Below are 109,912 nucleotides of genomic sequence, written 5' to 3' on the forward strand. Positions count from 1 at the left end.
CCCCTGCCGACCTGAGCGGCACGTGCAACACCCAATGAGTCCACTCTTCGCCCGCCGACCCGCCGGATTCAAGCCTTTCTCGAACACGCTGCTTTCGCTCAGCCTGAGCGCGCTCACGTTGTTGGCCGTGCCGCCCGCGCACGCCGCCGAAACGAACGAAGAGCGGGTGCAGGTGACCGACCCCTTCATCGAACTGCGCACCGGGCCCGGGCGCGGTTATCCGATCCACTTCGTCGCTGCGCGCGAAGAATGGATCTCGATCGAACTGCGCCACACCGACTGGTACAAGGTGCGCACGGCGGGTGGCAAGATCGGCTGGGTCAACCGCAGCCAGCTCGTCACCACGCTCACCGAAGCGGGCGGCGCCAAGAGCTTCCGCGACATCGCGCTCGACGACTACCTTCTGCGCCGGGCCGAGTTCGGCGCCGGCTGGGGCCGCTTCAAGGCCGAGCCGATGCTCAAGCTGTGGGCCGGCTACAAGATGAGCGACACGCTCAGCCTCGAAGCAACCGCCGGGCAGGTGCAGGGCGTCTTTTCGGGCACGAACTTCTGGCACATCAACGTGCAGTCGGAGCCCTGGTCCGACCAGCGCATCTCGCCGTTCTTCGGCATCGGTGTCGGCCGCTTCAAGAACATCCCGAACACCAGCCTGGTGTCGGCTTCGAGCACCAACTCGAACCTGACCAACGCCACGCTCGGCGTGAAGTTCCACCTCACCGACCGCTTCGTCGCGCGCGTGGACTACAGCCTCTACACCGCCTACCTCTCCGACGCCCGCAGCAACCAGTACCGGGCGCTGACTGCGGGCCTTTCTTTCTTCTTCTAACGGCCGAAAAGTGACCATGCACCAACCACATTCAGTCACCCTGGCACTGCTCGCCGCCTTGCTCGTGCTGCCCTTCGCCGCGACCGCTCAGGAGCAGAAGGCCGACCAGAAGGCGCCCAATGAGCAGGTGATCGTGCCCGAGGTCGACCGCCGCCCCATCAAGCTGCCCAAGTTCCCGTCGAACGACTTCGAGATCGGCACCTTCGCCGGCAGCTACGCCACCAAGAACTTCGGCACCAGCCTGGTCTACGGTGTGCGCCTCGGTTACCACATCACCGAAGACGTGTTCGTGCAGGCCGTCTACGGCCAGACCAAGGTCAGCGACGAATCGTTCCGCCAGATTCTGCCGGGCGGCATCTTCGTCAACCCGACCGAGAAGCTGAGCTACTACAACGTGTCGGCCGGTCTGAACGTGCTGCCCGGTGAAGTGTTCTTCCTGCGCAGCCGCGCGTTCCCGTCGTCGCTCTACATCATCGGCGGCATCGGCAGCACCAGCTTCAACGCGCAGCGCCGCCAGACCTTCAACCTCGGCTTCGGCGCCAAGGTCTACCTGAGGGACTGGGTGTCGCTGCAGCTCGACATGCGCGACCACATCTTCTCGCTCGACCTGCTCGGCAAGCGCCAGAGCACACAGAACCTCGAGTTCACGGGCGGCCTGAGTTTCTACTTCTGACCGGCGCACATCGCATGAGCCTCTCCTTCAAGAAAAACCTGCTGCGCAGCGCGCGCGCGCTGCTGGCCGCCACCGTCGGCGTGTGTGCGGTGGCCTGGGCCGCGCCCATCGCGCCGGGTGCCCTGGCGCCCGACTTCACGCTGCGCACGCTCGGTGGCCCTAACCTGCGCCTGCAGGAACAGCGCGGGCGCGTGGTGCTGGTCAACTTCTGGGCCACCTGGTGCGCACCGTGCCGCCAGGAGATGCCGCACCTGAGCAAGCTCTACGACAAGTACGGCTCGTCGGGTTTCGTGCTGCTCGGCGTGAACGTCGACGACGACACCAAGAACGCCGTCGACCTGGCCACCAAGCTCGGCCTGAAGTTCCCGGTCTCGCTCGACAGCGACAAGAAGGTCAGCAAGCTCTACGACCTGAGCGCCATGCCGTCGACCGTGCTGATCGACCGCGAAGGCCGTGTGCGCTTCGTGCACCGCGGCTACCGGGACGGCTACGAGAACACCTACGACCAGCAGATCCGGGGCCTGTTGAAGGAATGAACATGCTGCGTGTGATTTCAAGCGGCGCTTCGATCGCCGCCTTGCTGTCGATGGCCCTGCTGTCGGGCTGTGCCATCGAGCCCTGGGTCAAGCCCTACGAGCGCGAGCGCCTGGCCGACCCGATGATGAAGTTCTCGCGCAACGGCCTGGCCGACAAACACCGCGACCACGTGTTCGAGGTGCGTGAAGGCGGGCGCGGCGCCACCGGCGTGCAAGGGGGCGGCTGTGGCTGCAACTGACCTGCCCACCGGCGCACCCCGCGGCTGGCGCCGGGTGTTGAAGGCGCTGTTCGCCTGGCGCCACGCCGCCAGCGCGCCGCTGGCCGGCCTGCTCGGCGGCTTGATCGCACCGGGCGCGGCGCAGGCCGTCGACCTGCCCGAAGACAGCGTCGACGCGATGATCCACTCCTACGACGGCGGCGGCGTGCGCGCCATCGGCCCGGCTTTGCTGGTGCGCAAGAAGCTGCTCGACAAGGTGTCGCTCTCGGCCTCGTACTACATCGACTCGGTCAGCAACGCGTCGATCGACGTGGTGACGACCGCCAGCCCCTACAAGGAAAAGCGCACCGAATACGGCTTCGGTGTCGACTACGTGGTGCGCGACTCGACCGTGACGCTGGGCTTGCTCAGCAGCAAGGAACCCGACTACACGGCCGACTACCTGAGCCTCGACGTGGCCCAGGAAGTGTTCGGCGGCATGTCGACCGTGAGCCTCGGGTTCACGCGCGGTGTCGACAAGGTCGGCAAGAAAGGCGTGGGCTTCTTCGACGACGCCACGCACTGGAAGTACCGCCTCGGCCTCACGCAGATCCTCACGCCCACCTGGCTGATGAGCGCGAACTTCGAGGCCGTGGCCGACGACGGTTTTCTCGGCAGCCCCTACCGCGTGGCCCGCGTCTTCGGTGCCACCGTGCCCGAGCGCAACCCGCGCACGCGCACCGGCCGGGCCATGAAGTTCCGCGTCATCGGCGACATGGGTTCGCGCAACGCGGTGCGGGCCGAGTACCGCTACTACTGGGACACCTGGGCGATCAAGGCGCACACCGTCGAGTTGGGCTACAGCCGCTACTTCGGCGACCCCTGGCTCGCCGACGTGAGCCTGCGCTACAACACCCAGAAGCGCGCGCTCTTCTACAGCGACAACGCTACCACCGAGACCGTCTACGTCTCGCGCAACCGCCAGCTCGGCACCTACAACACGCTCGGCCTCGGCGGCAAGCTGTCGTACTCGATGGGCAAGCTGCAGGGCCGGTACGACGTCAAGCTCAACGCCTCGTACGAGCGGGTGCGTTTCAAGTACAGCGATTTCACCGACGTGCGGACCGGCAAGGCCTACAGCTTCGACGCCGACCTGCTGCAGCTCTTCGTGTCGGCAACCTTTTAAGAGAGTGGGCGCCATGTTGTTTCGATCCTCCGGTTTTTTCGCCGCCGCTTTCGTGGTGACCGTGGCCGCACTGTCGGCTGCCCTGCCTGCGCAAAGCGCCGACGCGCCGGCCAAACCGGCGGCCGCTGCCAGCGCACCGGCTGCCGCCTCGGTGAGCGCACCGGCGCCTGCCGCCTCTGCCAGTGCCCCGGCCGCCGCGGCAGCCGCCGCCAGCGCGCCGGCCGGTGGCCTCGACGGCCGCATCCAGGACGTGAAGAGCGACGTGATCAAGCTCAACCGCGACCTGCTGGTGCTCGAGGAAGAACTGCTGTTCCCCGCCAACACACAGGTCGCGCTGTTCGTCTCGATGGACGTGGGCAAGCTCTTCTCGCTCGACTCGGTGCAGATCAAGCTCGACGACAAGCTGATCGCCAACTACCTCTACACGCCGCTCGAAGTCGAAGCACTGCACCGCGGTGGCGTGCAGCGGGTCTATCTCGGCAACCTGAAGGCCGGCACGCACGAGATCGTGGCATTCTTCACCGGCCAGGGCCCGCACGAGCGTGACTACAAGCGCGCCACCACCGTCAAGTTCGACAAGGGCACCGACCCGAAGTACATCGAGCTGCAGATCAAGGACTCCACGGCCAAGCTGCAGCCCGAGTTCGAAGTCAAGGTCTGGCAGTAAACCCCCATGCACCCGAGAGTGATCCGAAAGAAGGCCGCTGCGCGGCTGTGCGCTGCGGCATGCGCCGTGGCGGTGCTGTGGCCGGCCGCGGCCTCGGCCGCGTGGTGGCCCTTCAGCAGCGCCGCGCCCGAAGGGCCGCCGCCGCACGTGATCGAAGACCCGCACTACGGCGACACGCTGTTCCACTTCTTCAAGGGCCGCTACTTCACGGCCGTGACCGGCCTGATGGTCTCGCAGCACTTCGAACGCGTGCCCAAGCATGCCGACGAAGCCGAGGTGCTGCGGGGTGGCCTGCTGCTGTCTTACGGCCTGCACCGCGAAGCGGGGGAGATCTTCGCCAAGCTGATCGAGAAGGGCAGTTCGCCGGCCGTGCGCGACCGGGCCTGGTTCTACCTGGCCAAGATCCGCTACCAGCGCGGGTTCTTGCCCGAGGCCGAGCAGGCCGTCGACCAGGTCGAGAAGAATCTGCCGCCCGATCTGGAAGAAGAACGCGGTCTGCTCAAGGCCAACCTGCTGATGGCGCGCGGCGACTACGCCAGCGCCGTGACCGCGCTCGAAGGCCTGGCCAAGGGCACCGGCACGGCGGGCGCGTATTCGCGCTTCAACCTCGGCGTGGCGATGATCCGCAACGGTGATCTCGACGGCGGTGGCAAGCTGCTCGACGAACTCGGTCGCGCCCCCGCCGCCAACGAGGAATACCGCAGCCTGCGCGACAAGGCCAACGTGGCGCTCGGCTTCGCCGCCTTGCAGGCCGACCGCCCCGAAGACGCACGCCGCGCGCTCGAACGGGTGCGCCTGCAGGGTCTGCAGTCCAACAAGGCGTTGCTCGGTTTCGGCTGGGCTGCGGCGGCGCTCAAAGACCCGAAGCTCGCGCTCGTGCCCTGGACCGAACTGGCCGAGCGTGACGCCAGCGACGCTGCCGTGCTCGAAGCCCGCATCGCCGTGCCCTATGCACTGGCCGAGCTCGGCGCTTACGGCCAGTCGCTCGAACGCTACAACGAAGCCATCACCGCCTTCGACAAGGAAGGTGGCAGCCTGAACGAATCGATCGCCGCGATCCGCGCCGGCAAGCTGCTCGCCGGCCTGCTCGAAAGCAACCCCGGCGAAGAGATGGGCTGGTTCTGGAAGATCGATGCGCTGCCCGAGATGCCGCACGCCAACCACCTCACGCAGGTGCTCGCGCAGCACGACTTCCAGGAAGGCTTCAAGAACTACCGCGACCTGCGTTTCCTGACCCGCAACCTCGAGCACTGGAAAGACAACCTGGGCGTGTTCGACGACATGCTCGCGAACCGCCGCCAGGCCTTTGCCGAGCGTCTGCCGAAGATCCTCTCGAAAGCCGGCGAGAGCGGCCTGACCGCGGTGCAACAACGTGGCGAAGCCGTCATCAAGGAAGTGGCCCGCGTCGCGGCCGAGTCCGACAGCCAGGCGCTGGCCGACGCGAAACAGCGCGACTTCATGCAGCGCATCGACAGCGGCCGCGCTGCGCTGGCCGCCGCCGGCGGCGATGCCGATGCCGCCAGCGCACAGGAACGGCTGCGGCGCGTCAGCGGAGCGCTCACCTGGCAACTGGCGCAGCAGTACCCGGCGCGCCTGTGGGACGCGACCAAAGCCGCCGGCGTGATCCAGACCCAGCTCACCGAAGCCGCGCAGCACGACGCCGCGCTGGCGCAGGCACAGCGTGACGAACCGGCGCGCTTCGAACGCTTCGCGGTGCGCATCAAGGAACTCGAGGCACGCGTGCAGGCGCTGATCCCGCGTGTGGCGGCGCTCAGCCGTGACCAGGAACAGGCGGTGCAAGGCCTGGCCGTGGCCGAGCTCGACCGCCAGAAAGCACGCCTGGCCGTCTATGCCACGCAGGCCCGATTCGCCGTCGCGCAGATCTACGACCGCGCCACCTCCACGAAGGAGGGCGACCGTGCGAACAAACCATAGGAGCCGTAGCCTCAGCCTGCTGCTCGTGGCCGGGTTGTGCGCCTGCGCCGGCAACAAGCGCAACGGCACGCCCGACAACGAGCCCACGCTCAAGTCGCTCGCCGGCCGCGAAGTGGTGGTCGCGCAAGACACGGTCGTCAAGTCGAGCCCGGCGCAGGCCATCTCGGCCTACCGCAGCTTTCTCGATGCGTCGCCGAAGGCCGATCAGCGCCAGGAAGCGTTGCGCCGGCTCGGCGACCTCGAAATGGACGTGGCCGACGACAACAGCGCACAAACGGCGACCGGCGCGCCCGACTACAAGGCCGCGATCACGCGCTACCAGGACTTCCTGAAGACCTACCCCAAAGACCCCGGCAACGACCGCGTGCTGTACCAGCTCTCGCGGGCGCAGGAACAAGGCGGCGCTCTCGAAGTGGCCCTGCAGACGCTCGACCGCCTGGTGCGCGAGTACCCCGACACCCAGTACCGCGACGAAGCCCACTTCCGGCGCGGCGAACTGCTGTTCGCGACGCGCGAATACGCCAAGGCCGAGGCGGCCTACGCCACGGTGCTGAAAGGTGATTCGGCGAACCCGTTCCGCGAACGTGCGCTGTACATGCAGGGCTGGTCGATGTTCAAGCAGGGCCGGCTCGACGACGCGCTGCACCCGTTCTTCGGCGTGCTCGACCTGAAGCTGCCGGGCCTCGAAGACGAAGGCGAACTCGAGAGCATCGCCGCCCTGTCGCGTGCCGACCGCGAGCTGGTCGAAGACACCTTCCGCGTGATGAGCCTGAGCCTCGAGAACCTGAAGGGCGCCGAATCCATCCCGCCCTACATCACCTCTGACCTGCGGCGCGGCTACGAATTCCGCGTGTACCAGCAACTCGGCGAGCTCTACATCAAACAAGACCGCGTGAAAGACGCGGCCGACACCTTCGGCACCTTCGCCCGCCTGCACCCGCTGCAGGCCCAGGCGCCGCTGATGCAGGCGCGCGTGATCGGCATCTACGAGCAGGGCGGTTTTGCCAACCTGGCGCTCGACGCGAAGAAGGGCTACGTGGGCCGCTACGGCAGCCAGAGCGAATTCCGCCGTGCCAACGAAGCCGGCTGGGAGCGCGCGCAGCCGCTCGTCAAGACCCACGTGGCCGAACTCGCGCGCCACTACCACGCGAGCGCGCAGAAGAGCAAGAACACCGCCGACTACCAGGAAGCGGTGCGCTGGTACCGCGAGTACATCGCTTCGTTCCCCAACGACCCGCAGGCGGCGCAGAACAACTTCCTGCTCGCCGAATTGCTGTTCGAGGACTCGCGCTTCGCCGAAGCCTCGGTCGAGTACGAGAAGGTCGCCTACCAGTACCCGGCCAGCGACAAGAGCGCCGATGCCGGCTACGCCGCGCTGCTCGCCTACGCCGCGCAGGAAAAGCGCGTGCCGCCCGCCGAAGCGCCGGCCCTGCAGCGCGCCAGCGTCGAAAGCGCGCTGCGTTTTGCCGCCGCGTTCGGCAAGGACGCGCGTGCCGGCACGGTGCTGACCAACGCCGCCGAAAAACTCTTCGCGTTGCGTGACGGTGAGCGTGCTTCGACCGTCGCCAAACAGGTGCTGGCGCTCGACCCGCCGGCCGCTGCCGCGCAGCGCCGAACGGCCTGGACCGTGGTCGCGCACACCGCCTTCGAACGCGGCGCTTTCGACCAGTCCGAGAAGGCCTACGGCGAGGTGATCGCGCTCACGCCCGAGCGCGAAGCCGGCCGCAACGAGCTGGTCGAACGCCAGGCGGCGTCGATCTACAAACAGGGCGAGCAGGCCCGCGCGGCCGGGCAGGCGCGCGACGCGGTCGGCCACTTCAACCGCGTGGCCACGGTGGCGCCGCAGTCGGCGGTGCGCGCCACGGCGCAGTTCGACGCGGCAGCGGCGCTGATCGGCCTGAAAGACTGGGACGGCGCGGCGCGCACGCTCGAAGACTTTCGCCAGCGTTACCCGAACCACCCGCTGCAGGGCGAGGTCAGCAACAAGCTCGCGGTCGCTTATCTCGAAAAGGGCAACTGGGCGCAGGCCGCTGGCGAGTTCGAGCGCCTGGCCGCGACGAGCAAAGACCCGAAGATCGCGCGCGACGCGCTCTGGCAAGCCGCCGAGCTGTACGAGAAGGGCGCCGAAAAGGGCGGCTCGCGCGTGGCCGCGACCAAGGCCTACGAGGGCTACCTGAAGCGCTACCCCGACCCGTTCGAGCCCGCGCTCGAAGCGCGCTATCGCCTCGCCAAACTGGCCAAGGCCGACGGCAACAGCACGCGCGAATTCGCGCTGATGAAAGAGATCCACCAAGCCGATCTGCGCGCCGGTGGCGCGCGCACCAACCGCACACGCTACCTCGGTGCCACGGCCGCGCTGGCGATGGCCGAGCCGGTGCTCGAGGCCTACCGCAAGGTGCCTTTGGTCGAGCCGCTCGCCAGGCAGCTGAAGCTGAAGAAAGCCAAGCTCGAAGAGACGCTGAAGGCCTACGCGGTCGCGGCCGACTACGGCGTGGCCGACGTGATCACGGCCGCCACCTTCCACACCGCCGCGCTGTACCAGGACTTCGGCAAGGCGCTGATGGGCTCGCAGCGGCCGAAGAAGTTGTCGAAGGCCGAGCTGGAACAGTACAACGTGCTGCTCGAAGAACAGGCTTTCCCGTTCGAGGAAAAGGCGATCGAACTGCACGAGACCAACGCCAAGCGCGCGTCGGAAGGCATCTACGACAAATGGGTCAAGAACAGCTTCACGGCGCTGGGCGAGCTGCGCCCGGCACGCTACGGCAAGGTCGAACGCAGCGAAGGGGTGATCGATGCGATCCGCTGAACACCTGATGCGTTTCGGCGTGCTGGCCCTGCTGTGTGCAGGCATCACGGGGTGCGCCTCGCTGACCGACGCCTGGAACGGCTTCGGCTCGTCGAAGGAAGCGCCCGCAGCAGCCGCTGCACCAGCCGCGAAGCCGAGCGCGGCGACCAGCGCCGCCGCCCCGGTGGTGGTGCCTGCACCTGCGCCCGCTCCGGTCGAAGTACAGGCACCGGTCGACGCCAACGCCCAGCGTGCCTTCGACGCGGCGCGCCGCCTGCTGGCCGCCGGCCGCACCGAAGAAGCCGAGCGGGCTTTCGCTGCGCTCGCCAAGTCGCACCCCGAACTCGGCGGTGCGCAAGCCAACCTGGGCCTGATCTACAGCCGCGCCGGCAAGACCGACGAGGCCGTCGCCGCGCTCGAACAGGCCGCACGTGCGAACCCGAAGCAGCCGGTGTTCCAGAACCAGCTCGGCATCGCCTACCGCCAGCAGGGCCAGTTCGCCAAAGCGCGCGGCGCCTACGAGAAGGCGCTCGATCTCGACCCGAACTACGCCGCCGCGTGCCTGAACCTCGGCATCCTGCACGACCTGTACCTCGGCGACGCCAAGCGCGCGCTCGAACTCTACGACCGCTACCTCACGCTGCCCAACGGCAAGGATGCGGCGGTCACGAAGTGGGTCGCCGACCTGAAGAACCGCAAACCCGCGCAGAACACCGCGGCCAAGAAGGAGCAGTCATGACACCGACTCGCCTCGAGATGCGCACCGCGCTGCTGGCAGCGTTGCTGGCCGGTGGCGCCACGGCGGCGCTGGCACAGGACCGTGCCGACGTCGACCGCACCAAGATCATCGGCAACAGCGAGTTGCCCAAGGTGCTCTACATCGTGCCCTGGAAGAAGCCGCTGCCCGGCGACCTTTCGGGCCGACCCACCGGTGGCGTCCTCGACGAAGCGCTCGCCCCGGTCGACCGTGACGTGTTCCGCAGGCAGGTGCACTACGGCGCGGCGCTGCAGCCGCGTGCCGCTGCAGAAGCCGCGGCACCGAGCCGAAAGTGAAGCGCGGCCAGCCCACACCCAGTTTTCAGTTTTTTCCGGAGATCCACCCATGAATACCTTTGCCACGATCGTCAAGTTCTTCCAGGACTGCGGCCTCTTCATCTACCCCAGCCTGCTCATCATGGCGATCGGCGTCACGATCGCGATCGAGCGCTACATCTTTCTGAGCCGCGCACGCAACGAGAACCGCAAGATGTGGTCGCAGGTCAAGCCGATGCTCGAGAGCGGCCAGTTCAAGGAAGTGCAGAGCGTGACCTCGCGCTCCGACTCGGCCATCGGCAAGATCGTCAGCTACGGCCTCACGCGCATGCAGAGCCCGGGCCGGCGTGAAGACTTCGACGCGGCGATGGAAGAAGGCATGATGGAAATCGTGCCGCGGCTCGAGAAGCGCACCCACTACATCGCCACCTTCGCCAACGTGATCACGCTGGTCGGCCTGCTGGGCACCATCATCGGCCTGATCAAGGGCTTCACGGCCGTGGCGCAGGTCAACCCGGCCGAGAAGGCCGAGCTGCTGTCGGCCTCGATCTCGATCGCGATGAACAACACCGCGTTCGCGCTGATGGTCGCCATCCCGTTCCTGCTGATCCACTCGTTCCTGCAGGCCAAGACCAGCGAGATCGTCGACGGCCTCGAAGGCGCGAAGATCAGCTTCCTGAACCTCGTGCAGCGCCTGAAGTCCGAGCAGGTCGGAGCGCGCTGATCATGCGAGTTCGTCGCCTGCGCAAAGAGCAAGCGCATCTGGAGATCACCGCGTTCATCAACCTGATCGTGGTGCTGGTGCCCTTTCTGCTGTCGGTGGCCGTGTTCACGCGGCTGACGGTGCTCGACGTGTCATTGCCGGCGCAGAACTCGGGCGTGGAGCAACTCAAGGTCGACGACCTGAAGCTCGAGATCGTGATCCGGCCCGAAAGCCTGGAGGTCGGTGACCGCATCGGTGGCCTGATCGCGCGCATCCCGAACGCCGGCACCCAGCACGACGTGAAAGCGCTGACCACGCTGATGACGCAGATCAAGACCCGGTTCCCCGACAAGACCGACGCGACGCTGCTGGCCGAGCCGAACACGCCGTACGACACGCTGGTCCAGGTGATGGACGCGACGCGCGAATCGCAGACGGTGCAGGGCCGGCGGACGACGCGCGCCGAGCTGTTCCCCAACATCTCGATCGGCGATGCGCCCGTCATCACCAAACGATAGAGGGCGCCATGAAACTGACCCCGCTGCAAAAGCGCGCCGAGCGCAAGAGCCGCAACCAGACGATGCTCGACATGAACCTCGTGTCGCTGATCGACGTGTTCACGATCCTGATCTTCTTTCTGCTCTCTGGCGCCTCGGGGGTGGAGCTGCTGCCGAGCCCGAAGGCCGTGAAGCTGCCGGAATCGTTCACCGAGAAGGCACCGAAAGAAACCATCGTGCTGGTCGTGAGCGGCACCGAGATCCTGGTCGACGGCCGCAAGGTGGCCAACGTGGCCGACGTGATGGCGACACAGGGTGACCTGATCGAGCCGCTGAAGGCCGAGCTCGACGTGCTGGGTGGCCGCGCAATCGTGCGCACCGAGAACCAGGAAAAGGGCAAGGCGATCACCATCATGGGTGACCAGAACATTCCCTACCAGCTGCTGCGCAAGGTGATGTACACCAGCGCGCGCGCGAACTTCAGCGACGTGTCGTTCGCGGTTCGCAGGAAGGATGTATGAGCGCTCTGGCCGTCTCGTTCCGCTCTCCGCTGCTGGCGTGGTCGCCTTCGCCGGAAGACGAAGCGCGCTTCAAGCGCATCCTCACGCGCGTGCTGATCGTCGCGCTGCTGCTGTGCATCGCGATGATCTTCGTGCCACCACCCAAGATCGACCGCACCGTGCCGCAGGAGCTGCCGCCGCGGCTGGCCAAGCTGCTGCTCGAACGCGAGCCGCCTCCGCCACCGCCGGTGGTGAAGGCCGAGCCCGTGAAGAAAGAAAAGGCCGAGCCGAGCCTGAACAAGCCCGACCCGGCCAAACCCGAGCCGCCCAAGGCCGCCACGGTGCCCGAGGCGCGCCAACCCGTGCCCAACAAGGCCCCGGGTGAAAAGCTCGCCGACAACGCTCGCCGCAAGGCGGCCGGCGTGGGCCTGTTGGCGATGAGCGACCAGCTTGCCGAACTGCGCGGCGCACCGGTGGCGGTGCAACTGCAGAAAGACATCAAGCAAGGCCCCGGTGTCGGCACCGGCGTGGGCGTGGGTGTCGGCGCGGGCAACGAGGCCGGCCTGCCGGCGCGCTCGATGATCACCTCGAACGCCACCGGCGGCAGCGGCGGCATCAACACCGCGGCCTACAGCCGCAACACCGGTGGTGGTGGCCTGGCGGGCCGTGCCACCACGCTGGTCGAAGGTGTGGCCGGCGGCGGTGGCGGCGGTGGCGCGGGTGGTGGTGGCGTGCGCGGTGGCAAGGGCGACGGCACCGGCACCGGCTCGGGCGCCGGCGGCACCGTGCAGCGCGGGGGCAGCGGCAAGGCCTCGCGTTCGATCGAAGAGATCAAGCTCGTGTTCGAGCGCAACAAGGGCGCGATCTACGCGATCTACAACCGCGCACTGCGCGAAGAGCCCGGCCTGCAAGGCAAGGTCGTGCTCGAACTGAAGATCGCGCCGAGCGGCTCGGTCGAGTGCCGCATCATCTCGAGCGAGCTGAAGGCGGCCGAACTCGAGCAGAAGCTGCTGGCGCGCATCCGCCAGTTCGACTTCGGCGCGAAGGACGTCGACCAGATGATCGTGAGCTGGCCGGTCGACTTCTTGCCCTCATGACGCTGTGACGTTCGTGCCCGGCCGGTTAGCATGCCGGCCGGAGACACGAACCCATGGGCACAGGCTTTCCCAGACTTCTCGGCGACATCGGCGGCACCAATGCCCGCTGGGCCTGGCAGTCGCGCGCGGGCGCGGCGATTCAGGACGTGTCGGTGCGGCCGTGTGCGGCCAACGCGTCGCTGGCCGAGTCGGCCGAGGCCTATCTCGCCGAGAAGGGCCTCGCGCGGCCGGCCTGGGTCGGCATCGGCATTGCCACGCCGGTGACCGCCGATCGTGTGGTGATGACCAACCACACCTGGAGTTTTTCGATCGCCGAGCTGAAACGTTCGCTCGGCGCCGAACGCTGCCTCGTGATCAACGACTTCACCGCGCTGGCGATGAGCCTCACGGCGCTGGCCGCCGATGACCTGCGCCAGATCGGCACCGGCACCGCCGTGCCGGGGGCGACGATGGCGCTGCTGGGCGCCGGCACCGGCCTCGGTGTTTCAGGGCTGGTGCCGCAGGGCGCCGGCCGCTGGTCGGCGATCAGCGGCGAAGGTGGCCACGTGACACTCGCTGCCAGCGACGAGCACGAAGCACAAATCCTTGGCGTGCTGCGCCGGCGCTTCGGCCATGTGTCGGCCGAGCGGGCGCTCTCGGGTGCCGGCCTCGTGAACCTGTACGGCGCGCTGTGCGCGTTGAGCGGACAGAGCGAACGAGCGCTCTCGCCTTCCGACGTGACCGACGCCGCGCTCGACGGCTCCGACGCGCTCTGCGCCCAGGCCGTGCAGCGTTTCACCGCCTTCCTCGGCAACGCCGCCGGCAACCTGGCGCTCACGCTCGGCGCGCAGGGTGGTGTGTACGTGGGTGGTGGCATCGTGCCGCGCCTCGGTGACCGTTTCGACGGCGTGTTGTTCCGCCAGCACTTCGAGGCCAAGGGGCGCTTCGCCGACTACCTGAAGGCGATGCCGACCCACGTGATCACGGCGGCTGCGCCAGCGCTGATCGGTGCGTCGAACGCGCTCGACCTGATGCCGCACTGACCGCCGCGCTGCGCAGGCTCAGGCGACGATGCCCTTGCCACGCAGCACCGCGATCTCGGCCTCGGAGAGCCCCATCTGGCGCAGCACCGCGTCGGTGTCGCCACCGAGATGCGGTGCCGCCGAGCGCAGCGTGCCCGGCGTGGCCGACAGCTTGGGCACGACGCCGGGCACGTCGATGTCATGGCCGTCGCGCGTGTGTTGGCGCACGATCATGTCGCGCGCACGGTAGTGCGGGTCTTCGTGAATGTCTTTCGCGGTGTAGACCTTGCCGGCGGGAACACGCGCCGGGCCGAGGCTGGCCAGCACCTCGGCGACGCTGCGGGTGTGTGTCCACGCCTCGATGGCGGCGTCGATCTCGGCCACGCGCAAGACGCGCCCGGCGTTGCCCGACAAGTCGGCCGCGCCGCCCAGATCGTCGCGCCCGATGGTGTGCATCAGCCGTTTGAAGATGCTGTCGCCGTTGCCGGCGATCAGCACGTAGCCGTCGATGCAGCGGTAGGCGTTCGACGGCGCGATGCCGGGCAGCGCGCTGCCTGCCGCTTCACGCACCACGCCGAAAGCGCTGTACTCGGGCACCAGGCTTTCCATCACGTTGAACACGGCTTCGTGCAAGGCCACGTCGATCACCTGGCCTGCACCGCCGTTGACCTTGCGGTGGTAGAGCGCCATCAACACACCCAGGGCGCCGTGCAGCGCCGCGAGCGTGTCGCCGATCGACACGCCCACGCGCACCGGCACGCGGCCCGGCTCGCCCGTCAAATGGCGCAGGCCACCCATGGCTTCGCCGATGGCGCCAAACCCCGGCAGGTCGCGGTACGGGCCGGTCTGCCCGTAGCCGGAGATGCGCAGCATCACCAGGCCCGGGTTGAGCGCGCTCAGCGCGTCCCAGCCCATGCCCCAGGCTTCGAGCGTGCCGGGTCGAAAGTTCTCGACCAGCACGTCGGCCTCGCTGATCAGTCGGCGCGCGATGTCCTGGCCTTCGGGCGTTCGCAGATCGATCGCGACGGAACGTTTGTTGCGCGACGAGACCTGCCACCAGACCGAGGTGCCGTCCTGCAGCAGGCGCCAGTTGCGCAGCGGGTCACCGGCGCCCGGCGGTTCGATCTTGATCACGTCGGCGCCGAACTCGCCGAGCATCTTGGCAGCGAACGGGCCGGCGATGAGCTGGCCCATCTCGACGACACGCAGGCCGTCGAGTGCGCCGGGGCTCAGGGGCAGGGAGGGCGGGGTTTCAGGCATGGTGGCTCGGGTCGGCGATAGCGCACCATGGTAACGAGCGCCGATCACCGCGGGCCGGGGGCCCGCCGTTTTGATAGACTAGCGGCGACCGTGGGGGGGTAGCTCAGCTGGGAGAGCGTCGCGTTCGCAATGCGAAGGTCGGGAGTTCGATCCTCCTCCTCTCCACCACACAAGCATGCAAGACGGGCCTTCGAGGCCCGTTTTCATTGCTGTCCGTTGTACTCCGACAAGCATCGTGCCATGCGACAGAACCCCGACCGCCTCGCCGAACTTCGCCGTCTCGCGATCCTCGATTCGGCGCCCGAGCGCGCCTACGACGACATCACGCGCGCCTTCGCCGCCAGCTTCGACGTGCCGATCGCCATGGTCAACCTGCTCGACGCCGAGCGCGACTGGTTCAAGTCGTGCGTGGGCCTGCCGCAGACAGAGTCGCCCGCAACCACCTCGTTCTGCGAAGCCTTCTTCGGCTCGGCCGACGACTTGATCGTCGTCGAAGACACCACGCTCGACCCCCGCTTCGCGGCGCACCCTTTCGTCGCCGGCGACCCCTTCATCCGCTTCTACGCGGCGGCCCGGCTCGTCGTGCAGGGCCAGACGGTCGGCACGCTCTGCGCCTACGGCGTGAAGCCGAAGAAGATGGCGCCTGCGCAGGTCGAGCAGCTCCGCTCGATGGCCGATGCGGTGACCGCGCTGTTGGCTCAGCGGGGGCCATCGCCCGGAACGAACTAGCCGCCGGCTCCGGCATCATCGGGGTTCGACGCAGCACCCGATGGAGCACCCCATGAGCCGATTCGACCCCGCGTGGCTGGATGTCCAGTACAACAACCGCGCGCGCATTCCGGAGCACCCACAGATCTTCGAGCGCTGGTCGCGGGCCTCGGCCCACGCACGGGAACACGCCGCCTGCCGCATCGACGTGCCTTATGGCGAGGGGCCGAACGAAACGCTCGACGTGTTCCCTGCGGCGCAGCCCGACGCGCCGGTGTTGGTGTTCATCCACGGCGGCTGGTGGCGCTCGCTCGACAAGCGCGACCACTCTTTCGTTGCACCTGCGTTCACGCAGGCCGGGGCCATGGTCGTGGTGCCGAACTACGCGTTGTGCCCGTCGGTCAGCATCGAGACCATCGCGCTGCAGATGACACGGGCTCTGGCCTGGACCTACCGCCATGCCGCGCAATACGGTGGCGACCCCGAGCGCATCGTCGTGGCGGGGCATTCGGCCGGCGGCCATCTGGCGGCGATGCTGCTGTGCTGCCGGTGGCTGCAGGTGGGGCTGGACTTGCCGGAGCAGTTGGTGAGGGCGGCGCTGTCGATTTCGGGACTGTTCGACCTGGCGCCGGTGAGCGAGACGCCGTTCCTGAAAGCCGATCTGCGTTTGACGGCGGACTCTGCGGCGCGGCTCAGCCCGGCGCTTTTTGCGCCACCCGAAGGCACTCTGTACGCCACGGTCGGTGCCCACGAGAGCGAAGAGTTCCTGCGCCAGAACCAGCTGATCCGCGAAGCCTGGGGGGAACGCGCGGTGCCCGTGTGCGAGGCGGTGCCAGGCACCAACCACCTCGACGTGCTGCACGAACTGGCCGACCCGCAGGCGCGCTTGCACGGCCTGGCGCTTCAACTTCTCGGGTTAACCCGCGAGGTTTTGGTGTGAAGATGAGAATGCCTATCATTCATCTGATGAACATAGCGCATGCCAATGCAGTGCATTGGCGGTTTGTATTGGCGAGCGAGGGCTTGCTGGGTTAGCGTCAAGCGTGCCGCTCGTTCGAACGACGACGTGACGGTGGCCGCTTGCAGTTCAACTCACAGGAGATCGACATGGGCTTGAAAGGTTCGAAGACCGAGCAAAACCTGAAAGACGCCTTCGCGGGCGAATCGCAGGCGAACCGGCGCTACTTGTACTTCGCAAACAAGGCCGACATCGAGGGTCAGAACGACGTCGCCGCCTTGTTCCGCTCCACCGCCGAAGGCGAGACCGGCCACGCGCACGGCCACCTCGAATTCCTCGAAGCCGTGGGCGACCCGGCCACCGGCCTGCCGATCGGCTCGAGCCGCCAGAACCTCGCTGCGGCCGTGGCCGGCGAGACGCACGAGTACACCGACATGTACCCGGGCATGGCCAAGAGCGCGCGCGACGAAGGCTTCGATGAGATCGCCGACTGGTTCGAGACGCTCGCCAAGGCCGAGCGCTCGCACGCCAACCGTTACCAGAAGGCGCTCGACGCGCTGGTGGACTGACGCGCGTTCCGCGCTCACCGAACAGGGGGCTTCGTGCCCCTTGTTCATTGAAGAATCTGCTTGGCCGCCAAAACCCATGAGCACACGCGAAGGCAACCTCGAAGCACCCACGCGCCACCCGGTCGACTGGAAGAACCCCGAGTTCTACGACCAGGCGGCGTGCGAAAAGGAGATGGAGCGCATCTTCGACATCTGCCACGGTTGCCGCCGCTGCGTGAGCCTGTGCCAGTCGTTTCCCACGCTCTTCGACCTGGTCGACGCCACCGCCGACGGCGAAGTGCACGGCGTGGAGCACAAGAACTTCTGGAGCGTGGTCGACCAGTGTTACCTGTGCGACCTGTGCTATATGACGAAGTGCCCGTACACGCCGCCGCACCCGTGGAACCTGGATTTTCCGCACACCATGCTGCGCGCGAAGGCGATCAAGTTCCGCAACGGTGAAGTGGCTGCGGGCGAGAAGCTGCTGGCCTCGACCGACACGCACGGCCAGTTCGCCGGCATACCGGTCGTTGTGCAAGTGGTCAACGCGATGAACAAGACGAAGCCGGTGCGCAAGCTGCTCGACAGCGCCTTGCACGTGCACCCCGATGCTTGGCTGCCCGAACTCGGCACGAAGCGCTTCCGCTGGAGTGCCGAGAAGGACAACCCGGCTACGCCCGTCGTGAACGGCCAGCGCACGCCCGGCAAGGTGGTGATCTATTCGACCTGCTACGTGAACTACAACGAGCCCGGCATCGGCTTCGACCTGATCAAGCTGCTCCAGCACAACGGCATCCAGTACACGCTGGTCGAGAAAGAAAGCTGCTGCGGCATGCCCAAGCTCGAACTCGGCGACCTCGACGGTGTGGCGAAGCACAAGGAAGCGAACATCCCGGTGCTGGCCAGGTACGCGCGCGAGGGTTACGCGATCCTCGCCGCCATTCCTTCGTGCACGCTGATGTTCAAGCAGGAACTGCCGCTGCTGTTCCCCGAAGACGCCGAAGTGAAAGCGGTGCAGGAAGCGATGTTCGACCCGTTCGAGTACCTGATGGCGCGTCACAAAGACGGCCTCTTGAAGCTCGACTTCAAGGCTGCGCTCGGCAAGGTGAGCTACCACATCCCGTGCCACGGCCGGGTGCAGAAGATCGGCAAGAAGACCGAAGAGGTCTTCAAGCTGATCGGGCAGACGGTGCCGGTGCAGCTCAACACGGTCGAGCGCTGTTCCGGCCACGCCGGCACCTACGGCGTGAAGACCGCCTTCCATGCGAACGCCATGAAGATCGGCAAGCCGGTGTTCAAGTTGATGGCGAAAGACGAGCCCGACTACATCAGCTCCGACTGCGCGCTGGCCGGCCACCACATCGTGCAAGGCATGGCCGTCAACAACTTGCCCGCCGCGAAACTGCAGCACCCGTTGAGCCTGGTGCGCATCGCCTACGGGTTGGAGTGAATCACATGGGCATCACCAGAGAGAGCCTGCTCACGCTCGAGGCCTACGCGAAGATCCGCAAGAGCGCCAAGCCCGAGTTCATCGCGCACCGCAAGCTGCGCACCGTGCACCTGGGCGAACACGTCAGCGTGCAGTTCGAAGACGAGCGCACGATCCGCCGCCAGATCCAGGAGATGCTGCACATCGAGAAGATCTTCGACGAAGAGGGCATCCAGAGCGAGATCGACGCCTACGCGGCGCTCGTGCCCGACGGCAGCAACTGGAAGGCCACGATGATGATCGAGTACCCCGACGCGCACGAACGCAAGCGCGAGCTGGCGCGGCTGATCGGCGTGGAAGACCGGATGTTCGTCGAGGTCGAAGGCCACGCCCGTGTGTACGCGATCGCCGACGAAGACCTCGACCGCGAGAACGCCGAGAAGACCTCGGCCGTGCACTTCGTGCGCTTCGAGTTCGGCAAGGCCCTGCGCGACGCGGTGCGTGCGGGCGCCAGCGTGAAGCTCGGCTGCGACCACACCAACTACCCGGCGCACACGGTGATCGCGCCCGAGACGCTGGCCAGCCTGGCAGGTGATTTGCGCTAGCACCGGCCGCTTCAGATCGAACTCGACAAGCCGGCCTTTCGCCGGCTTTTTTCTATCCGGCCGATAGATACACTGAATTGAGAGTGATTCTCAAATAGCATAGTATTAACCCTGTGAATTTCGCCTAACCCTCCACTCTCTCAAAGGAAAAACCATGTCCGTGATCAACACCCAAGTCCAGCCCTTCAAGGTCCAGGCATTCAAGAACGGCAAGTTCATCGAAGTCACCGAACAGAGCCTGAAGGGCAAGTGGTCGGCGTTCATCTTCATGCCCGCCGCGTTCACCTTCAACTGCCCGACCGAAGTCGAAGACGCGGCCGACAACTACGCCGCTTTCCAGAAGCTCGAAACCGAGGTCTACATCGTCACCACCGACTCGCACTTCGCGCACAAGGTTTGGCACGAAACCTCGCCGGCCGTCGGCAAGGCCAAGTTCCCGCTGATCGGCGACTCGACCCACGCGCTGACCAAGGCGTTCGACGTGTACATCCCCGAAGAAGGCCGCGCCCTGCGTGGCACCTTCCTGATCAACCCCGAAGGTGTGATCAAGACCGCCGAAGTGCACTCGAACGAGATCGCCCGCGACGTGAAAGAGACGCTGCGCAAGCTCAAGGCCGCCCAGTACACCGCCGCCCACCCGGGTGAAGTGTGCCCGGCCAAGTGGAACGAAGGCGCGTCGACGATCACCCCGTCGCTCGACCTCGTCGGCAAGATCTGAACGTTTCATTGAAGTAGAAAAGAAGGAGCTTCACGATGTTGGATGCAAACCTGAAAGCGCAGCTGGGGGCTTACCTCGAACGCGTGAAGCTGCCTTTCGAGATCACGGCATCGCTCGACGACAGCGCCGCCGCGCAAGAGATGCATGGCCTGTTGCAGGACATCGTCTCGCTCAGTGACAAGATCACGCTGAAGACCGACGGCGTTGACGCGCGCAAACCGTCGTTCGCGCTGAACCGCATCGGCGAGGCGCCGCGCATCACATTCGCGGCGATCCCCATGGGCCATGAGTTCACCTCGCTGGTGCTGGCGTTGCTGCAGGTCGGTGGCCACCCGCCGAAGATCGAGGCCGAGCTGATCGAGCAGATCAAGAACCTCGAAGGCGACTTCCGCTTCGAGACCTACATGTCGCTCACCTGCCACAACTGCCCGGACGTGGTGCAGGCGCTGAACCTGATGGCGGTGCTGAACCCGCGCATCACGAGTGTCGTGATCGACGGCGGGCTCTACCAGAAGGAAGTGGAAGCTCGCCAGATCCTGGCCGTGCCGATGGTGTTCCTCAACGGCGAACACTTCGGCCAGGGCCGCATGGAAGTCGACGAGATCGTCGCCAGGCTCGACACCGGCGCTGCCGCACGCGACGCCGCGAAGCTGGGCGCGAAAGAAGCCTACGACGTGTTGATCGTCGGCGGCGGGCCTGCGGGCGCCGCAGCGGCCGTGTACGCCGCGCGCAAGGGCATCCGCACCGGCATGCTCGCCGAACGCCTGGGCGGGCAGACCATGGACACCATGAGCATCGAGAACTTCATCTCGGTGCTGGAAACCGACGGCCCGAAGTTCGCCGCCGCGCTGGAACAGCACGCCAAGCAGTACGACGTGGACATCATCAACCTGCAGCGCGCAGAGAAGCTGATCCCGGCCGAGCAGAACAACGGCTTCATCGGCGTGCAACTCGCCAACGGCGCCACGCTGAAGAGCAAGACCGTGATCCTCTCGACCGGTGCGCGCTGGCGCGAAGTCAACGTGCCCGGCGAAAAGGAATACCGCAACAAGGGCGTGGCCTACTGCCCGCACTGCGACGGCCCGCTGTTCAAGGGCAAGCGTGTCGCGGTGATCGGCGGCGGCAACTCGGGCGTCGAAGCGGCGATCGATCTGGCCGGCATCGTCGGCCACGTCACGCTGCTCGAGTTCGGCGACCAGTTGCGGGCCGACGCCGTGCTGGTGAACAAGCTGAAGAGCCTGCCCAACGTCGTGTTCCACACGATGGCGCAGACGACCGAAATCACCGGTGCCGACGGCAAGGTCAACGGCCTGCGCTACACCGACCGCACGAGCGGCGAAGCGAAGCACGTCGAGCTCGAAGGGGTGTTCGTGCAGATCGGCCTGGTGCCGAATTCCGAGTGGCTCAAGGGCACGCTGGAGTTGTCACGCCACGGCGAGATCGTGGTCGACAACCGCGGCCAGACATCGCTGCCCGGCGTGTTCGCAGCGGGCGACGTGACCACGGTGCCCTTCAAGCAGATCATCATCGCGACCGGCGACGGCGCGAAGGCGGCGCTCGGTGCGTTCGACCACCTGATTCGCAGCGCGGTGCCCGAGCCGGTCGCGGCCTGAGCGGTCAGACGGCGGGCGCCGCGGCGACCCGCCGGCTCACGCGCCAGCCGTCGAACGAGTAGACGATCAGCGCGGTCCAGATGAAGGCGAACCCGATGAAGCGTTCCAGCGGGAACGCTTCGCCGAAGGCCCAGATGCCGACCACCACCTGGATCGACGGGCCGAGGTATTGCACGATGCCCAGCGTGGCCATCGACAGGCGGCGCGCACCGGCGGCGAACAGCAGCAGCGGCACGGCCGTGATCGGGCCGAGCGCGATCATCCAGACATTGGTGAGCGCGTCGGGCGCGGGAAAGCTGGCATGGCCATGCATTGCGGCCAGGCCCAGTGCCAGCACGGCCAGAGGTGCCAGAAGCAGCGTCTCCAGCGTCAGGCCTTCGAGCGCGCCCAGTGCGGCGATCTTGCGCATCAGGCCGTAGCCGCCGAAGGTCACCGCCAGCGAAAGCGCGATCCACGGCGGCCGCCCGGCCTGCACCGTGAGCCACAGCACGCCGCAGGCCGCAATGGCCAGCGCGACCCACTGGGCACGGCGCAGGCGCTCGTGCAGCAGCGTCATGCCCAGCAGCACGTTGACGAGCGGCGTGATGAAGTAACCCAAGCTCGCTTCGAGCACATGGCCCTGCATCACGGCCCAGATGTAGGCGAGCCAGTTCGCGCCGATCAGCAGGGCGCTGGCCACGAAGGCCGCCAGCACCTTCGGCTGGCGCAGCACCGGCCGCAGCCAGCCCCATTGGCGGCGCGCCGTCAGCAACGCAGCCAGGAACAGCAGGCACCACAGCACACGGTGCGCCAGGATCTCCGGCGCCGGCACCGTGGTGACGAGGCGGAAGTACAGCGGGAACAGCCCCCACCAGACGAAGGCGAGGGTGGCGTAGACGACTCCGGCTTGCATCCCTTTGCGTTCAGCCCTTCGCCAGCAACGCGTCGCCGTACTGGTCGCGCAGCCGGTTCTTCAGCATCTTGCCGGTCGCGCCGAGCGGGATCGCGTCGACGAAGACCACGTCGTCGGGCGTCCACCACTTCGCGATGCGGCCTTCGAAGAAGGTGATCAACTCGTCGCGCGTCAGCTCGGCGCCCGGCTTCTTGACCACGATCAGCAGCGGGCGCTCGTCCCACTTGGCGTGTTTGGCGGCGATGCACGCGGCCATCGCCACAGCGGGGTGCGCCATCGCGATGTTCTCGAGATCGATCGAGCCGATCCATTCGCCGCCGGACTTGATCACGTCCTTGCTGCGGTCGGTGATGTGCATGTAGCCGTCGGCGTCGATGGTGGCCACGTCGCCGGTGGGGAACCAGCCTTGCCCGGCATCGTCGCGCACCAGCGGGTCGCCGCCTTCGCTCTTGAAATAACTCTGGAGAATCCACGGGCCACGCACCAGCAGCTCGCCCGAGACCTTGCCGTCCCAGGCCAGCGCCTTGCCGTCTTCGCCGACGATCTTCATGTCGACGCCGTAGACCGCGCGGCCCTGCGTGCTCTGCACCGCCATGCGTTCTTCGGCCGACAGGCCGAGGTGCTTGCCCTTCAGGATCGACGCCGTGCCGACCGGGCTCATCTCGGTCATGCCCCAGGCGTGGATCACCTGCACGTCGTACTTTTCCTGGAAGGCTTTCATCATCGCCGGCGGGCAGGCCGAGCCGCCGATCACGGTGCGGCGCATGGTCGAGAACTTCAGGCCGCCGGCCTCGACGAACCCGAGCAGGCCTTGCCACACCGTGGGCACACCAGCCGACACCGTGACGCGCTCGGTCTCGAACAGTTCGTAGAGCGACTTGCCGTCGAGCCCCGGGCCGGGGAACACGAGCTTGGCGCCCGTCATGCAGGCCGCGTAGGGCAGGCCCCAGGCGTTGACGTGGAACATCGGGACGACCGGCAGGATCGTGTCTCGTGCCGACACGCTCAGCGCGTCGGGCAACGCGATGGCGAAGGTGTGCAACACCGTCGAGCGGTGGCTGTAGAGCACGCCCTTCGGGTTGCCCGTGGTGCCCGAGGTGTAGCACAGCGACGAAGCCTGGTTCTCGTCGAACACCGGCCATTCGAAACGGTCGTCTTGCGCGTCGACCAGGTCTTCGAAGCACAGCAGCCCGGGGATCTTGCTCTCCTTGGGCATGTGCGCGCGGTCGGTCATCGCGACGAACTTCTTGATGGTCTTGACACGGCCGGCCACGGCCTCGACCAGCGGCAGAAAGGTCATGTCGAAGAACAGCACCTGGTCTTCGGCGTGATCGGCGATGTAGACCACCTGGTCGGGGTGCAGGCGCGGGTTGAGCGTGTGCAGCACCGAACCCGATCCCGACACGGCGTAATACAGCTCCATGTGGCGGTAGCCGTTCCAGGCCAGCGTGGCCACGCGGTCGCCGGGTTTCACGCCGAGCGCGGCGATCGCCTTGGCCATGCGCCGCGAGCGGGCGGCCAGGTCGCGGTAGGTGCAGCGGTGGATGTCGCCTTCGACGCGGCGCGACACGATTTCCTGGTCGCCGTGGTGGCGCTCGGCGTGGACCAGCAGCGACGAGATCAGCAGCGACTGCTGCATCATCAGACCGTTCATCTTGACTCCATGGAATGTGGTGCGGGGCGTGCGGGCCGGCCAGGCGGCGCCGCGGTGCTTTCGATTGTGCCGTGCGCCGCGGGTGCGACGGCTCAGGGTTTGAACTGCAGCGCCGCGGCACACCTCGGGCGCCAGCCGGGGAGTACGCCGGTTTTCAAACGCCGCGGCGCGCGGCATCATCGGTGCATGGCCCGCATCGTCTTCACACAACAGCTCAAGCGCTTCACCGAAACGCCCGAAGTCACCGCCCCCGCCGCCACCCTGCGCGCGGCGCTCGAGGCGGCGTTTGCCGTGAACCCGCGGCTGCGTGGTTATGTGCTCGACGACCAGGGCCACTTGCGCGCCAACGTGGTCGCGTTCATCGACGGCGCGCGTTGCCACGAGCGTGTGGCGCTGGCCGACGTGCTGAAGCCCGACAGCGAGGTCTACGTGATGCAGGCCTTGTCGGGCGGCTAGCAAAAATACCAGGTCGCCTCGTCGATTTCGGGCCTCGCCGCTCGTCGCCAAGAAGCCAGACAACCCGGAGGAGCTGAGCCGATGGAACAACGTGCATGGGTCGCCACCCGCAAAGGCCTGTTCGAACTGCGCCAGCGCGCCGGTGCGTGGCAGGTCGAGCGCATCAGCTTTCTTGGCGAGCCGGTCTCGATGGTGTTGCCGCCCACCGAAGGCGGGCGCATGTTCGCCGCGCTCAACCTCGGCCACTTCGGCGTGAAGCTGCACGGTTCCGACGACGGCGGCATCACCTGGAACGAGCTGACGACACCCGCTTACCCGCCGCAGCCCGAAGGCGAACCGCTCGCCGGTGTGGCCTGGAAGCTGCTGCAGGTCTGGTCGCTGGAAGCCGCGCACGGCACGCTCTGGGCCGGCACGCTGCCGGGCGGTCTGTTCCGCTCGGGCGACGCCGGCGAGTCGTGGCAACTGGTCGAGCCACTCTGGAACCACCCGGCCCGCGCCGAATGGTGCGGCGGCGGTTACGACGTGCCCGGCATCCATTCGATCTGCCCGCACCCCGCGCGCCAGGGCGAAGTGCTGGTGGGCCTGAGCGTCGGTGGCGTGCTCGCCAGCACCGACGACGGTGCGTCGTGGGCCACGCGCGCCGGCGGCATGCGCGCAACCTACATGCCGCCCGAGCGCCAGTTCGACCCGAATGTGCAAGACCCGCACTGCGTCGTGCGCTGCGCCGCCGAGCCCGACGTGCTCTGGTGCCAGCACCACGGTGGCATGTGGCGCTCGGCCGACAACGCGGCTTCGTGGCACGAAGTGACCGACGTGCCGGTATCGAACTTCGGTTTCGCGGTGGCGGTGCACCCGGGCCACGCCGACACGGCGTGGTTCGCTCCCGCCGTCGCCGACCAGAAGCGTGTGCCGGTCGATGGCGCGATGGTCGTCAACCGCACGCGTGACGGCGGGCGCAGTTTCGAGACGCTGCGAAACGGGCTGCCGCAGCAGCATTGCTACGACCTGGTCTATCGGCACGGCCTGGCCGTCGACGGGTCCGGCCGCCAGTTGTTGATGGGCAGCACCACGGGCAACCTGTGGGGCAGCCAAGACGCGGGCGACCACTGGGCCGCGGTCGACGTGAAATTGCCGCCGATCTACGCGGTGCGGATGGGTTGAGCCTGCGGTCGGTTCAGCGCAGGTCGCCGTCGACGTAATACCAGCGCCCGTCTTCGCGCACGAAGCGGCTGGTCTCGTGCAGGCGCTGGGCGCGCCCGCCGAGCTTGCTGCGGGCCACGAATTCCACGCTGGCGTGGTCGGCGTCGTGCATGCTGTGCTGGCGCACTTCCAGGCCGAGCCACTTCAACCCGCGCGGGTTCGGCTCGATCACTGCCGGGCGTGTGCTCGGGTGCCAGGTGTCACGCACGTAGTCGGTCAGGTCGAGCACGTAGGCGCTGTAACGCGAACGCATCAGCGTCTCGGCGGTGGGTGCGAGCAGGTGCAGCGGCCCGGCGTGGTAGCGGCCGCAACACTTGGCGTAGCCCAGAGCAGGCAAGGCGCCGCAAGGGCAGGGAAGGGGCGTCGTCATGGCCGCCGATCTTGCGCCACCCACAAACCCAGCACCACGAGCAGCAAGGCCACGATCAGCGCCGGCGCCGGCGCTTCGTGCAGCAGCAGGCCGCCGAGCAGCATCGCCGTCAGCGGGCTCAGCGACAGGTACAGCGTGACTTTCGAGGCCGGCGCATGGCGCAGCGCCCACAGCCACAGGAAGTAGCCGATGCCGCTGCTCGTGCCGATGAAAGCGACCGCCGCCCAGCCGGCGGCGCCGAGCAGCGGCACACGCACGCCCGCGTCTTCGAACTGCGCCCATGCGGCGAGAAAGATCACCGCCGCCGCCATCGCGATCGCACTCACCGGCAGGGCCGCATGGCGGCGCAACACCGGGCGGTACAACACGCTGCACACGGCGCCGCACAAGGCGCTGCCGAGCACGGCCAGTTCGCCCCACAGCGGCGCGTCGGCCACCAGCGCCTGCGGCCCGAGCGCCACCGCCACGCCACCGAGCGTGAAAGCCACGCCCAGGCTCTTGCGCAGGCTCAAGCGTTCATGGCCGAGGCCGGCCGCCACCAGCAGCGTCAGCAGCGGAAAGCACGCGAACAGCAGCGCCGCCTTCGCCGCCGGCAGCGTCTGCAGACCGATGTTCAGCAGCGCGATCAAGAGCGCGAACTGGCCGATGCCGAGCAGCGCGATGCGCGGCCATTCGCGCGGCGTGATCGTGGCCGGCTCACGTGCGGCCAGCACGAAGGGCAGCAGCGTGGCGAGGCCGATCGCGTAACGCAGCCCGGCCAGCGTGGCCGGGCCCAGCTCGCCGACGACGAAGCGCGTGGCGACGATCGCCGCGCCCACCTGCACGCCGACCGCGGCAGCGGCCCAGGGCGCCCAGGCCGCCGCGTTCATCGCGGCGCGGCCCGATCGAGTGGCAGTTCCCAGGTTTCGCCCACCAGGTCGTGGCCGAAGCTGTGGTGCGGCTCGCTCGCCACGAGCCGGTAGCCGGCCTTGGTGTAGATACCGCGTGCGGCCAGCAGCAGGCTGTTGGTCCAGAGCACGATCTTCGTGTAGCCGGCCTGGCGCGCGAAACGCTCACACTCGTCGACCAGCCGCACGCCCAGGCCCAGGCCGCGCGCCGAAGGTTCGATGAGCAGCATGCGCAACTGCGCCACGCCGGCGATGGGTTCGTGCGTCTTCTCGTCGCGCGCCTGCACCAGAAACACGCTGCCCACGTTGGCGCCGTCGCGCTCGGCGATCCAGCAGGCTTCGCGCTTCGCATCGAAACGATCGACGAAGTCGGCAGCGATGCGGGCCACCAGCGCTTCGAAGCTGCCGTCCCACGCGAACTCGTCGGCGTAGAGCGCGCCGTGGCGCGAGATCACCCAGCCGATGTCGCCCGGGCGGTGCGGGCGCAGCAGGTAAGGCGCCTTGCGCTCGCCACCATCGCCGAGGAGTTTTTCGATCTGCGCCATGGCCTGCAGCAACTGCTGCTGTTGTGGTTCGGTGAGCGTGGCCAGCAAGGCCGTCACATCGGCCTGCGAGCGGGTGTTGAGCGGCGCGAAGGCACGCCGGCCAGCGGCGGTGAGGCTCAGGTGCTGGTGGCGTGCGTCGGCCGCGGCGCGCGTGGTCTTCAGCAGGCCGCGATCTTTCAGGCCGCGCAGCAGCCGGCTCAGGTAGCCGGGGTCGAGGTCGAGCTCGCGCGACAAATCGGTGGCGGTCTTGCCGTCGTGGTGGGCCAGTTCCCACAGCAGCCGCGACTCGGTCAGCGTGAACTTGGTGTGCAGCAGGCCTTCGTGCAACACACCGATGCGGCGGGTGTAGAAGCGGTTGAACTCACGGATCAGTTCGACGCGCATGGCGAGGGTTTCAGGCATCGCTTCCAACAAGTTGCCAAAAGCAAATGATAAGTTGTCAGTGGCTTGATGCCAAGCACGTTGCGGTGCGGCTGCCCGACCGCTCGAAAACCTCGGGCTTGCGTACAGAACTGTATAAACGTACAGTATTCAAATGGACCTTCTGCCCGCTGCCGTTTCTGTGCCTTTGCCGCCTCTGGCAGCAGGTCACGCGCAGGCGCCTCGCGAGCCCACGCCACGGCGCCCTGTTCCGGCGCCCGAAACCCTGCACCCCACACTCTGGCTGGGCCACCAGATCGCCCGCCATGCCGAAGCGGCCGTGCCCAGCGGGTTCAAGCTGCTCGACGCGCAGTTGCCGGGTGGCGGCTGGCCGCGCCGCGCGCTCACCGAACTGCTGCTGCCGCAGCCCGGCATCGGTGAAATCCGCCTGCTGTGCACCAGCCTCGTCGCCACCCAGAAAGCCGGCCGGCTGGTGATGCTGTTCGACCCGCCGTCGGCACTCTCGGCACACGCGCTCGCGCAGCTCGGCTTCGACGTGGAACAGCTGCTGATCGTGCACACCCGCACCCGCGTGATCCCCGGCACCGACAGCCTGTGGGCGCTCGAGCAGGCGCTCAAGAGCGGCCATGTGGGTGCGGTGCTGGCCTGGCTGCCGCCGCGCCTGCAGCCCGAACGCCTGCGCCGCCTGCAGCTCGCCGCGCACAACCACGATGGCCCGGCCTTCGTGCTGCGTGAAACCAGTGCCGCGCAGCGCCCCACGTCGGCGCCCTTGCGGCTGGGCCTGCGCCCGGGCGGTGCCGACGTGCTCACGGTGCGTGTGCTCAAGCGCCGCGGCCCGCCGCTCGACGCGCCGCTGCAGCTCGAGCTGCCGCCGGTGCTGTCGGGCATGGCGCTGCAACGTGCGCGCACCGGGCCGAGCGCAGGCTTGCCGGCGGCAGCGAACGAGTCGTCGCTGGCGCTGCACACGGCCACCTTCATCAACCTCGCCGCAGCGCGCTGAAGCTTCTTGCTGCGCCGACCGCGCGATGCCTTTCGGATGACACCGCGCCGTGCTCTGGATCGCCCTGCACCTGCCACTGCTGTCGCTCGAATCGTTCGTGGCCACATTGCCACCCGAGACTGCTGCGCAAGCGCTGGCCTTGACCGACGGGCACCAGATCGTCAGTGCCAACGCGGCCGCCCGTGCGCTGGGCGTGAAGCCCGGGTTGAAGCGCGCCACCGCGCTCGCACTGGCACCGCAGCTCGTGCTCGGCCAGGCCAGCGCAGCGCGTGACGACCAGGCGCTCACCAGCGTGGCGCATGCCGCGCTCGCGTTCACGCCGATCGTCGTGATCCCCGAGGCGAGTGATGCCGTGGGCGCGCCGCCGCCGCACACCGTATTGCTCGACGTGCAGGGCAGCCGCTTGTATTTCGGCGGGCTCAAGCGGCTGGTGCAGCGCCTGCACGCGGCGCTCGCGCCGCTCGGCCACGTGCTGCACACCGGCATCGCGCCCACCGCGCTCGGCGCCGCCGTGCTGGCGCGTTCACACCGCCAGATCCACTGCGCCGACCGGGCCGCGATGCACGCTGCGCTCGACCCGCTGCCGGCGTGGTCGATCGGCCCCGGCCGCGCGCACTGGGACGCGCTCGAAGGCATGGGCCTGCGCACGCTCGCCGAACTGCGCCGCCTGCCACGGGGTGGCCTGGCGCGGCGTTTCGGCCCGGCCGTGCTGAGCGAGCTCGACCGCGCCTATGGCGACCGCCCCGACCCGCTGGAGCCGCTCGTGCTGCCACCGTCGTTCGAAAGCCGGCTCGAACTGTTCGCGCGGGCCGACACCACCGAGCAGGTGCTCTACGGTGCCGGCGTGCTGCTCGCACGGCTGGTGCCCTGGCTCTCGGCGCAGCACGCCTTCGTGCGCCGCTTCACGCTCGTGATGCAGCACGAATCACGCTGGCGCCGCGATGCGCAAACCCCGATCGCCACCACGCTCGACGTGGCCTTGGCCGAGCCCTCGCGCGATGCAGCCCACCTGCTGGTCTTGCTGCGCGAGCGGCTGGCGCAGGTCGAGCTGTCCGCACCCACGATCGAACTGCGCCTGCATGCCGAAGACATCGCGTGCCGCCCGCCGCCGAACAGCGAACTCTTTCCCACCGCGCGCAGCGAAAGTGAAGGACTCACGCGCTTGCTCGAAAGGTTGCAGGCGCGGCTCGGCCCCGGCCAGGTGCAGCGCATCGCGGCGGTGGCCGACCACCGCCCCGAACGCGCCACGCAGTTCCACGCGCAAGACGCACCACTGCGCTGGAGCGCGCGCTCGTTCGCAGGCGTGCAGCCAACCGAGAACCCGGCCGTGCCGGTGCGCCCGGTCTGGCTGCTTCAAGAACCCGAGCCACTGCGCGAGCGCGCCTCGGGCCCGCTGCTCGACGGCCAGCCGCTGCAGTTGCTGAGCGGCCCCGAGCGCATCGAATCGGGCTGGTGGGACGCTGGCCTCGTCGAGCGCGACTACTACATCGCGCAGCTCGCCGACGGTGCGCTGGTGTGGGTCTACCGCGCGCGCCTGCCCGAGCCCACGACACTGTCGCAAGCGTGGTTTCTGCAAGGGCGATTCGGGTAAAGGCATTCCGGCCGACACGCTGGCACACTGAAGCCCGAACCCATTCAAGAGGAGCACCCCATGAGACTCAAAGACCAGGTTGCCATCGTCACCGGCGCCGCCAGCGGCTTCGGCGCCGAAATCGCCCGCCAATACATCGCCGAAGGCGCCAAGGTGGCCGTGGCCGACATCAACGGCGCCGGCGCACAAAGCGTGGCCGGCGCGCTCGGCGCCAACGCCATCGCCGTGACCTGCGACGTGACGAAGCGCGCCGACATCGATGCTCTGGTCAAGACCACCGTCGAGCGTTTCGGCCAACTCGACATCGTCGTCAACAACGCCGGCTGGACGCACAAGAACCAGCCGCTGCTGGATGTGGACGAAGCCACCTTCGACCGCGTCTACGACATCAACGTGAAGTCGATCTTCTTCATGGTGCACGCGGTCGTGCCGCTGATGCGAAAGCAGAAGCGTGGCGTGATCCTGAACGTCGGCTCCACGGCCGGCATCCGCCCGCGCCCGGGCCTCACCTGGTACAACAGCTCGAAAGGTGCGGTCAACCTGATGAGCAAGTCGCTCGCGGTCGAGCTCGGTGCCGACAACATCCGCGTCAACGCGATCTGCCCCGTGATGGGCGCGACCGGCCTGCTCGAGTCCTTCATGGGCATGCCCGACACGCCCGAGAACCGCAAGAAATTCATCGCCACCATCCCGATGGGCCGGCTCTCGACGCCGCTCGACATCGCCAAGGCGGCGGTGTTCCTGGCCAGCGACGACGCCGAGTTCATCACCGGTGTGGAGTTCCCGGTGGACGGCGGGCGCACGGTCTGAACCTCGCGTTACCCCGGCACGAACACCTGCTGCGCTCTGTCGGCCGAGAACAGCGCCGCGGGTACCGAGGCGCCGGCTTCATGAACCGCTAAGGTCCGGTTCCCAAACGGCCAATGGTCGTTTGGCGCGCGGGTGCACAGTGCGAGCTTTCATAAAAGAGACCACGAGCACAGGCATGGACACGGCAACCGAACTGGAGCAACTGCGCCGCTGGATCGGCCGCACCGAAACGCGCACCGACCTGGTGTGCGCCTCGCCGGTGGCCGCGCTCGCCGCCACGCTCGACCGTGAAGACGCCGAACCACTGCCCGGCAGCGACCTGCCGCCGCTGTGGCACTGGCTGTTTTTCACGCCGCAGGCGCGCGCCAGCGAGATCGGTGCCGACGGCCACGCCAAACGCGGCGGCTTCCTGCCGCCGGTGCCGCTGCCGCGGCGCATGTGGGCGGGAGGCCGGCTGCAGTTCAACCACCCGCTGCAGGTGGGCGACGAGGTCACGCGGCTCTCGCGCATTGCCGACGTGAACGTGAAACGCGGTCGCAGCGGGGCGCTGGTGTTCGTGACCGTGCGGCATGAAGTGAACAACGCGCGCGGCCTGGCGCTGAGTGAAGAACACGACATCGTGTACCGCGACCACCCCGTGCCCGGTGCGCCGCAGCCCGAGCCGCCAGCGGCCCCTGCGGTCGCCGCGTTCAGCCGCGCCATCGTGCCCGACCCGGTGCTGCTGTTCCGCTACTCGGCGCTCACCTTCAACGGCCACCGCATCCACTACGACCGGCCCTACGTGACCGCGGTCGAGGGCTACCCCGGCCTGATCGTGCACGGCCCCTTGATCGCCACGCTGCTGCTCGACCTGCTGCGCCGCGAGCGCCCCGAAGCACGCGTGCGCCGCTTCGTGTTCAAGGCAATGCGGCCGGTTTTCGACATCCACCCATTCAGCGTCTGCGGCCAGCCCGAAGCCGGTGCGCACGGCGAGCCGCGCGTGTCGCTGTGGGCCCGCGACCACGAAGGTTTTCTGGCCATGCAGGCCCATGCCGAACTCGGCTGACCCACACTCGAACCATGCCTTCTTCCGACCACCGCTACCAGGACATCCGCGACGCCGTTCGTGCGCTCTGCGCCGAGTTTCCTGACGAATACCACCGCGAGGTCGACGCCGCCCGCGGCTACCCCGAGGCATTCGTCGACGCGCTCACCAAAGCCGGCTGGATGGCCGCGCTGATCCCGCAGGAATACGGTGGCTCCGGCCTGGGCTTGTGTGAAGCCTCGGTGATCATGGAAGAGATCAACCGCGCCGGCGGCAACTCGGGCGCCTGCCACGGCCAGATGTACAACATGGGCACCTTGCTGCGCCACGGTTCGGCCGAGCAGAAGCAGCTGTACCTGCCGAAGATCGCAAGCGGCGAGTTGCGCCTGCAGTCGATGGGCGTGACCGAACCGAGCACCGGCACCGACACCACGAAGATCAAGACCACGGCGGTGAAGCGTGGCGACCGTTACGTGGTGAACGGCCAGAAGGTCTGGATCTCACGCATCCAGCATTCCGACCTGATGATCCTGCTGGCGCGCACCACGCCGCTGGCCGAGGTGAAGAAAAAGAGCGAAGGCATGTCGATCTTCATCGTCGACCTGCGCACGGCGATCGGCCAGGGCCTGGAGGTGCGGCCGATCCCGAACATGGTGAACCACGAGACCAACGAACTGTTCTTCGAGAACCTCGAGATCCCGGCCGAGAACCTGATCGGCGTGGAAGGGCAGGGCTTCAAGTACATCCTCGACGGGCTGAACGCCGAGCGCACGCTGATCGCCGCCGAGTGCATCGGCGACGGCCACTGGTTCATCGACCGCGTCACGCGCTACACGAAAGACCGCGTCGTCTTCGGCCGCCCGATCGGGCAGAACCAGGGCGTGCAGTTCCCCATTGCCGAAGCCCACATCGAGGTCGAAGCCGCCGACCTGATGCGCTGGGAAGCCTGCCGCCTGTTCGACGCGCACCAGCCCTGCGGCGCGCAGGCCAACATGGCCAAGTACCTCGCGGCCAAGGCGAGCTGGGAAGCGGCCAACGCCTGCATCCAGTTCCACGGCGGTTTCGGCTTCGCCTGCGAATACGACGTGGAACGCAAGTTCCGCGAGACGCGGCTGTACCAGGTGGCGCCGATCTCGACCAACATGATCCTGAGCTATGTGGCCGAGCACGTGCTCGGCTTGCCGCGGAGTTACTGAGATGCTGCCGCTCGAAGGCATCACCGTCGTCGCGCTCGAACACGCGATCGCCGCGCCGTTCTGCACCCGCCAGCTCGCCGACCAGGGCGCGCGTGTCATCAAGGTCGAGCGGCCCGGCGTCGGTGATTTCGCGCGCGCCTACGACCAGCGTGTGCGGGGCCAGTCGTCGCACTTCATTTGGGTCAACCGCTCGAAGGAAAGCCTGGCGCTCGATCTCAAGCACGCACAGGCGCCCGAGGTGCTGGCGCGCCTGCTCGGCCAGGCCGACGTGCTGGTGCAGAACCTGGCGCCGGGAGCGGCCGCGCGTTTGGGCCTGTCGTACGAAACGCTGAGCGTCTTGCACCCGAAGCTGATCGTCTGCGACATCTCGGGCTACGGCGACGACCTGCAGCAACCCGGCCCCTACCGCGACAAGAAAGCCTACGACCTGCTGATCCAGAGCGAGTCGGGTTTCGTGTCGGTCACCGGCCAACCCGACGACCCGGCCAAGGCCGGCTGCTCCATCGCCGACATCGCGGCCGGCATGTACGCCTACAGCAACATCCTCACCGCCCTGATCGAGCGCGGGCGCACGGGCAAGGGCAAACGCATCGACGTGTCGATGCTCGAGAGCATGGTCGAGTGGATGGGCTTCCCGATGTACTACGCCTTCGAAGGCGCGCCACCACCGCCGCGTGCTGGCGCCGCGCACGCCACCATCTACCCTTACGGCCCGTTCCCTGTGAGTGGGGGCCAGACGGTGATGCTCGGCTTGCAGAACGAACGCGAGTGGCAGGTGTTCTGCGCGCAGGTGCTGCAGCAACCGGCGCTCGCCGGCGACGAACGTTTCAACACCAACGCGCGCCGCACCGAAGCGCGCGCTGCGCTGCGCGAGATCATCAAACAGCGCTTCTCGGCGATGAGCGCCGAGCAGGTGGTGGCGCGGCTCGACGCTGCCGGCATCGCCAACGCACAGGTCAACGACATGGCACAGGTGTGGGCGCACGCGCAACTGCGCGCGCGCCAGCGCTGGGTGGATGTGGCCACGCCGGCCGGGCCCGTCGCGGCGCTGCTGCCGCCCGGAGCAGCCAACGCACAAGACGTGCGCATGAACGCCGTGCCGGCGCTCGGCGAGCACAGCCAGGCCATCCTCGCCGGGCTGGGTTATTCCACCGAACAGATCAGCGAACTGCAGCGCAGCGGCGCGCTGTGAAGAGGGCACGATGAACACCCATTCCGACCCCGGGCCAGGCGGGCGTGTCGACGAACCGAAGGGCGACGCCGGCAACACGCTGCCGAAGTTCTTCTACTGAACGATGGCCTCGGGGGGCCGACGCGGTGATCCGGCAAGATGGTCGACAAGCCGGTGCCGCTGCGCGCCGAGCGCCGGGTGGCCGAAGCGGCGCCGATCAGTCGTCCAGAAAACCGCCCTTGAAAAAACTCCACGCCGTGCCGTCGTGCAGGTAGAAACAGCCGTCGGCACAGTTCTCCTTGCCCGGAAAAAATTCGCGGTATTCACGCGGCACGAGGCGTGCGAGCTGCGCATCGCTCAGTTCTTCGAACTGTTCGGGGTCGATCGGCTGGCCGACCTTGAGTCGTTGTCTTTCCATCGCGGGGCTTCGGAGTTGCAGCCGCGATTCTGACCGGGTCGCGCACTCAGGACTGCGTGCGCAGCAGGCGTTTCATCACCTTGCCGTTCGCATTGCGAGGCAGGGGCTCGGCGCTCCAGGTGAAGCTTTCAGGCACCTTGTAGTCGGCCAGGCGCTCGGCGCAGTGGCGGGCGAGCGCGGCGTCGTCGGGTGCGAGCGTTGGTGCGTGCACGAAGGCGTGCACCCGTTCGCCCAGCACCGGGCAGGGCTTGCCGACGATGGCCGCCTCGACCACGCCGGGCCGGGCCATCAGCACGTTCTCGACTTCGACCGAATAGATCTTGAAACCGCCGCGGTTGAGCATGTCTTTCTTGCGGTCGACGATGCGCACGTAGCCTTGTTCGTCGACCGAACCCATGTCACCCGAATGCCAGTAGCCGGCCGTGAACTCGCGGGCCGTGGCCTGCAGGTTGGCCCAGTAACCGGGCACGACCATCGGGCCGCCGATCCAGAGCTCGCCGGTGGTGCCGCGCGGCAGCTCGCGGCCTTCGTCGTCCATCACGCGGATGTCGGCGGTGGGCAGGGCCACGCCCACCGAGTCGGCGTGGGTGCGGGTCAGGCCGGCCGGGATCATGGTCGCGGGCGAGGTGGTTTCGGTCGCACCGTAGGCGTTCTGCAGCGTGAGGCCGGGCAGGGCCTGGGCCAGCGCGTCGATGGTGGCCACCGGCATCGGCGCACCGCCGTAACCACCGACACGCCACGCCGACAAATCGGCCGTGGCGAACACCGGGCTGAGCAGGCAGAGCTTGTACATGGCCGGCACCATCAGCGTGTGGCTGACGCGCTCTTGCGCCAGCAGCCGCACGAAGGCGTCGGCCTTGAATTCGGGCACGATGACCACGGCGCCGCCGACCTGCCACATGGCCGCGATGATCGCGATCAGCCCGGTCACGTGGCTGGCCGGCACGGCGAGTGCCGAGCGGTCTTCGGCACCGAGCCCCATGCAGGCCTGGAAGTGCAAGACCGAGTGGGCGATCGACAAATGCGTGAGCATCGCGCCCTTGGGCTGGCCGGTGGTGCCCGAGGTGTAGAGGATCACCGCGACGTCGGTTTCGCGCGGGGTGGCCGCGGGCGGTATCGCGTGCGCCGTGCTGGCCAGCGCGGCCAGGCTGCCGGCCGCGAAACGCTGTGCCAGGGCCGGTGACTCGTCGCTGTTCGGCACCCGCTCGGCCAGCTCGTCGTCGAACACGATCGCCACCGCGCCGCACTGGTTCGCGATGTAGGCCAGGCCAGGGCGTTGCTCGCGCACACCCACCGGCACTGCGATGGCGCCGAGCCGTTGCAGCGCGAGCAGCACGCTGAGAAATTCCGGCCGGTTGCCCAGCAGCATCAACACCCGCTCGCCGGCCGTGACGCCACGTGCTGCGAACGCGGCCGACAGGCGATCTGCTTCGTCACCGAGCTGTGCGTAGCTGACGCGCCGGCCCTCGCACACACTGGCGTCGTGCTGCGCCCGCGCCTTGCGCGAGTGCTCGAACATCGCATGCAGGCTGGCCGGCCGCTCGGCGAAACACGGCACGAGCCGGTCGCCGTACAAGGCTTCGACGCGCAGCGCCGGCACCGCACAGTCTTGCCACGGGTTCGGGTTCACGCGGCGGCCCGCTCGACGTTCGCCCCGCGCTCGATCACCACTTCGCTGTCGACGATGCGGCGCGAATGGTTCAGGTCGCTCTGCGCGATCAGCACCGAGGTGGCGCTGCCCTTCAGCCCGGCGATCACTTCACCGAGGCGCTTCGACAAGACCGGCGCCACGCCTTCGAACGGTTCGTCGAGCAACAGCAGCCGCGTGCCCACCGCGAGCGCACGCGCCAGGGCCACCAGCTTCTGCTGCCCGCCCGAGAGCAGCAGCGCCTTGCGCGCGCGCATCTCGAGCAGCTCGGGCAAGACGCGGTAGACGAGCGCGAGCCGCTCGGTTTCGTTCAGCGACTTGTTCACCCACACCGGCACGAGGATGTTCTCTTCGACCGTGAGTTCGGGCACCAGGCCGCGGTCTTCGGGCATGTAGCCGATGCCGAGGGCGGCACGCGCGTGCGGCGGCAGCTGGCCCAGCTCTTGCCCGTCGAACACGATGCGGCCCTGGCTCGGCGCCAGGTGGCCCATCAGCGTGCGGATCAGCGTGGTCTTGCCAGCGCCGTTGCGGCCGACCAGCCCGACCATGCGGCCGGTGTCGACCTGCAGCGAGAGACCGCGCAGCACCTGCACCGACTGGATCGCGACGTGGAGTGATTCGACTTGCAGCATGGCTAGGCCTCGCCGGGCCGCCCCAAGAGGGCTGCGCCCCCTCGGGGGGCCGCGAATGAAGTGAGCTTGGGGGTCATATCATTCCGAAACCAGTTCGCCGGTCACGTAGCGGCGCACGTCTTCGCTCGCCAGCGCTTCGCGCGGCGCGGCGTCGGCGATGATGCGGCCGCTGTAGAACGCGACCACCCGGCTGGCGTAACGCTCGACGATGTCCATGTCGTGTTCGACGAAGAGCACCGTCATCGCTTCTTGCCCGAGCGCCGACATGATGGTTTCCATCATCGGGAATTTTTCTTCGGCCGAGACGCCGCTGGTCGGCTCGTCGAGCAGCAGCAGCTTGGGCTCGGCGGTGAGCGCCATCGCGATGTCGAGCAGCTTGCGGATGCCGCCGGGCAGTTCGGCCACACGCCGCTCGCGATGGTCGGCGAGGCGGAAGCGTTCGAGCAGCGCGTCGGCCCGCTCGATGGCCGACACGCGGCGCGCCGGCTGCCAGAAGCTCAGGCGCTGGTCGTGGCAGGCGTTGGCGACGAGCATGTTGTCGAGCACGCTCAGGTCGCCGTAGAGCTGCGGGATCTGGAACGAGCGCGCCACGCCCAGCCTCGTGATCGCCCGCGGGTCGAGCGGCGTGATGTCTCGGCCGTCGAGCGTGATGCGGCCTTCGTCGGGCTTGAGGTAGCCGGTGATCATGTTGACGAAGGTGGTCTTGCCGGCGCCGTTGCTGCCGATCAGGCTCACACGCTCGCCGGCGGCGATGCTGATGCCGATGTCGGCAGCAGCGACCACCGCACCGAAGCGCTTGTTGACACCACGGGCTTCGAGCATCGCGGTCATTTGGTCGACCCCTTCGTCCACAGCGAGCCGATGCCCTTGGGCAGGAAGCGGATCACGAACAGCAGGAACACACCGAGCGCGAGCTGCCAGGTGTTCGGGAAATAGGCGCTCGAGAACGAGCGCACCACTTCGAGCACCGTGCTCGCGACGAAGACCGCGGCCACGCTCTGCCAGCCGGCCAGGATGGCCACGAAGACGAACTCGCCCGAGGTCGTCCAGAAGCTGAAGTTGGGCTCGATGTGGCCGAGCGACATCACCACCAGCGCGCCGCCCAGCCCGCCGCAGAACGCGGCCAGCACGAAGTTGATCGCCATCGCCTGGCGCACCGAACCGCCAAGGTATTCGACGCGCAGCTCGTTCTCGCGCACGGCCAGCGTGACGAGGCCGCGCGTGCTGTCGAAGTACACACGCGCGAGCAGGCCCATCACCGTGGCCACGCCGATCGTGACGAGGTAGAGGATGTAGCCGACACGTGCATCGGGCAGCTTCTGGCCGAGCAAGGTCGGCCGCCCCATGTTGAAGCCGTCGGAGCCGCCGAGCATGTCGAGCTTCATCAGCAGGCCATAAGTCACCATCGACAGCGCGAGCGTGAGCATCGCGAAGAAGATGCCGCGGTAGCGCGACAGCAGCGGCGCGAACGGCGCGGCGATCAATACCGCCACCAGGCCACCGGCCAGCGGCAGGCAGAGCGCGTCGGTGAAGCCGAGCTTGTTGAACAGCAGCGCCGCCGTGTAGCCGCCGATCGCGAACACCATGCCCTGACCGAAAGGCACGACGCCACCCCGCATCAACCCGACGATGCCGAGCGAGACCAGGCCGTTGGCGGCCGCCATCGTGATCAGGAAGGTGAGCCATTTCGGGCTGAAAAAGCCGACGACGGCGAGCACGGCGAAAGCCAGCACGCCGAGCACCACCGTGCGGCCGTGCGCGGGCAGGGCAGAAGCCGACGGCTTCGCGGGCAACGAACTCATGATGGCCGACATGGCGTCAGATCTTGCGCGCCTGCGTGCGCTGGAACAGGCCTTCGGGCCGGAACATCAGCACCACCGCCATCACGATGTAGATCGAGAAGAGCTCGGCCACCGGCGCGGTGTGGACCGCCAGCGAACGCGCCAGCCCGACGATCAGCGCGCCGACCGCAGCACCTTCGATGCTGCCCAGCCCGCCGATGATCACGACTGCGAACGACACGATGATCACGCCGACCGAGACGCCCGGCTGCACCGAGATCATCGGTGCCGTGAACGCGCCGCCGAGCGCCGCGAGAAAGATGCCGACCGAGAACGCCAGCATGTACACGCGCGACACGTTCACGCCCATGCTGGCCGCGATCTCGGCGCTGTGGATCACCGCCAGCATGATCTTGCCCTGGCGCGTGCGGTTCAGGCCCCACCACACTAGCAGGCCGACGACCACGGCCAGTGCGACCAGCGCGAAGTCGTACCCCACCCAGGTCTGCACGCCCACGTGCACGTTGCCGAACAGGCTGTAGGGCTCCGACACGTAGTACGGGTTCGCGCCCCAGACGAGCTTGGTCACGTCCTCCAGGATCAGGAACATCGCGTAGGTCACGAGCACCAGCAGCACCTCGTCGCGGCCGTAGAAGAAGCGCAGCAGGCCGCGCTCGGTGAGCGGCGCCACCACGGCCGCCACCACCACGGCGGCCAGCAGCATCGCCACCAGCGAATACGCCGGCGCCCACTGCATGCTGGCGCCCCAGCCGACGAAACTCGCCGCCGCGTAGGCGCCGAGCGCGTAGAAGCTGCCGTGCGCGATGTTCAGGATCTTCAGCACCCCGAACACCAGCGTGAGGCCGAGGGCGACGATGAACAGCCACGACGCGTACGTGAGACCGTCGATCAGGATGGTGAAGACACTGTTCATCGCCTGCCCCTTCGCTTCGATGCCTTACGGGCAGCCCTTGGCGCCCGGGAAGCCGGCCTTGATCCACTCTTCGGACTTCATGTTGGCGGGCGGGTTCACGCAGTCGGCCGGGAAGCGCTGGATGTCGTCGAGCACCACCATCTTCTTCGCCGCGTCGTAACGGGTCTTGCCGATGGCGGTGTCTTGAATCGCCTGGTGGCCGTCGCCAAGGGCCATGCGGATCTTGCCGGCCGGCGAGTCCCATTCCATGCCCTTCAGTGCGGCGGCGAGCTGCTCGTGGTTCGGCTTCTTGCCGCCGTTGGCGGCCATGGCCTTTTCGACCGCGAGCTTCAGGCCGAGCAGCGACTGCACCATGCGGTACGGGGCCTGCACCGGGTAGGTGTTGTAGGCCTTGGAATACAGCTCCCACCACCAGTCGTTCAATGCCGACTTCGGCGACATCAGGCCGTAGGCGCCACGCGCACCGAGGATGGTGCCGTCGGGCATCTTGTCGCCCAGCCCCGGCAGCACGTGGTCGGCCGCCGAGAGCACGACCTGCGTGCGCTTGAACAGGCCGCGTGGGCCGGCTTGAAGAATGAAGGCTTGCAAATCGCCACCCCACAACGACGAGTGCGTCACGTCGGCCGGCTTGGCCATCAGCGCCGAGATCTCGGTGCCGTATTGGCCGGCCCCGAACTTGGGCAACTGGTCTTCGCCTGCCTTGGCGGCGGGGTACAGCTTTTCCATCGACCAGGTGAAGTCTTTCTTCGAGTCCTGGCCCCAGGCGTAGTCCTGGTTGATCATGTTGAAGGAGTCGGCCTTCACGTTGCGCGCCTTCATGTAGCGGACCAGGGCCACGTTGTCCATGGCCGCGTGCGAGGCGGTGCGGAACACGTACTGCAGCTTGTTGTCCTCGAAGATGCGCGGCGTGCCGCAGTCGTAGAGGATCAGGAACTTCTTCATTTCTTCGGCGGCGGGCGCCACGGCCAGGCAGTCGCCCGAGCCCACGTAGCCGACCACCGCGTCGACCTTCTCGCGGTCGTAGAGGTTGCGCAGCTCCTGCACCTGCTTGGTGGCGCCGCCGTTCTCGTCCACGTACACGGCCTCGATCTTCACGCCGCCGAAGCCCACCTTGTTGTACGGTGCCGGCGCCGCGCCCTTGTTGAACGCGTCGACCAGCACCTTGGCGCCGTTCACGGCCGGGATGCCGAAACTCTCGGCCGCCTGGCCCGAGAGAAAGCTGACGATGCCGATCTTGAAGGTCTCTTGTGCCTGTGCGCCGGTGGCGCAGAGCAGGGCAGCCGTACCCACCGCCGACATCAGTCCAGCGGGCTTGAAGAACCGAACGCCATTTTTTCTCGTCGTCATGGAATGTCTCCTGTCGTGGTGGTGCTTAGGTGGGCGTTGCGATCGGCGTGGCCATGTCCAGGCCGGCCATCGCGAAGCCGCGTTGGAAATCGATCATGTGTTTGCGTGTCCACTCCGCAGCGGCATCGGCACGGCGTGAGCGCAAGGCCTCGACGATGTGGCGGTGAGCGGCGAGGTTGCGTGTCTTGGCCTGCGGCAGGTGGCGAAAGATCTGTTGAAGGGTCGGGCTGTAGAGCAGGCCGATCGGTTCGCGCGCGAGCATCAGCGCGTGGTTGTGCGTGGCGCGGCCGACGAGCGCGTGGAACTCGACGTCGAGGCGCACCAGCACGGCGTCTTCGGTGGCTGTTTCGCTCGCGGCGATGTTCTCGTCCAGCTGTTGCAGGTCGAGCGCTTCGGCGCGCTGCGCGGCCAGGCTCGCTGCCAGCGGTTCGAGCGAGACCGCGAGTTCCCAGAGCTCCTGGAACGTGGTCTGGCGCAGCAAGAGCAGGCGCGCGGCGCGCGGGGCGAGGTCTTGCACCCCCGGCAGGTAGGCGAACAGGCGCCGGCCCTCGCGGCGCTGCAGCAGCCCTTCCTGTTCGACCTGGCGGATCGCTTCGCGCACGGTCGAGCGGTGCACGCCGAAACGTTCGGCCAGTTCGGTTTCGGTGGGCAGGGGCGAGCCGGTGGGCAGCGCGCCATCGAGGATGGCGCGCTCGATCGCGGCCGACACGGCCTTGTAAGCCGGTTCGACAACCACACGCTGAAACAGCTCGGCCGGTGCCGCCACGCTCATCGTCAGCCCTCGGTTCGCGCAGGCATTGCGCATCAGGCCGCGATCTTTGTCCGACAAACCGACTTGCGGAATCTCGCTAACCCGAGCAAGGGTTTTCGTGTGGGTGGCGTGGCGCTTCGGAGGTGCCGGCGATGCGTGCTTTCGCCAACGCCGACAATCGTGCATTCACCCGCCAGCCACCATGCACCCGAAGCCCGCCCGCGTCCTGTCTGTCATCGCCCCGATGACGCAGCTCAACACGCCTTACCCGTCGACCGCCTACCTCACCGGCTTTTTGCGCTCGCGAGGTGTCGACGCGGTGCAGGAAGACCTGGCGCTGGCGCTGATCCTGAAGCTGCTGTCGCGCGACGGGCTGATGGCTGTTCAAGCGTGCATCGACGCCATCCCCGAAGCGAAGCGCACGCCGCTCGTGCGCAGCTTCAGCGCGCAATTCGCCCGTTACCTCGAAACCATCGACCCGACGATCGCCTTCCTGCAAGGCCGCGACACCACGCTGATGCACCGCATCTGCACCCGCTTTTTCCTGCCCGAAGGCCCGCGCTTCAAATCGCTCGACGTGTACGTGGACGACGACGGTGGCGACCCGATGGCCTGGGCTTTCGGTGCGCTCGGCACGCAAGACCGCGCGCGCCACCTCGCCACGCTGTACCTGAACGACATCGCCGATGTGCTGCGCGACGCGGTCGACCCGCGCTTCGAGTTCGTGCGTTATGCCGAACAGCTGGCGCAGAGCCAGCCCACCTTCGACCCGCTGGCCGATGCGCTGGCCGCGCCGCTCAACCTGGTCGACCGCACGCTGCGTGACCTGACGCTGGCCGCGGTCGAGCGCCACCAGCCCACGCTCGTGCTCGTGTCGGTGCCGTTCCCCGGCGCGGTGTACGCGGCTTTTCGCATCGCTCAGGCGATCAAAATGCATGCGCCGCAAACCGTGGTCGCGCTCGGCGGCGGCTTCGTCAACACCGAGTTGCGCGAGCTGAGCGATCCGCGGGTCTTCGACCACTTCGACTACGTGACGCTCGATGCCGGCGAGCGCCCCTTGCTGGCTTTGCTGGAGCACCTGAGCGGAAAACGCTCGCAGAGCCGGCTCGTGCGCACCTTCGTTCGTCCGGCAGGCTCGAACGAAGTGCGCTACGTCAACCTCGTGGAACCCGACGTGCCTTTCGCCGACGTGGGCACACCCACCTGGGACGGCCTGCCGCTCGACCGCTACCTCTCGCTGCTCGACATGCTGAACCCGATGCACCGGCTCTGGTCCGACGGGCGCTGGAACAAGTTGACGGTGGCGCACGGTTGCTACTGGAAGAAGTGCAGCTTCTGCGACGTGAGCCTCGACTACATCTCGCGCTACGAAGCGGCCACGGCGGAAACCTTGGTCGACCGCATCGAAAGCATCGTGGCCGAAACCGGGCAGACTGGCTTTCACTTCGTCGACGAAGCCGCGCCGCCCAAGTCGCTGAAAGCGCTCGCCGCCGAGCTGCAGAAGCGGCAATTGGCGATCTCTTGGTGGGGCAACATCCGCTTTGAAAAATCGTTCAGCCCCGAGCTCTGCGAGCAACTTGCCGACAGCGGCTGCATCGCGATCTCGGGCGGGCTCGAAGTGGCTTCGGACCGCTTGCTCGCGCTGATGAAGAAAGGCGTGTCGGTCGAGCAGGTGGCGCGCGTGACCAAGGGCTTCAGCGACGCCGGCATCCTGGTGCACGCCTACCTGATGTACGGCTTTCCGACCCAGACCGTGCAAGACACGGTCGACGCGCTCGAATACGTGCGCCAGCTGTTCGCGGCGGGTTGTATCCAGTCGGGGTTCTTCCACCGCTTTGCCTGCACCGTGCATTCGCCGGTCGGCCAGCAGCCCGAGGATTACGGCGTCACGCTGCTGCCGCTGCCCGCGGTGTCGTTCGCGAAGAACGACGTGGGTTTCATCGACCCGAGCGGCGTCGACCACGACGCGCTCGGTGTCGCGCTGAAGAAGGCGCTCTACAACTACATGCACGGCCTGGGCCTTGAAGACGACGTGCGCGGCTGGTTCAAGGGCCTGGTCAAGGGCCCGGTGCCGCGCCCGCGCGTGGCGCGCGACAGAATAGAGCGTGCGTTGGCCGGCCAGGCCAGCCCCGATCAACGCAGGAGACAGACGACATGAAGCAGCATTTCATCGCCGGCAACTGGACGCCCGGCAGCAGCGGCGAAACCCTGCCGGTGATCGACCCGAGCACCGGCGAGGTCTTCGATCAACTGCAGCGTGGCAATGCGCAGGATGTCGACCGCGCGGTGGCCGCTGCGCGTGCTGCGCTCGAAGGTGGCTGGGGGCGCGTGACCGCGGTCGATCGCGGGCGCATTCTCAGCCGCATGTCGCAGATCATGCTGTCGCGCAGCGAAGAGCTGGCCCAGCTCGAAGCGCGCGACACCGGCAAGCCGATGTCACAGGCGCGCAACGACATTCAGGTGGCGGCACGTTACTGCGAGTTCTATGGCGGCGGGGCCGACAAGGTGCACGGCCAGGCCATTCCGTACATGGAAGACTTTCACGTCGTCGTGTTGCGCGAACCCTATGGCGTGACGGCGCACATCCTGCCCTGGAACTACCCGGCGCAGATGTTCGGCCGCTCGGTCGTGCCGGCACTGGCGATGGGCAACGCGGCGGTGCTCAAACCCTCGGAAGACGCCTGCCTGTCGGCGCTGGCCTTCTGCGACATCGCACGCGAAGCCGGCTTGCCGGCCGGTGCGCTGAACGTGGTGACCGGCCTGGGTGAAGAAGCGGGCTCCGCGCTCACCGCGCACCCCGGCATCGACTTCGTGACCTTCACCGGCTCGCCCGAAGTGGGCACCATCGTGCAGAAGGCGGCCGCCGAGCGCCACATCAAGTGTGTGCTCGAGCTCGGTGGCAAGTCACCGCAGATCGTGTTCGAAGACGCCGACCTCGACCGTGCGCTCGGTTTCATCCTGAAGGCCATCACGCAGAACGGCGGGCAGACCTGCTCGGCCGGCAGCCGCTTGCTGGTGCAGGCTTCGATCTACGACAGCTTCGTCGCGCGTGTGGTCGAGCAGTTCAAGCGCTCGGCCGCCGGCACGCCGGCGATGGACCGCGACTGCGGGCCGCTCATCAACGCGGCGCAGAAGCAGCGCGTCGACGGTTTCATCCGCCGCGCCGTCGAGAGCGGCCTGCCGTTGCTGGCGCAAGGCGAGGTGGCCAGCGGCGTGCCGGCTGGCGGCTACTACGTGGCGCCCGCACTCTTCGGCAACGTGCCGCGCGAGCATGAGCTGGCCTGCAACGAAGTCTTCGGGCCGGTGCTCGCGATCATCCCGTTCACCGACGAAGACGACGCTATCGAACTTGCCAACGCCACCGAGTTCGGCCTGATCGCCGGCATCTGGACGCGTGACGGTGGCCGCCAGACGCGGGTGGCCAAGCGCATGCGCTGCGGGCAGGTCTACATCAACTGCTATGGCGCGGGGGGGGGTGTGGAACTGCCGTTCGGCGGGGTGAAGAAGAGCGGGCACGGGCGCGAGAAGGGGTTCATGGCGCTGGAGGAGTTTTGCACTGTGAAGACTGTGGTTCAGTATCACGGGCGTTGAGTTCCCGTTGTGGCGGCAAAAAGGCGCGTGCGGGCAGGCTGACGCGCTTCTCTGGAGCGGTCGGCGCTGCGCTGCTCGGTCTCGTGGCCCGTCGCCGAACTCACTTCGCCCACTGCGTTCGCTGCGTTCAAACAGGCGGCGACAAGTCGGTTGTTGATGCGCGCTCCAGCCTGCCCGCACGCGACTTTGCTGGCAAGTCTGGGCTTGCTCGTCGAGAACCACCGTTGGTGCTGCCCGCCGCGACGTGCCCAACCCACGCCTCCGCCGCCACCCTCAGTGAAACTCGGCTCACTCGCCGCCGCATCGGTAACGAGCAGATCAACCAGCACCCGAGCAACCGAAGCCGGGCTACGCGACCCTGCCGAACCACCAGACCGACAAGCCCGCGGCCAGCATCACCAGCAGCGCACCGGCAGCGGCGAACAGCGCGCTCACCTCGGTCTCTTTCTTCTCGACCACGAGCCGCGTGCTCAGCGCTTGGTAGACCTTCTTCAGGTCGGCCGCGGTGCCGGCGTAGAAGTACTCGGCGCGCGTCAGGTTGGCCACGTTCTTCAGCGTGTCTTCGTCGAGCCGCACCCGCATCGACCAGCCTTCGAAACCGATGGTCTCGCCGTCCTTGGTGCCCACACCGACCGTGTACACACGAACGCCGCGGTCGGCGGCCATCTTGGCTGCTTCCATCGGGTCGGGGCCGGTGGTGCGCTGGCCGTCGGTGAGCATGATGATCGCCGCCGAACCGTAGGAGCCGGGCTGCACCGGCGTGAACTCGACCGGGGCCTTGTCGTTCGGGCCGGGCGGCATGTTGCGCTGGCCGGTGATCTGCGACAGGTCGATGCCGGCCTCGGGAAAGATCGTGGCGAGCGACAGCACGATGCCGCTGCCGGTGGCGGTGCCACGCTGCAATTGAAAGCGGTCGATCGCCGCGCTCACGTCGTCGCGGCTCAGCGTGGGCGCCTGCACCACGGCGGCGGTGCCGGCGAACTGCACCACGCCGATGCGCACCGTGCGGGGCAGGTCGGTGAGGAAGGCCTTGGCCGCGTCTTTCGCGGCCGTGAAACGATCGGGCTGCACGTCGGTCGCGCGCATGCTGCCCGACACGTCGATGGCCAGGATGATGGTCTCCTGCTGCGACGGCAGGCTCACGATCGCCATCGGCCGCGAGGTGGCGAACAGCAATGCGCTCAGCGCCAGGAGCAGCAGGGCGGGCGGCAGGTGGCGGCGCCAAGCGGCGCTCTTGCCCATCGCTTCTTTCACGAGCGTGAGGTTGGCAAAGCGGATCGCCGTCTTCTTGCGCCGGCGCAGCAGCCACACGTAGAGCAGCACGAGCAACGGCACCACGACCATCAGCCACAACATCTCGGGCCACAGGAAGGTCATGGCCGGTCTCATGACGACCCCCCGGCCCACGGGTACGTTGGCCGACCCCCCGAGGGGGTCGGGCCTTGCTTGGGGCGGCCCGGCGCGACGGCCCTCATGCTGCGGCCCCGTTCCAGCTGGTCAAGTGGGTCGGCGTGCCGGCGCGTTGGGGCTTGCCGCTCCAGTTGGCGAGGCGGCTGCGTTGTTTGCGCAGGTCGGCGAAGCGCAGGATCGCGTCCATCAGGTCGTCGTCGGTCGCCAGTTCGAGCGTGTCGACCCCGGCGCGGGCGAGTGCTTCCAGCAGATGGGCTTCGCGCTTCTCGGCGGCGGCGGCGAAGCGTTTGCGAAAGCCGCTGTCGTGCGTGTCGACCACGATCTGCTCGCCGGTTTCGGCGTCACGCATGGTGACGAGGCCGAGGTCGGGCAATTCCATCTCGAGCGGGTCGAACAGGCGCACGGCCGTCACTTCGTGGCGTGTGGCGAGCTGCGCGAGTGCTTGTTCCCAGCCCGGCGCGCTGATGAAGTCGGAGATCACGAACACGGTGCTGCGGCGCTTGACCGTGCGTTCACCCGCGAGCAGCAGGTCGCGCAACTGGGTGGCGCCGCCGGCCGATTCGGCCGGGCGTTTGGCCATGCGCTGCAGCAGGTTGAGCACGTGCAGGCGGCCGCCACGGGCCGGCACGACGGTGTCGACGTCGTTGCCGTAGAGCAGCGCGCCGACGCGGTTGCCATGGCGCGTGAGCAGGCGCGCCAGCACGGCCGTGAATTCGCGCGCCACGCTGCGCTTGTTCATGTTGCCCGACCCGAAGTCGGCACTCGCGCTCAGGTCGACGAGAAACCACGCGGCGAGCTCGCGGTCTTCGGTGAACTGGCGCACATACGGCGTTTGCAGGCGCGCGGTCACGTTCCAGTCGATGTGGCGCACGTCGTCGAAGTGCTGGTACTCGCGCAGGTCGGCCAGGTCGAGCCCCGCGCCGCGCCACAGCGTGCGGTAGTCGCCCTGCAACAGGCCGTCGAGACGGCGGATCACGGTCCACTCCAGGCGCTTGAGCAGCGCGTCGGAGTCGGGCTGGCCGGCCACGGTGTCGCTCATCGTTTCAGCCGCCCTTGGCTTCAGGGGCCAGCGGCTTGTCGGGCACCGGGATCTTCTTCATCACCTTCTGAACGATCTGGTCGGCGTTCAGGCCGTCGGCCAGCGCTTCGTACGACAGCACCAGGCGGTGGCGGAACACGTCGCCGACGAGGCCGGTCATGTCTTCAGGCAGCGCATAACTGCGCCCGCGCATGAAGGCCAGCGCACGCGCGCCGTCGATCAGGCCGATGGTGGCGCGCGGGCTCGCGCCGTAGGTCAGGTACTTGGCGATGTCGGCCAGGCCATAGCGGTCGGGGCGGCGCGTGGCGCTGACGAGCTTCACCGCGTATTGCATCAGCGACGGGTCGACATACACCTTGCGGCACTCTTGCTGCAGCTCGGCGAGCTGGCCCATGCTCGCCACCGCCGAGACGGCGGTCAGCGGCCCGGTGACGCGCTGCGCGATCACGAACTCTTCTTCTTCGCTCGGGTAGTCGACCAGCACCTTCATCATGAAGCGGTCGACCTGCGCTTCGGGCAACGGGTAGGTGCCTTCGGTCTCGATCGGGTTCTGCGTCGCCATCACGAGAAAGGGCTCGGGCACCTTGTGGGTCTCGCCGGCGATCGTGACCTGGCGTTCCTGCATCACTTCGAGCAAGGCACTCTGCACCTTGGCCGGCGCGCGGTTGATCTCGTCGGCCAGCAGCAGGTGCGTGAACACCGGCCCGAGCGAGGTCGAAAACTCACCGGTGCGCGGGTTGAAGATGCGCGTGCCCACCAGGTCGGCCGGCACCAGGTCGGGCGTGAACTGGATGCGCTTGAACGTGCCGCGAAGCGTCTGCGCGAGCGTCTTGACCGTGAGCGTCTTGGCCAGCCCCGGCACGCCTTCGACGAGCAGGTGCCCTTGCGCCAGCATCGCGACCATCACGCGTTCGAGAAAGTTGTCTTGCCCCACCACGACGCGCTTGACTTCGTAGAGGATCTCTTCCATCAGCGTGGCGGCGGCGCTCTGGTGGTCGTTCGCTGTTTGCATTCGGTGTGTGCCCGGTGAGGTTCAGAACGGTGGCATGCCGGCCGCGGCCGCCGCGTTTTCGATCGGTACCGCAAAACCGATGCCGATGAAGACCCGCTGGCGCGACGGGTTCAGGATGGCGGTGACGATGCCGACCACCTCGCCGTCCATCGTGACCAGCGGCCCGCCCGAGTTGCCGGGGTTGGCGGCGGCGTCGAACTGGATCAGGTTGGTGAGCATCTGCTGGCCTTCGGGCGAGCGGAACTCGCGCTTGAGCCCCGACACCACCCCCGACGACACCGAAGGCCCGATGCCGAACGGGAAGCCCACCGCCACCACCCCGTCGCCGGGCGAGAGGTCGGCGGTCGAGCGCATCGTGGCGGCCTCGAGGTCGTCGGGCACGGTCTTGGCCCGCAGAACCGCGAGGTCGTTCTGCGGTTGCGTGCTGATCAGCATGGCCTCGGACTCGGTGCCGTCCATGAAGCTGACCTTGATGCGCTTGGCGCCGGCCACCACGTGCAGGTTGGTCAGGATGGTGCCGTTGTCGATGATCACCACGCCCGAACCCACGCCGCGTTCGGCCGAGCCGTTGGCCTTGTCATCGCTGCCGTCGTCGCCTTCGGTCATCAGGCCGACGACCCGCACGACCGAGCCGATCACGGCGTCATAGGCTTTGGCGGCTTGCGAGGGCAGGGGCTTTTCGTCGAGCGACTGGCGCATCGCGGCGTCGATCTGCTTGAGCGTGAGCGGCGCCTGTTTCGGCCCGATGCCGCCACTGAGCAGCAGCGCAGCGGCCAGCAGCAACACCACGGCAGCGGCCCACAGGCGGCGCTCGTTCCGGCTGGCAAAAGCGCGCAGGCGCGAAGATCGGGCGGGGGGCGGGGTGGCCGGCGCAGCGGCGGCCTCGACAGCAGCGGTCGAGGCGCGGGAGCGGCTGTAGAGCGGTGCCTTCTTCATCATCTGCATCCCGGTTGGCGCATGTGACTCGACCCGATTCTGCGCACCGCCGAGGCCGGCCCCGGGCGCTGCGTTGCAACGGTAGCACGGCAACGCAATCCCTGTCTCGACGCAAGGCATGATGCCGGCCATGTGGACCGACACGCACTGCCACCTCGACGCCCCCGAGTTCGACGCCGACCGCGACGCCGTGGTGGCGCGGGCGCGCACGGCCGGGGTGGCGCAGGTCGTCGTGCCGGCGGTGGAAGCCTCGAATTTCGACACGGTGCGGGCGCTGGCGCAGCAGCATGGGCTTGCCTACGCGCTCGGCATTCACCCGCTGTACACCGGCCGCGCCCAAGTCGCCGACCTGCAGCGGCTGCGCGAAGCGCTGCAGGCGCACCGAGACGACCCGCGCCTGGTGGCGGTGGGCGAGATCGGGCTCGACCATTTCGTGCCCGGGCTCGACCCGAAACAGCAGGAAGTGTTCTATGGGGCCCAGCTCGAACTGGCCCGTGAGTTCGACTTGCCCGTGATCCTGCACGTGCGGCGCTCGGCCGACAGCTTGTTGAAGCACCTGCGCGCCATCAAGGTGCGCGGTGGCATCGCCCATGCCTTCAATGGCAGCGAGCAGCAGGCGCAGACCTTCGTCGACCTCGGATTCAAGCTCGGTTTCGGTGGCGCGATGACCTTCGAGCGGGCGCTGCAGATCCGCCGCCTGGCGCAGGCGCTGCCGCTCGAGGCGATCGTGCTCGAAACCGATGCGCCCGACATTCCCCCGCACTGGCTCTACCGCACGGCGGCGCAGCGTGCGGCCGGCGAGAGTTCGCGCAACGAACCCTTCGAACTGCCGCGCATCGCCGCCACGCTGGCCGAACTGCGCGGGCTGTCACTGCAGGAACTGGCGGCGGCCACTTCGTCGAACGCGCAGGTGGCCCTGCCCGGGCTGGCGCGCCTGGCCGCCTGATGGCCGGGCTGCTGCAAGGCCTCGGGCCGGTCGTCGACCCCGACACACGCCTCGTCGTGCTGGGCAGTTTCCCTGGCGTGGCTTCGCTCGCGGCGCAGCAGTACTACGGCCACCCGCGCAACCACTTCTGGCCGATCCTCTCTGCCATCTGGGGTGTCGATCTACAACCGCTGGCCTACCCACAGCGCATCGAAGCGATCCGTTCCCGCGGCCTCGGCCTGTGGGACGTGTATGCGTGCTGCGAGCGCGAAGGCAGTCTCGACAGTGCCATCGAGAAGGCTCGCTTCAACGACTTGGGGAGCCTGAAAACCCGCGCGCCGCGCTTGCGCGCCGTGGCCCACAACGGTGGCGAATCGGCCCGCGCGCTCAAACACACACAATCGCTGGGGGTCGCGGTGCACCGCCTGCCCTCGAGCAGCCCGGCCAATGCGAGCTGGAGTTTCGAGCGCAAGCTGGCCGCATGGCGAGCGGTCTTCGAAGAACATGGACTGGTTTGAAACATGAGAGAAAAGGATCCTGAGCTGGCCCCGGCCACGATCTCCGAAGCCGACGGCGTGCGTTACCTGCATCTGGGCACGCCCTGGGTGCAGGGCGCGATGCGGATCCGCCAGTCGCTGAAGATCGAGCTCGACTATGTGCAGCGCATGATGGCCTGGATGCTGCTGCGCCCGAGCGAAGAGCTCACGCAAGGCGAGGCCGTGCAACTCGGGCTGGGCGCTGCCGCGATCACGCGCTTTTGCCACAGCACGCTGCGCATGCGCACCACGGCGGTCGAGCTCAACCCCTCGGTGATCACGGCGTGCCGGATGTTCTTCCACCTGCCCGAAGACTCGGCGCGGCTTCAGGTGCTGCAGATGGATGCCGCAGCCTTCGTGGCCGATGCTGCACGTGCCGATTCGGTGCAGGCCTTGTGCGTCGACCTCTACGACCACGACGCCGCCAGCCCCGTGCTCGACAGCGAGGCCTTCTACCGCGACTGTCACCGTGTGCTCGCCGACGGCGGCGTGATGAGCGTGAACCTCTTCGGCCGCGACGCCAGCTTCGAGCGCAGCGCGCAGCGCATCGCGGCAGCTTTCGGCGCGGCGCAGGTCTGGAGCCTGCGGCCGACGAAGGAGGGCAACACCATCGTGATCGCGTTGAAGAACGTGGCCATGCCGGAGCGCGCCGCGCTCGGCCTGCGTGCCGACCACATCGAGAAGCGCTTCAAGCTGCCGGCGAAGAAGTGGCTGCGCATGATCCGCCCGCTGGCCGGCCCGACAGCGGCCATGATCGACGTGGCCGCGGCATGATTTCACGCCGACACAAGGCAAACATTCGGGCGTGCCCGGCGCGGAGTACGCTACGACCCTTGTTCACCCTGCCGGCCGCCCGACGGCGCAACCGGTTGTCACTGCACGCATGAACGCCGCCACCCGCCCCAAGACCCTCGCCCCGGCCAGCAAGCTGGAACTGAGCCTGCTGCTCGGCTGGCTGCGCGAAGACAAGGTGATCAGCCCGGAAGACGCGGCCGAGACGGCGCGGCGCTTCTCCACCAGCCACAGCGCGCAACACCCGATCACGCGGCTGGCCAGCGCCGGCATGGTGCGCTTCGGCAGCACCAAGGCGCTCGACGCCGAAGTCATCACCGAGTGGCTGGCCAAGCGCACCGGCCTGGCCTACCTGCGCATCGACCCGCTGAAGGCCGACGTGGGCCGTGTCTCCGAGGTGATGTCGATCACCTATGCCGAGCGCCGCCGCGCTTTGCCGCTGAACGTGGGCGCCACCGAGGTGACCATCGCCACCTGCGAGCCGCTCGACATCGGCTGGGTCACCGAGATCGAAGGCCACACCCGCAAGACCGTGAAGCTGGTGCTGGTGAGCCCGCTCGAGCTCAAGCGCTACACAACCGAGTTCTACACACTCTCGCGCTCGGTGCGCAACGCCACGAAGAGCGGCGAGGCGTCGGCCGCGGCGAGCTTCGAACAGCTGGTCGAACTCGGCAAGACCAACAAGCAGCTCGACGCCAACGACCAGGGCGTCGTGCAGGTGGTCGACTGGCTGTGGCAATACGCGATCGACCAGCGCGCGTCAGACATCCACCTCGAGCCACGCCGCGAACGCAGCGTGATCCGCTTTCGCATCGACGGCGTGATGCAGACGGTCTACCAGCTGCCGCCCGGCGTGATGAACGCGATGATCGCGCGCGTGAAGCTGCTCGGCCGCATGGACGTGATCGAGAAGCGCCGGCCGCTCGACGGCCGCATCAAGACCCGCAACCCGGCTGGCGACGAAGTCGAAATGCGCTTGTCGACGCTGCCCACCGCGTTCGGCGAGAAGATGGTGATGCGGATCTTCGACCCCGAGACCACGGTCAAGGAGCTCGACGGCCTGGGCTTCGGCAGCCACGACGGCAAACGCTGGGAAGAGCTCGTTGCCAAACCCAACGGCATCATTCTTCTGACCGGGCCCACGGGTTCTGGCAAGACCACCACGCTCTACTCGACGTTGCGCCGGCTGGCGACCGACGAAGTCAACGTCTGCACGATCGAAGACCCGATCGAAATGATCCAGCCGGCACTGAACCAGACCCAGGTGCAGCCGCTGATCGACCTGAACTTCGCCGAAGGCCTGCGCGCGCTGATGCGCCAGGACCCCGACATCATCATGGTCGGCGAAATCCGCGACCTCGAAACGGCCGAGATGGCGATCCAGGCCGCGTTGACCGGCCACCTCGTGTTCAGCACGCTGCACACCAACGACGCGCCTTCGGCCGTGACGCGGCTCACCGACCTGGGCGTGGCGCCCTACATGGCGGCGTCGACGCTGATCGGCGTGCTGGCACAGCGCCTCGTGCGCACGCTGTGCGTGAACTGCAAGCAACCCGACGAAGAAACCACGCGCGAGCAACTCGACGAAGCCATCAAGCCCTGGCGCCTGAACGGCAGCGTCAAGCCCTACAAGCCGGTCGGTTGCCTCGATTGCCGCATGACCGGCTACCGCGGTCGGGCCGGCCTGTACGAACTGCTGTCGTTCACCGACGCTGCGCGTGCCCACGTGCACCCGGTGCCCGACATCGACAAGCTGCGCCGCCAAGCTGTGAAAGACGGCTTGCGCCCGCTGCGCCTGGCCGGCGTGATGAAGATCGCCGAAGGCGTGACCACGCTCGACGAAGTGTTGCGCGTGACACTGCCCTGGGAATGACGCCGGCGCTGCGCCGCACGCTGGTGCACGCCGCGCGCTACGTACAAACCACACATGCAGTGGGGTTTCACGTGCCTAGAATCGCACGCAATCAAGAAGACGAACGAGGTGCGAGGCATGAAGATCAAGAGCCAGAAAGATTTCTTTTCAGGGCTGATGTTCCTGGTGGTCGGGGTCTCGTTCGCCATCGGCGCCACAAACTACTCGATGGGCACCTCGGCGCGCCCCGGCGCCGGCTACTTTCCGCTGATGCTCAGCGTGATCATGGCGATCCTCGGTGCTGTGGTGCTGTTCAAGTCGCTCACCATCGAAACCGAAGACGGTGACCCGATCGGCAGCATCGCGTGGCGCCCGCTGTTGGTGGTGGTCGCCTCCATCGCGGTGTTCGGGCTGGCACTGCCGCGCTTGGGCCTGTTTCTTACCTTGCCGCTGCTGATCATCATGGTCAGCTTCGCGGGCGACGAATTCAGCTGGAAGGGCGTGATCGCCAGTTGTGTGGTGCTCACGGCCGGTTCGTGGGTCGTGTTCATCTGGGGCCTGAATCTGACGATTCCGCTCAAGCCCGCCTTCATGGGCGGCTGAGCGCAGCGCCGGCACCCACCGACTCGAGAGAACACGCACCATGGATCTGCTCAACAACCTCGCCCTCGGTTTCGGGGTCGCCTTCACCCTCCAGAACCTGCTGTACGCCCTGGGCGGTTGCATTCTGGGCACGTTGATCGGTGTGCTGCCGGGCCTCGGCCCCGTCGCCACGATCGCGATGCTGCTGCCTTCGATCTACGCGCTTGACGCCACCCCGGCGCTGATCATGCTGGCCGGCATCTACTACGGCGCGCAGTACGGCGGTTCGACCACCGCGATCCTGATCAACGTGCCGGGTGAATCGAGCTCGGTGGTGACCGCCATCGACGGTTACGCGATGGCACGCCAGGGCCGCGCCGGCCCGGCGCTCGCCGCGGCTGGCCTGGGCTCGTTTTTCGCAGGTTGCGTGGGCACCATCATCATCGCGGCCTTCGCGCCGCCGCTGACCGAGCTCGCCTTCAAGTTCGGCCCGGCCGAATACTTCTCGCTGATGGTGCTGGGCCTGATCGGTGCCGTGGTGCTGGCCTCGGGCTCTCTGCTCAAGGCGATCTCGATGATCATCCTGGGCCTGTTGCTGGCCCAGATCAACACCGACGTGATCTCGGGCACCGCACGCTACAGCTTCGACATTCCCGAGCTCACCGACGGCATCGGCTTCGTGACCATCGCGATGGGCGTGTTCGGCTTCGGCGAGATCATCGCCAACCTCGGCCAACCGGCTGAAAACCGCGAGGTGTTCACGAAGGACGTGAAGGGCTTGTGGCCCACGCGCAAAGACTTCCAGCAGGCCTGGCCCGCGGTGATCCGCGGCACGGCGCTCGGCTCGCTGCTCGGCGTGCTGCCGGGCGGTGGTGCGCTGCTGGCGTCGTTCGCCGCCTACACGGTCGAGAAGAAGATGGCCGGCAAGGACGGCAACTTCGGCAAGGGCGACATCCGCGGCGTGGCCGGCCCCGAATCGGCCAACAACGCCGGCGCGCAGACCTCGTTCATCCCGATGCTCACGCTCGGCATTCCGCCCAACGCGGTGATGGCGCTGATGGTCGGTGCGATGACGATCAAGGGCATCCAGCCCGGCCCCCAGGTCATGACGAGCAACCCGCAGCTGTTCTGGGGCCTCATTGCCTCGATGTGGGTCGGCAACGCGATGCTGGTGATCCTGAACCTGCCCCTCATCGGCATCTGGATCAAGCTGCTGACCGTTCCCTACAAGTACCTGTTCCCCGCGATCACGCTGTTCTGCTGCATCGGCGTCTACACGCTCAACAACAACAACTTCGACGTCTACATGACGGCAGCGTTCGCGGTCATCGGCTACTTCTTCTTCAAGCTCGGTTGCGAGCCGGCGCCCTTGCTGCTCGGCTTCATCCTCGGGCCGATGATGGAAGAAAACCTGCGCCGGGCGCTGTTGCTCTCGCGCGGCGACTGGACGGCCTTCATCACCCGCCCGCTGTCGGCCAGCCTGCTCGCCATGTCGGTGCTGCTGATCGTGATCGTGCTGCTGCCGTCGATCAGCAAGAAGCGCGAAGCCACGTTCCAGGAAGAACTCTGACGCGCCAAGGCCGGCGCGGGCGCCGCTCAGCGCGGCGTGTCGTCGGCCAGCCGGTCGATGATCGGACACTCGGGCCGGTCGTCGCCATGGCAACACGATGCCAGATGCTGCAGCGTCTCTTTCATCGACTGCAAACTCGCCACCTTGCGCTCGAGCTCGGCCACGTGCGCCAGTGCCAGCGCCTTGACCCGGCTGCTCGAGCGGCGCCGGTTCTGCCACAAACCCACCAGCTCGCCGATCTGTGCGATCGAAAAGCCCAGATCGCGAGCGTGCCGGATGAAACGCAGGCTGTGCACTTCGGCGTCGCTGTACTGGCGGTAGCCCGACTCGGTGCGGCTCGCGGGCGCCAGCAGGCCGACCGCTTCGTAGTGCCGGATCATCTTCGCCGACACGCCCGACAAGCGGGCGGCCTGGCCGATGTTGACGCTGCTCATGCACGCTCCTCGTTCGTTGTTCGCGCCGGCCGCCAGCGCCGCAACCAGAGCGCGTTGCCGACCACGCTGACGCTGCTGAACGCCATCGCCGCGCCCGCGATCACCGGGTTCAGCAGCCCCAGCGCGGCCAGCGGAATGCCGACCACGTTGTAGGCGAAGGCCCAGAACAGGTTCTGCCGGATCTTGCGGCTGGTGCGCCGCGAGATGTCGAATGCATCGGCCACGCCGCCGAGGTCGCCGCGCATCAGCGTGATCGCCGCGGCGTCCATCGCCACGTCGGTGCCGCTGCCCATCGCGATGCCCACGTCGGCGGCGGCCAGCGCCGGCGCGTCGTTGATGCCGTCGCCCACCATCGCCACCACCGCACCGCCGGCGCGCAGCGCCTGCACGGCCGCAGCCTTGTCGGCCGGCAAGACCTCGGCGCGAAACTCGCCGATGCCGAGCGCCTGCGCCACGGCGGCGGCGCTGCCGGGGTTGTCGCCGCTGAGCATCATGGTGCGCAAGCCCATGCCGTGCAGGCGTTCGATCGCAGCGGCCGCAGAGGGTTTGACGCGGTCACCGAAGGCCAGCAGGCCGAGCACGCGGGTCGCGCCGGCCGGGCCGCGCATCAGCCACGACACGCTGTGCCCCTCGTCTTGCCACTGCTGCGCCCGCGCCGCCAGCGGCCCGCCGCCCAGGCCCGACTCGCGCAGCAGGCGGGTGCTGCCCAGCAGCAGCCTTTCGCCAGCGACCTGTGCTTCGAGACCGCGCCCCGGCAGGGCGACGCTGTTCACCGCCTCGGGCAGGGCGGCGTGTTCGACGCGGGCTCGTTCCATCACCGCACGCGCCAGGGGGTGCGTGCTGCCTTGCTGCAGCGCGGCGGCCAGGCGCAACACCTCGGCAGCGTCGACGCCGGGCGCGGGTTCAACGCCCACTAGCGCTGGCCGGCCTTCGGTGAGCGTGCCGGTCTTGTCGAACACCACGGTCGTGGCCGCGTGCGCCTGTTCCAGGGCTTGCGCGTCGCGGATCAGGATGCCGTGGCTCGCGGCCACGCCGGTGCCAGCCATGATCGCGGCGGGTGTGGCCAGACCCAGCGCGCAGGGGCAGGCGATCACCAGCACCGAGACCGCGTTGATCACGGCCTGTTCCCACGGGCTGCCGGCGAGCAGCCAGCCGGCGCCGGTCAGCAGCGCGATGAGCAGCACCACCGGCACGAACACCGCGCTGACGCGGTCGACGGTTTTCTGGATCGGCGCCTTGGCCGCCTGCGCCGACTCGACCAGCCTGATCACACGGGCCAGTGCCGTCTCTGCGCCGACGGCCTGCGTGTTCACGCACAGCAGGCCTTCGGCGTTGATCGAGCCGCCCGTCACCTTGTCGCCCGGCGCTTTCACGACCGGGCGGCTTTCACCTGTGAGGTGCGATTCGTCGACGTGGCTGCGGCCTTCGATCACGACACCGTCGACCGCCACGCGTTCGCCAGCGCGCACCAGCACCAGATCGCCGACCCGCAACTGCGCGACCGGCACGTCGGCCTCGACGCCGTGGCGGCGCACCCGCGCCGTGGCCGGCCACAGCGCGTTGAGGCTGCGGATGGCCGCGGTGGTCTGGCGTTTGGCGCGCGCTTCGAGCCACTTGCCGAGCAGCACCAGCGTGATCACGACCGACGAGGCCTCGAAGTAGAGGTGCGGGTGGGCCTCACCCGCCAGCGCGCCGTGACGCCACATCATCCAGACCGACAGGCCGTAGGCCGCCGAGGTGCCGAGCGCGACCAGCAGATCCATGTTGCCCGAGCCCGCGAGCGCGGCCTTGAAGCCTGCGCGGTAGAAGCGCCAGCCCAGGCCGAACTGCACCGGCGTCGCCAACGCCAGCTGCCACCACGGGCCGAGCATGGCGTTCACGCCGAAGGGTGCGAGCAGCATCGGCAGCAACAACGGCAGGCTCAAGCCCGCGCCGAGCGCGACCGGCCACCACGCGGGCAGCCGCGGCAACGGGGCCGGCGCGCCGGCCGCCGCGGGCCGCACAACCGTCGCTTCGTAGCCGGCCTTCACGACCGCCTCGGCGAGCGTGGCGGCACTGAGGCCGTCCTGCGCCTGCACGCTGGCGCGTTCGGTCGCCAGATTGACCGAGGCCGACAGCACGCCGGGCAGCCGGCTCAGCGCCTTTTCGACCCGGCCGGCGCACGACGCGCAGGTCATGCCACCGACCTGAAGGGTGATCTCGGCGGGGTGCGCAGCGGTGTTCATGGTTCGGGCCCGGGCGTGGATGGATTGTGGATCCTGAAGCTTCCCATCATGGGAGAGTCAAGCATCAAGGCAGAATCGGGACGAAGCAACACGGTGCGGTGAGCGGCTTGACCTTTACATCATGGCAAGCTTCACATTGAGAGCCCCCGAACCCCTGCAGGAGAAATGTGAAGTGATTGCCTTCGAAGTCAACGACATGAGCTGCGGCCACTGCGTCCAGGCCATCACTGCGGCCGTCAAGGCCGCCGACAGCCTGGCCGAGGTGCACATCGACCTGGCGCGCCACCGGGTCGAGATCGAATCGCCTGCCGCCGACGCTGCGGCGCTGGCCGGCGCGATCCGCGAAGCCGGCTTCACACCCCAACCGGTATGAGCATGTTGCCGCTCAAGGGCCTGAAGATCGTCGAGTTCGAAGGCCTCGGCCCGGGCCCGCTGGCCGGCCACATGCTGGCGCAGGCGGGCGCCGAAATCACGCTGATCGCGCGGCCGACGGCCAACGCCGTGTCGGCCCAGCTCGGTGCCGGCAGCACCCCGTTGCGTGATGGCAAACAACTCGTGCTGCTCGACCTGAAGAAGCCCGCCGACCTGGCGCGCGCGCTCGACCTCGTGGCCGCCTCCGACGCACTGATCGAAGGCAACCGCCCCGGCGTGATGGAGCGCCTGGGTCTCGGCCCCGACGTGTGCCATGCGCGCAACCCGAAGCTCGTCTACGGCCGCATGACCGGCTGGGGCCAGACCGGCCCGCTCTCGAGCGCGGCCGGGCACGACCTGAACTACGTGGCGCTGACCGGGCTGCTCTCGCTCTCGGCGCGGCCCGGCGAACGCCCGATGCTGCCGCCCACCGTGGCCGGCGACGGCGTGGGTGCGCTGGGCCTCGCCTATGGCATCGTCTGCGGTGTGCTGCAGGCCAAGCTGAGCGGGCAGGGCACGGTCGTCGATGCGGCGATCACCGACCTCACGGCCATGGTCGGCGGCCTGGCCTACTGGGTGCACGGCAGCGGTCGGCTCGGCGGCGCGGCGCCGAGCGCCTTCCACGACTCGCCGTTTTACGACGTGTACGCGTGCGCCGGCGGTGGCTTCATCACCCTGGCGGCGCTCGAGCCGCAGTTCTATGCGCTGATGCTGCAAAAGCTCGAATTGAACGACGTGGACCCGCGCGCGCAATACGACAGCGCGTCGTGGCCGGCCTTGAAAGCGCGCCTGAGCGCACTCTTCCTGACGCGCCCGCGCGAGCACTGGAACGCGCTCTTCGAAGGCAGCGACGTCTGCTACGCACCGGTGCTCTCGATCGACGAGGCCGCGGCCCACCCGCACAACCTGGCACGCGCCACGCTGACCGCAGCGCCCGGCGGTGGTGCCCGGCCCGGGCCGGCGCCACGCTTCGGCGCATGAGCGTGCCCGCAATGCGATCATCACGCCAACCCATCACCACTTCGAGATTCCAGCGATGACGCACTCTTTCGACTGGAGCGCCGGCTACACCAGCCAGCGCTTGCCCGTGTTCGGCCGCAACGTCGTTTCCACCTCGCACCCGCTCGCCGCGCAGGCCGGCATGCGCATGCTGCACAACGGAGGCAATGCGGTCGATGCGGCGATCGCTGCCGCCGCGGTCATCACGCTCACCGAACCGGTCAGCAACGGCCTTGGCTCCGACGCCTTCTGCCTGCTCTGGGACGGCAAGGCCTTGCATGGCCTGAACGCCTCAGGACGCGCACCGAAGGCCTGGACACCCGACTACTTCAAACGCAAGTACGGCGCCGACGCGAAGACGCCCCCGGTGCGCGGCTGGGACAGCGTGACCGTGCCCGGTGCCGTGGCCGGCTGGGCCAGCATGAGCGAGCGCTTCGGCAAGCTGCCGTTCGCCGACCTGCTGGCGCCGGCCATCGAGATCGCCGAACGTGGCTACGCCGTGCCGGTGGTCGTGCAGCAGAAGTGGGCCGCGGCGGTGCCGCTGCTGCAGGACCAGCCGGGTTTCCGCGAGGCCTTCATGCCCCGCGGCCGCGCGCCGAACGTGGGCGAGCTGTTCAAGCTGCCCGACGCAGCGCGCACACTGCGCCTGATCGCACAGAGCAAGGGCGCGGCCTACTACGGTGGCGAGATCGCCGAAGCCGCGGCGCGCCACGCGCGAGAGCATGGCGGCGCCATCAGCGTCGAAGACTTCGCGGCTTATCGGCCCGAATGGGTCACGCCGATCGGCCTCGACTACGCCGGCCACACGCTGCACGAGATCCCGCCGAACGGGCAGGGCATCTCTGCGCTGATGGCGCTGGGCATGCTGCGCTCTTTCGACATCGGCGCGATGGCGGTCGACAGCGCCGACTCGCAACACCTGCAGATCGAGGCGATGAAACTTGCCTTCGCCGACGTGTACCGCTTCGTGGCCGAGCCGGCCAGCATGGAAGTGAGCGTCGAGCAGATGCTCGACCCCGCCTACCTGGCCTCTCGCGCGAAGCTGATCGACATGAAACGCGCGCAGGACTTCGGCGCCGGCAACCCGGTGAAGGGCGGCACGATCTACCTCAGCACCGCCGACGAGAGCGGCATGATGGTCAGCTTCATCCAGAGCAACTACATGGGCTTCGGCTCGGGCGTGGTGGTGCCGGGTTACGGCTTGTCCTTGCAGAACCGCGGCCACGCCTTCAGCCTCGATGCCAAGAGCCCGAACGTGGTGGCACCGGGCAAGCGGCCGTTCCACACCATCATCCCGGCCTTCCTGACCAAGCCAGGCGCGAGCGGCCCCGAGGCGGTGATGAGTTTCGGCGTGATGGGCGCGAACATGCAGCCGCAAGGCCATCTGCAGACGCTGGTGCGCATGCTGAACTACGCGCAACAGCCGCAGGCCGCCTGCGACGCGCCGCGCTGGCGTTTCAACGCGGGGCTCGAGATCAATGTCGAAGCGGCCATGAACCCGGCCACCGTGCAGGCGCTGGTGGCACGCGGCCACCGGGTCGAAGTGATCAACGACAGTTACCAGGACTTCGGCGCCGGCCAGTTCATCTGGCGCCTCGACGACCCGGCGGTCGAAGGCTACGTGGCCGCCAGCGACCCGCGGCGTGATGGCCAGGCCGTGGTCTCCTGAGATGAAACCGGCAGCCGAGCTGAGCCTGGGCTGGCGCACCGACCTGAACTTCGCGCGCTTCGACGGCGAACTGATCGAGCGTGGCGACTGCCTCGTCGTGCGCACGCCGTCGAACCCGACCTACTGGTGGGGCAACTTCCTGCTCTTCGATCACGCGCCGAAAGCTGGTGATGCGGCCGAATGGGTACGGCGTTTCGAAGCCGAGATCGGCCGCCACCAGGCCGAGTCGCGCCACATCACCTTCGGTGTCGACGCGCGTGAAGGCTTCGAGCTGCCCGAAGACTTCGTGCAGCGTGGCTTCATCCTGTACTCGTCGAACGTGCTCACGATGCGGCGCGAACAACTGCGCTCGCCGCGACGCCCGCTGCCGCCGGGCTTTCGCGTGGCCGCGGTGAAGCTGCCCGAACAAAGCCCTGAAGCGGTCGAACTGCAGGTGGTCTGCGACGCCGGCGAACACCTGCCGGTCGAAGGCTACCGCCTGTTTCGCCAGCGCCAGATGGCGCGCTACGACGCGATGCAGCGCCAGGGCCTGGGCGGCTGGTTCGGTGTGTTCGCCGAAACGGCGAGCGGCGAACAACTCGTGGCCGACTGCGGGCTGTTCCACCCTGGCCAGAGCGGCGACGCGCTCGGGCGTTTCCAGCATGTCGAAACCCACCCGGCATTTCGCCGCCTCGGCCTGTGCAGCGCGCTGATCCATGCGGTGTGTGCCGACGCCTTCGAGCGCCTGAAGCTTGAAACGCTCGTGATCGTGGCCGACCCGCTCGACGTGGCGATCGGCCTGTACGAGTCGGTCGGGTTCGAGCGGGGCGCGGGCAGCTGGCACATCGAGCGCCGGCCCGACGAAGCCGCTCCGTAGAATCGGCCGCAATGTCTTTTCACGCCAGCACGGCCGACCCTGCCACCACCCAACCGCCACGCGCCATCTGGCCCGGCCTGCTGCTCGCCACCTGCGGTTCGATCGCGTTTTCGGGCAAGGCCATCATCGTGAAGCTCGCGTACCGCCACGGCGTGGACGCGGTCACGCTGATCATGTACCGCATGCTGTTCGCGCTGCCCATGTTCCTGCTGCTCGCGTGGTGGGCCGGGCGCGGCAAGCCGGCGCTGACCAGGCGCGACTGGATCGCCGTGTGCGGGCTCGGGTTCACCGGCTACTACCTGGCGAGCTTTCTCGACTTCGCCGGCCTGGCCTACATCAGCGCCAGCCTGGAGCGGCTGATCCTCTACCTGAACCCGACGCTGGTGCTGGCGATGGGCCTCGTGCTGTTCAAGCGCAAGGTCTCGCAGCGCCAGTTGATCGCGCTCGCGGTCAGCTACTGCGGCGTGCTGCTGGTGTTCGGGCACGAGGTCACGCTGCTCGGCAGCCACGTGGCGCTCGGCGCTGCGCTGGTGTTCGGCAGTGCGCTGAGCTACGCGGTCTACCTCGTCTACAGCGGTGAAGAAGTGAAGCGCCTCGGCGCGTTGCGCCTCACCGGCCTGGCGACCTCGGTCGCCTGCGTGCTGTGCATCGTGCAGTTCCTGCTGCTGCGGCCGATGAGCGCGCTGCAAGTCGCACCCGAAGTGATCTGGCTCTCGGTGCTCAATGCCACCGTGTGCACGTTCGCGCCGGTGCTGATGGTGATGATGGCGATCGAACGCATCGGTGCCACGATGGCCGCGCAGACCGGCATGATCGGGCCGATGTCGACCATCCTGATGGGCGTGCTGATCCTCGGCGAGCCGTTTACTGCGTGGGTGGCTGCCGGCACCTTGCTGGTGCTGGCAGGCATCTGGTTGTTGGCGAAATGGAGGTGACTGATGGACCTGGGGTTGAACGGCAAATGGGCGCTCGTGTGTGCCGCGAGCAAGGGCTTGGGCAAGGGCTGCGCGGCAGCGCTGGTTCAAGAAGGAGTGAACGTGGTGATCACGGCGCGTGGTGCCGAAACGCTCGAAGCCACGGCGGCCGAACTTCGCGCGTTGAAGGGTGGCGAAGTGCGAACGGTTGCCGGCGACATCACCACGCCTGAAGGCCGGGCCGCTGCGCTCGCCGCCTGCCCGCAGGTCGACATCCTGATCAACAACGCCGGCGGCCCGCCGCCCGGCGACTTCCGCGAATGGGACCGCGACGCCTGGATCAAGGCGCTCGACGCGAACATGCTCACGCCGATCGAGCTGATCAAGTCGACGGTCGACGCGATGGCCGCGCGCGGCTTCGGGCGCATCGTCAACATCACCTCGGGCGCGGTGAAAGCGCCGATCGGCGTGTTGGGCTTGTCGAACGGCGCGCGCAGCGGCCTCACCGGCTTCGTGGCCGGCCTGGCGCGCAGCTCCATCACGTCCCGCGGGGTCACGATCAACGGCCTGCTGCCGGGCGCGTTCGCCACCGAACGGCTGCGCACGACCATGCGCGCCGGCGCCGCCAGCTCTGGCCAGGACCCGGACGCGGTGCTGAAAGCGCGCGAGCAGGCCATTCCCGCCCGCCGCTTCGGAACGGCCGAAGAGTTCGGTGCCATGTGCGCTTTCATCTGCAGCGTGCAGGCCGGCTACCTGACCGGGCAGAACGTGCTGCTCGACGGGGGCGCCTACCCGGGCACCTTCTGAGCCCACGTGCTCGTGGGGCGGGTGCGGGTTACTTCACGCCCGGGCGGCGGGCCGGAGCACCATAATCCTTTTCATCGAGCTGGTCTTGCCTCGCTCGCACCCCTTGCAGTGAATGAAGCAGAACCTGCCGCCGCCACTCGCTGAACCCGCGCCCGATCTCACCGGCCAGAGCCCTGACTCGGCCGCCACCGCACACGACCTGGCCGAGCTGTTCGTGCAGTTCGCCAGTGCCGAGCGCCACGTGCTGTGGGTCACCGAGCAGGTGCCGGGCGAGCGGGTGCACTACGTCAGCCCTGCCTTTGAAAGCATCTGGGGCCGCAGCACCGACGCGCTGTACGCCGACCCGCGGGTCTGGATGGACGCGATCCACCCCGACGACCGGCCCGGTGTCGAAGCCGCCTTCGAGCGCTGGGTGGCGAGCCCGAGCGCGCGCACCTTCGACATCGAATACCGCATCGTCCGGCCTGATGGCGGCGTGCGCTGGATCCACGACTCCGGCCAGGCACCGGCCGCAGCGAGCCAGCGGCTCGGCCGCCGCACCGGCATCGCCGAAGACATCACCGAAGCCAAGCTCGCGCGCGACGCCTTGCTGGCCGAACGCCAGCGCCTGGCGGCGATCGCGGCGGTGGCGCCTGGCGTGTTGTGCTCGTTGCGGCGCACGGCCGACGGGCGCCTGAGCTTTCCCTACGGCGCGCAGCGCGTCGAACAACTGTTCCGGCTGCCGCCCGGCACGGTCGAGACCGACGCGGGCGCGTTCCTCGCGAAGATCCACCCCGACGACAGGGCCCCGACGGCAGCCTCGGTCGAGGTGTCGGCGCGCCACATGACGCCTTGGCACGCCGAGTACCGGGTGCGTGACGACGATGGCAGCGAGCGCTGGATCGAAGGCAATTCCAGCCCGGTCGCCGAGGCCGACGGCGCGATCATCTGGCACGGCGCGCTGGCCGACATCACCGAGCGAAAGCGCACCGAACGTGACCTGTTGCGCAGCCAGCGCCGGCTTGCTGCGGTGGTCTCGAAGATGAGCGAGGGGCTGCTCGTCTACAACAGCGCCGGCCTGCTGTCTGAATGGAACCCGGCCGCGCTGGCCATGCACGAGCTCGACCACGAAACCACGCGCGGCCTGTCGCTCGACGCCGCGATGCAGCTCTTCACGGTGAGCACGCTCGATGGCGTGGTGTTGCCGCCCGAGCGCTGGCCGCACGCGCGCCTGATGGCCGGCGAGGTGCTGCGCCAGCTCGAACTGCGGGTGCAGCGGCTCGACCTCGGCTGGGCCAAGGTCTTCAGCTACAGCGGCACGCGGGTCGACGACGCGCAAGGCAAGCCGCTCTTCAGCGTATTGCAGTTCAGCGACGTGACCGAGCGCCGCCGCAAGGACGAAGAGATCGTGCGCCTGAACAGCGAACTCGAACAGCGTGTGGCCGAGCGCACCGCCGAGTTGCAGGCCGCCGTGAAGGAGATCGAGGCTTTCAGCTATTCGGTGTCGCACGACCTGCGTGCACCGCTGCGCGCGCTCGACGGATTTTCGAAGGCACTGATCGAAGACCACGGCGCGCTCTTGCCCGAAGAAGGCCGGCGTTACCTCGGCATCATCCGCGACACCGCGCAGAAGATGGGCCACCTGATCGACGACCTGCTCGCGTTCTCGCACCTCGGCCGCCAACCGCTCACGCGCCGCCGGGTCGACAGCGTGCAGCTAGTGCAGCACGCCTTCGACACCCTGGCGCTGCAGCGCAAGGGCCGCCAGATCGAACTGCGCCTGGGGGACCTGCCCGATTGCGAGGCCGATCTGGCGCTGCTGCGGCAGGTCTGGATCAACCTGATCGGCAACGCCATCAAGTACACGCGCCAGCGCAGCGAAGCACTGATCGAAGTCGGCAGCACCACGAGCGGCGGCGTGACCGAGTATTTCGTGCGTGACAACGGCGCGGGCTTCGACATGCAGTACGCGCACAAGCTCTTCGGCGTGTTCGAGCGCCTGCACCGTGCCGACGAATTCGAGGGCACCGGCGTCGGCCTGGCGATCGTGCAGCGCATCGTGCAGCGCCATGGTGGCCACGCCCGCGCGATCGGCGAAGTCGGCCGCGGCGCCACCTTCTATTTCACCCTGGGCTGAATCATGGCGATGGCCGAAGCGTTCGAAATCCTGATCGTCGAAGACAACCCGCTCGATCTCGAGATGACGCTGCGCGGCCTGCGCAAGGCCAACATCGTCAACCAGATTCACGTGGCGCGCGACGGCGCCGAAGCGCTCGAGTTCCTGTTCTGCGAAGGTGCGTATGCGCATCGCCGCATCGAAGACGCGCCACGCTTCGTGCTGCTCGACCTGAAGCTGCCCAAGGTCGACGGCCTCGAGGTGCTGGCGCGCATGAAGGCCGACGAACGCACACGTGCCATTCCGGTCGTGATGCTCACGTCGTCGAAAGAGCAGCGTGACCTGATCGAAAGCTACCACCTCGGCGTGAACAGCTACATCGTCAAGCCGGTCGACTTCGACAACTTCGTGCAGGCCGCGCGTGAGCTCGGCACCTACTGGCTGATGCTGAACCAGATCCCCGGCGCGTGAGCGCCGGTCACGCCGGCATCGCGGCGCCGCAGTTCCAGCATTGCTCGAACGGCCCGTCGATCACCTCGGTGCAACCGGGGCAGGCCCAGCGCCGGTGCGGCGGGTTGCGCAGTTCCTTGAGCAAGGCGCCGGCGCGTTCGAACTGATCGGCGTCCTGCACCCACAGTTCCGGCAGGGTCTGGTCGGGCGGCACTTCGCCCGCAATGCTGCTCGCGTACTGGCGCTGCACCGTCGTCGGCACGCCGGCATGGCTGAGCAGGTCGGCCCAGAGTGTGGCCAAGGCCAGGTTGGGGGCGGTGGTCAGGCGCTTCATGGCACCGAGTGTCGGGCAAACGAGCAGGGTTTTGAAGCCTGAAGTATGATGATCGTCATATTCAAGGCCAAGCCAACCCCATGTCAACGACCCTCACCCGCAAGGAACAGACGCACGAGCGCATCGTCGACACGGCCGCCACCATCATCCGCCGCAGCGGCTACGGTGGTACCGGTGTCGCCGACATCATGAAAGAGGCTGGCCTCACGCACGGCGGCTTCTACGCCCACTTCGACTCGCGCGACCAGTTGCTCGCCGAAGCGGTCGACCGGGCCGCGGGCGACACGCTGGCGCGCATGCAGCGGGTGACCGGCCGGGCCGCGCCGCAGGAAGCGCTGAACGTCTTCGTGGACGCGTATCTGTCCGACGGCCACGCCGCTTCGCCCGAGACCGGCTGTGCGCTGGCGTCGTTGGGCACCGAGACGCCGCGCCAGGCGCCCGAAGTGCGGCAGGTGTGCGCACGCCGCCTCAAGGAGATGATCGACCTGGTCGAGCGGCAACTGCCGGGCTGGGGTGAGCCCGGCCAGCACGACAAGGCGCTCGGGGTGCTGAGCACGCTGGTCGGCGCGATGGTGCTGGCACGCAGCGCCGACGACGCCCGCCTGTCGAAGGCCGTGCGCGAGGCCGCCAAGGCTTTCATCGACGCCGGGCTGGGCTGAGCCCGATGGCCGTCCGTTCAAGGTCGTCTTCAGAAGTATGACGATCATCATTCAGTTCAACATTCGCAGAAGGAAGATTCCATGAAGATCAAGAACGCCGTCGTCCTCGTCACGGGCGCCAACCGCGGCCTCGGCCAGGCCTTTGTCGATGCGCTGCTCGCCGCCGGCGCCGCCAAGGTGTACGCCGCTGCGCGCGACCCGTCCACGATCACACTGCAGGGTGTGGAGAGGATTCGCCTCGACGTCACGAAGGCCGACGAGATTGACGCCGCTGCAAAAACCTGTGCCGACGTGACGCTGCTGATCAACAACGCCGGCATCACCCGTGGTTCCAGCTTCATGGCGAACGGCAGTGCCGCCGCGGCACGCGCCGAGCTCGAGACCAACTTCTTCGGCCCGCTGGCGCTCAGCCAGGCCTTCGCGCCGGTGCTCAAGGCCAACGGGGGCGGTGCCATCGTCAACGTGCTGTCGGTGCTGAGCTGGCTCAACATCGCCGGCGCCGCAACCTACAGCGCCTCGAAGTCGGCCGCCTGGTCGCTCACCAACGGCCTGCGCGGCGAACTGCGCGCGCAGGGCACGCGGGTGGTCGGCGTGCACGTGGGATTCATGGACACCGACATGACCAAGGGGCTCGACACGCCCAAGGTCGACCCGAAAGACGTGGTGCGCCAGACGCTCGCCGCGATCGAAGCCGGCGAAGACGAAGTGCTGGCCGATGCCTTGAGCCGGCAGGTGCGCCAGGGCCTCGCGGCCGAGCGCGGCGTGTACCTCGGCGACGCCGTGCACTGAACGCCGCGAATGACCGCCACCACGCCTGCAATCGCTGCGGCTCCGCCCGCGATGGACCCGCGCACCCGCTTGTTGCTCGAAGGCCCGATCATCGGCACCTTGTTGCGCCTGGGTGCGCCGAACATGCTGGTGATGCTGGCGCAAGCCTCGGCCGGCCTGATCGAAACCTATTTCGTCGGCCAGCTCGGCACCGACGCGCTGACCGGCATGGCGCTCGTGTTCCCGCTCGTGATGCTGATGCAGATGACCTCGGCCGGCGCGATGGGTGGTGGCATCGCTTCGGCCGTGGCACGCGCGCTCGGCGCGCGGCGGCGCGACGACGCCAACGCGCTGGTGGTGCACGCGATGCTGATCGCACTGGTGTTCGGCCTGTGTTTCACCGTCGCTGCGTTCATCGGCGGGCGCGCGCTCTATGCCTACATGGGCGGCCGAGGCGCGTCGCTCGAGGCGGCGATGACGTATTCGAACTGGGTCTTCGCCGGTGCGATCCTGGTGTGGGTCTTCAACTCGATGGCCTCGCTGATCCGGGGCACCGGCAACATGCGCGTGCCCGCGATCGTGACCGTCGTCGGCACGGTTTTGCTGGTGCCGATGTCGCAGGTGTTCATCTTCGGCTGGGGCTCCGTGCCGGGCCTGGGCATTGCCGGTGGGGCGCTGGCACTGCTCGCCTACTACGCGCTCGGCTGTGTGGCGCTCGGCTGGTACCTGTTGTCGCGCCACAGCCTGCTCAAGCCCACGCTGGCGCACCTGCACATCCGCGCCGCGCTGTTTGCCGACATCCTGAAGGTCGGCCTGGTCGGCACGATCTCGACCGTGGCCACCAACCTGTCGATCGGCATCGCGACCGGCCTGGTCGGCAGCTTCGGCACCGCCGCCATTGCGGGCTACGGCACCGCCTCGCGGCTCGAGTACCTGCTGGTGCCGCTGGTGTTCGGCCTGGGCGGCCCGCTGGTGGCGATGGTCGGCACCTGCATCGGCGCAGGGCAGCGCGACCGGGCCTTGCGTGCGGCATGGATCGGCTCGGGCATGGCGGCGGCGGTGGCCGAAGTGGTCGGCCTCGCGGCCTTCGTTTGGCCGCACGCGTGGTTGTCGCTGTTCGGCCACGAGCCCGAGATGCTGGCCGCCGGAACGCTCTACCTGCACACGGTCGCACCGTTCTACGGCTTCTTCGGGCTCGCGCTGGCCTTGTATTTCGCGTCGCAGGGGGCTGGCAAGCTCATGTGGCCGGTGTGGGGCAACGTCGGCCGCCTGCTTGTCGCCGGGCTCGGGGGCTGGCTCGCCCTGAAGGCGGGCTGGGGGCTGACGGGCGTGTTCGCCGCGCAGGCGGCCGGGCTTGTCGTCTACTGCGTGGTGAATGCCTCGGCCATCATGGCGGGTGCGTGGTTCGGGCCGGTGCGCTGGCGCCGCGCCGCCAGCAAGGACGGGGCGATGCTGGCACCATAGCGCTCCTTTCAAGAGCGCCACGGAGACCGGCATGCCCAGCACACAAACCAGCCCCACCATTCGCGTCGACCAGCACGGTGGCGTAGAGAACATGCGCCTCGTCGACCTGCAAGTCGGCGAGCCCGGCCCGGGCGAGATCCGCATCCGCCACCACGCGTGTGGCCTGAACTTCATCGACGTGTACCAGCGCTCCGGCGTGTACCAGTTGCCCATGCCGCTTTCGCTGGGCATGGAAGGCGCCGGCGTCGTCGAAGCGGTGGGCGAGGGCGTCGATCACCTGAAGGCCGGTGACCGTGCCGCCTACGCCAGCAACCCGCCCGGCAGCTACAGCACCCTGCGCGTGATGCCGGCCAAGTGCGTGGTGAAGCTGCCCGACGCGATCTCTTTCGAGACCGGCGCGGCGATGATGCTGAAGGGCCTGACGGCGCAATACCTGCTGAAGAAGACCTTGCCGCAAGAGGGCCTGCAGCGCGGCGACTTCGTGCTCTTCCACGCCGCGGCCGGCGGTGTCGGCCTGATCGCCTGCCAGTGGGCGCGCGCGCTCGGCCTGCAGCTGATCGGCACCGCAGGCTCCGACGAAAAGTGCGCGCTGGCGCGCGAGCACGGCGCGGCCTTCACGATCAACTATGCGAAAGAAGACTTCACCGCGCGGGTGAAAGAGATCACCGGCGGCAAGGGCGTGAAGGTGGTTTACGACTCGGTGGGCAAAGACACCTTCGAGAAGTCGCTCGACTGCCTGCGCCCCTTCGGCCTGATGGCGAGCTTCGGCAACGCCTCGGGCGTAGTGCCGCCGTTCGCGCCCGGCATTCTGGGCGCCAAGGGTTCGCTCTACGTGACGCGAGCTACCTTGTTCACCCACATCGCCACCCGCGAATCGACGCAGGCGATGGCCGACGACCTGTTCGCGGTGGTGGCCAGCGGCCAGGTGAAGATCCGCATCGACCAGCGTTATGCGCTGGCCGACGTGGCCCAGGCGCACCGCGATCTCGAAGCGCGCAAGACCACCGGCTGCAGCGTGCTCATTCCCTGAGCCCGCGAGAGCTCAGCGCGAGCGCCGCACGCGCCGAAGTTCGTCGAGGATCAGGCAGGCGGCGCCGATCGTGATGGCGCTGTCGGCCACGTTGAACGACGGGAAGGCCCAGCCGGCGTAGTGGAACTGCAGAAAGTCGACCACGTAGCCGTGAATGAAGCGGTCGACCACGTTGCCGAGCGCGCCACCCAGAATCAGCGCCAGCGCCCAGCTGAACAAGCGTTGGCCGGCGTGGCTGCGCAGCATCCACACGATGAACAGCGCGGCAGCGATGCCCAGGCCGATGAAGAACCAGCGCTGCCAACCGCCCGCACCGGCGAGGAACGAGAACGCCGCGCCGGTGTTGTGGGCCCGCACGATGTTGAAGAACGAGGTGACGGTGTGGCTGTCGCCGAGCTGGAAGGCGCCGACGATCAAGGTCTTGGTGAACTGGTCGACGAGGATGATGAGCGCGGCGATGCCGAGCCAGGGCCAGAGCGAAGCGCCTGAATTCTTCGATGCCATGGTTCAGGCCACCTTGCGCGTTTCGCCGGCGCCGTAGAGGTTGCTGGTGCAGCGGCCGCAGATCGTCGGGTGGGCCGGGTCGGTGCCCACGTCGCTGCGGTAGTGCCAGCAGCGCTCGCACTTCGTGGCCGTTGACGGCGTGACCGTCACCCCGAGCTCGGCGGCGTTGGCCAGTTGCACCTGCGACGTGATGGTCACGAACTTCAGGTCGTCGCCGAGGGAAGCCAGCAAGGTGTGGTCGGCTTCGTTGCACGCGATCACGAGGTTCGCCTGCAGCGAAGAGCCCACTTGGCCGGCGCTGCGCACGGCCTCGATCTGCTTGTTCGCCAGGTCGCGGATCTCGCGGATACGGCTCCACTTGGCCAGCAGCGCGTCGTCGCTCCAGCCACTCACATCGCTGTACGTCTCGATGAAGATCGACGCCGACTTTCCGGGCGCGAACACCTTCCACGCCTCTTCGGCGGTGAAGCTCAGGAACGGCGCCATCCAGCGCAGCATCGCGTTCGTGATGTGCCACAGCGCCGTCTGCGCCGAGCGCCGCGCAAGGCTGCCCGGTGCGGTGGTGTAGAGCCGGTCTTTCAGCACGTCGAGGTAGAACGCGCCCAGGTCTTCGCTGCAGAAGACCTGCAGCTTGGCGACCACCGGGTGGAACTCATAGACCTTGTAATGCGCCAGCACCTCGGCCTGGAACGCCGCCGTGCGGGCGAGCGCCCAGCGGTCGATCTCGAGCATCTGCGCGAGTGGCACCGCGTCTTTCGCCGCGTCGAAATCGCTCGTGTTCGCCAGCAGAAAGCGCAGCGTGTTGCGGATGCGCCGGTAGGCGTCGACCACGCGCGCGAGGATCTTGTCGTCGATGCCCAGGTCGCCGGAATAGTCGGTGGCTGCGCACCACAGGCGGATGATTTCTGCGCCGAGCTTCTGGGTCGAGTCCTGCAGCGAGATGAAGTTGCCCAGGCTCTTGCTCATCTTGCGGCCCGAGCCGTCGACGGTGAAGCCGTGCGTGAGCAGGCCGCGGTAGGGCGCGCGGCCTTCCATCGCACACGCGATCAGCAGCGACGAGTGGAACCAGCCGCGGTGCTGGTCGTGGCCTTCGAGGTAGAGGTCGGCCTCGGGGCCGTTCTCGGTCGTCACGCCAGGGTGGCTGTGGCGCAGCACGTGGAAGAAGGTGGAGCCGGAGTCGAACCACACGTCGAGGATGTCGTTGCTCTTGGTGTACTGCGCCGCTTCGGCACCGAGCACGTCTTCGGCCGTCAGCTTCGACCACGCTTCCACGCCGCCTTGTTCGACGATGGCTGCGGCGCGATCGATCAGGGCCATGGTGTCGGGGTGCAGCTCGCCGCTGTCCTTGTGCAGGAAGAACGGCAGCGGCACGCCCCAGTTGCGCTGGCGGCTGATGCACCAGTCGGGCCGGTTGGCGATCATGTCGTGCAGGCGCGCCTTGCCGTTCTCTGGGTAGAAGCTGGTTTCCTCGATCGCGGCGAGCGCGATCTGGCGCAGTGTCTGCGCTGGCGGGTTGACCGCGAACACCCCCGCGCCTTCGTCCATGCGCACGAACCATTGCGCCGCGGCCCGGTAGATCACCGGCGTCTTGTGGCGCCAGCAGTGCGGGTAGCTGTGCACGAGTGTCGAGGTGGCGAACAGCCGGCCCGCGCTCTTCAACGCGTCGGCCACCAGCGGCGCGGCCTTCCAGATGTTCTGGCCACCGAAGAGCGGCAGCGAGGCTTCGTAGCTGCCGTTGCCCTGCACCGGGTTCAGGATGTCTTCCACGGCCAGCCCGTTCGCGCGGCAGGAGTTGAAGTCTTCGATGCCGTAGGCCGGCGACGAGTGCACGATGCCGGTGCCGTCTTCGGCGGTGGCGTAGTCGGCCACGTACACCGGCGACAGGCGGTCGTAACCCGGGTCCACATGGGCCAGCGGGTGGTGGAAGTTCAGGCCGCCCAGCGCCGTGCCCTTCGTGGTGGCGAGCACCGTGCCCTGCAGGCCGTAGCGTTCGAGGCATTTCTCGACCAGCGCGCTGGCCAGCACGAGAAGGCCGCGCTCGGTGTCGACCAGCGAATACTCGATCTCGGGCCCCACGTTGAGCGCCTGGTTCGCGGGGATCGTCCACGCGGTCGTGGTCCAGATGACGATGAAAGCGTCCTTGGCGAGCGACGGCAAGCCGAACGCCGCGGCCAGCTTGGCCGGCTCGGCGGCCAGGAAGCCCACGTCGACCGTCTGCGACTTCTTGTCGGCGTATTCGATCTCGAACTCGGCGAGCGACGAACCGCAGTCGAAGCACCAGTACACGGGCTTGAGGCCGCGGTACACGAAGCCCCGCTCGATGATTTTCTTCAGCGCGCGGATCTCGTTGGCCTCGTTGCCGAAGTCCATCGTGCGGTACGGGTGCTCCCAGTCGCCGAGCACGCCCACCCGCTTGAAGTCGGCCATCTGCTGGGCGATCTGCTCGGTGGCGTAAGCACGGCTCTTGGCCTGCACTTCGGCGCGTGTGAGGTTGCGGCCGAAGGTCTTCTCGATCTGGTTCTCGATCGGCAGGCCGTGGCAGTCCCAGCCGGGCGTGTAGCGCGCGTCGAAGCCGGCCAGCTGGCGCGCCTTGACGATCATGTCTTTCAGGATCTTGTTGGCCGCGTGGCCCACGTGCAGCGTGCCGTTGGCATAGGGCGGGCCGTCGTGCAGCACGAACAGCGGGCGGCCGTGGCGTGCGTCGCGCAGCTGTTTGTAGATGCCTTCGTCGCCCCATGCCTTGACCCAGCCCGGCTCGCGCTTGGGCAGGTCGCCGCGCATCGGGAAGGGCGTGTCGGGCAGGTTCAGCGTGGCTCGGTAGTCGGTCTTGGTGTCGGTGGACATGGTGAAACCCGGTGGGCCCGTTCGTGCGTTCGCCGACGGGCCGGCAAGAGGGATGAAGCCGCGCGCGTGCGAGGCCCTCGGTGGCGGATCAGGCTCGAAACGAGCCCGTCAAATAATTCGGTCGCGGCTGGTCTGGCGGTGTTGCGCGGCGTGGGCGGCCAGGAAGGCGCGCGCGTCGTCGGTGTCCTTGGCGATCGCAGCGGTGAGCGCCGGCAGCCCCTCGTAGCGGGCTTCGTCGCGAAGTTTGTGCAGCAGTTCCACGCGCACGAGTTTACCGTAGCCCCCCTCGGCGCCCAGCGTGGCCGGCCAGTCGAGGCAATAGACCTCGAGCAGAACCCGGCCGCTGTCGTCCACGGTGGGGCGTTTGCCAAGGCTCGCCACGCCGTCGAGCGGCGTGTCGGCCAGGCCGTGGGTGCGCACGGCGTAGATGCCGAGCGCGGCCGGCTTGGGGTGGTCAAAGCGCAGGTTCAGCGTGCGAAAGCCGTCGCTGCGGCCGGCCGCGCTTTCACCCAGGATGCGCCCGAGTTTCTTGCCGTGGATCACGTGGCCGCTGATGCTGTAGGGGCGGCCGAGCAGGGTGGCGGCACGCTCCATGTCGCCGGCGGCCAGCGCTTCGCGCACCGCCGAGCTCGACACACGCAGGCCGCGCACCTCGTAGCTGTTCATGCGCGCCACGTCGAAGCCGGCGGCCGGCCCGGCCGCGTCGAGCATGGCGTAGTCACCAGCCCGTTTGGCGCCGAAGCGAAAGTCGTCGCCGACCAGCACGTAGCGTGTGCCCAGGCCACGCACCAGCACGTCGTCGATGAAGGCCTGCGGGGTCTGCGCGGCGAACGAGCGGTCGAAGCGCAGCACCACCACCTGGTCGACACCGCAGCGTTCGAGCTCGCTCAGCTTGTCGCGCAGCGTGGCGATGCGCGCTGGCGCCAGCTCGGGCTTGCCGGCCAGCTGCGCGAAGTAGTCGCGCGGGTGCGGCTCGAAGGTCATCACGCACGAGGGCAGGTGGCGATGCTGGGCCTCCGAGCGCAGCAGCGCGAGCATGGCCTGGTGGCCGCGGTGCACGCCGTCGAAGTTGCCGATCGTGAGGGCGCAGGCGGGCGCGATGCCGGGGTGGTGGAAACCGCGAAACACTTGCATGCGCGGCATTATCGGTTGCGCCGCTGCGGCGCCCGCCCTCGTCAGGACGCTGCCGCCTGCTTCAGGTGCCGGTACACCAGGCCGCGCGACACCCCGAGCTTGCGTGCGGCGCGCGAGACGTTGCCGTCGCAGGCCTGCAAGGTCTGGTGGATCAGCTGGCGGTCGTTGTCGCGCAGCGTGCCGGCAGTGTCAGGGGCGATGGCGAACGTGGCGGCCGGCTCCGCGGCGGCCGGTGCAGCGGCTGCCGCCACGGGCGCCACGGCCGCGGGGCTCGGCACCGGTGCCGGCACCGGCGCTTCGGGCACCTTGTAGAGGCGGGTGGCGCCGTCGCGCGATTGCAGGTGGGCCGAGAGCCACACGTTCAGGCCGTTCGGCAGGCGGTGCAGGCTCGGGCAGGGCATGCGCGTGAGCCGCAACATCGCGTTCAGGTCGAGGCCGAAGGCCGCCTCGGCACTCTGCCCCCGGTCGGCCTGGGCCACACCGATCAGGCGCGCACCGACGTTGTTGGTCCAGGCGATGCTGCCGTCGGCGGCCAGACCGGCCAGGCCTTCCATCGGCGTGCCGAACATCGAGGCGGTGGTTTGCAGCTGCACGACGATGTGGTCGCCCGACTGCGCGCGCAGCAGCTGGTTCTCGATCGTGGTGGCGTACATCGACACCACCGCCGCGGCGTCGAAGCCGAAGGGCCTGCCTTCGCTCGACAGGTCGAGCACGGCGGCCAGCCGGCCGTGCACGTCGTGGATCGGCGCGGCCGCGCAGTACATCGATTGCAGTGTGTCGAAGAAATGCTCGCCGCCGAGCACCAGGCAGGCCTGGCCGGTTTGTGTGGACACACCCGGCGCCGCCGTGCCGGTCTGGGCTTCGGCCAGGTTCACGCCGACGCGGCGCGCCAGCGGCATCAGCACTTCTTCGTGGTTCACCGACGAGCGCGTGGCGTGCACGACCACGCCGTGCGGGTCGGTCAGGATCGCCGAGCACGTGGTGCCGGCGAGGGTCGTTTCGAGCTGGTTCAGATCGGTGGCCGCGGCTTCGAGCAACTGGCGGCTGCGCGCCAGCGCAGAGTGCACGCGGCTGGTCGTCACCGGGTTGAAGGCGATCGCCTCACCGGGGTCGCGGTGCGCCTGCACGCAGCGCGACCACGACTGGATCACCAGGTCACTGACCAGCCCCGACGGCCGCGTGCCTTCTTCGAAGAAGCGCTGGCGGGCGAGCGCCATGCGTTGCTGCGGTGTCGAGAAGAACAGGTGTGCCGGCAGGCGGCTGGGCTGCAGTCTCTGGTCCAAGTACTGTCTCCGTCGTCGTTATGGGGTCGAGTGTGGCGCGGCCGTGGTTCTGTTGCAATCGGGCCGCCGCGTCCGATTGCATCTGCGCGTTTCTGCCGCCGTCAGGTTGGCCCTTCGAGGCTCAGCCCGGGGCTCGCCTGCCAGCGGCCGGCCTTGTCGACGGCCAGCACGTCGACACCCCAAAGCCGGGCCAGCGCCAGTGCATCGCCGATGCCGCCCATGAACATCACCTTGGTCAGCGCGTCGGCGAGCGCGCACGAGCGTGCGGCCACGGTCACCGCGGCCAGGCGCGACGGCGATTCGCCAAGGCGCGGGTCGAAGACGTGGTGGTGGCGCAGGTCGGCGGTGAAGGCGGTGTGGGCGTCTGACGAGGTGGCCACGCTTCGGCCGCCGGCCTGGAACGCCGCCAACGGCGGCGCCGCGCCGGCGCGACCGCGCGGGTCGGCGACGGCCAGCGTCCAGGGCCGATCGCCGGGCGCGCTGCCGAGTGGCGCCCACTCGCCGGTGTCGAGCAGCGCGTGTTCGATGCCGTGCGCCGCCAGCCGCTCGCGCGCCAGGTCGGCGGCGTAACCCTGGGCGATGCCGTTCAGCGTGATCGCCATGCCCGGCCGGTTCAGCCGCACGCGCGCGGCGCTGGCCTGCACGCCGCGCCAGCCGACCAGGGCCCGCGCGGCCGCCAGTTCGTGCGGTGTCGGCTGGCGCCCGAGCCGGCTCGCCGCTGCCCAGGCCTGCCACAGCGGCTGCACCGTGATGTCGAAAGCGCCGGCGCTGCGCGCAGCGACCTGCCGCGAAAGCTGCAGCACGCGCAGCAGGTCGGCGTCGGGCTCGTGCAGCTCGCCGTCGCGGTTCAGTCGCGAGACGGCGCTGGTCGGGTCGAACAGGCTCATCTGCGACTCGACATGGCGGATCGCCGCCACCGCTGCGTCGAGCGCCCGTTCGACCGTGCCCGCGTCGCGGTGCGCCGCCCGCAGCCACAGCGTGCTGCCGAACCCGAGCAACGCGCGGTCGCGCCAGACCAGCGGCGCGGCCGAGGCCTGCCCCTGCGCCGCCGCCAGGCCGGCCAGCGCGGCGCCCAGGCCGAGCGAGGTGCGCAGCCACTGGCGGCGGGTGCCGGGCGCTCCGGCTTCGTGGCGTGGGTGGTTCATGTCGGCCCCAGCGGCAGGATCGGAATGTGGCGCGCGGCCGTCTGCTTGCGTTCGAGCACGAGCGGCAGACAACGCTGTGCGTCGTCGTGGATCTCGACGCAGTCGAGGCACTGGAAACACTCGGTGTAGTCCACGGTGCCGGACGGTGCGATGGCCTCGTAGTGGCAATGGTGGCGGCAGCTCTGGCACGGCGTGCCACATTCCTTGCGGCGCGGAATCCACGCGAACAGCCGCACCCGCCCGACCAAGGCCAGCGCCGCGCCCAGCGGGCACACATAACGGCAGTAGCCGCGGAACACGAACACGCTCAGCACCGTGCAGGCAAGCGCCCAGGCCACGAACGGCCAGGCCCGGTCGAAGCCGAGACTGATGGCGGTCTTGAAGGGTTCGATTTCGACCGCGCTTTCGGTCCAGGCCGCGGCCATGCCGGCGCCGCCGACGAGCACCGCGAGCACACCGTACTTCACCCACTTCAGGCCCGCGTCGAGCCGGCGCCGCAGGCGCACCGGCCTGATGCCCAGGCGCTGTGTGGCCAGGCTCAGCAACTCCTGCAGCGCACCGAACGGGCACAACCAGCCGCAGAAGCTGCCGCGGCCCCAGACCACCAGCGTCACGAGCACGAAGGCCCAGAGCAGCACCGTGACGGGGTCGGCCAGCAGGAAGGCCAGGCCCTGACCGGCGACCGTGGCTTCGATCAGCGAAGTGAGCGTCACGATCGTCAGCTGGCCTTGCGCCACCCAGCCGATGAACACCAGCGTGAACACGAGGTAGGCCACGCGCACGCGGCGCAGCCGACGGGTGCTCGCCGCCACCCAGCGCTGGCGCAGCAGCAGCACCGCAAGCAGTGCCAGGCCGAGCACCAGCACCACGAGCTCGGCGGCACGCTGCGCGAGCGACGGTTTCAGCGAGGCCCACACGCCCGGCGGCGTCTCGGGCAGCCAGGCTTTCAACTCGGCGAGTCCGTAGGCCTGTATGAACGCGACTTGTGCGCGCTGCGGCGCCGCGCCGCCACTGTCGCGCCGCACCTGCAGTTCGAGGGCGAGCGTCTGCCCGGGGTCGAGCGGCTGCGCGCCGACGCTGCGCCACAGCCGCGCCGACGCCTGGCCTCCGCCGGCACCTGCGCTGCGCGGTGGCGCGAGCCGCAGGCCGGCGGGCGGCCCGTCGAGCGGGCGCAGTTCGATGCGGCGCTCTCCCTGGTGCAACACCGCCACCAGCGCGGCGCCGCCGAGCGCAAGGCGGCCGCTCTCGTAGATCACGAAGACGAGTTCACCGCTGTCGCGCTGCGCTTGCACCCGTTCCCAGGTGCCCGTGTCGAGCAGGTTGCGGCCGACCTGCGGCAGGCTGGCCAGACCGAACCAGATGTCGATGGCCAAGCCCTGCGGCTGCAGCATCGCCACCGCGTCGCGGCCGGCGCCCGCGGTGCCTGCGAAGCCGCTCTCGAGCTCGCGGTTGCTGCGCTCGATGTGCCGCACCAGGCCGGCCTGGGAGAGTTCGTTCCAGCCGCTCGACACGAAACGCGCGCCGGCAGGCGCCTTGCCCGTGGCCGAGGCCGTGAGTGTGGCTTTCGGGTCGTCGAGCCGCGCCAGCGCGACGCGGCTGGCCGACTGCATGATGCTGCGGTCGATCGCCAGCGCCGTGACGGTGCCGGCGGTCACGCCGTTGACGATGGCGCGGCTCTCGGTGCGCAGCGGCGTGCCCCTGGCGCTGCCGACCTGCACGTCGTGGCGCACCGACAGGCCCTTGTACTGCGCCGCGAAGGCCGAGAGCTGTGCGTTGCCCTTCTCGCTCTGGAAGATCGGTTCCCGCTGGGCGAGCAGCCGCACGTCGAGAAAGTTGCCCTGCGCATCGATCGCCACCAGCAGGTTGATCGGCTTGCCGCCGTAACCCGCGGTCGGCTCGAGGTCGACCGTCTCGAACACGTGCCCCACGAGCTGCGGCCCCGCGGCCTCGCGCCGGAAGATCGGCCAGGCCGCCAGCGCCGGGCTCTTGTCGCCCACCATCAGCGGTGCCGGGAACAGCGCCTCGAGGCCGGCACGGGTCAGGGTGCCGGCGAAGCTCTGCAGCGGCAGCCCGCACAGCAGCAGCCACGCGAGCAGCAGCGCGCCGGCGGTGTGGCAACGGCGCGGGCCGGCCCGCGTCATCGGCGCAACGCGAACACGCGGCGCGCGCCTGCCCGTGCGATCCGGCGCGATGAAGCTGGCATCGTGGGCGCCGGTCGGCTACTTCTGGATCGTCACGAGGAAGCTGACGATCTGCTGCACGTCGGACTCTTTCAGGATGTCTTTCCAGGCCGGCATGCCGGCGTCGGGCCGGCCGTTCTTCATCGTCGTCATGGCGGTGTCTTGCCATTTCTCGCTGTAGCGCATCTTCAGGAAGCGCACGTCTCGCTCGCGCACCGGGCTGTAGCCGTCGGAGCCGTGGCAATGCGAGCAGCGGTCGTTGAACTGCACCCGGCCAGCCTGCGCTGCTTCGGAGAGCACCGGTGCTGCCGCCACCGGGGCTGCCACCACGGGTGCTGCCGCCGCCGCTTTCGGCGCTGCCTTGGCGTTGGGCTTCTTGGCCGGCGTGGTGGTTTCGCTCACGGTCGCCCACAGCGAGGCGGGAACGCGCACCACGGTGGTGGGCGGGTAGGCGCGCGCCACCGCCAGGTTCACCGGCGTCTGGCGCGGAAAGCCGTACTTGTCGGCCAGTTCCGCGATCTGCGGCTTCAGGGCCGCGAGTGCGCGGTCGATGTCGGCGGCCAGCGCTTCCTTGGTGTTGCGCACGGCCACGGCCACGGCACCCGAAAGGTCGTGGCCAGACACCGGCGTGACACGCCAGCGGTTGTCCCAGCGCTTCTTGTTCTCGTAACCCGCCACCGGGCCCCAGAGAAAGGCCGCGTCGACTTCGCCCTTGGCGAGCCCGGTCAGCGCTTCTTCGGCGCTGCGGTAGGTGGTGGTCTTGAAGCCGTCGAGCGTGGAGAGAAAGATCTGTGGCGTGCTGCCGTACTGCACGGCGAGGCGCTGGCTCTTCAGATCGTCGAGGCTCCTGAAGTTGAAACCCGGTGCGGCGACGATGGCGTAGCCGACCTCGATGAAGGCCTGGGTCTTGCGCAGACCACGCGCCTTGTAATCAGGGCCAGCGGGCAGCGCGAACACCGCGTCGCAGGCGTCTTGCAATATCGTGTTGCGCAGCGCACGGCGCTGCATCTGGGTGTAGTACCAGGTGTATTCCACCGGCTGGTTGAGCTGCTTGCCCACCAGTTCGGCGAGTTCGACGTACATGCCGCGCTCGGGGCCTTCGGACTTGCTGAACGGCAGGTTGTCCGGGTCGGCGCACACACGCAAGGGGTCGGCACTTGCCACCGGTGCCACGAAGGCACCGGCAGCAAGAGCCGCGGCGAAGGCCAGGGCCTTCATGTTGCCGCGGATCGTCATGTCAGTTCACTCCTGAGATCACTTGATCGAGAACACGTACAGCGTGCCACCCTCGGGGCTGGCCGCCACCATCTTCTCGCCCAGCGCGCCGAAGAACGCGGGGATCGACAGCGTGCGGCCCGACACCACGGCGACGTACTGCTTGCCGTCGAGCGTGTAGGTCATGGGCGCTGCGGTGATGCCCGAGCCGGCGTTGAACTTCCACAGCACCTTGCCGGTCTTGGCGTCGAGCGCCTTGAACCAGCCCTTGATGTCGCCGTGGAACACCAGGCCGCCGGCCGTGCTCATCATGGCGCCGTTGAAGGGCAGCTCGTCCTTGTTGAACCAGACCTCCTTCTGCTTCACCGGGTCCCAGGCCTTCACGCCACCACCGTGGCCCCCGGGGCCCATCTTGCCGAGGTCGAAGTTCACGCCCAGGTAGAACGCGCCGCGCTTGTAGTCGGCTTCGATGCCTTCGAGGTCCATGCACAGGTTCATGGTCGGGATGTAGACCAGGCCGGTCTGCGGGTCGTAGCTCATCGGCATCCAGTTCTTGGCGCCGATCAGGTTCGGGCAGATGTTGCTGGCCTTGCGCTTCATGCCGGGGCGCTTGGCGTTGCCTGCGGCCTCGATGGGCGCACCGGTCTTCATGTCGATGCCGGTGGCCCAGTTCACGCCGTCCACGTACTGCTTGGCCGACAGCAGCTTGCCGTTGGCGCGGTCGATCACGTAGAAGAAGCCGTTGCGGTTGGCCTGCATCAGCACCGGCACCTTCTTGCCGTCGAACGGCAGGTCGGCGAACACGAGCTCGTTCACGCCGTCGTAGTCCCACGCGTCGTGCGGCGTGGTCTGGTAGTGCCACGTGATCTTGCCGGTGTCGGCATTGAGCGCGAGGATCGACGCGGTGTACAGGTTGCTGAACTTGCCGATGTCGGAGCTGTCGTTGCCACGCACCGAGGCCGACCAGGGCGAGGGGTTGCTGGTGCCGTAGTAGACAAGGTTCAGCTTCGGGTCGTAGGAGCCGATGTGCCAGGCCACGCCGCCACCGTTCTTGCCCGAATCGCCCTTCCAGGTGTCGGCGCCGGGCTCGTTGCCCATGGGCACGGTGTAGGTGCGCCAGACCTCCTTGCCGGTGGCCTGGTCGAGCGCGACGATCGAGCCGCGCACGCCGTACTCGCCACCGCCGTAGCCGGTGATCACGAGGTTCTTCACCAGCGTGGGCGGCGAGGTGATCACCGAGCCGCCGGTGTAGTCGATGATCGGCGTCTTCCAGATTTCCTTGCCGGTCTTGGCGTCGAGCGCGACCACGTTGGCGTCGAGGCGGCCGAGGAAAATCTTGCCGTCGTTGTAGGCCACGCCACGGTTGTTGACGTCGCAACACGCGTACTGGTCGATGCCCTTGGGCACTTCAGGCTGGTAGGTCCACTTCACTTCACCGGTCTTGGCGTTGACCGCGAAGGTGTTCTTCGGGCCGAACGACGAGGTGACGTAGAGCGTGTCGCCGACCAGGATCGGCGTCGATTCCTGCGAGCGCAGCGAACCGAGTTGCAGCGCCCACTCGACGTTGAGCTTGCTCACGTTCGAGGTGTTGATCTGCTTCGACGCGCTGAAGCGCGTGTTGCCGGCGTCGCCGCCGTAGACCGGCCAGTTCTGGGCCTGCGCGGTGGCCGCGAGGCCGAGCGTCAGCCCGAGTGCTAGGGGAGTGAAAATTCGTTTCATGAGTGTTGTCTCCTCTGGTTTTGGGAACAGGTTGCGGTACGGGCCGACCGCGGCGGGGCTCTTGCGAGTTCTCTGAGTTGCGTGAGTCGTGCGGCTACTGCCATGACGTGAGCTCCATCGTCACGGTGCCGCCGACCATGAATTTCGTGGGTGAAGGTTCCTTGCGTTCGAGCTTGACGAGCCCCACGCCCGGGCAATACCACTCGAGCGTGGCGAGCGGGATCTGGCGCCACTGGAACATCGCGTCGACGTAGAGGCGGATCTCGGCCCGCCCGGCCACGCGCAGGCAGCCTTCGAATTCACCGGCCGGGGTCTTCACCTTTTCGGCCAGCGCCTCGATCCGGTAGTGCATCGGAAACGCCTTGTGGATGTAGCGCACTTCGCGCGGCACCTCGTTCTTGCGCGCCAGCACATAGGCGGTGGTCGGCGCCTCCCATTCGGTGCCCACGGCATAGGGCTTTTGCAGCACGTAGCGGCGCGGGTTGTCGAGTTGCGGCTCGCGTTCGAGCGGGTTGCGGCTGGCGATGCGGTAGATGCCGGTGGCATCGCTGCGCAGCCAGTAGTCGATGCCGGCGTCGCTGCGGCGGCGCCACGAGGGCGCGCCGTCGATCGTGTCGCTGCCGCGGTTGGCGAGCACCAGGGTTTCGCGCTGGGTGGCCTCGGCGTCGTCGATCACCGTCGAGACGCGATACGTCCACTTCTTTCCTTCGGCCAGCGGGAACAGCGCGTCGTCGCCGGGCGAGCTTCCGCAGGCCGCCAGCAGCAGCATCACCGGGGTGAAGAGGGCGGCGCTGCGCATCACTTCTCCGGCAACTGGGGCGAGGGCAGGTCGCGGATCTTGATCTCCTGCTCGTCGTTGCCGGGCTTGAGCCAGCCGGAGCCCCGCGCGTTGCCGGCCTTGGCCTCGGCCGTGCCCATCTGGCTGATGCCGTCGCGGCCCTTGCGCACGCCCTGGTCGATCTGCGAGTGCAGTTCTTTCGTGTACGGCACGCGGTAGGCGCGCGGTTCGAGCTTGTTGTTCAGCCCTTCGCGCGGCACGCTCACCCACATGAAGATCGAGCCCGGGTTCTTGCCGTTCGGCTCGTCGACCGCCGCGGCCAGCATGATGAAACGCTCGGGCAGCGCATCGGCGCTCGGCACGCCCCAGATCTGGTGCACCGCGTCGTTGCCGTAGAAGTACAGCGCGGTCACGGCCAGCACCAGCACGCCTTTCATCCAGCCCGGCCAGCGCGAAAAGAGCAGCGCGAGCAGCACCAGCAGCACCAGCGCCGCAAACGAGAGAACAAGTGCCAAGCCCATGGTTCACAGCCGCTCCACCAGCTTCGCCGGCAAGGTGTTGATGGCGCCGACGCTGCCGTCGGCGCTGACCGAAAAACGCACCAGCGTCGCTTCGTCGCCGCGCTTGGCGAGCCGGTGCTGGCCGTTGAAGACCACCTCGGCGCGCGGGTTGACCTTCACGACCGAGAGCGTCACGTCGACCGGCTGCCCCGACTTCGGGTTGCTGGTGTCGACCTCTTTCGATTCGTAGTAGTGCGCGTTGACGACGTACTCGCCCGGCACGATGCCGCGAATCGTGACCACCTCTTGCCGGAACGGGCTCACCACGCGTTTGCCGTTCACGATGATCGAGCTGTTCGATTCGCCGCGGTCGTCACGGTCGAGGTACATCAGCCCGGCTTCGCGGTTGCGGAACCACACCACCTCGCCGGCCGGGTTGCGCACCCAGGTGTCGATGTCGTTCGGGTCGAGGTCGGGCCACGACAGCGTGAGGATGTACTCGGCCTTGGCCGGCACGTCGCCGGCCTTCGACTTGGTCGGGTTCATCGCCAGCAGCGCCACGATGAAACAGAACACGAAAGCGATCAGCATGTTGAACAACATGTCGTAGAACGGATCGACTTCCGGTTCACGGGCCACACGGCGCGAGCGCATCGGCGTCACCCTTCGCCGCGTGGGCGGATCGACAGCCCGTGCTGCTGCGCCACTGCCACCAGCTCGTCGGCGTAACGGTCGAGCCGCGTGAGCTGCACCCCGAGCAGGATGTTGCCCACCAGCCCGACCATCGTGGTCAGCAGCGCCACGCCCAGGCCGGTGGTCAGGCTCTTCAGCAGCTCCTGCGCCTGGGCCGGGTCGAAGTTCTGGATCTGCCCGATCTGCAGCGCCAGGATCGAAAAGCCGATCACCTTGCCGAGCAGCCCGAGCTTGAGCTGGATCGCGTTGACCCACCAGGCCGTGGCATGCGGGCCGTGGGTGCGCTCGAGCAGCAGGTCGAGCGGCGCCGACTCGTCGCGTGGTGCGGCGCCCAGCGCGGCCCAGTAGCTCGTGGCCCAGCCGGGCTGGCGCGCTTCGGCGGCGCCGCGCTCCCGCGTGAGCTCTCGCGCCCGCATGCCGCTCCAGAGGGTGCCGACGGTGAACACGATGATGATCACGAACGTGATGCCGGTCGGGTCGGAATTGAGCAGCAGCGCCCAGACGCCGCGCGCACCGAGCAGCCAGGCCGCGAACACGAACATGCCGGCCAGCGCGAGCCACTCGAACCACAGGGGTTCGATCGGCGCCGCGCCCGAAGCCTGCCGGCGCGCGGTGAAGATCGACGTGAGGTCCGGACTCATCCAAGCCTTTCTGGCATGCGCTTCAGCGATGACAGAAAGGATTTTTCGGACTTTGGGTCGGCGCTACAACCCGCTGTTTGCCCTGTGCAACTCTGTCCCGTTTGGGAGCAATCGTTCCGCGACCGAACGGTCGGCTGGCGGCTGTCGGGCCGCGGGCACGACCGGCCCGAAACGCGGGAAAACCCGCGTGTCTGTGGCGGCGCCGGCCGGGCTCAGGGAACGAGCAGGACGCGCATGCCCAGCAGCTTGCCGCCGACGCGGTCAAGCACCTGGACCGTGGCTTGGCGCGGCCGCAGCCCTTCGGGCAGCGGCAGGCTGCCTCGCAGCACCGCCTGGCTGCCGAGCGACAGCACCACGGGTTTCAGCGGCGCCGAGGTGTCGGCACCGCGCGCACCGGGGCCGGCCACGACCAGTTGCAGCACGCCTGGTATCGGCTTGCCGGTGGCGCGCTCGCGCGTGAGCACCACGTCGTAGGCGAGCTGGCCGGCCTTCACGCTGAAGCGCCCGGCACGCACTTCGACGCTGCCGCCGCGCGGGTCGGGTGGCAGCGACGCCACGACCGAGCTCACGTCGTCACGCAGCTGTGTGGTGGTGGCGCGGCTCGCCGCCAGTTCGTCGGTGAGCGTCTGGCGCTCGGTGCGGGTGGCGTCGAGCCGCTTCGTGGTCTCGGCCAGTTCGGCCTTCAGGCGCGCCCGGTCGGCGTCAGCCTCGTTGAAAGACGAGCTGAGCTTGACCGACTCGGAAGCCGACAGGCGGGGCGGCAGGTAGCGCTCCTGAACGACGATGACGCCGGCCACGCCGGCCGCCACACCGATCAGCAGCAGCACCAGCCAGCGTGGCAGGCGAAAGCCCGAGCGGCGTCGGCCATAGGGGTTGAATGGAATGGGTCTGGATCGGCCGAGCATGCGCTGTGGGAATGAACCTGGGTGAAACGAACCGCGAGCGTACCGCCGGCCCGTCTACGCCCTGAAACACGACGTATCTCCTGCGGTCTTTGGCGCGCGACCTACACTCGCGCGCCGACCGCCCACGCCCGATGCCCGCATGAACCCCTTGCCCCCCGCGCCTAGCAAACCCGAGATCGCGCTGCTCGAACCTTTCGAGCGCCTCGGCTTGCCGCGCATCGAGCTCGTGGCCACCGCCGCGCAGGCCGAACGGGCGCTGCGCGACATGGCCGGCGTGGCGGTGTTTGGTTTCGACACCGAATCGAAGCCGACGTTCGCCAAGGGCGAGCTGTCGGACGGGCCGCACATCGTGCAGCTCTCGACCGTCGACAAGGCCTGGGTGTTCCAGCTGCACGACGCCGAATGCCGCGCGCGAACGGCGCAGCTGCTCGAATCGCACCCGGCGCTGAAGGTCGGTTTCGGCCTGGGCGACGACCGCCGGCGGATTCAGGGCAAGCTTGGTGTCGATGTGCGCGGCATGGTCGATCTCAACAGCATCTTCCACCGCATGGGCTACCGAAAAGACATCGGCGTGAAGAGCGCGGTCGCGATCCTGTTCAACCGGCGTTTTCTCAAGTCGGGCAAGGCCAGCACCTCGAACTGGGCTGCACGCCAGCTCAACGAGTCACAACTGCTGTACGCCGCGAACGACGCGTATGCCGCCGCCCGCGTGTTCGCCGCGCTCGAGCCGGCGGCGCAGGCGCTCGCCGGCTGAGGCGCGGCCGAACTCAGCCTTCGCGCACGATCTCGACCAGCGCGCGCAGCGCGGCCAGGTAAGACACCGGGCCGAGACCCTGAATCGTTCCGCGCACCGCCGGCGAGATGATCGAGTGCGCGCGCCACGGCTCGCGCGCCGCGATGTTCGACATGTGAACTTCGAGCGTCGGGAACGGCATCGCCTTGATGGCGTCGTGCAGCGGCACGCCGTGCTGTGTGAGCCCCGCCGGGTTGACGAGCGCGCCCTGCGCGGTGTCGATGTTCGTGTGCAGGAAGTCGATCAACGCGCCTTCGTGGTTCGACTGCATCACGTCGAGCGTCACGCCGAGTTCGAGCGCCAGCGCCTCCAGGCGCGCGTTGATCTGCGCCAGCGTGGTCGTGCCGTAGATGTGCGGCTCGCGGCGCCCGAACAGGTTCAGGTTCGGGCCGTGCAGCACGAGGATCTTCATGCTGCGGCCGTTCACTTGCGCACCCGTGCCAGCTCGTCGTTGTAGAGCTTGACGGTGGCCGGGTCGTAGCTCGCGGCGAACTTCTCGGTCACCGGCTTGGCGATGTCGCGCATGCGGGCCTGCTCGGCCGGCGCGAGCTCGTTGAACAACATGCCCTTGGCCTGCAGTTCGCCGACCGCTTTCTGCGCCGCGGCGCGGCTCACCTGGCGCTGATAGCCGCGCGCTTCGTCGGCGGCTTCATGCATCATCTTCTGCTCGGCCGGCGTGAGCGTGTCCCAGAACTTCTTGCTCACGAGCACGATGTTGGCGGCATAGACGTGGTTGGTGGCGCTCACGTACTTCTGCACCTCGAACATCTTGTTCGACAGGATCACTGCGAACGGGTTCTCCTGGCCGTCGACGGCCTTGGTCTCGAGCGCGGAATACAACTCGGTGAAAGGCATCGGCACCGGGTTGGCCTTGAAGGCCTTGAAGGTGTCGAGGAAGACCGGGTTCGGGATCACGCGGATCTTCAGCCCGTCAAGGTCTTCGGCCTTGGTGATCGGACGCTTGCTGTTGGTGACGTTGCGAAACCCGAGGTCCCAGTAGCCGAGCGCGATCAAACCCTTCTCGGGCAGCTTGGCGATCAGCGCCTGGCCGAGCGGGCCGTCGAGCAGGGCGTCGGCCTGCGCGAAGCTGGCCACCGAGAACGGGAAGTCGATCAGCCCGAATTCACGCACGATGCCGGCGAGCGAGGTGGTGGCCGGGGCCGACATCTGCTGCACGCCGCCCTGCAATGCCGACTGCTGCTGCATTTCGTTGCCGAGCGTCGAGGCCGGGTACTCCTGCACCTTCATCTTGCCGCCGCTCTTCGTGGCCAGCAGTTCTGAAAACCGCTTCACGCCGAAGCTCACCGGGTGGTCGGCATTGTTCAGGTGGCCGAAGCGGATGATGCGTTCGGGCGTGCCCTGGGCCGCGGCGGGCAGGGTGAAGGCGAAGGCGAGGCCGGCGGCGGCCAGCGAACGAAAGATCGGTTTCAAGGCTGTCTCCTGGCGAATGGGATCGAAGCTGCCCGGGCCGGGCAGGCGCCGCGCTGCGCGAGCGGTCACCGGCATCATAACAAGAGTGGAAAATGTTTCCAATACGGAATCGACTTAGCATATCAACTCACGAAGTGCCCGGCTCTACAGTGCAGTGCACGTACACCCGACGACAAGAACCCTGACAAGACCCGATGAGCGGAACACTCGAACGCAGCTTCAAACTCCTGGAGCACCTGGCCGCACACCCTGAGGGCCGTGCGCTGTCGGCGCTGGCCACCGAGCTCGCGCTGCCGCTGAGCGCCACGCACCGCCTGCTGACCGAGCTGGCGCGCTGCGGTTATGTGCGCCAGGACCAGAGCCACGGCGATTACATGCTCACGATCAAGCTCGTGTCGCTCGGCCTGAGCTTTCTGAGCAGCAGTGGCATCGTCGACGTGGCGCAGCCGCTGCTCGACCGGCTGGCGGCCGAAGCAGGTGAGCTGGTTCGGCTGGCCGTCGTCGACGGCGATGCGCTGACCTTCGTCGCCAAGGCGCAGGGCGCCACGCGCGGCCTGCGCTACGACCCCGACATGGGTCTGTCGGTCACCTTGTCGTGCAGCGCGGCCGGCCATGCCTGGCTGTCGACGATGAGCGACGAAGAAGCACTGCAGCGGGTGGCCCGACAAGGGTTCGGCCAGCCCGCGAACTTCGGCCCGAAGGCACCGACCACGGTGAAAGCACTGCTCACGCACCTGCGCGCAGCGCGCAAGAACGGCTTCAGCACCATCAACGAGGTCTTCGCGCCGGCCATGACGGCGATGGCGGCGCCGGTGCGCAGCGGCAACGGCGCAGCGATCGGCGTGGTCACGATCGCCGGCCCGCTGGTGCGCCTGACCGACGAGCGCATGCAGGCGCTCGGCCCGGCCTTGCTCGACACCGCGCACGAGGTCGCGCGCGCCAGCGGTGCTTCGGCGATGTTCAGGAAGCGGGCCTGACGCGCCAGCCAGCAGCGACAGGCCCGCCGTCCTGTAACCTCGGCGGATTCAAGACAACGAGACCCGCCATGAAAGACTTTCCCGCCCGCGAAAAACTCGACCTGACCGAAAAGGTCGCGCGTTACCTCGTGATCGCCGGCACGCTCGACAAGAACTCCGCCCCCGACGACTACGAACTCGCCAATGAACTGAGCCTGGAGCTCGCGATGGTGCTGCCGAGCGCCATCTACCGCGCGATGGTCGAAGCGGCGGCGCACCCCGACGGCAAGGTCAACCCGGCGTCGGTGGCGGTGATGATGCGCAGGGAGCTGTTGTCGTCCACCGAAGCCGATCTTCAGCCCGAGCAGGTCGCGTATCACACGCCGGGTGTGACGACCAAGCCGCGCAGCCGCGCGCATTGAAGTCGGAGTTTCAACCCGCGCCGAGCACCGCCTCGGGCCCGCTCAACCAGCGCCACTTGCCCGGCGCCAGATCGGCCGGCAACGTGAGCACGCCGTACGAACTGCGGTGCAGCTGGCTCACCGTGTTGCCGGTGGCCGCGAGCATGCGTTTGACCTGGTGGTACTTGCCTTCGAGCAGCGTCAGGCGCAGCGTGCGCTCGCCGGTCTTCTCGGCCGCTGCGGCGCGCACCGGCAGCGGGTCGTCGTGCAGTACGACGCCGCGCAGCAACTCGTCGATCTGCTTGTCGGTGACCGGCTCGATCGCTTCGATCTCGTAGACCTTGGGCACGTGTTTTTTCGGCGACGTGAGGCGGTGGATCAATGCGCCGTCGTCGGTCATCAGCAGCAGGCCGGTCGTGTCTTCGTCGAGCCGCCCCACCGGCTGCAGGCCACGCACGCGCAGCGGCGGCGGCAGCAGGCTCATCACGCTCGGGTGGTGCTTGGGTTTCTGCGAACACTCGTAGCCGGCGGGTTTGTTCAGCAGCACGAGCGCCTTCACGCGGTAGGGCCACAACTCGCCGCGCACCCCGAACACCAGCCCTTCGGGCTCGACCTCGTGGAACGGGTCGTCGCACACCACACCACCCAGCGTCACATGCCCGGCGAAGATCAGCCCTTCGCATTCGCGGCGCACGCCGAAGCCTTGGGAATAGAGGACCTGGGAGAGTTTCATGGGGCTCGGTGCGAATCGGCGTGGGTTCGCATTGTCGTGCGGTCGGTAGATGGTCTACAAACGAGGCTCGTGAACATCGGGGAGCACGGCCATGACACCTGTCCGCTGGGGCATTCTTTCCACCGCGCTGATCGGCCGCCAGAAAATCATTCCGGCGATGCGCAAGAGCGGGCTGATGGAGCTGTGCGCCATCGCATCGCGCAATGAAAAGAGTGCGCAGGCCCTGGCCACCGAGTTCGGCATCCCCAAAGCCTACGGCACCTACGAAGCGATGCTGGCCGACCCGGCCATCGAGGCCGTCTACAACCCCTTGCCCAACGACCTGCACGTGCCGATGACGCTGGCCGCGCTGAAGGCCGGCAAGCACGTGCTGTGCGAGAAGCCCATGGCGACCAAGGCCGCCGACCTCGTGCTGCTGCGGCCCTACGCCACGCTGCTGCACATTCGCGAGGCCTTCATGGTGCGCCACCACCCGCAGTGGGCCGAGACCCGCGCGCTGGTGCGTGAAGGCGCGATCGGCGAGCTGCGCTACATGCAGGTGCCGTTCAGCTACTTCAACGACGACCCGCACAACATCCGCAACCGGCCCGAAGCGGGCGGCGGTGCGGCTTTCGACATCGGCTGCTACGCGATCACCGCCGGGCGCTGGTTTTTCGAGTGCAGCCCGGAGCGGGTGATCGCCCTCGTCGACCGCGACCCCGAGTTCCACACCGACCGCACCACCAGTGCCTTGCTCGACTTCGGGCGCGGCCGGCAGCTCGCGTTCAGCGTCAGCACGCAGGCGGCGCGTTTCCAGCGCCTGCAGCTGGTCGGCACGAAGGGCCGGCTCGAGATCGACGTGCCCTTCAATGCACCCGAAGCTGCGCCCACGAGCTACCACGTGCACGGCATCGGCGGCGCGGGCGCGCCACCGCCGCGAACGGTCACCGTGCCGGTGGCCGACCAGTACCAGCTGCAGATGGAATCGTTCTCGCGCGCCGTGCGCTCCGAGGCGCCCGACGCCGCGGGCCTGGACGATGCGCTCGCCAACATGCGCGTGATCGAGGCGCTGTTCGCTTCAGAGAAGAGCGGCCGCTTCGAGCGGCCCTGAGTTCGCCCGCTACTTCCAGGCGAAGGCCGGTTGGTCGAAGTGCGCCACGCGCGTCGGCCGGTCGAGGATGCAGACCTCGCGGAACTGGTAGATCACGGCCGCCGTGGGCGCGGCGATCCAGTGCTCGGCCACCGGCATCTTCAGCACCGGGCGCGCGGGGTCGGCGGTGGGTTCGAGAATCGGCGCATCGGCGCGCAGGAATTCGTCGATCGGGATGCGGTGGATGCTCTGCACTTCGCCGGGGTTCGGCTGCATCGCGCGGGCCGCGCCGGCCCACACGACGACCGGCGTGATCACGTAGCCCGAGCGGGTCACGTAGTCGTCGAGCCGGCCGAGCACCGCGCCGGGTTCGAGCACGAGCGCCACTTCTTCGAACAGCTCGCGCAGCGCGGCGTCTTCGGGTGTTTCACCGGCGTCGATGCGGCCGCCGGGCAGCGCCCACTGGCCGGCGTGGTCGCGCAGCGTCTCGGCGCGGCGCGTCAGGATCAAGGCGGCGCGTTCGCTACAGGCTGCGGGCTGCGGCAGGCCGTGCAGGTCGGCGCCAAAGCCTTCTTCGGTGACAGCGACCGCCACGGCCGCGTGGCGCAGGCCGGGCTCGTCACGCGTGTGGCGCTCGAAGGCGCGCAGCCGCGTTTCGATGCGGGCACGCAGCATCGCGGCCTGCATCTCAAGCAATCAATTTCGGGAACAGCGGGTGGTCCATCTCGGCGCCAGCCGGCAGCACTTCGGCCAGGCCGGGGAAGGGCGGCGACGTGACCCAGCTGCGCGGCGCGTGCCGCACGTCGTCGCCGAGAAAGCGCACCGAATACACGCGCCGGCGCCCGCCGCCGGGCATGCCTGCCGCGGCGTGCAGCGCGAGCATGTGAAAGCACACCATGTCGCCGGGCTCGACGGCCCAGCCGATGATCGGGAACGCAGCGCGGTCGGCGTCGATCGCCGGCAGGTCGGCCAGGCTGCCTTCGGGGAACCACTTCGCCTGGTGGTCCATGAACGTGCGCGGCATCAGCCACGGGCCGAGGTGCGAGGCGGCCACGAATTCGAGCGTGGACTCGCGTGGCACCGGGTCGACCGGGATCCACATGCTCACGGTCTGCGTGCCGTCGATGTTGTAGTAGGGCTGGTCCTGATGCCAGGGCGTGCGCTGGCGTGTGCCGGGCTCCTTGACGAGCAGGTGGTCGTGGTAGAGCCGCACGCTTCGCGATTGCATCAGGCGCTGCGCCAGATGCGCGAGCGGCGAGCCGAAGATGAACTGCTCGTAGGCGGGAATCTCCTGCCAGTTGCAGAAGTCTTCGATGAAAAAGCCGGGGTCGTCGGGCCGGCTCGCCACTTTGGCGCGCGGGCTCGGTGCGGCGAGGTTGGTTTCGATGCCGGCACGCAGCAGGGCGAGTTCTTCGGCGTTCAGCAGGCCGCGGATGCAGACAGCGCCGTCGCGCGCGAAAGCGCTCACGTCAGCGGCGCTCACACGCTCGCTCACGCGGCGCGCGAAGTCGGCGGGGGCTGGTCTCTCGATCATCGCGGTCTCATGGAAGAAGGGGCGAGCGCAGCGCGCCCGCCCCTTCGTCACAAGAGCGTTCTTACTTCGCCATGGCCTTGTCGGTCACGGCATGCGTCCAGGCCGCGGCGCCCGGGTCTTTCTTGATCACCGGGTCGCTTCCGCCGGCCAGCAGCACCTTCACCGTGCGCTGGTAGGCGGCCGGGTCGAGCACGCCCATCTTCGGCGTGCCCGAGGTGGTGATCAGCTTGGCCACGTTCTCGAGCTGGCGCTTCTGCACCGCGGCAGTCGAGCCGCCCGAGGTGTCGGCGGCGAGTACGATCTTCACGGCTTCGTCCTGGTTCTTGATCGCGTATTCCCAGCCCTTGATCGAGGCTTTGACGAACTTGGCGAGCTTGGCCACGTAGGCCGCGTCTTTCAGGTCGGGCTCGCGCGCGTACAGGCCGTCTTCGAGCGTGGCCACGCCCTGGTCTTCATACGGGAAGGTCACGAGGTCGGTGGCCTTCACGCCGGCGTCGATCACCTGCCAGTACTCGTTGTAGATCATGGTCGAGATGCAGGCGGCCTGGTTCTGCAGCAGCGGGTCGACGTTGAAGCCCTGCTTGAGCACCTTCACGTCGGGCGTGGCGCCGCCGGTCTTCAGGCCCAGCGTGCCCATCCAGCTGAGGAACGGGTACTCGTTGCCACCGAACCAGACACCGAGCGTCTTGCCCTTGAAGTCTTTCGAGGTGGTGACGCCGCTGGCCTTCTTGCAGGTGAGCATCATCCCCGAGCGGTTGAAGATCTGTGCCACGTTGACCATGGGCACGCCGGCTTCGCGCGCGGCCAGGGCGCTGGGCATCCAGTCGACCGTGAGGTCGGCGCCCTTGGCGGCGAGCACCTGGGCCGGCGCGATGTCGGGGCCGCCGGGTTTGATGGTCACGTCGAGGTCGGCTTCCTTGTAGAAGCCCTTGGCGGCGGCCACGTAGTAGCCGGCGAACTGGGCTTGCGGCAGCCACTTGAGTTGCACGGTGACCTTGTCGGCGGCAGAAGCCGCGCCGGCAAAGCCCGCCAGCATCAGCGAGAGCAGAAGAGTTGTTTTGCGCATCAGTGAACTCCGGAGGTAGTGCCTTGCGGCGGGGTGGGCGTGAGAGAGCAATACAGCATTGGACATCATCCGCCGCTGCGAATCGAGGGGTGCCAGAAGGTCACGCGGCGCTCGACCCAGCCGAGCAGGCCGTAGAGCAAGGAGCCTGCCAGCGCGGCGACGAGGATCGCCGCCCACACCAGGCCCATGTTGAGCCGCGCCGCTTCGGTCGAGATGCGGAAACCCAGGCCGGCGACCGGCGAGCCGAAGAACTCGGCGACGATCGCGCCGATCATCGCCAGCGTCGAGTTGATCTTCAGCGCGTTGAAGACGAAGGGCAGCGCAACCGGGATGCGCAGCGCGAACAGCGTGCGCCAGTAGCTCGCGCCGTAAGAGCGCATCAGGTCACGTTCCATGTGGCCCGATTCGTTCAGCCCGGCGAGCGTGTTGACGAGCATCGGGAAGAAGGTCATCACTACGACCACGGCGGCCTTGGAATGCCAGTCGAAGCCGAACCACATCACCATGATGGGCGCGATGCCGACCAGCGGCACCGTGCTGGCGAGCGCCGCCACCGGCAGCAGGCCACGCTGCAGGAACGGGCTGCGGTCGATCAACACGCCGGTGATGAAACCGAGCGAGCAGCCGGCCACGAGGCCGATCAGGGCCGAGTGCATCACGGTCTGCATGAAGTCGCCGACCAGCACGCCGAAGCTCGCGAACAGCGCGTGGCCGATCAGCGTGGGCGCGGGCAGCAGCACCTGCGGCACCTCGAAAGCCTGTGTCAGCACCTGCCAGAACACCAGCACCCAGACGCCGAACAACAAGGGCGTGCCGAAGCGGCCGAGCCAGCCGCGTTCGTCACGTGCCGCGAGCCAGCGCACGCTGGCGACCGCCGCCACGAGCATCAGCAACAAGACGGTCGCCAGCACGCCCGCGCTCACCGCCTGCCCCCCGGCGTGAGCCCGCGTTCGGCCAGCGCGACCAGGCCGGTGAGGAACAGGCCGAGCAAGGCCGACATGACCAGCGCCGACCAGATCTGCACCGTGTTGCCGTAGTACGAACCGGTGAGCAGCCGCGCGCCCAGGCCGGCCTGCGCGCCGGTCGGCAGCTCGCCCACGATGGCGCCGACCAGGCCGGCGGCGATGGCCACGCGCAGCGACGGGAAGAGATAGGGCAACGACGCCGGCACGCGCAGCTTCCAGAACGTGTGGCTCTTCGACGCGGCATAGGTGTGCAGCAGCTCGAGTTCGAGGATGCCCGGCGAACGCAAGCCTTTCACCATGGCGACCGCGACCGGAAAGAAACACAGGTACATCGAGATGATGGCTTTCGGGAACGTGCCCGTCATCCCCATGCTGCCGAGGATCACGATCACGATCGGCGCGATCGCGAGCACCGGAATGGTCTGCGACGCGATCACCCACGGGAACAGGCTGCGCTCCAGAGTGCGCGAATGAACGATCGCCACCGCGAGCACGGCGCCGAGCGCGGTGCCCATCACGAAGCCGAGCAGCGTGGCCGAGCTGGTGACGGCGGCGTGGTACAGCAGGTTGCGCGGCGAATCGAGCGGCCAGCCGAACACCGAGTCGAACAGGTCGAGCGCGATCTGGTGTGGCGCGGGCAACACCGGGCGGTCCATCGAGAGCGTGAGCCGAGCCAGGTCGATGAAGGTCCAGCCGGGCCGGTCCGACAGCACCCGTTCGATCACCTGCGGCGCGTTGAGCCAAACGGCAGCGCCGTACCAGACGATCAACACGACCGCGAGCACCGTGATCACCGGGCCGATGCGGAACCACGCAGCCGAGAGCGCACTGCGCTCGCTGCGCCCGCCACTCATCGCGAGCGCTGCGCTCACGCGTGCCCTTCCTGCAGCGCCACGCGCACACGGTGCGCGATGGCTGCGAACTCCGGCGTGTCGCGCACATCGAGCGTGCGGTCGGCCGGCAGGCCCGACTCGATCACGTCGACGATGCGCCCCGGCCGCGGCGACATCACGACGATGCGCGACGACAGGAACACCGCTTCGGGGATCGAGTGCGTGACGAACACGACGGTGCGCTTCTCGCGCTCCCACAAACGCAGCAACTGCTCGTTGAGCCGGTCGCGCGTGATCTCGTCGAGCGCGCCGAAGGGTTCGTCCATCATCAAGAGCTTGGGCTCGAAGCCGAGCGCACGCGCGATCGACACCCGCTGCTGCATGCCGCCCGAGAGTTGCCACGGGTACTTGCCTTCGAAGCCGGCGAGGCCCACCCGTTCGAGCTGCTCCATCGCGATGGCGCGGCTCTTCTCGGGCGGCACGCCGTGGATCTCGAGCGGCAGCCGCACGTTGGCGAGCACCGTGCGCCACGGGAACAGCGCAGGCGCCTGGAACACATAACCGTAAGAACGAGCGAGGCGCGCGTCGCGCGAGCTCAGGCCGTTGACGCGCACCGTGCCCGAACTCACCTGTTCCAGGTCGGCGATGACACGCAGCAGCGTCGTCTTGCCACAACCCGAAGGGCCGATCAGCGAGATGAACTCGCCTTCACGGATGTCGAGGCTCACTCGGTCGAGCGCGGTGACGGTGTTTTCTGCGGAAGGGTAGACGACCGAAACGTTCTGGACTTCGACGGTGGCGGGGGGTGTGGCAGACAAAGGCGGGCTCGTCTCAAGAATGGTTCGGCGGACGGTTCAGGCCGCGCGCGCGGGGTTGTTCGGGTGGGTCGTCCAGTTGGCGTACTCGCCGGGCACCACGCGGCCGGTGCGCGCGTCGGTCTCGCCGGGTTGCAGCGCGTGCATGGTGATGCATTCGGGCACGGGGCACACGGAAACGCACAGGTTGCAGCCGACGCATTCGTCGTCCATCACCTCGAAGTGGCGCTTGCCCTCTTTCGTGGCGGTGATGGCCTGGTGCGAAGTGTCTTCGCAGACCACGTGACAGCGGCCGCACTGGATGCAGGCGTCCTGGTTGATGCGCGCCTTCTCGATGTGGTTCAGGTTCAGCTGGTTCCAGTTGACGATGCTCGGCACGGCCCGGCCGCGGAAGGCTTCGATGCTCGCGAAGCCTTTTTCATCCATGTAACCCGAGAGCCCGTCGATCATGTCTTGCACGATCCTGAAACCGTAGGTCATCGCTGCGGTGCACACCTGCACGTTGCCGCAACCGAGCGCGATGTACTCGGCCGCGTCTTTCCAAGTGGTCACGCCGCCGATGCCCGAGATCGGCAGGCCCGCCATCTCGGCGGTGCGCGCGATCTCGGCCACCATGTTCTGCGCGATCGGCTTCACGGCCGGGCCGCAGTAGCCGCCGTGCGAACCGGTGCCACCGGTGTTGGGGTAGATCAGCAGCGAATCGAGGTCGACACCCATCACCGAGTTGATCGTGTTGATGAGCGACACCGCATCGGCGCCGCCCCGGTGTGCGGCGAGGGCCGGCGGCTTGATGTCGGCCACGTTCGGCGTGAGCTTCACGATCACCGGCAGGCGCGTGTATTCCTTGCACCAGCGCGTGACCATCTCGATGTATTCGGGCACCTGGCCCACGGCCGAGCCCATGCCACGCTCGCTCATGCCGTGCGGGCAGCCGAAGTTGAGCTCGATGCCGTCGCAGCCGGTGTCTTCCACGCGCGGCAGAATAGCGCGCCAGGCCTGCTCTTCGCACGGCACCATGATCGAGACGACCATCGCGCGGTCGGGCCACTGGCGTTTGACGCGGGTGATCTCTTCGAGATTGGTCTCGAGCGGCCGGTCTGTGATCAGCTCGATGTTGTTGAAGCCGATGAGGCGCCGGTCCTGCGAATACAGCGCCGCGTAGCGCGGGCCGTTCACGTTCACGACCGGCGGGCCGGCTTCACCGAGGGTCTTCCAGACCACGCCGCCCCAGCCCGCTTCGAAAGCGCGCACGACGTTGTATTCCTTGTCGGTCGGCGGCGCCGAGGCGAGCCAGAAAGGGTTGGGGCTCTTGATGCCCGCGAAGGTGGAGCTCAGGTCGGCCATGTTCAGCTTCCGTTGGATTCAGGCGGCAGGGGTGGCGATGCGCCGCATCAAGCCGCAGCGCGACGGACGCGCTTGAACTCCGCGCCACCGCGCACGGTGCCGAGCGCACGGTCGATCGAGTGGGCCGCGATCTTGCCGTGTTCGACGGCTTCGACCGTCAGGTCTTGCCCGCCGAATGTGCAGTCGCCGCCGGCCCAGACCTGCGGCAAGGTGGTGCGGCCTTCGGCATCGACCACGATGCGCCCGCCGCGCAAGGCGAGCGTGGCGAGCTGCGGGTCGGCCAGCACCAGTGTCTGGCCGATGGCCTTGAGCACCGTGTCGGCTTCGATGCGCCAGTGTTTGCCGGTCGCTTCGAGCTTACCGCCCACCTCGTGCACGCTCGCGAAAGTGGCGGCCTCGACCTGGCCACCTTCGATCTCGAGCGAACGCAAGACGCTCCAGGTGCGGATCGACACGCCGTTCAACTGCGCCCATTCCTGCTCGTGTTTCGAGGCCGGCATGCGCTGCTGGTCACGCCGGTAGACGATGGTGACTTCTTCGGCGCCGAGCTTGCGCGATTGCACGGCCGCGTCGACCGCCGTCATGCCACCGCCGATCACGACCACGCGGCGGCCCACCGGCACGGCGGCGTAGTCGTTCGTCTGGCGCAGCCCGGCGATGAACTCGACCGCGTTGCCCACGCCCGACGCGAACTCGCCGGTCAGGCCCAGCGCGTTCACGCCGCCGAGGCCGAGGCCGAGGAACACGGCGTCGAACTGCCTGGTCAGGTCGGCCAACGTGACCGTGTTGCCGAGTGTCTGCCCATGGCGCATGCGGATGCCGCCGATCGAGAGCAGCCAGTCGATCTCTTGCTGCGCGAAGCCGTCGACGGTCTTGTAGGTGGCCAGGCCATATTCGTTCAGGCCACCGGGTTTGGGCTTGGCCTCGAACACCGTCACGTCGTGGCCGAGCATCGCGGCGCGGTGCGCGCACGACAGGCCGGCCGGGCCGGCGCCGACGACGGCGATGTGCTTGCCGGTGGACGGAGCACGCTGAAAGAGCGGCGCGCCGGGGTTCCTGAAGTACGCATCGGTCGCGTGCCGCTGCAGCAGGCCGATCTCGACCGGTTTGTCTTCGTTGGTGTTGCGCACGCAGGCCTGCTCGCACAACACCTCGGTGGGGCAGACACGAGCGCACATGCCGCCGAACACGTTGGCTTCGAGAATCGCCTTGGCCGCGCCGCGCAGGTTGTCTTCACCGATGCGGCGGATGAACGACGGGATGTCGATGCCGGTGGGGCAGGCGTTCACGCACGGCGCATCGAAGCAGTAATAACAACGCTCGGCTTCGATCAGCGCCTGCACCGAAGTGAGCGGAGGGTGGGCGTCGCTGAAGTTGCTGGTGTACTGGCAGGCCGAAAGGCGGCCGGCTTTCACGTCGGGTTGCGGCATCTGCGTTGCTCCGCCTCAGGCCGCGCGCGCCACGGCTTGCGGCACATGCAGGCCGGCCTGGCGCTTGAGTGCGTCGAACACCGGCGCAAAAGCAGGGCGCTTCACGTAGCGGCCGGCACCGCGCTCGGTGCGCAGGTCACCGTCGATCCAGACGATCTTGCCTTGCGAGAGCGTGACCTTCGCGAGGCCCGTCACATTGCGGCCCTCGAACACGTTGTAACCGACCTTCGATTTGCTGCCGGCCGTCGTGATCGTCTTCGTCGCGCTCGGGTCCCACACCACCAGGTCGGCGTCGCTGCCGGCCTGAATGGCACCCTTGCGCGGGTACAGGTTGAAGATCTGCGCCGCGTTGGTGGAGGTGACGCGCACGAATTCGTTCGGCGTGAGCCGCCCGGTGCCCACACCCGCATCCCACAACACGCTCATGCGGTCTTCCACGCCGGCGCAGCCGTTCGGGATCTTGCTGAAGTCGGCCTTGCCCATGGCTTTCTGCTCGCCGCAGAAAGCGCAGTGGTCGGTGGCGGTCGTGTGCAGGTGGCCGGCGGCCAGCGCGCCCCAGAGCGCGTCTTGATGGTGCTTGGCGCGGAACGGCGGGCTCATCACGTGGGCGGCGGCAACGTTCCAGTCGGGGTTGCGGTACACCGACTCGTCGATCGTCAAGTGGCCCGCGAGCGCTTCACCGTACACGCGCTGGCCGTGGCTGCGCGCGCGGATGATCGCGTTGACCGAGTCTTCGCAACTCACGTGCACGATGTAGAGCGGCGTGCCCAGCACCTCGGCGATGCGAATCGCACGCTCGGCGGCTTCGGCCTCGACGGCCGGCGGGCGCGACAGCGGGTGGCCTTCGGGCCCGGTGATGCCGGCGGCCACGAGCTTCTTCTGCAGCTGGAACACGAGCTCGCCGTTCTCGGCGTGCACGGTGGGCAAGGCGCCGAGTTCGAGCGCGCGGGTGAAGCTGTTCACCAGCACTTCGTCGTCGGCCATGATCGCGTTCTTGTAGGCCATGAAGTGCTTGAAGCTGTTCACGCCGTGCTCGCGCACCAGCGTGCCCATGTCGGCGTGCACGCTCTCGTCCCACCACGTGACCGCCACGTGAAAGCTGTAGTCGGCCGCCGCCTTCTCGGCCCAGCCGCGCCAGTTCTGGAAGGCCTGCATCAACGGCTGCTTCGGGTCGGGGATCACGAAGTCGATGATCATCGTGGTGCCGCCCGACACGCCCGCTGCGGTGCCGGTGTAGAAGTCGTCTTTCGTGACCGTGCCCATGAAGGGCAGCTCCATGTGCGTGTGCGGGTCGATGCCGCCGGGCATGACCAGCGCACCGCCGGCGTCGACCACCGTGCAGCCCGCGGGCACCTGCAGGTCGGGGCCGACGGCGCGGACCACGCCGCCTTCGGTCAGCACATCGGCGCGCACGCTCGACTCGGCGTTGATGACGGTGCCGCCGCGGATCAGGATGCTGCTCATGGGGGTGCTCCAGGTTCGGTGGGTTGGCGTGCTCAGGCGAGGGCGACGGTTTCAGAACTTTGCCCGACCACCGGCAACTCGTTCGCCTTGGCCAGCATGGCGCGGAACAGCACGTTGCCGCCGGCCGAGATCCATTCGGGCTTGGCGTCTTCGATCTCGTTGTGGCTGATGCCGCCGATGCAGGGCACGAAGATCATCGCGGTGGGCGTGACCTTGCTCATGTAGCAGGCGTCGTGGCCCGCGCCCGAGACGATCTCGCGCGTGCTGTAGCCGAGCGCCTTCGCGCCTTCGCGCACCATGGCCACGCAGCTTTCGTCGAAGTGCACGCAGTCGTACTGGAAGATCTGCTTCAGGTCGTGTTCGAGGCGGCTTTCGGCCGCGATCTTCGCCACGCCTTCTTTCAGCTCGGCGTCCATCTTCAGCAGCTCGGCGTTGTCGGGGCAGCGGAAGTCGACGGTAAGAAACACCTTGCCCGGGATCACGTTGCGCGAGTTCGGGTAGCTGTTGATCATGCCGACGGTCGACACCGCCAGCGGCGCGTGGTTCAGCCCGATCTGGTTGACGAGTTGAATCACCCTGGCAGCGCCGAGCAGCGCGTCGCGCCGCACCGGCATCGGCGTGGGGCCAGCGTGCGATTCCTGGCCGGTGAGCGTGAGCTCGTACCAGCGCTGTCCCTGCGCGTCGGTGACGACGCCGATGGTCTGGCCTTCGTGTTCGAGGATCGGGCCTTGTTCGATGTGGGTCTCGAAGAACGCGTGCACCGGCCGGTTGCCCATGGGCTGGTCGCCGAGGTAGCCGATGCGCTTGAGTTCTTCGCCGATCGTCTTGCCCTGCTGGTCGGTGCGCGAGTGCCCGTAGTCGAGCGAGAACACGCCGGCGTAGACGCCCGAGCCCACCATGGCCGGGGCGAAGCGCGAGCCTTCTTCGTTCGTCCAGACCGAGGCTTCGACCGGTCGCTCGGTTTCGATGCCGTGGTCGTTCAGCGTGCGGATCACTTCGAGCCCGGCGAGCACGCCGTACACGCCGTCGAAGCGCCCGCCGGTGGGTTGGCTGTCGAGGTGGCTGCCGGTGCCCACCGGCGCCAGGCTGTTGTTGCGGCCAGGGCGGCGCGCGAAGATGTTGCCCATCTGGTCGACCTTGACGGTGCAGCCGGCCTCTTTGCACCACTGCACGAACAGGTCGCGGCCCTGCTTGTCGAGGTCGGTCAGCGTGAGCCGGCACACGCCGCCCTTGGGCGTGGCACCGATCTTCGCCATTTCCATCAGGCTCGCCCAGAGGCGGTCGCCGTTGATCTTGATTTCAGCCATGGCCAGCTCCTGCTAGGGTTCGACGAAGGGCAGGTTATGCACCCAACCGAGGCACACGTCTACTGCCGCGGCGAGCATGCAACCGCCGTGCCAGTTTGACCATATGGACAAACACCGATCCGGCTGGGAGACTCGGCCCATCGATGCACGCCCCACGGGAGAGCCGGTGACGAAGAAAAAGGCGGCGGCTGCCGCGCCGGTGGCCAACAAGCGCGAAGCGGTGCTCGCCGCCGCGCTGGGCCTGTTTTCGCGCTTCGGCCTGCACGGCACCAGCGTCGACCAGGTGGCGGCGCGCGCGGGTGTGTCGAAGAGCAACCTGCTCTACTACTTTGCCAACAAGGAAGAGCTGTACGTCTGCGTGCTGCGCGAGCTGCTCGAGGTGTGGCTCGCCCCGCTGCGCGAATTCAGCGCCGAGCAAGACCCGCAGCAGGCCATTGCCGACTACATCCGCCGCAAGCTCGTGGTCTCGCGCGACAGCCCCGAAGCGTCGCGCCTGTTCTGCCTCGAGATGGTGCAAGGCGCGCCCCTGCTGCGCGACGAGCTCGACCGCGAACTGCGCGAGATCGTGCAACGCAAGTCGGCCGTGATCCGCGGCTGGGTCGAAGCCGGGCGGCTGGCGCCGGTCGACCCCGAACACCTGATCTTCATGATCTGGGCCACCACCCAGCACTACGCCGACTTTGCGGTGCAGGTGCAGGCGCTCACCGGCGAGACGCTCGCGAACCCCGCCTTCTTCGAGAAGACGGTGGCGAACGTGCAGGCGCTGGTGTTGAACGGCGCCGGGCCGAGGCCCGCCGAAAGGAACGCACGAACATGAACGACACCGACAACCCGCACATGAACACCCCGCACTTCCGCCCCGTGGCGCTCGAACACGCGAGCCGCCTGATCAACCACGGCCCCACCGTGCTGGTGACCAGCGCGGCCGGCGGCCGGCGCAACGTGATGGCCGCAGCGTGGTCGATGCCGGTCGAGTTCACCCCGCCACGCATCGCCGTGGTGATCGACAAGCACACCTTCACGCGCGAACTGGTGATGGCCAGCGGTGCGTTCGGGTTGTGCCTGCCGGGCGTGGGGCTGGTGGACCTGACCTACGCGGTGGGTGGCGAGAGTGGCCGCGATGTCGACAAGTTGGCGAAGCACCGCATCGCCACCATCGACGGGCCGGTGCTCGGCATGCCGCTCATCGAAGCGGGTTGCGCGGCCTGGCTCGAATGCCGGCTGATCCGCGAAGCCCACGCCGAAGAGGCTTACGACACCTGCTTTGCCGAGGTGGTGGCTGCCGCGGCGGACGAGCGCATCTTTGCGAATGGGCATTGGGTGTTCAGCGATGAGAACAGTGCCTTGCAGACCATTCATCACTTGGGTGCCGGGCACTTTGTGCGGGCGGGGGGTGTGGTGCGGGCGAGGGGGTCGTAGGGGGGCGGCGGGGGTTAGCCGGGCGACTGGCGCCGCTCGACCCGGAACTGGCGCTCAAGGCGGGCTGAGCCACGCAGGAGCGCACCTCCGCCCACCACCGAATCAGCGATGAGCGCTTCCCTTGGCAGAACGCATCAATCCGGCACCAACGAAACCCTGAAACTCGAGTCGTATCGCATCGCTCAGCTCTCGCATGGCGCGGCTCTTGGGCCGCCCTCGCAAACTGGCGATCTGCCGGACGACTTCGAGGCCGCGGATCCGCACCGCTTTGATGCCTCGACTCTCGAGCTTTCCCAGCAGAACAGAGTGTGGAACAACCGCGTAGCCATGACCCGACGCGACCAAGGCTCGGATCGCGGGAGAGCTCTCGACGAAGATGTTCACGTTGAGCCTCTCGGAAAGATCCGGCGCGGCGCCCCGAATGAAGTCCAGGGTCACCGAAGGCATCATCAGTTTCAGACCGGCGAGAGCGCTGAGCGGGATGGAGGGCCGGTCGACCAGTGGGTCGCCTTCCTTGCCGACCAGGCTCATGTGCTCGTTCGCCAGTGGTTCGAGATCGATGTAGTCACTCGTTCTCGGCCCCGTCACGATGGCAAGGTCGACCGCTCCTGTCTGCATGCGGTTCACGGCATCGTTCCACAGGCCTTCGCTGAGCTCCAGACGAACCTTCGGGAACATCCCGAAAAAGCGATCGACCAGCGGTTCGAAAAGCACTTGGCCGATGCTCGAAGGCGCCATCAGGCGGACCGTGCCCATCAGCTCCTTGTTGTGCGCGAGCACTTCCGTGCGAGCGTCATCGATTTGCGACAGGATGAACTGCGCCCGATCGAACAGAACCCGCCCGGAGTCGCTCAGCGTCACGCCGCGTGACCCGCGGTCCAGCAGGTCGCCGCCAAGTTCGTCTTCCAGATCCTTCATGTGCCGACTGAGCGCCGACTGCGCGACGTGGAGTGCATCCGCGGCGACGCTGAAGCTGCCCGACTGCGCGATGCGCACGAAGTAACTGAGCTGGCGGAGATTCATCGTTGCATCTCAAAAAAGCATTGATAGGTCGACAAATTGATATTTGCAATATACATCGCCAGTTTCCAGAATGAACCCATAACGAGCATCCGAAACCATTCGGGAGACAAGAGCATGACCAGTTCGTCATCTACCACCACGCCCGTCGTCATCATCGGCGGCGGCCCCGTTGGCCTCGCCATGGGGTTGCTGCTGCATCGCCACGAGATCCACTGCGTGGTGGTCGAGAAGACCTCTGGAACGACGGACAACCCGAAATCCCGCGGGTGCTGGATCCGCACCATGGAGTTGTTCCGGCAGTGGGGCATCGAGGACAAGGTTCGCGCCCGGGGGTTGCCGGATTCGTCGGACGTCTTCGTGTTCGTGGAGAACATGTCCGGACATGAGTTCGGTCGCACGCGTCCCGAGCCCCGGATCGATCAATCACCCGCCTGGAAGTGTTTGGTGGCCCAGGATGCGGTCGAGGAGGTCCTGCTCGACGCGTTGCGCGACTCGCCTTACACGACCGTTCACTACTCGACCGAGTGCATCAACGTCGAGCAGGATGCCGACGGCGTGACCGCTCGGGTTCGCGCGGTCGAAACCGGCGAGGTCACGACCATTCGCGCCCAGTACGCGATCGCATGCGATGGCGCCGGCAGCCCGACGCGCCGCCAGCTCGACATTCAGATGAAGGGGCCCGCCAACCTCGCCGTCATGGCAAACGACTACTGGCGTGCCGATCTGTCGCGCATCCCGATGACGCGAGACGCCGCGGGCATTCGCGTGATCCCGAAGAATCCGGATGCGCCTTCCTCGATGATCCTCAACACGAACGGCCGGGACCGGTGGCTGATGGTCAGCCAGATCGGCGCCCAGGAGGATGAGCGGCCGCATCCCTGGACCGACGAGGAGGTCATTCAGATCGCACGCGACCAGACCGGCATTGCGGACCTGGACGTGCAGATCATCAATCGCTCGATCTGGCGCGTCAGCAGGCAGGTGGCCGAGACCTTCCGGCGCGGGCGCGTCTTCCTCGCGGGCGACTCTGCGCACCGGTTCCCCCCGACCGGTGGGTTCGGTTTGAACTCGGGAGTCCAGGACGCCCACAGCCTGGCCTGGAAGCTCGCGTTCGTCTTGCGTGGTCAGGCCTCCGAGAGGTTGCTCGACAGCTACGACCCCGAGCGCCGCCCCGTCGCCGAGGCCAATGCTGACTTCAGCGTGGGCAATCGCTTCCGGCTGGAGCACATGCAGGAGGCGTGCATGTCGGGGAACGAGGAGCGAATCCACTTCTGGACCAACGACATGGACAACCACATGCACAGCATCGGCCAGTCGCTGGGCTTCAGCTATGTGTCGGACGCCGTGATCCAGGACGGCACCGTCAAACAGCCGCTCAACTCCAGGTTCTACGAGCCTTCCGACCGACCCGGCGGGCGCTTCCCGCATGTGTGGCTTGATACGGCGCGCAAGCGCTCCACGCTCGATTGGTTCGAACGGGAACTCGTGCTCGTCACGGGAGCGCTCGGCGACGCGTGGCAAGAGGCTGCAGAGGCCGTTCGATCCCGGTTCGAGGTGCCGCTCGCCACGAGAGTGTTGCCGTCCGCGCCGACCGATGCGGGCATTCATATCGGCTTGCGCGGCGCCGTTCTGGTGCGGCCGGACGGCCACGTCGCGTGGCGCATGCCCTATCTGCCCGACGAGCCCGTCGCGGCGCTCTCCGAGGCGGTGAAGGCGATCCTGAAATGATGCGCGTCGGAGGTGTCGCGCACGTCACACTGGTGTGCACCCCGGCGCAGCTGGGCGGCCTGAAAGACTTCTACGAACGCGTCATCGGCCTGGCGCCGGGCGCGAGGCCTTCTTTCGATTTTCCGGGCACCTGGCTCTATGCGGGCGAGGAGCCGATCGTCCACCTGGCCGCCGTGCTTCACGATGCCTCGATCGCTCCGGTTGAATCTTCGCGTTCCGCATTGCCGGGCGGCACCCGGGCGACGGGGTCGATCGACCACATCGCCCTGCGCGCACACGGCACGGTCGACGAAAGCCGCGACCATCTGAAGTGCTGCGGCATCCCGTTTACAGAAGCACCGGTGCCCGACTTTCCGCTCTACCAGCTCTTTCTCAACGATCCCCTCGGCGTGAAGATCGAACTCAACTTCGAGCTTGCGCCATGAGCGGGTCCATTGACTCGACCGAGAGGTTGGCGAGCGTCGAAGCCAACGGCCTGTCGATCGGCTATTCGACCCGAGGCTCGGGGCCGCCGTTGATATTGGTGCACGGCGGGGAAGCCGATCATTCGATGTTCGCCGCGCTCGGCGCGCACTTGGCGCCGCACTTCACCGTCATAGCGTACGACCAGAGGGATTCGGGCGCGACGCGAGACCTGGCGCCATCGCCCCGCGACTACGGCCTCGCGGACATGGGTGACGACGCCGCAGCGTTCATTTCGGCATTGGGCCATGAACGCGCGCACGTCTTCGGCACCTCGCTCGGCGGCCACATCGCGCAAGTGCTTGCGGCACGACATCCCGATCGCATCGATCGCTTGGTGCTGGGCAGCACCTGGAGGGCAGGCCTGGGCTTGATGGCGGTGAATCCTCCGGTCGCCGAGCAGATGTCCGTGTGGCGCGCCGATACCGGCCGCTACGCGCCTGACATCGCGTCGAAGTTTTTTTCCGAGGACTATCTGCGCGCGCATCCAGAGCGCATCGACATGTTTCGTGCAAGTCGCCGCACGGCCGAGCAGAACGCCCGACGTGCGCGGCTGTTGGGCGCTCCTTATGCCATCGGAGCTGGCGAGATCAGAGCGCCCACGCTGTTGTTGATGGGCGAGAACGACGGCTTGATACCGAACGCCGGGACGCGGGCGGTCGCCGGATTCCTGCGCGAGCCCTTGGTGCAGGTCATGGCGAGTGTCGGGCACATCGCGTCGATCGAAGCGCCGGCCGAATTGGCCCGACGGATTGCTGCCTTTCTCACGTCGTAGACCATGCAACCTACCTCCCGCACCTGGCGCGTCGACGCGCATCGATTCCGAAGCGGTGAGGTGCATCGGAACATGCGGCTCGCGTACACCACGCTGGGCGATCCGGGCGCTGACGCTGTGCTCGTCCTGCATGGCACGGGCGGCAGCGGATCGGCCATGCTTTCCGCGCAATTCGGCGACCCCCTGTTCGGCGAGGGCGGCCCGCTCGATGCGCGCCAGCACTTCATCGTGCTTCCCGATGCGTTGGGCCACGGCAAGAGCTCGAAGCCGTCGGATGGCTTGCGAACCGCGTTTCCGCGCTACATGTACTCAGACCTCGTGGACTTGCAACACCGTCTGATGACGGAGGCCCTTGGGCTCGCTCGTTGCAAACTCATCCTGGGCGTGTCGATGGGCGGAATGCACGCATGGGAGTGGGGCGTGCGATTTCCGGATTTCATGCAACACCTCGTGCCGCTCGCCTCGCTTCCGGCGCCCATCGCTGGCCGCAACTGGATGCTGCGACGCCTGTTGATCGACAGCGTGCGGGAAGATCCGCAGTGGCATGGCGGCCACTATGCGCAGCAACCGCCAGGCCTGAGACGCGCCCTCGCCTGGTTCAACACCGCGTCGAACGGCGGGACTCTGGCGCTGCAGCGCCTCGCGCCTACGCGCCAGGCGGCAGATCGGTGGATCGAGGAACGGCTCTCGCTGCCCATTGACGTCGACGCGAACGATCTCGTCTATCAATGGGACTCGTCTCGGGACTATGACCCGTCTGGGGACTTGCATCTGATCCAGGCCAAGGTGTTGGCGATCCTCTCCGGGGACGACGAACGCTGTCCTGAAGCACCACTTCGACAGTTGATGGCAAAGGTTCGCAACGGCCGCATGCGGGTCATTCCCGAGGGTGACTGCACCTGCGGACACGCGACCGTCGGCAACGCCAGCCTCTGGATAGAAGCGCTGAACAAATGGCTCGCCGTTGGCGTGCCAGCGTGACCTGCTGTTCTGAATCACCACCAACAAAACCTGAAGGAGACCCCATGTCAATCCACCGCCGCCACATCGTCGTGCTCGCAGTCGCCGCCCTGATGCCCACGCTGACCCTCGCCCAAACAGCGCTTCCCGATGTCATGAGGGTCATCGTCCCCTTTCCTCCGGGCAACGCACTGGATGCGTCGGCCCGCTGGTTCGGGGAGGCGTACCGCAAGGCGACCGGGCGTACCGTCATCGTCGAAAACAAGCCGGGGGCGGCCACCACCATCGCCGCCTCGGAGGTGTCCCGCTCCAGAGCGGACGGCTCGGTCGTGTTCTGGACG

Annotated in this window: 110 protein-coding genes and 1 tRNA gene (2 of these 111 cut by a window edge); 63 read left to right on the forward strand and 48 right to left on the reverse strand. The window is 67.8% G+C overall.

Going from position 1 to position 109,912, the window contains the following annotated elements:
* The 16 genes in view from AC30PD_RS20865 to glk are tightly spaced (at most 53 nt apart) and all read left to right on the forward strand, a layout consistent with a single transcriptional unit that may run on beyond the window.
* On the forward strand, positions 1-38 hold the 3' portion of the coding sequence (locus AC30PD_RS20865; protein WP_489537616.1) for a hypothetical protein. It extends 568 nt beyond the left edge of the window; 38 of the gene's 606 nt are visible here — the last part of the coding sequence; its start codon lies beyond the left edge, outside the window; it ends in the stop codon at positions 36-38.
* Positions 35-826 (forward strand): SH3 domain-containing protein, encoded by a 792-nt coding sequence (locus tag AC30PD_RS20870; protein WP_489537617.1) that lies wholly within the window; start codon positions 35-37, stop codon positions 824-826. The genes AC30PD_RS20865 and AC30PD_RS20870 overlap by 4 nt, the downstream gene beginning before the upstream one ends.
* Before the next feature lie 16 nt (positions 827-842).
* Positions 843-1,499, forward strand: coding sequence for an outer membrane beta-barrel domain-containing protein (locus AC30PD_RS20875; RefSeq protein ID WP_489537618.1), 657 nt, complete (start codon positions 843-845; stop codon positions 1,497-1,499).
* A 14-nt stretch (positions 1,500-1,513) separates the two neighbouring features.
* A complete protein-coding gene (locus AC30PD_RS20880; RefSeq protein ID WP_489537619.1) occupies positions 1,514-2,035 on the forward strand; it encodes a TlpA family protein disulfide reductase in 522 nt (173 codons plus the stop codon).
* 2 nt (positions 2,036-2,037) lie between these two features.
* Positions 2,038-2,274, forward strand: coding sequence for a DUF4266 domain-containing protein (locus AC30PD_RS20885; RefSeq protein ID WP_489537620.1), 237 nt, complete (start codon positions 2,038-2,040; stop codon positions 2,272-2,274).
* Entirely contained in the window at positions 2,261-3,418 is a 1,158-nt protein-coding gene (locus tag AC30PD_RS20890) for a DUF3570 domain-containing protein (RefSeq protein WP_489537621.1), read from the forward strand. The genes AC30PD_RS20885 and AC30PD_RS20890 overlap by 14 nt, the downstream gene beginning before the upstream one ends.
* Before the next feature lie 13 nt (positions 3,419-3,431).
* Complete coding sequence (locus AC30PD_RS20895) at positions 3,432-4,085, forward strand: AraC family transcriptional regulator (RefSeq protein ID WP_489537622.1); 654 nt, start codon at positions 3,432-3,434, stop codon at positions 4,083-4,085.
* 6 nt (positions 4,086-4,091) lie between these two features.
* Positions 4,092-6,020 (forward strand): tetratricopeptide repeat protein, encoded by a 1,929-nt coding sequence (locus AC30PD_RS20900; RefSeq protein ID WP_489537623.1) that lies wholly within the window; start codon positions 4,092-4,094, stop codon positions 6,018-6,020.
* Positions 6,004-8,826, forward strand: coding sequence for a tetratricopeptide repeat protein (locus tag AC30PD_RS20905; RefSeq protein ID WP_489537624.1), 2,823 nt, complete (start codon positions 6,004-6,006; stop codon positions 8,824-8,826). Before AC30PD_RS20900 ends, AC30PD_RS20905 begins: the two co-directional genes overlap by 17 nt.
* Positions 8,813-9,544, forward strand: coding sequence for a tetratricopeptide repeat protein (locus AC30PD_RS20910; RefSeq protein WP_489537625.1), 732 nt, complete (start codon positions 8,813-8,815; stop codon positions 9,542-9,544). Before AC30PD_RS20905 ends, AC30PD_RS20910 begins: the two co-directional genes overlap by 14 nt.
* The gene (locus AC30PD_RS20915; RefSeq protein ID WP_489537626.1) at positions 9,541-9,858 is read left to right on the forward strand and encodes a hypothetical protein; all 318 of its coding nucleotides are present in this window, start codon (positions 9,541-9,543) and stop codon (positions 9,856-9,858) included. The genes AC30PD_RS20910 and AC30PD_RS20915 overlap by 4 nt, the downstream gene beginning before the upstream one ends.
* Before the next feature lie 49 nt (positions 9,859-9,907).
* A complete protein-coding gene (locus AC30PD_RS20920; protein ID WP_489537627.1) occupies positions 9,908-10,561 on the forward strand; it encodes a MotA/TolQ/ExbB proton channel family protein in 654 nt (217 codons plus the stop codon).
* A 2-nt stretch (positions 10,562-10,563) separates the two neighbouring features.
* A complete protein-coding gene (locus tag AC30PD_RS20925; RefSeq protein ID WP_489537628.1) occupies positions 10,564-11,058 on the forward strand; it encodes an ExbD/TolR family protein in 495 nt (164 codons plus the stop codon).
* An 8-nt stretch (positions 11,059-11,066) separates the two neighbouring features.
* Positions 11,067-11,558 carry an ExbD/TolR family protein gene (locus tag AC30PD_RS20930; protein WP_489537629.1) on the forward strand — a complete coding sequence of 164 codons (492 nt, stop codon included), beginning with the start codon at positions 11,067-11,069 and terminating at the stop codon, positions 11,556-11,558.
* Positions 11,555-12,634 (forward strand): AgmX/PglI C-terminal domain-containing protein, encoded by a 1,080-nt coding sequence (locus AC30PD_RS20935; protein ID WP_489537630.1) that lies wholly within the window; start codon positions 11,555-11,557, stop codon positions 12,632-12,634. The genes AC30PD_RS20930 and AC30PD_RS20935 overlap by 4 nt, the downstream gene beginning before the upstream one ends.
* A gap of 53 nt (positions 12,635-12,687) precedes the next feature.
* Entirely contained in the window at positions 12,688-13,656 is a 969-nt protein-coding gene (gene glk, locus AC30PD_RS20940) for a glucokinase (protein WP_489537631.1), read from the forward strand.
* Positions 13,657-13,674: 18 nt separating this feature from the next.
* Here glk and AC30PD_RS20945 read toward each other — a convergent pair whose 3' ends face one another.
* Entirely contained in the window at positions 13,675-14,895 is a 1,221-nt protein-coding gene (locus AC30PD_RS20945) for a CaiB/BaiF CoA transferase family protein (protein WP_489537632.1), read from the reverse strand.
* A 92-nt stretch (positions 14,896-14,987) separates the two neighbouring features.
* Between AC30PD_RS20945 and AC30PD_RS20950 the strand changes: the two genes are divergently transcribed.
* From AC30PD_RS20950 to ahpF, 8 genes are all read left to right on the forward strand, one after another.
* Positions 14,988-15,063: transfer RNA gene (locus tag AC30PD_RS20950), tRNA-Ala, on the forward strand.
* A 72-nt stretch (positions 15,064-15,135) separates the two neighbouring features.
* The gene (locus tag AC30PD_RS20955; RefSeq protein ID WP_489537633.1) at positions 15,136-15,624 is read left to right on the forward strand and encodes a GAF domain-containing protein; all 489 of its coding nucleotides are present in this window, start codon (positions 15,136-15,138) and stop codon (positions 15,622-15,624) included.
* Positions 15,625-15,676: 52 nt separating this feature from the next.
* Entirely contained in the window at positions 15,677-16,543 is an 867-nt protein-coding gene (locus AC30PD_RS20960) for an alpha/beta hydrolase (protein ID WP_489537634.1), read from the forward strand.
* Between the two features lie 167 nt (positions 16,544-16,710).
* Positions 16,711-17,130, forward strand: coding sequence for a rubrerythrin family protein (locus AC30PD_RS20965; protein WP_056464529.1), 420 nt, complete (start codon positions 16,711-16,713; stop codon positions 17,128-17,130).
* A gap of 76 nt (positions 17,131-17,206) precedes the next feature.
* Complete coding sequence (locus AC30PD_RS20970; RefSeq protein WP_489537635.1) at positions 17,207-18,559, forward strand: (Fe-S)-binding protein; 1,353 nt, start codon at positions 17,207-17,209, stop codon at positions 18,557-18,559.
* A 5-nt stretch (positions 18,560-18,564) separates the two neighbouring features.
* Positions 18,565-19,143: a DUF3501 family protein gene (locus tag AC30PD_RS20975; protein WP_489537636.1), complete on the forward strand. Its 579-nt coding sequence runs from the start codon at positions 18,565-18,567 to the stop codon at positions 19,141-19,143.
* Between the two features lie 154 nt (positions 19,144-19,297).
* Positions 19,298-19,861, forward strand: a complete 564-nt coding sequence (gene ahpC / locus AC30PD_RS20980) for an alkyl hydroperoxide reductase subunit C (RefSeq protein WP_489537637.1) — start codon at positions 19,298-19,300, stop codon at positions 19,859-19,861.
* A 35-nt stretch (positions 19,862-19,896) separates the two neighbouring features.
* Complete coding sequence (gene ahpF / locus AC30PD_RS20985; RefSeq protein ID WP_489537638.1) at positions 19,897-21,474, forward strand: alkyl hydroperoxide reductase subunit F; 1,578 nt, start codon at positions 19,897-19,899, stop codon at positions 21,472-21,474.
* Between the two features lie 4 nt (positions 21,475-21,478).
* Here ahpF and rarD read toward each other — a convergent pair whose 3' ends face one another.
* Both rarD and AC30PD_RS20995 read right to left on the reverse strand, forming a co-directional pair.
* Positions 21,479-22,366, reverse strand: coding sequence for an EamA family transporter RarD (gene rarD / locus AC30PD_RS20990; protein WP_489537639.1), 888 nt, complete (start codon positions 22,364-22,366; stop codon positions 21,479-21,481).
* A 10-nt stretch (positions 22,367-22,376) separates the two neighbouring features.
* A complete protein-coding gene (locus AC30PD_RS20995) occupies positions 22,377-24,020 on the reverse strand; it encodes a 3-(methylthio)propionyl-CoA ligase (RefSeq protein ID WP_489537640.1) in 1,644 nt (547 codons plus the stop codon).
* Positions 24,021-24,206: 186 nt separating this feature from the next.
* Between AC30PD_RS20995 and AC30PD_RS21000 the strand changes: the two genes are divergently transcribed.
* Positions 24,207-24,476 carry a MoaD/ThiS family protein gene (locus AC30PD_RS21000; protein ID WP_489537641.1) on the forward strand — a complete coding sequence of 90 codons (270 nt, stop codon included), beginning with the start codon at positions 24,207-24,209 and terminating at the stop codon, positions 24,474-24,476.
* An 81-nt stretch (positions 24,477-24,557) separates the two neighbouring features.
* Positions 24,558-25,637, forward strand: a complete 1,080-nt coding sequence (locus AC30PD_RS21005) for a WD40/YVTN/BNR-like repeat-containing protein (protein WP_489537642.1) — start codon at positions 24,558-24,560, stop codon at positions 25,635-25,637.
* Between the two features lie 13 nt (positions 25,638-25,650).
* On the opposite strand, the gene AC30PD_RS21010 is transcribed toward AC30PD_RS21005, so the two are convergent.
* The 3 genes from AC30PD_RS21010 to AC30PD_RS21020 are packed head-to-tail and all read right to left on the reverse strand — an operon-like array spanning position 25,651 to position 27,880.
* On the reverse strand, positions 25,651-26,046 hold the full coding sequence (locus AC30PD_RS21010) for a YchJ family protein (RefSeq protein WP_489537643.1): 396 nt from the start codon (positions 26,044-26,046) through the stop codon (positions 25,651-25,653).
* On the reverse strand, positions 26,043-26,915 hold the full coding sequence (locus tag AC30PD_RS21015; protein WP_489537644.1) for a DMT family transporter: 873 nt from the start codon (positions 26,913-26,915) through the stop codon (positions 26,043-26,045). The genes AC30PD_RS21010 and AC30PD_RS21015 overlap by 4 nt, the downstream gene beginning before the upstream one ends.
* Positions 26,912-27,880 carry a bifunctional helix-turn-helix transcriptional regulator/GNAT family N-acetyltransferase gene (locus AC30PD_RS21020; RefSeq protein ID WP_489537645.1) on the reverse strand — a complete coding sequence of 323 codons (969 nt, stop codon included), beginning with the start codon at positions 27,878-27,880 and terminating at the stop codon, positions 26,912-26,914. Before AC30PD_RS21020 ends, AC30PD_RS21015 begins: the two co-directional genes overlap by 4 nt.
* 133 nt (positions 27,881-28,013) lie before the next feature.
* Between AC30PD_RS21020 and imuA the strand changes: the two genes are divergently transcribed.
* From imuA to AC30PD_RS21050, 6 genes are all read left to right on the forward strand, one after another.
* Positions 28,014-28,859 carry a translesion DNA synthesis-associated protein ImuA gene (gene imuA / locus AC30PD_RS21025; protein ID WP_489537646.1) on the forward strand — a complete coding sequence of 282 codons (846 nt, stop codon included), beginning with the start codon at positions 28,014-28,016 and terminating at the stop codon, positions 28,857-28,859.
* 49 nt (positions 28,860-28,908) lie between these two features.
* Complete coding sequence (locus AC30PD_RS21030) at positions 28,909-30,450, forward strand: Y-family DNA polymerase (RefSeq protein ID WP_489537647.1); 1,542 nt, start codon at positions 28,909-28,911, stop codon at positions 30,448-30,450.
* A 60-nt stretch (positions 30,451-30,510) separates the two neighbouring features.
* Entirely contained in the window at positions 30,511-31,260 is a 750-nt protein-coding gene (locus AC30PD_RS21035; protein WP_489537648.1) for an SDR family oxidoreductase, read from the forward strand.
* Positions 31,261-31,435: 175 nt separating this feature from the next.
* The gene (locus AC30PD_RS21040) at positions 31,436-32,305 is read left to right on the forward strand and encodes an HTD2 family dehydratase (protein WP_489537649.1); all 870 of its coding nucleotides are present in this window, start codon (positions 31,436-31,438) and stop codon (positions 32,303-32,305) included.
* Positions 32,306-32,319: 14 nt separating this feature from the next.
* Positions 32,320-33,480 (forward strand): acyl-CoA dehydrogenase family protein, encoded by a 1,161-nt coding sequence (locus tag AC30PD_RS21045; protein ID WP_489537650.1) that lies wholly within the window; start codon positions 32,320-32,322, stop codon positions 33,478-33,480.
* 1 nt (position 33,481) lies between these two features.
* On the forward strand, positions 33,482-34,672 hold the full coding sequence (locus AC30PD_RS21050) for a CaiB/BaiF CoA transferase family protein (protein ID WP_489537651.1): 1,191 nt from the start codon (positions 33,482-33,484) through the stop codon (positions 34,670-34,672).
* A gap of 196 nt (positions 34,673-34,868) precedes the next feature.
* On the opposite strand, the gene AC30PD_RS21055 is transcribed toward AC30PD_RS21050, so the two are convergent.
* From AC30PD_RS21055 to AC30PD_RS21090, 8 genes are all read right to left on the reverse strand, one after another.
* Positions 34,869-35,069, reverse strand: coding sequence for a hypothetical protein (locus AC30PD_RS21055; protein WP_489537652.1), 201 nt, complete (start codon positions 35,067-35,069; stop codon positions 34,869-34,871).
* A gap of 46 nt (positions 35,070-35,115) precedes the next feature.
* Positions 35,116-36,699, reverse strand: a complete 1,584-nt coding sequence (locus AC30PD_RS21060; RefSeq protein WP_489537653.1) for a class I adenylate-forming enzyme family protein — start codon at positions 36,697-36,699, stop codon at positions 35,116-35,118.
* Positions 36,696-37,349: an ABC transporter ATP-binding protein gene (locus tag AC30PD_RS21065; protein WP_489537654.1), complete on the reverse strand. Its 654-nt coding sequence runs from the start codon at positions 37,347-37,349 to the stop codon at positions 36,696-36,698. The genes AC30PD_RS21060 and AC30PD_RS21065 overlap by 4 nt, the downstream gene beginning before the upstream one ends.
* A 78-nt stretch (positions 37,350-37,427) precedes the next feature.
* Positions 37,428-38,180, reverse strand: a complete 753-nt coding sequence (locus AC30PD_RS21070) for an ABC transporter ATP-binding protein (RefSeq protein WP_489537655.1) — start codon at positions 38,178-38,180, stop codon at positions 37,428-37,430.
* The gene (locus tag AC30PD_RS21075) at positions 38,177-39,163 is read right to left on the reverse strand and encodes a branched-chain amino acid ABC transporter permease (protein WP_489537656.1); all 987 of its coding nucleotides are present in this window, start codon (positions 39,161-39,163) and stop codon (positions 38,177-38,179) included. The genes AC30PD_RS21070 and AC30PD_RS21075 overlap by 4 nt, the downstream gene beginning before the upstream one ends.
* Before the next feature lie 4 nt (positions 39,164-39,167).
* Positions 39,168-40,064 carry a branched-chain amino acid ABC transporter permease gene (locus AC30PD_RS21080; RefSeq protein WP_489537657.1) on the reverse strand — a complete coding sequence of 299 codons (897 nt, stop codon included), beginning with the start codon at positions 40,062-40,064 and terminating at the stop codon, positions 39,168-39,170.
* A gap of 24 nt (positions 40,065-40,088) precedes the next feature.
* On the reverse strand, positions 40,089-41,411 hold the full coding sequence (locus AC30PD_RS21085; protein ID WP_489537658.1) for an ABC transporter substrate-binding protein: 1,323 nt from the start codon (positions 41,409-41,411) through the stop codon (positions 40,089-40,091).
* 25 nt (positions 41,412-41,436) lie between these two features.
* Positions 41,437-42,216: a FadR/GntR family transcriptional regulator gene (locus AC30PD_RS21090; RefSeq protein WP_489537659.1), complete on the reverse strand. Its 780-nt coding sequence runs from the start codon at positions 42,214-42,216 to the stop codon at positions 41,437-41,439.
* 148 nt (positions 42,217-42,364) lie between these two features.
* Between AC30PD_RS21090 and AC30PD_RS21095 the strand changes: the two genes are divergently transcribed.
* Together AC30PD_RS21095 and AC30PD_RS21100 are read left to right on the forward strand one after the other, a co-directional pair.
* Complete coding sequence (locus tag AC30PD_RS21095; RefSeq protein ID WP_489537660.1) at positions 42,365-44,320, forward strand: B12-binding domain-containing radical SAM protein; 1,956 nt, start codon at positions 42,365-42,367, stop codon at positions 44,318-44,320.
* Positions 44,317-45,753 carry an aldehyde dehydrogenase family protein gene (locus AC30PD_RS21100; RefSeq protein ID WP_489537661.1) on the forward strand — a complete coding sequence of 479 codons (1,437 nt, stop codon included), beginning with the start codon at positions 44,317-44,319 and terminating at the stop codon, positions 45,751-45,753. Before AC30PD_RS21095 ends, AC30PD_RS21100 begins: the two co-directional genes overlap by 4 nt.
* A gap of 348 nt (positions 45,754-46,101) precedes the next feature.
* Here the strand turns inward: AC30PD_RS21100 and AC30PD_RS21105 are convergent, their stop codons facing one another.
* The 4 genes from AC30PD_RS21105 to AC30PD_RS21120 all read right to left on the reverse strand — a co-directional run bounded on the left by AC30PD_RS21105 (position 46,102) and on the right by AC30PD_RS21120 (position 50,150).
* A complete protein-coding gene (locus AC30PD_RS21105; protein WP_489537662.1) occupies positions 46,102-47,130 on the reverse strand; it encodes a VWA domain-containing protein in 1,029 nt (342 codons plus the stop codon).
* Positions 47,131-47,224: 94 nt separating this feature from the next.
* The gene (locus AC30PD_RS21110; RefSeq protein ID WP_489537663.1) at positions 47,225-48,202 is read right to left on the reverse strand and encodes a DUF58 domain-containing protein; all 978 of its coding nucleotides are present in this window, start codon (positions 48,200-48,202) and stop codon (positions 47,225-47,227) included.
* A gap of 4 nt (positions 48,203-48,206) precedes the next feature.
* A complete protein-coding gene (locus AC30PD_RS21115) occupies positions 48,207-49,214 on the reverse strand; it encodes an AAA family ATPase (RefSeq protein ID WP_489537664.1) in 1,008 nt (335 codons plus the stop codon).
* Positions 49,215-49,235: 21 nt separating this feature from the next.
* The gene (locus AC30PD_RS21120; RefSeq protein ID WP_489537744.1) at positions 49,236-50,150 is read right to left on the reverse strand and encodes a S1C family serine protease; all 915 of its coding nucleotides are present in this window, start codon (positions 50,148-50,150) and stop codon (positions 49,236-49,238) included.
* A 121-nt stretch (positions 50,151-50,271) separates the two neighbouring features.
* On the opposite strand from AC30PD_RS21120, the gene AC30PD_RS21125 reads away from it, so the two are divergent.
* The 6 genes from AC30PD_RS21125 (at position 50,272) to AC30PD_RS21150 (ending at position 56,407) form a co-directional block, all read left to right on the forward strand.
* On the forward strand, positions 50,272-51,096 hold the full coding sequence (locus AC30PD_RS21125) for a TatD family hydrolase (protein ID WP_489537745.1): 825 nt from the start codon (positions 50,272-50,274) through the stop codon (positions 51,094-51,096).
* Positions 51,096-51,593 carry a DNA-deoxyinosine glycosylase gene (locus AC30PD_RS21130; RefSeq protein WP_489537665.1) on the forward strand — a complete coding sequence of 166 codons (498 nt, stop codon included), beginning with the start codon at positions 51,096-51,098 and terminating at the stop codon, positions 51,591-51,593. The genes AC30PD_RS21125 and AC30PD_RS21130 overlap by 1 nt, the downstream gene beginning before the upstream one ends.
* Before the next feature lie 3 nt (positions 51,594-51,596).
* A complete protein-coding gene (locus tag AC30PD_RS21135) occupies positions 51,597-52,385 on the forward strand; it encodes a spermine/spermidine synthase domain-containing protein (protein ID WP_489537666.1) in 789 nt (262 codons plus the stop codon).
* 109 nt (positions 52,386-52,494) lie between these two features.
* Positions 52,495-54,276, forward strand: a complete 1,782-nt coding sequence (locus AC30PD_RS21140; protein ID WP_489537667.1) for a GspE/PulE family protein — start codon at positions 52,495-52,497, stop codon at positions 54,274-54,276.
* 117 nt (positions 54,277-54,393) lie between these two features.
* Positions 54,394-54,858, forward strand: coding sequence for a tripartite tricarboxylate transporter TctB family protein (locus AC30PD_RS21145; RefSeq protein ID WP_489537668.1), 465 nt, complete (start codon positions 54,394-54,396; stop codon positions 54,856-54,858).
* A 40-nt stretch (positions 54,859-54,898) separates the two neighbouring features.
* On the forward strand, positions 54,899-56,407 hold the full coding sequence (locus tag AC30PD_RS21150; RefSeq protein WP_489537669.1) for a tripartite tricarboxylate transporter permease: 1,509 nt from the start codon (positions 54,899-54,901) through the stop codon (positions 56,405-56,407).
* Positions 56,408-56,433: 26 nt separating this feature from the next.
* Here the strand turns inward: AC30PD_RS21150 and cueR are convergent, their stop codons facing one another.
* Both cueR and AC30PD_RS21160 read right to left on the reverse strand, forming a co-directional pair.
* Complete coding sequence (gene cueR / locus AC30PD_RS21155) at positions 56,434-56,841, reverse strand: Cu(I)-responsive transcriptional regulator (RefSeq protein ID WP_489537670.1); 408 nt, start codon at positions 56,839-56,841, stop codon at positions 56,434-56,436.
* Positions 56,838-59,066, reverse strand: coding sequence for a heavy metal translocating P-type ATPase (locus tag AC30PD_RS21160; RefSeq protein WP_489537671.1), 2,229 nt, complete (start codon positions 59,064-59,066; stop codon positions 56,838-56,840). The genes cueR and AC30PD_RS21160 overlap by 4 nt, the downstream gene beginning before the upstream one ends.
* A gap of 172 nt (positions 59,067-59,238) precedes the next feature.
* Between AC30PD_RS21160 and AC30PD_RS21165 the strand changes: the two genes are divergently transcribed.
* From AC30PD_RS21165 to AC30PD_RS21200, 8 genes are all read left to right on the forward strand, one after another.
* Positions 59,239-59,439 (forward strand): heavy-metal-associated domain-containing protein, encoded by a 201-nt coding sequence (locus tag AC30PD_RS21165; RefSeq protein ID WP_489537672.1) that lies wholly within the window; start codon positions 59,239-59,241, stop codon positions 59,437-59,439.
* Positions 59,436-60,458, forward strand: coding sequence for a CaiB/BaiF CoA transferase family protein (locus AC30PD_RS21170; protein ID WP_489537673.1), 1,023 nt, complete (start codon positions 59,436-59,438; stop codon positions 60,456-60,458). The genes AC30PD_RS21165 and AC30PD_RS21170 overlap by 4 nt, the downstream gene beginning before the upstream one ends.
* 55 nt (positions 60,459-60,513) lie before the next feature.
* Positions 60,514-62,145, forward strand: a complete 1,632-nt coding sequence (locus tag AC30PD_RS21175) for a gamma-glutamyltransferase family protein (protein ID WP_489537674.1) — start codon at positions 60,514-60,516, stop codon at positions 62,143-62,145.
* A gap of 1 nt (position 62,146) precedes the next feature.
* A complete protein-coding gene (locus AC30PD_RS21180) occupies positions 62,147-63,001 on the forward strand; it encodes a GNAT family N-acetyltransferase (RefSeq protein WP_489537675.1) in 855 nt (284 codons plus the stop codon).
* Positions 63,002-63,012: 11 nt separating this feature from the next.
* On the forward strand, positions 63,013-63,936 hold the full coding sequence (locus AC30PD_RS21185) for a DMT family transporter (protein WP_489537676.1): 924 nt from the start codon (positions 63,013-63,015) through the stop codon (positions 63,934-63,936).
* A gap of 3 nt (positions 63,937-63,939) precedes the next feature.
* The gene (locus AC30PD_RS21190) at positions 63,940-64,722 is read left to right on the forward strand and encodes an SDR family oxidoreductase (RefSeq protein WP_489537677.1); all 783 of its coding nucleotides are present in this window, start codon (positions 63,940-63,942) and stop codon (positions 64,720-64,722) included.
* Positions 64,723-64,834: 112 nt separating this feature from the next.
* Positions 64,835-66,838, forward strand: a complete 2,004-nt coding sequence (locus tag AC30PD_RS21195) for a PAS domain-containing sensor histidine kinase (protein WP_489537678.1) — start codon at positions 64,835-64,837, stop codon at positions 66,836-66,838.
* Between the two features lie 9 nt (positions 66,839-66,847).
* Positions 66,848-67,288, forward strand: a complete 441-nt coding sequence (locus tag AC30PD_RS21200) for a response regulator (protein WP_489537679.1) — start codon at positions 66,848-66,850, stop codon at positions 67,286-67,288.
* A gap of 7 nt (positions 67,289-67,295) precedes the next feature.
* On the opposite strand, the gene AC30PD_RS21205 is transcribed toward AC30PD_RS21200, so the two are convergent.
* Positions 67,296-67,601, reverse strand: a complete 306-nt coding sequence (locus AC30PD_RS21205) for a putative signal transducing protein (RefSeq protein ID WP_489537680.1) — start codon at positions 67,599-67,601, stop codon at positions 67,296-67,298.
* A gap of 80 nt (positions 67,602-67,681) precedes the next feature.
* On the opposite strand from AC30PD_RS21205, the gene AC30PD_RS21210 reads away from it, so the two are divergent.
* From AC30PD_RS21210 to AC30PD_RS21225, 4 genes are all read left to right on the forward strand, one after another.
* Positions 67,682-68,260: a TetR/AcrR family transcriptional regulator gene (locus tag AC30PD_RS21210; protein ID WP_489537681.1), complete on the forward strand. Its 579-nt coding sequence runs from the start codon at positions 67,682-67,684 to the stop codon at positions 68,258-68,260.
* An 81-nt stretch (positions 68,261-68,341) separates the two neighbouring features.
* Positions 68,342-69,049, forward strand: a complete 708-nt coding sequence (locus tag AC30PD_RS21215) for an SDR family oxidoreductase (protein ID WP_489537682.1) — start codon at positions 68,342-68,344, stop codon at positions 69,047-69,049.
* 9 nt (positions 69,050-69,058) lie between these two features.
* The gene (locus tag AC30PD_RS21220) at positions 69,059-70,492 is read left to right on the forward strand and encodes an MATE family efflux transporter (protein ID WP_489537683.1); all 1,434 of its coding nucleotides are present in this window, start codon (positions 69,059-69,061) and stop codon (positions 70,490-70,492) included.
* Positions 70,493-70,523: 31 nt separating this feature from the next.
* Entirely contained in the window at positions 70,524-71,522 is a 999-nt protein-coding gene (locus AC30PD_RS21225) for a quinone oxidoreductase family protein (RefSeq protein WP_489537684.1), read from the forward strand.
* Positions 71,523-71,534: 12 nt separating this feature from the next.
* Here the strand turns inward: AC30PD_RS21225 and lspA are convergent, their stop codons facing one another.
* The 13 genes from lspA to AC30PD_RS21290 all read right to left on the reverse strand — a co-directional run bounded on the left by lspA (position 71,535) and on the right by AC30PD_RS21290 (position 87,063).
* On the reverse strand, positions 71,535-72,026 hold the full coding sequence (gene lspA / locus AC30PD_RS21230; protein ID WP_489537685.1) for a signal peptidase II: 492 nt from the start codon (positions 72,024-72,026) through the stop codon (positions 71,535-71,537).
* A gap of 3 nt (positions 72,027-72,029) precedes the next feature.
* On the reverse strand, positions 72,030-74,870 hold the full coding sequence (gene ileS / locus AC30PD_RS21235) for an isoleucine--tRNA ligase (protein WP_489537686.1): 2,841 nt from the start codon (positions 74,868-74,870) through the stop codon (positions 72,030-72,032).
* A 108-nt stretch (positions 74,871-74,978) separates the two neighbouring features.
* Positions 74,979-76,004 (reverse strand): bifunctional riboflavin kinase/FAD synthetase, encoded by a 1,026-nt coding sequence (locus AC30PD_RS21240; protein ID WP_489537687.1) that lies wholly within the window; start codon positions 76,002-76,004, stop codon positions 74,979-74,981.
* Positions 76,005-76,045: 41 nt separating this feature from the next.
* Positions 76,046-77,287, reverse strand: coding sequence for a helix-turn-helix domain-containing protein (locus AC30PD_RS21245; protein ID WP_489537688.1), 1,242 nt, complete (start codon positions 77,285-77,287; stop codon positions 76,046-76,048).
* Positions 77,288-77,388: 101 nt separating this feature from the next.
* Complete coding sequence (locus AC30PD_RS21250) at positions 77,389-78,432, reverse strand: FAD:protein FMN transferase (protein WP_489537689.1); 1,044 nt, start codon at positions 78,430-78,432, stop codon at positions 77,389-77,391.
* Positions 78,429-80,573: a 4Fe-4S binding protein gene (locus AC30PD_RS21255; protein ID WP_489537690.1), complete on the reverse strand. Its 2,145-nt coding sequence runs from the start codon at positions 80,571-80,573 to the stop codon at positions 78,429-78,431. Before AC30PD_RS21255 ends, AC30PD_RS21250 begins: the two co-directional genes overlap by 4 nt.
* A 78-nt stretch (positions 80,574-80,651) precedes the next feature.
* On the reverse strand, positions 80,652-81,848 hold the full coding sequence (locus tag AC30PD_RS21260) for a c-type cytochrome (protein ID WP_489537691.1): 1,197 nt from the start codon (positions 81,846-81,848) through the stop codon (positions 80,652-80,654).
* 18 nt (positions 81,849-81,866) lie between these two features.
* Entirely contained in the window at positions 81,867-83,546 is a 1,680-nt protein-coding gene (locus tag AC30PD_RS21265) for a PQQ-dependent dehydrogenase, methanol/ethanol family (RefSeq protein WP_489537692.1), read from the reverse strand.
* A 94-nt stretch (positions 83,547-83,640) separates the two neighbouring features.
* Complete coding sequence (locus AC30PD_RS21270) at positions 83,641-84,345, reverse strand: hypothetical protein (protein ID WP_489537693.1); 705 nt, start codon at positions 84,343-84,345, stop codon at positions 83,641-83,643.
* Positions 84,345-84,845, reverse strand: a complete 501-nt coding sequence (locus AC30PD_RS21275) for a hypothetical protein (RefSeq protein WP_489537694.1) — start codon at positions 84,843-84,845, stop codon at positions 84,345-84,347. Before AC30PD_RS21275 ends, AC30PD_RS21270 begins: the two co-directional genes overlap by 1 nt.
* A gap of 3 nt (positions 84,846-84,848) precedes the next feature.
* Positions 84,849-85,478 carry a hypothetical protein gene (locus tag AC30PD_RS21280; RefSeq protein ID WP_489537695.1) on the reverse strand — a complete coding sequence of 210 codons (630 nt, stop codon included), beginning with the start codon at positions 85,476-85,478 and terminating at the stop codon, positions 84,849-84,851.
* Positions 85,479-85,483: 5 nt separating this feature from the next.
* Positions 85,484-86,158, reverse strand: coding sequence for a hypothetical protein (locus AC30PD_RS21285; RefSeq protein ID WP_489537696.1), 675 nt, complete (start codon positions 86,156-86,158; stop codon positions 85,484-85,486).
* A 212-nt stretch (positions 86,159-86,370) separates the two neighbouring features.
* The gene (locus AC30PD_RS21290; protein ID WP_489537697.1) at positions 86,371-87,063 is read right to left on the reverse strand and encodes a hypothetical protein; all 693 of its coding nucleotides are present in this window, start codon (positions 87,061-87,063) and stop codon (positions 86,371-86,373) included.
* A gap of 139 nt (positions 87,064-87,202) precedes the next feature.
* On the opposite strand from AC30PD_RS21290, the gene AC30PD_RS21295 reads away from it, so the two are divergent.
* Positions 87,203-87,817, forward strand: coding sequence for a 3'-5' exonuclease (locus tag AC30PD_RS21295; RefSeq protein WP_489537698.1), 615 nt, complete (start codon positions 87,203-87,205; stop codon positions 87,815-87,817).
* Between the two features lie 13 nt (positions 87,818-87,830).
* Here AC30PD_RS21295 and AC30PD_RS21300 read toward each other — a convergent pair whose 3' ends face one another.
* Together AC30PD_RS21300 and AC30PD_RS21305 are read right to left on the reverse strand one after the other, a co-directional pair.
* The gene (locus tag AC30PD_RS21300) at positions 87,831-88,268 is read right to left on the reverse strand and encodes a type II 3-dehydroquinate dehydratase (RefSeq protein WP_489537699.1); all 438 of its coding nucleotides are present in this window, start codon (positions 88,266-88,268) and stop codon (positions 87,831-87,833) included.
* Positions 88,269-88,279: 11 nt separating this feature from the next.
* Positions 88,280-89,287 (reverse strand): TRAP transporter substrate-binding protein, encoded by a 1,008-nt coding sequence (locus AC30PD_RS21305; RefSeq protein ID WP_489537700.1) that lies wholly within the window; start codon positions 89,285-89,287, stop codon positions 88,280-88,282.
* 194 nt (positions 89,288-89,481) lie between these two features.
* Here AC30PD_RS21305 and AC30PD_RS21310 point away from each other — a divergent pair, with 194 nt between their 5' ends.
* Both AC30PD_RS21310 and AC30PD_RS21315 read left to right on the forward strand, forming a co-directional pair.
* Complete coding sequence (locus AC30PD_RS21310; protein WP_489537701.1) at positions 89,482-90,264, forward strand: IclR family transcriptional regulator; 783 nt, start codon at positions 89,482-89,484, stop codon at positions 90,262-90,264.
* A gap of 68 nt (positions 90,265-90,332) precedes the next feature.
* Positions 90,333-90,665 carry a hypothetical protein gene (locus tag AC30PD_RS21315; protein WP_489537702.1) on the forward strand — a complete coding sequence of 111 codons (333 nt, stop codon included), beginning with the start codon at positions 90,333-90,335 and terminating at the stop codon, positions 90,663-90,665.
* Positions 90,666-90,675: 10 nt separating this feature from the next.
* Here AC30PD_RS21315 and AC30PD_RS21320 read toward each other — a convergent pair whose 3' ends face one another.
* Entirely contained in the window at positions 90,676-91,377 is a 702-nt protein-coding gene (locus AC30PD_RS21320; protein WP_489537703.1) for a pseudouridine synthase, read from the reverse strand.
* A 91-nt stretch (positions 91,378-91,468) separates the two neighbouring features.
* On the opposite strand from AC30PD_RS21320, the gene AC30PD_RS21325 reads away from it, so the two are divergent.
* Positions 91,469-92,467, forward strand: coding sequence for a Gfo/Idh/MocA family protein (locus AC30PD_RS21325; RefSeq protein WP_489537704.1), 999 nt, complete (start codon positions 91,469-91,471; stop codon positions 92,465-92,467).
* Positions 92,468-92,476: 9 nt separating this feature from the next.
* Here the strand turns inward: AC30PD_RS21325 and AC30PD_RS21330 are convergent, their stop codons facing one another.
* The 10 genes from AC30PD_RS21330 to AC30PD_RS21375 form a co-directional block, all read right to left on the reverse strand.
* A complete protein-coding gene (locus tag AC30PD_RS21330; RefSeq protein WP_489537705.1) occupies positions 92,477-93,133 on the reverse strand; it encodes an NUDIX hydrolase in 657 nt (218 codons plus the stop codon).
* Between the two features lies 1 nt (position 93,134).
* Positions 93,135-93,980: a phytanoyl-CoA dioxygenase family protein gene (locus tag AC30PD_RS21335; RefSeq protein WP_489537706.1), complete on the reverse strand. Its 846-nt coding sequence runs from the start codon at positions 93,978-93,980 to the stop codon at positions 93,135-93,137.
* Between the two features lie 61 nt (positions 93,981-94,041).
* Positions 94,042-95,046, reverse strand: a complete 1,005-nt coding sequence (locus AC30PD_RS21340) for an ABC transporter substrate-binding protein (protein ID WP_489537707.1) — start codon at positions 95,044-95,046, stop codon at positions 94,042-94,044.
* 65 nt (positions 95,047-95,111) lie between these two features.
* A complete protein-coding gene (locus AC30PD_RS21345) occupies positions 95,112-95,957 on the reverse strand; it encodes an ABC transporter permease (RefSeq protein ID WP_489537708.1) in 846 nt (281 codons plus the stop codon).
* Positions 95,958-95,965: 8 nt separating this feature from the next.
* Positions 95,966-96,883 (reverse strand): ABC transporter permease, encoded by a 918-nt coding sequence (locus tag AC30PD_RS21350; RefSeq protein WP_489537709.1) that lies wholly within the window; start codon positions 96,881-96,883, stop codon positions 95,966-95,968.
* On the reverse strand, positions 96,880-97,662 hold the full coding sequence (locus tag AC30PD_RS21355; protein WP_489537710.1) for an ABC transporter ATP-binding protein: 783 nt from the start codon (positions 97,660-97,662) through the stop codon (positions 96,880-96,882). Before AC30PD_RS21355 ends, AC30PD_RS21350 begins: the two co-directional genes overlap by 4 nt.
* Before the next feature lie 36 nt (positions 97,663-97,698).
* Positions 97,699-99,003: an NAD-dependent dihydropyrimidine dehydrogenase subunit PreA gene (gene preA / locus AC30PD_RS21360; protein WP_489537711.1), complete on the reverse strand. Its 1,305-nt coding sequence runs from the start codon at positions 99,001-99,003 to the stop codon at positions 97,699-97,701.
* 47 nt (positions 99,004-99,050) lie between these two features.
* Positions 99,051-100,433 (reverse strand): NAD(P)-dependent oxidoreductase, encoded by a 1,383-nt coding sequence (locus tag AC30PD_RS21365; protein ID WP_489537712.1) that lies wholly within the window; start codon positions 100,431-100,433, stop codon positions 99,051-99,053.
* Between the two features lie 15 nt (positions 100,434-100,448).
* A complete protein-coding gene (gene hydA / locus AC30PD_RS21370; protein ID WP_489537713.1) occupies positions 100,449-101,897 on the reverse strand; it encodes a dihydropyrimidinase in 1,449 nt (482 codons plus the stop codon).
* A 32-nt stretch (positions 101,898-101,929) separates the two neighbouring features.
* The gene (locus AC30PD_RS21375; protein WP_489537714.1) at positions 101,930-103,204 is read right to left on the reverse strand and encodes a Zn-dependent hydrolase; all 1,275 of its coding nucleotides are present in this window, start codon (positions 103,202-103,204) and stop codon (positions 101,930-101,932) included.
* A 166-nt stretch (positions 103,205-103,370) separates the two neighbouring features.
* Here AC30PD_RS21375 and rutR point away from each other — a divergent pair, with 166 nt between their 5' ends.
* Both rutR and AC30PD_RS21385 read left to right on the forward strand, forming a co-directional pair.
* Entirely contained in the window at positions 103,371-104,021 is a 651-nt protein-coding gene (gene rutR, locus AC30PD_RS21380; RefSeq protein WP_489537715.1) for an HTH-type transcriptional regulator RutR, read from the forward strand.
* Positions 104,018-104,623, forward strand: coding sequence for a flavin reductase family protein (locus AC30PD_RS21385; RefSeq protein ID WP_489537716.1), 606 nt, complete (start codon positions 104,018-104,020; stop codon positions 104,621-104,623). The genes rutR and AC30PD_RS21385 overlap by 4 nt, the downstream gene beginning before the upstream one ends.
* A gap of 102 nt (positions 104,624-104,725) precedes the next feature.
* Here the strand turns inward: AC30PD_RS21385 and AC30PD_RS21390 are convergent, their stop codons facing one another.
* Positions 104,726-105,646, reverse strand: coding sequence for a LysR family transcriptional regulator (locus tag AC30PD_RS21390; RefSeq protein ID WP_489537717.1), 921 nt, complete (start codon positions 105,644-105,646; stop codon positions 104,726-104,728).
* Positions 105,647-105,760: 114 nt separating this feature from the next.
* Here AC30PD_RS21390 and AC30PD_RS21395 point away from each other — a divergent pair, with 114 nt between their 5' ends.
* The 5 genes in view from AC30PD_RS21395 to AC30PD_RS21415 are tightly spaced (at most 44 nt apart) and all read left to right on the forward strand, a layout consistent with a single transcriptional unit that may run on beyond the window.
* Positions 105,761-107,374, forward strand: coding sequence for an FAD-dependent monooxygenase (locus AC30PD_RS21395; protein WP_489537718.1), 1,614 nt, complete (start codon positions 105,761-105,763; stop codon positions 107,372-107,374).
* 32 nt (positions 107,375-107,406) lie between these two features.
* Positions 107,407-107,799 (forward strand): VOC family protein, encoded by a 393-nt coding sequence (locus tag AC30PD_RS21400; RefSeq protein WP_489537719.1) that lies wholly within the window; start codon positions 107,407-107,409, stop codon positions 107,797-107,799.
* Positions 107,796-108,611, forward strand: a complete 816-nt coding sequence (locus tag AC30PD_RS21405; RefSeq protein ID WP_489537720.1) for an alpha/beta fold hydrolase — start codon at positions 107,796-107,798, stop codon at positions 108,609-108,611. Before AC30PD_RS21400 ends, AC30PD_RS21405 begins: the two co-directional genes overlap by 4 nt.
* Positions 108,612-108,614: 3 nt before the next feature.
* Positions 108,615-109,592 (forward strand): alpha/beta fold hydrolase, encoded by a 978-nt coding sequence (locus AC30PD_RS21410; RefSeq protein WP_489537721.1) that lies wholly within the window; start codon positions 108,615-108,617, stop codon positions 109,590-109,592.
* Between the two features lie 44 nt (positions 109,593-109,636).
* Positions 109,637-109,912 carry the beginning of a Bug family tripartite tricarboxylate transporter substrate binding protein gene (locus AC30PD_RS21415; RefSeq protein ID WP_489537722.1) on the forward strand. The gene runs 693 nt beyond the window's last position, so only the first 276 of its 969 coding nucleotides appear in the window; it begins with the start codon at positions 109,637-109,639; its stop codon lies beyond the right edge, outside the window.

Source organism: Rhizobacter sp. (genome assembly GCF_032229685.1).
Classification (GTDB): domain Bacteria; phylum Pseudomonadota; class Gammaproteobacteria; order Burkholderiales; family Burkholderiaceae_C; genus LMDS01.

What these genes read in the sequence shown, in the direction of transcription:
- AC30PD_RS20870 (WP_489537617.1), top strand. Translation starts at nt 35, where the DNA reads ATGAGTCCACTCTTCGCCCGCCGACCCGCCGGATTCAAGCCTTTCTCG.
- AC30PD_RS20875 (WP_489537618.1), top strand. Translation starts at nt 843, where the DNA reads ATGCACCAACCACATTCAGTCACCCTGGCACTGCTCGCCGCCTTGCTC.
- AC30PD_RS20880 (WP_489537619.1), top strand. Translation starts at nt 1,514, where the DNA reads ATGAGCCTCTCCTTCAAGAAAAACCTGCTGCGCAGCGCGCGCGCGCTG.
- AC30PD_RS20885 (WP_489537620.1), top strand. Translation starts at nt 2,038, where the DNA reads ATGCTGCGTGTGATTTCAAGCGGCGCTTCGATCGCCGCCTTGCTGTCG.
- AC30PD_RS20895 (WP_489537622.1), top strand. Translation starts at nt 3,432, where the DNA reads ATGTTGTTTCGATCCTCCGGTTTTTTCGCCGCCGCTTTCGTGGTGACC.
- AC30PD_RS20900 (WP_489537623.1), top strand. Translation starts at nt 4,092, where the DNA reads ATGCACCCGAGAGTGATCCGAAAGAAGGCCGCTGCGCGGCTGTGCGCT.
- AC30PD_RS20910 (WP_489537625.1), top strand. Translation starts at nt 8,813, where the DNA reads ATGCGATCCGCTGAACACCTGATGCGTTTCGGCGTGCTGGCCCTGCTG.
- AC30PD_RS20915 (WP_489537626.1), top strand. Translation starts at nt 9,541, where the DNA reads ATGACACCGACTCGCCTCGAGATGCGCACCGCGCTGCTGGCAGCGTTG.
- AC30PD_RS20920 (WP_489537627.1), top strand. Translation starts at nt 9,908, where the DNA reads ATGAATACCTTTGCCACGATCGTCAAGTTCTTCCAGGACTGCGGCCTC.
- AC30PD_RS20925 (WP_489537628.1), top strand. Translation starts at nt 10,564, where the DNA reads ATGCGAGTTCGTCGCCTGCGCAAAGAGCAAGCGCATCTGGAGATCACC.
- AC30PD_RS20930 (WP_489537629.1), top strand. Translation starts at nt 11,067, where the DNA reads ATGAAACTGACCCCGCTGCAAAAGCGCGCCGAGCGCAAGAGCCGCAAC.
- AC30PD_RS20935 (WP_489537630.1), top strand. Translation starts at nt 11,555, where the DNA reads ATGAGCGCTCTGGCCGTCTCGTTCCGCTCTCCGCTGCTGGCGTGGTCG.
- glk (WP_489537631.1), top strand. Translation starts at nt 12,688, where the DNA reads ATGGGCACAGGCTTTCCCAGACTTCTCGGCGACATCGGCGGCACCAAT.
- AC30PD_RS20945 (WP_489537632.1), bottom strand. Translation starts at nt 14,895, where the DNA reads ATGCCTGAAACCCCGCCCTCCCTGCCCCTGAGCCCCGGCGCACTCGAC.
- AC30PD_RS20955 (WP_489537633.1), top strand. Translation starts at nt 15,136, where the DNA reads ATGCGACAGAACCCCGACCGCCTCGCCGAACTTCGCCGTCTCGCGATC.
- AC30PD_RS20960 (WP_489537634.1), top strand. Translation starts at nt 15,677, where the DNA reads ATGAGCCGATTCGACCCCGCGTGGCTGGATGTCCAGTACAACAACCGC.
- AC30PD_RS20965 (WP_056464529.1), top strand. Translation starts at nt 16,711, where the DNA reads ATGGGCTTGAAAGGTTCGAAGACCGAGCAAAACCTGAAAGACGCCTTC.
- AC30PD_RS20970 (WP_489537635.1), top strand. Translation starts at nt 17,207, where the DNA reads ATGAGCACACGCGAAGGCAACCTCGAAGCACCCACGCGCCACCCGGTC.
- AC30PD_RS20975 (WP_489537636.1), top strand. Translation starts at nt 18,565, where the DNA reads ATGGGCATCACCAGAGAGAGCCTGCTCACGCTCGAGGCCTACGCGAAG.
- ahpC (WP_489537637.1), top strand. Translation starts at nt 19,298, where the DNA reads ATGTCCGTGATCAACACCCAAGTCCAGCCCTTCAAGGTCCAGGCATTC.
- ahpF (WP_489537638.1), top strand. Translation starts at nt 19,897, where the DNA reads ATGTTGGATGCAAACCTGAAAGCGCAGCTGGGGGCTTACCTCGAACGC.
- rarD (WP_489537639.1), bottom strand. Translation starts at nt 22,366, where the DNA reads ATGCAAGCCGGAGTCGTCTACGCCACCCTCGCCTTCGTCTGGTGGGGG.
- AC30PD_RS20995 (WP_489537640.1), bottom strand. Translation starts at nt 24,020, where the DNA reads ATGAACGGTCTGATGATGCAGCAGTCGCTGCTGATCTCGTCGCTGCTG.
- AC30PD_RS21000 (WP_489537641.1), top strand. Translation starts at nt 24,207, where the DNA reads ATGGCCCGCATCGTCTTCACACAACAGCTCAAGCGCTTCACCGAAACG.
- AC30PD_RS21005 (WP_489537642.1), top strand. Translation starts at nt 24,558, where the DNA reads ATGGAACAACGTGCATGGGTCGCCACCCGCAAAGGCCTGTTCGAACTG.
- AC30PD_RS21010 (WP_489537643.1), bottom strand. Translation starts at nt 26,046, where the DNA reads ATGACGACGCCCCTTCCCTGCCCTTGCGGCGCCTTGCCTGCTCTGGGC.
- AC30PD_RS21015 (WP_489537644.1), bottom strand. Translation starts at nt 26,915, where the DNA reads ATGAACGCGGCGGCCTGGGCGCCCTGGGCCGCTGCCGCGGTCGGCGTG.
- AC30PD_RS21020 (WP_489537645.1), bottom strand. Translation starts at nt 27,880, where the DNA reads ATGCCTGAAACCCTCGCCATGCGCGTCGAACTGATCCGTGAGTTCAAC.
- imuA (WP_489537646.1), top strand. Translation starts at nt 28,014, where the DNA reads ATGGACCTTCTGCCCGCTGCCGTTTCTGTGCCTTTGCCGCCTCTGGCA.
- AC30PD_RS21035 (WP_489537648.1), top strand. Translation starts at nt 30,511, where the DNA reads ATGAGACTCAAAGACCAGGTTGCCATCGTCACCGGCGCCGCCAGCGGC.
- AC30PD_RS21040 (WP_489537649.1), top strand. Translation starts at nt 31,436, where the DNA reads ATGGACACGGCAACCGAACTGGAGCAACTGCGCCGCTGGATCGGCCGC.
- AC30PD_RS21045 (WP_489537650.1), top strand. Translation starts at nt 32,320, where the DNA reads ATGCCTTCTTCCGACCACCGCTACCAGGACATCCGCGACGCCGTTCGT.
- AC30PD_RS21050 (WP_489537651.1), top strand. Translation starts at nt 33,482, where the DNA reads ATGCTGCCGCTCGAAGGCATCACCGTCGTCGCGCTCGAACACGCGATC.
- AC30PD_RS21055 (WP_489537652.1), bottom strand. Translation starts at nt 35,069, where the DNA reads ATGGAAAGACAACGACTCAAGGTCGGCCAGCCGATCGACCCCGAACAG.
- AC30PD_RS21065 (WP_489537654.1), bottom strand. Translation starts at nt 37,349, where the DNA reads ATGCTGCAAGTCGAATCACTCCACGTCGCGATCCAGTCGGTGCAGGTG.
- AC30PD_RS21070 (WP_489537655.1), bottom strand. Translation starts at nt 38,180, where the DNA reads ATGACCGCGATGCTCGAAGCCCGTGGTGTCAACAAGCGCTTCGGTGCG.
- AC30PD_RS21075 (WP_489537656.1), bottom strand. Translation starts at nt 39,163, where the DNA reads ATGTCGGCCATCATGAGTTCGTTGCCCGCGAAGCCGTCGGCTTCTGCC.
- AC30PD_RS21080 (WP_489537657.1), bottom strand. Translation starts at nt 40,064, where the DNA reads ATGAACAGTGTCTTCACCATCCTGATCGACGGTCTCACGTACGCGTCG.
- AC30PD_RS21085 (WP_489537658.1), bottom strand. Translation starts at nt 41,411, where the DNA reads ATGACGACGAGAAAAAATGGCGTTCGGTTCTTCAAGCCCGCTGGACTG.
- AC30PD_RS21090 (WP_489537659.1), bottom strand. Translation starts at nt 42,216, where the DNA reads ATGCGCAATGCCTGCGCGAACCGAGGGCTGACGATGAGCGTGGCGGCA.
- AC30PD_RS21095 (WP_489537660.1), top strand. Translation starts at nt 42,365, where the DNA reads ATGCACCCGAAGCCCGCCCGCGTCCTGTCTGTCATCGCCCCGATGACG.
- AC30PD_RS21100 (WP_489537661.1), top strand. Translation starts at nt 44,317, where the DNA reads ATGAAGCAGCATTTCATCGCCGGCAACTGGACGCCCGGCAGCAGCGGC.
- AC30PD_RS21105 (WP_489537662.1), bottom strand. Translation starts at nt 47,130, where the DNA reads ATGACCTTCCTGTGGCCCGAGATGTTGTGGCTGATGGTCGTGGTGCCG.
- AC30PD_RS21110 (WP_489537663.1), bottom strand. Translation starts at nt 48,202, where the DNA reads ATGAGCGACACCGTGGCCGGCCAGCCCGACTCCGACGCGCTGCTCAAG.
- AC30PD_RS21115 (WP_489537664.1), bottom strand. Translation starts at nt 49,214, where the DNA reads ATGCAAACAGCGAACGACCACCAGAGCGCCGCCGCCACGCTGATGGAA.
- AC30PD_RS21120 (WP_489537744.1), bottom strand. Translation starts at nt 50,150, where the DNA reads ATGAAGAAGGCACCGCTCTACAGCCGCTCCCGCGCCTCGACCGCTGCT.
- AC30PD_RS21125 (WP_489537745.1), top strand. Translation starts at nt 50,272, where the DNA reads ATGCCGGCCATGTGGACCGACACGCACTGCCACCTCGACGCCCCCGAG.
- AC30PD_RS21130 (WP_489537665.1), top strand. Translation starts at nt 51,096, where the DNA reads ATGGCCGGGCTGCTGCAAGGCCTCGGGCCGGTCGTCGACCCCGACACA.
- AC30PD_RS21135 (WP_489537666.1), top strand. Translation starts at nt 51,597, where the DNA reads ATGAGAGAAAAGGATCCTGAGCTGGCCCCGGCCACGATCTCCGAAGCC.
- AC30PD_RS21140 (WP_489537667.1), top strand. Translation starts at nt 52,495, where the DNA reads ATGAACGCCGCCACCCGCCCCAAGACCCTCGCCCCGGCCAGCAAGCTG.
- AC30PD_RS21145 (WP_489537668.1), top strand. Translation starts at nt 54,394, where the DNA reads ATGAAGATCAAGAGCCAGAAAGATTTCTTTTCAGGGCTGATGTTCCTG.
- AC30PD_RS21150 (WP_489537669.1), top strand. Translation starts at nt 54,899, where the DNA reads ATGGATCTGCTCAACAACCTCGCCCTCGGTTTCGGGGTCGCCTTCACC.
- cueR (WP_489537670.1), bottom strand. Translation starts at nt 56,841, where the DNA reads ATGAGCAGCGTCAACATCGGCCAGGCCGCCCGCTTGTCGGGCGTGTCG.
- AC30PD_RS21160 (WP_489537671.1), bottom strand. Translation starts at nt 59,066, where the DNA reads ATGAACACCGCTGCGCACCCCGCCGAGATCACCCTTCAGGTCGGTGGC.
- AC30PD_RS21170 (WP_489537673.1), top strand. Translation starts at nt 59,436, where the DNA reads ATGAGCATGTTGCCGCTCAAGGGCCTGAAGATCGTCGAGTTCGAAGGC.
- AC30PD_RS21175 (WP_489537674.1), top strand. Translation starts at nt 60,514, where the DNA reads ATGACGCACTCTTTCGACTGGAGCGCCGGCTACACCAGCCAGCGCTTG.
- AC30PD_RS21180 (WP_489537675.1), top strand. Translation starts at nt 62,147, where the DNA reads ATGAAACCGGCAGCCGAGCTGAGCCTGGGCTGGCGCACCGACCTGAAC.
- AC30PD_RS21185 (WP_489537676.1), top strand. Translation starts at nt 63,013, where the DNA reads ATGTCTTTTCACGCCAGCACGGCCGACCCTGCCACCACCCAACCGCCA.
- AC30PD_RS21190 (WP_489537677.1), top strand. Translation starts at nt 63,940, where the DNA reads ATGGACCTGGGGTTGAACGGCAAATGGGCGCTCGTGTGTGCCGCGAGC.
- AC30PD_RS21195 (WP_489537678.1), top strand. Translation starts at nt 64,835, where the DNA reads ATGAAGCAGAACCTGCCGCCGCCACTCGCTGAACCCGCGCCCGATCTC.
- AC30PD_RS21200 (WP_489537679.1), top strand. Translation starts at nt 66,848, where the DNA reads ATGGCCGAAGCGTTCGAAATCCTGATCGTCGAAGACAACCCGCTCGAT.
- AC30PD_RS21205 (WP_489537680.1), bottom strand. Translation starts at nt 67,601, where the DNA reads ATGAAGCGCCTGACCACCGCCCCCAACCTGGCCTTGGCCACACTCTGG.
- AC30PD_RS21210 (WP_489537681.1), top strand. Translation starts at nt 67,682, where the DNA reads ATGTCAACGACCCTCACCCGCAAGGAACAGACGCACGAGCGCATCGTC.
- AC30PD_RS21215 (WP_489537682.1), top strand. Translation starts at nt 68,342, where the DNA reads ATGAAGATCAAGAACGCCGTCGTCCTCGTCACGGGCGCCAACCGCGGC.
- AC30PD_RS21220 (WP_489537683.1), top strand. Translation starts at nt 69,059, where the DNA reads ATGACCGCCACCACGCCTGCAATCGCTGCGGCTCCGCCCGCGATGGAC.
- AC30PD_RS21225 (WP_489537684.1), top strand. Translation starts at nt 70,524, where the DNA reads ATGCCCAGCACACAAACCAGCCCCACCATTCGCGTCGACCAGCACGGT.
- lspA (WP_489537685.1), bottom strand. Translation starts at nt 72,026, where the DNA reads ATGGCATCGAAGAATTCAGGCGCTTCGCTCTGGCCCTGGCTCGGCATC.
- ileS (WP_489537686.1), bottom strand. Translation starts at nt 74,870, where the DNA reads ATGTCCACCGACACCAAGACCGACTACCGAGCCACGCTGAACCTGCCC.
- AC30PD_RS21240 (WP_489537687.1), bottom strand. Translation starts at nt 76,004, where the DNA reads ATGCAAGTGTTTCGCGGTTTCCACCACCCCGGCATCGCGCCCGCCTGC.
- AC30PD_RS21250 (WP_489537689.1), bottom strand. Translation starts at nt 78,432, where the DNA reads ATGAACCACCCACGCCACGAAGCCGGAGCGCCCGGCACCCGCCGCCAG.
- AC30PD_RS21255 (WP_489537690.1), bottom strand. Translation starts at nt 80,573, where the DNA reads ATGACGCGGGCCGGCCCGCGCCGTTGCCACACCGCCGGCGCGCTGCTG.
- AC30PD_RS21260 (WP_489537691.1), bottom strand. Translation starts at nt 81,848, where the DNA reads ATGACGATCCGCGGCAACATGAAGGCCCTGGCCTTCGCCGCGGCTCTT.
- AC30PD_RS21265 (WP_489537692.1), bottom strand. Translation starts at nt 83,546, where the DNA reads ATGAAACGAATTTTCACTCCCCTAGCACTCGGGCTGACGCTCGGCCTC.
- AC30PD_RS21270 (WP_489537693.1), bottom strand. Translation starts at nt 84,345, where the DNA reads ATGCGCAGCGCCGCCCTCTTCACCCCGGTGATGCTGCTGCTGGCGGCC.
- AC30PD_RS21275 (WP_489537694.1), bottom strand. Translation starts at nt 84,845, where the DNA reads ATGGGCTTGGCACTTGTTCTCTCGTTTGCGGCGCTGGTGCTGCTGGTG.
- AC30PD_RS21280 (WP_489537695.1), bottom strand. Translation starts at nt 85,478, where the DNA reads ATGCGCTCGCGCCGTGTGGCCCGTGAACCGGAAGTCGATCCGTTCTAC.
- AC30PD_RS21285 (WP_489537696.1), bottom strand. Translation starts at nt 86,158, where the DNA reads ATGAGTCCGGACCTCACGTCGATCTTCACCGCGCGCCGGCAGGCTTCG.
- AC30PD_RS21290 (WP_489537697.1), bottom strand. Translation starts at nt 87,063, where the DNA reads ATGCTCGGCCGATCCAGACCCATTCCATTCAACCCCTATGGCCGACGC.
- AC30PD_RS21295 (WP_489537698.1), top strand. Translation starts at nt 87,203, where the DNA reads ATGAACCCCTTGCCCCCCGCGCCTAGCAAACCCGAGATCGCGCTGCTC.
- AC30PD_RS21300 (WP_489537699.1), bottom strand. Translation starts at nt 88,268, where the DNA reads ATGAAGATCCTCGTGCTGCACGGCCCGAACCTGAACCTGTTCGGGCGC.
- AC30PD_RS21310 (WP_489537701.1), top strand. Translation starts at nt 89,482, where the DNA reads ATGAGCGGAACACTCGAACGCAGCTTCAAACTCCTGGAGCACCTGGCC.
- AC30PD_RS21315 (WP_489537702.1), top strand. Translation starts at nt 90,333, where the DNA reads ATGAAAGACTTTCCCGCCCGCGAAAAACTCGACCTGACCGAAAAGGTC.
- AC30PD_RS21320 (WP_489537703.1), bottom strand. Translation starts at nt 91,377, where the DNA reads ATGAAACTCTCCCAGGTCCTCTATTCCCAAGGCTTCGGCGTGCGCCGC.
- AC30PD_RS21325 (WP_489537704.1), top strand. Translation starts at nt 91,469, where the DNA reads ATGACACCTGTCCGCTGGGGCATTCTTTCCACCGCGCTGATCGGCCGC.
- AC30PD_RS21330 (WP_489537705.1), bottom strand. Translation starts at nt 93,133, where the DNA reads ATGCAGGCCGCGATGCTGCGTGCCCGCATCGAAACGCGGCTGCGCGCC.
- AC30PD_RS21335 (WP_489537706.1), bottom strand. Translation starts at nt 93,980, where the DNA reads ATGATCGAGAGACCAGCCCCCGCCGACTTCGCGCGCCGCGTGAGCGAG.
- AC30PD_RS21340 (WP_489537707.1), bottom strand. Translation starts at nt 95,046, where the DNA reads ATGCGCAAAACAACTCTTCTGCTCTCGCTGATGCTGGCGGGCTTTGCC.
- preA (WP_489537711.1), bottom strand. Translation starts at nt 99,003, where the DNA reads ATGGCCGACCTGAGCTCCACCTTCGCGGGCATCAAGAGCCCCAACCCT.
- AC30PD_RS21365 (WP_489537712.1), bottom strand. Translation starts at nt 100,433, where the DNA reads ATGCCGCAACCCGACGTGAAAGCCGGCCGCCTTTCGGCCTGCCAGTAC.
- hydA (WP_489537713.1), bottom strand. Translation starts at nt 101,897, where the DNA reads ATGAGCAGCATCCTGATCCGCGGCGGCACCGTCATCAACGCCGAGTCG.
- AC30PD_RS21375 (WP_489537714.1), bottom strand. Translation starts at nt 103,204, where the DNA reads ATGGCTGAAATCAAGATCAACGGCGACCGCCTCTGGGCGAGCCTGATG.
- AC30PD_RS21385 (WP_489537716.1), top strand. Translation starts at nt 104,018, where the DNA reads ATGAACGACACCGACAACCCGCACATGAACACCCCGCACTTCCGCCCC.
- AC30PD_RS21390 (WP_489537717.1), bottom strand. Translation starts at nt 105,646, where the DNA reads ATGAATCTCCGCCAGCTCAGTTACTTCGTGCGCATCGCGCAGTCGGGC.
- AC30PD_RS21395 (WP_489537718.1), top strand. Translation starts at nt 105,761, where the DNA reads ATGACCAGTTCGTCATCTACCACCACGCCCGTCGTCATCATCGGCGGC.
- AC30PD_RS21405 (WP_489537720.1), top strand. Translation starts at nt 107,796, where the DNA reads ATGAGCGGGTCCATTGACTCGACCGAGAGGTTGGCGAGCGTCGAAGCC.
- AC30PD_RS21410 (WP_489537721.1), top strand. Translation starts at nt 108,615, where the DNA reads ATGCAACCTACCTCCCGCACCTGGCGCGTCGACGCGCATCGATTCCGA.